Origin of the sequence: Autumnicola psychrophila (genome assembly GCF_031846645.1) — a bacterium.
Taxonomy (GTDB): Bacteria; Bacteroidota; Bacteroidia; order Flavobacteriales; family Flavobacteriaceae; genus Autumnicola; species Autumnicola psychrophila.
The window spans coordinates 1-115,343 of sequence record NZ_JAVRHN010000002.1 but is presented as its reverse complement, the minus strand read 5'-3'; the positions used below and the strand labels follow the sequence as shown (position 1 = coordinate 115,343).

Annotated in this window: 112 protein-coding genes and 2 pseudogenes (1 of these 114 running past the window's edge); 74 read left to right on the top strand and 40 right to left on the bottom strand. The window is 38.3% G+C overall.

What is annotated here, in order from left to right; genetic code table 11:
• The 5 genes from RM541_RS03090 to RM541_RS03070 form a co-directional block, all read right to left on the bottom strand.
• A protein-coding gene (locus RM541_RS03090) for a glycosyl hydrolase 115 family protein (protein ID WP_311498763.1) crosses the window boundary here: on the bottom strand, window positions 1–625 show its 5' end (the start). It extends 2,243 nt beyond the left edge of the window; only the first 625 of its 2,868 coding nucleotides appear in the window; it begins with the start codon at window positions 623–625; its stop codon lies off the left edge, out of view.
• Entirely contained in the window at window positions 615–1,766 is a 1,152-nt protein-coding gene (locus RM541_RS03085) for an endo-1,4-beta-xylanase (protein ID WP_311498762.1), read from the bottom strand. The genes RM541_RS03090 and RM541_RS03085 overlap by 11 nt, the downstream gene beginning before the upstream one ends.
• Before the next feature lie 21 nt (window positions 1,767–1,787).
• Window positions 1,788–2,963, bottom strand: coding sequence for a mannonate dehydratase (uxuA, locus tag RM541_RS03080; protein WP_311498761.1), 1,176 nt, complete (start codon window positions 2,961–2,963; stop codon window positions 1,788–1,790).
• 1 nt (window position 2,964) lies between these two features.
• Window positions 2,965–3,708, bottom strand: a complete 744-nt coding sequence (locus tag RM541_RS03075) for an SDR family NAD(P)-dependent oxidoreductase (protein ID WP_311498760.1) — start codon at window positions 3,706–3,708, stop codon at window positions 2,965–2,967.
• A gap of 86 nt (window positions 3,709–3,794) precedes the next feature.
• Complete coding sequence (locus RM541_RS03070; protein ID WP_311498759.1) at window positions 3,795–5,960, bottom strand: alpha-glucuronidase family glycosyl hydrolase; 2,166 nt, start codon at window positions 5,958–5,960, stop codon at window positions 3,795–3,797.
• A gap of 444 nt (window positions 5,961–6,404) precedes the next feature.
• Here RM541_RS03070 and RM541_RS17470 point away from each other — a divergent pair, with 444 nt between their 5' ends.
• Window positions 6,405–6,521, top strand: a complete 117-nt coding sequence (locus tag RM541_RS17470) for a fibronectin type III-like domain-contianing protein (protein WP_432264657.1) — start codon at window positions 6,405–6,407, stop codon at window positions 6,519–6,521.
• A 157-nt stretch (window positions 6,522–6,678) separates the two neighbouring features.
• On the opposite strand, the gene RM541_RS03065 is transcribed toward RM541_RS17470, so the two are convergent.
• Together RM541_RS03065 and RM541_RS03060 are read right to left on the bottom strand one after the other, a co-directional pair.
• Window positions 6,679–7,734 (bottom strand): LacI family DNA-binding transcriptional regulator, encoded by a 1,056-nt coding sequence (locus RM541_RS03065; RefSeq protein ID WP_311498758.1) that lies wholly within the window; start codon window positions 7,732–7,734, stop codon window positions 6,679–6,681.
• Between the two features lie 246 nt (window positions 7,735–7,980).
• On the bottom strand, window positions 7,981–8,700 hold the full coding sequence (locus tag RM541_RS03060) for an NUDIX hydrolase (RefSeq protein ID WP_311498757.1): 720 nt from the start codon (window positions 8,698–8,700) through the stop codon (window positions 7,981–7,983).
• A gap of 188 nt (window positions 8,701–8,888) precedes the next feature.
• Between RM541_RS03060 and xylE the strand changes: the two genes are divergently transcribed.
• From xylE to RM541_RS03040, 4 genes are all read left to right on the top strand, one after another.
• Window positions 8,889–10,499: a D-xylose transporter XylE gene (gene xylE, locus RM541_RS03055; protein ID WP_311498756.1), complete on the top strand. Its 1,611-nt coding sequence runs from the start codon at window positions 8,889–8,891 to the stop codon at window positions 10,497–10,499.
• Window positions 10,500–10,510: 11 nt separating this feature from the next.
• Window positions 10,511–12,007: a xylulokinase gene (locus RM541_RS03050; protein ID WP_311498755.1), complete on the top strand. Its 1,497-nt coding sequence runs from the start codon at window positions 10,511–10,513 to the stop codon at window positions 12,005–12,007.
• A 3-nt stretch (window positions 12,008–12,010) separates the two neighbouring features.
• Complete coding sequence (gene xylA / locus RM541_RS03045; protein WP_311498754.1) at window positions 12,011–13,330, top strand: xylose isomerase; 1,320 nt, start codon at window positions 12,011–12,013, stop codon at window positions 13,328–13,330.
• Window positions 13,331–13,456: 126 nt separating this feature from the next.
• Window positions 13,457–14,638, top strand: coding sequence for an endo-1,4-beta-xylanase (locus RM541_RS03040; protein WP_311498753.1), 1,182 nt, complete (start codon window positions 13,457–13,459; stop codon window positions 14,636–14,638).
• A gap of 359 nt (window positions 14,639–14,997) precedes the next feature.
• Here the strand turns inward: RM541_RS03040 and RM541_RS03035 are convergent.
• Window positions 14,998–15,530 (bottom strand): annotated as a pseudogene (locus tag RM541_RS03035) (IS256 family transposase); the annotation flags it as partial.
• A gap of 80 nt (window positions 15,531–15,610) precedes the next feature.
• Between RM541_RS03035 and RM541_RS03030 the strand changes: the two are divergent.
• Window positions 15,611–16,153 carry a 3-hydroxyanthranilate 3,4-dioxygenase gene (locus RM541_RS03030; RefSeq protein ID WP_311498752.1) on the top strand — a complete coding sequence of 181 codons (543 nt, stop codon included), beginning with the start codon at window positions 15,611–15,613 and terminating at the stop codon, window positions 16,151–16,153.
• Between the two features lie 318 nt (window positions 16,154–16,471).
• Window positions 16,472–16,585, top strand: a pseudogene (locus RM541_RS03025) (YkvA family protein); the annotation flags it as partial.
• Window positions 16,586–16,671: 86 nt separating this feature from the next.
• Here the strand turns inward: RM541_RS03025 and RM541_RS03020 are convergent.
• The 7 genes from RM541_RS03020 to RM541_RS02990 all read right to left on the bottom strand — a co-directional run bounded on the left by RM541_RS03020 (window position 16,672) and on the right by RM541_RS02990 (window position 21,913).
• A complete protein-coding gene (locus tag RM541_RS03020) occupies window positions 16,672–16,977 on the bottom strand; it encodes a DUF4286 family protein (RefSeq protein WP_311498751.1) in 306 nt (101 codons plus the stop codon).
• A 22-nt stretch (window positions 16,978–16,999) separates the two neighbouring features.
• Entirely contained in the window at window positions 17,000–17,548 is a 549-nt protein-coding gene (locus tag RM541_RS03015; protein WP_311498750.1) for a DUF3575 domain-containing protein, read from the bottom strand.
• Between the two features lie 113 nt (window positions 17,549–17,661).
• On the bottom strand, window positions 17,662–18,666 hold the full coding sequence (locus tag RM541_RS03010) for an acyl-ACP desaturase (protein WP_311498749.1): 1,005 nt from the start codon (window positions 18,664–18,666) through the stop codon (window positions 17,662–17,664).
• Between the two features lie 177 nt (window positions 18,667–18,843).
• Complete coding sequence (locus RM541_RS03005) at window positions 18,844–19,572, bottom strand: metallophosphoesterase family protein (RefSeq protein ID WP_311498748.1); 729 nt, start codon at window positions 19,570–19,572, stop codon at window positions 18,844–18,846.
• Window positions 19,573–20,709 (bottom strand): ATP-binding protein, encoded by a 1,137-nt coding sequence (locus RM541_RS03000; protein ID WP_311498747.1) that lies wholly within the window; start codon window positions 20,707–20,709, stop codon window positions 19,573–19,575.
• A 36-nt stretch (window positions 20,710–20,745) separates the two neighbouring features.
• Window positions 20,746–21,135 carry a four helix bundle protein gene (locus tag RM541_RS02995; RefSeq protein WP_311498746.1) on the bottom strand — a complete coding sequence of 130 codons (390 nt, stop codon included), beginning with the start codon at window positions 21,133–21,135 and terminating at the stop codon, window positions 20,746–20,748.
• Between the two features lie 28 nt (window positions 21,136–21,163).
• On the bottom strand, window positions 21,164–21,913 hold the full coding sequence (locus RM541_RS02990; protein WP_311498745.1) for an SDR family NAD(P)-dependent oxidoreductase: 750 nt from the start codon (window positions 21,911–21,913) through the stop codon (window positions 21,164–21,166).
• 171 nt (window positions 21,914–22,084) lie between these two features.
• On the opposite strand from RM541_RS02990, the gene RM541_RS02985 reads away from it, so the two are divergent.
• The 12 genes from RM541_RS02985 (at window position 22,085) to RM541_RS02930 (ending at window position 34,937) form a co-directional block, all read left to right on the top strand.
• A complete protein-coding gene (locus RM541_RS02985) occupies window positions 22,085–22,873 on the top strand; it encodes a DUF4382 domain-containing protein (RefSeq protein WP_311498744.1) in 789 nt (262 codons plus the stop codon).
• A 149-nt stretch (window positions 22,874–23,022) separates the two neighbouring features.
• Window positions 23,023–24,027, top strand: a complete 1,005-nt coding sequence (locus tag RM541_RS02980) for an AAA family ATPase (protein WP_311498743.1) — start codon at window positions 23,023–23,025, stop codon at window positions 24,025–24,027.
• A 69-nt stretch (window positions 24,028–24,096) separates the two neighbouring features.
• Entirely contained in the window at window positions 24,097–24,963 is an 867-nt protein-coding gene (locus RM541_RS02975; RefSeq protein WP_311498742.1) for a DUF58 domain-containing protein, read from the top strand.
• A 5-nt stretch (window positions 24,964–24,968) separates the two neighbouring features.
• Window positions 24,969–26,633 (top strand): DUF4381 domain-containing protein, encoded by a 1,665-nt coding sequence (locus RM541_RS02970; RefSeq protein ID WP_311498741.1) that lies wholly within the window; start codon window positions 24,969–24,971, stop codon window positions 26,631–26,633.
• The gene (locus RM541_RS02965; RefSeq protein WP_311498740.1) at window positions 26,633–27,637 is read left to right on the top strand and encodes a vWA domain-containing protein; all 1,005 of its coding nucleotides are present in this window, start codon (window positions 26,633–26,635) and stop codon (window positions 27,635–27,637) included. The genes RM541_RS02970 and RM541_RS02965 overlap by 1 nt, the downstream gene beginning before the upstream one ends.
• A gap of 59 nt (window positions 27,638–27,696) precedes the next feature.
• On the top strand, window positions 27,697–28,743 hold the full coding sequence (locus tag RM541_RS02960) for a vWA domain-containing protein (RefSeq protein WP_311498739.1): 1,047 nt from the start codon (window positions 27,697–27,699) through the stop codon (window positions 28,741–28,743).
• 1 nt (window position 28,744) lies between these two features.
• A complete protein-coding gene (locus RM541_RS02955) occupies window positions 28,745–29,623 on the top strand; it encodes a tetratricopeptide repeat protein (RefSeq protein WP_311498738.1) in 879 nt (292 codons plus the stop codon).
• 42 nt (window positions 29,624–29,665) lie between these two features.
• Window positions 29,666–31,426: a BatD family protein gene (locus RM541_RS02950; protein ID WP_311498737.1), complete on the top strand. Its 1,761-nt coding sequence runs from the start codon at window positions 29,666–29,668 to the stop codon at window positions 31,424–31,426.
• A gap of 2 nt (window positions 31,427–31,428) precedes the next feature.
• Entirely contained in the window at window positions 31,429–32,175 is a 747-nt protein-coding gene (locus RM541_RS02945; protein WP_311498736.1) for a tetratricopeptide repeat protein, read from the top strand.
• Window positions 32,176–32,263: 88 nt separating this feature from the next.
• Window positions 32,264–32,545 (top strand): hypothetical protein, encoded by a 282-nt coding sequence (locus RM541_RS02940; protein ID WP_311498735.1) that lies wholly within the window; start codon window positions 32,264–32,266, stop codon window positions 32,543–32,545.
• 168 nt (window positions 32,546–32,713) lie between these two features.
• A complete protein-coding gene (locus tag RM541_RS02935; protein ID WP_311498734.1) occupies window positions 32,714–34,264 on the top strand; it encodes a SulP family inorganic anion transporter in 1,551 nt (516 codons plus the stop codon).
• Between the two features lie 106 nt (window positions 34,265–34,370).
• Window positions 34,371–34,937: a carbonic anhydrase gene (locus RM541_RS02930; RefSeq protein WP_311498733.1), complete on the top strand. Its 567-nt coding sequence runs from the start codon at window positions 34,371–34,373 to the stop codon at window positions 34,935–34,937.
• Window positions 34,938–35,189: 252 nt separating this feature from the next.
• Here the strand turns inward: RM541_RS02930 and RM541_RS02925 are convergent, their stop codons facing one another.
• A complete protein-coding gene (locus RM541_RS02925) occupies window positions 35,190–35,723 on the bottom strand; it encodes a CvpA family protein (RefSeq protein ID WP_311498732.1) in 534 nt (177 codons plus the stop codon).
• A gap of 47 nt (window positions 35,724–35,770) precedes the next feature.
• Between RM541_RS02925 and RM541_RS02920 the strand changes: the two genes are divergently transcribed.
• The 5 genes from RM541_RS02920 (at window position 35,771) to RM541_RS02900 (ending at window position 38,908) form a co-directional block, all read left to right on the top strand.
• Entirely contained in the window at window positions 35,771–36,127 is a 357-nt protein-coding gene (locus tag RM541_RS02920; RefSeq protein ID WP_311498731.1) for a hypothetical protein, read from the top strand.
• Window positions 36,128–36,823: a ceramidase domain-containing protein gene (locus RM541_RS02915; RefSeq protein ID WP_311498730.1), complete on the top strand. Its 696-nt coding sequence runs from the start codon at window positions 36,128–36,130 to the stop codon at window positions 36,821–36,823.
• A 429-nt stretch (window positions 36,824–37,252) separates the two neighbouring features.
• Entirely contained in the window at window positions 37,253–38,272 is a 1,020-nt protein-coding gene (pheS, locus tag RM541_RS02910) for a phenylalanine--tRNA ligase subunit alpha (protein WP_311498729.1), read from the top strand.
• A 67-nt stretch (window positions 38,273–38,339) separates the two neighbouring features.
• On the top strand, window positions 38,340–38,516 hold the full coding sequence (locus RM541_RS02905; protein WP_311483575.1) for a hypothetical protein: 177 nt from the start codon (window positions 38,340–38,342) through the stop codon (window positions 38,514–38,516).
• On the top strand, window positions 38,513–38,908 hold the full coding sequence (locus RM541_RS02900; RefSeq protein WP_311498728.1) for a hypothetical protein: 396 nt from the start codon (window positions 38,513–38,515) through the stop codon (window positions 38,906–38,908). Before RM541_RS02905 ends, RM541_RS02900 begins: the two co-directional genes overlap by 4 nt.
• Window positions 38,909–39,004: 96 nt before the next feature.
• Here RM541_RS02900 and RM541_RS02895 read toward each other — a convergent pair whose 3' ends face one another.
• A complete protein-coding gene (locus RM541_RS02895; protein ID WP_311498727.1) occupies window positions 39,005–40,648 on the bottom strand; it encodes an LVIVD repeat-containing protein in 1,644 nt (547 codons plus the stop codon).
• Between the two features lie 280 nt (window positions 40,649–40,928).
• Window positions 40,929–41,924 (bottom strand): NAD(P)H-dependent glycerol-3-phosphate dehydrogenase, encoded by a 996-nt coding sequence (locus tag RM541_RS02890; RefSeq protein ID WP_311498726.1) that lies wholly within the window; start codon window positions 41,922–41,924, stop codon window positions 40,929–40,931.
• A gap of 312 nt (window positions 41,925–42,236) precedes the next feature.
• Between RM541_RS02890 and lysM the strand changes: the two genes are divergently transcribed.
• Window positions 42,237–42,743 carry a peptidoglycan-binding protein LysM gene (gene lysM / locus RM541_RS02885; RefSeq protein ID WP_311498725.1) on the top strand — a complete coding sequence of 169 codons (507 nt, stop codon included), beginning with the start codon at window positions 42,237–42,239 and terminating at the stop codon, window positions 42,741–42,743.
• 130 nt (window positions 42,744–42,873) lie between these two features.
• Here lysM and nadD read toward each other — a convergent pair whose 3' ends face one another.
• From nadD to RM541_RS02855, 6 genes are all read right to left on the bottom strand, one after another.
• Entirely contained in the window at window positions 42,874–43,458 is a 585-nt protein-coding gene (nadD, locus tag RM541_RS02880; RefSeq protein WP_311498724.1) for a nicotinate (nicotinamide) nucleotide adenylyltransferase, read from the bottom strand.
• On the bottom strand, window positions 43,455–44,039 hold the full coding sequence (gmk, locus tag RM541_RS02875) for a guanylate kinase (RefSeq protein WP_311498723.1): 585 nt from the start codon (window positions 44,037–44,039) through the stop codon (window positions 43,455–43,457). The genes nadD and gmk overlap by 4 nt, the downstream gene beginning before the upstream one ends.
• The gene (locus RM541_RS02870) at window positions 44,039–44,896 is read right to left on the bottom strand and encodes a YicC/YloC family endoribonuclease (protein ID WP_311498722.1); all 858 of its coding nucleotides are present in this window, start codon (window positions 44,894–44,896) and stop codon (window positions 44,039–44,041) included. The genes gmk and RM541_RS02870 overlap by 1 nt, the downstream gene beginning before the upstream one ends.
• 296 nt (window positions 44,897–45,192) lie before the next feature.
• Window positions 45,193–45,561: a helix-turn-helix domain-containing protein gene (locus tag RM541_RS02865; RefSeq protein WP_311498721.1), complete on the bottom strand. Its 369-nt coding sequence runs from the start codon at window positions 45,559–45,561 to the stop codon at window positions 45,193–45,195.
• Between the two features lie 10 nt (window positions 45,562–45,571).
• Window positions 45,572–45,868 (bottom strand): type II toxin-antitoxin system HigB family toxin, encoded by a 297-nt coding sequence (locus RM541_RS02860; RefSeq protein WP_311498720.1) that lies wholly within the window; start codon window positions 45,866–45,868, stop codon window positions 45,572–45,574.
• Window positions 45,869–46,130: 262 nt separating this feature from the next.
• On the bottom strand, window positions 46,131–47,099 hold the full coding sequence (locus tag RM541_RS02855; RefSeq protein WP_311498719.1) for a YheT family hydrolase: 969 nt from the start codon (window positions 47,097–47,099) through the stop codon (window positions 46,131–46,133).
• A gap of 172 nt (window positions 47,100–47,271) precedes the next feature.
• Between RM541_RS02855 and RM541_RS02850 the strand changes: the two genes are divergently transcribed.
• The 3 genes from RM541_RS02850 to RM541_RS02840 all read left to right on the top strand — a co-directional run bounded on the left by RM541_RS02850 (window position 47,272) and on the right by RM541_RS02840 (window position 49,252).
• Complete coding sequence (locus RM541_RS02850) at window positions 47,272–47,760, top strand: acyl-CoA thioesterase (protein WP_311498718.1); 489 nt, start codon at window positions 47,272–47,274, stop codon at window positions 47,758–47,760.
• Window positions 47,761–47,772: 12 nt separating this feature from the next.
• Complete coding sequence (locus RM541_RS02845) at window positions 47,773–48,411, top strand: hypothetical protein (RefSeq protein ID WP_311498717.1); 639 nt, start codon at window positions 47,773–47,775, stop codon at window positions 48,409–48,411.
• Between the two features lie 238 nt (window positions 48,412–48,649).
• Window positions 48,650–49,252 carry a hypothetical protein gene (locus RM541_RS02840; protein WP_311498716.1) on the top strand — a complete coding sequence of 201 codons (603 nt, stop codon included), beginning with the start codon at window positions 48,650–48,652 and terminating at the stop codon, window positions 49,250–49,252.
• Window positions 49,253–49,313: 61 nt separating this feature from the next.
• Here RM541_RS02840 and RM541_RS02835 read toward each other — a convergent pair whose 3' ends face one another.
• The 3 genes from RM541_RS02835 to RM541_RS02825 form a co-directional block, all read right to left on the bottom strand.
• Entirely contained in the window at window positions 49,314–50,210 is an 897-nt protein-coding gene (locus tag RM541_RS02835; RefSeq protein WP_311498715.1) for a DMT family transporter, read from the bottom strand.
• Window positions 50,203–50,556: an arsenate reductase family protein gene (locus RM541_RS02830; RefSeq protein ID WP_311498714.1), complete on the bottom strand. Its 354-nt coding sequence runs from the start codon at window positions 50,554–50,556 to the stop codon at window positions 50,203–50,205. The genes RM541_RS02835 and RM541_RS02830 overlap by 8 nt, the downstream gene beginning before the upstream one ends.
• Before the next feature lie 92 nt (window positions 50,557–50,648).
• Window positions 50,649–51,482 (bottom strand): DUF3298 and DUF4163 domain-containing protein, encoded by an 834-nt coding sequence (locus tag RM541_RS02825; RefSeq protein ID WP_311498713.1) that lies wholly within the window; start codon window positions 51,480–51,482, stop codon window positions 50,649–50,651.
• 105 nt (window positions 51,483–51,587) lie between these two features.
• Between RM541_RS02825 and RM541_RS02820 the strand changes: the two genes are divergently transcribed.
• The 42 genes from RM541_RS02820 (at window position 51,588) to RM541_RS02615 (ending at window position 97,518) form a co-directional block, all read left to right on the top strand.
• Window positions 51,588–52,733, top strand: a complete 1,146-nt coding sequence (locus RM541_RS02820; protein WP_311498712.1) for a cystathionine gamma-synthase — start codon at window positions 51,588–51,590, stop codon at window positions 52,731–52,733.
• An 833-nt stretch (window positions 52,734–53,566) separates the two neighbouring features.
• Window positions 53,567–54,634 carry a mannose-1-phosphate guanylyltransferase gene (locus RM541_RS02815; RefSeq protein ID WP_432264656.1) on the top strand — a complete coding sequence of 356 codons (1,068 nt, stop codon included), beginning with the start codon at window positions 53,567–53,569 and terminating at the stop codon, window positions 54,632–54,634.
• A gap of 1 nt (window position 54,635) precedes the next feature.
• On the top strand, window positions 54,636–55,079 hold the full coding sequence (locus RM541_RS02810) for a DUF2061 domain-containing protein (protein ID WP_311498711.1): 444 nt from the start codon (window positions 54,636–54,638) through the stop codon (window positions 55,077–55,079).
• A complete protein-coding gene (gene cysC / locus RM541_RS02805; protein ID WP_311498710.1) occupies window positions 55,072–55,674 on the top strand; it encodes an adenylyl-sulfate kinase in 603 nt (200 codons plus the stop codon). Before RM541_RS02810 ends, cysC begins: the two co-directional genes overlap by 8 nt.
• Window positions 55,667–56,572 (top strand): sulfate adenylyltransferase subunit CysD, encoded by a 906-nt coding sequence (gene cysD, locus RM541_RS02800; protein ID WP_311498709.1) that lies wholly within the window; start codon window positions 55,667–55,669, stop codon window positions 56,570–56,572. The genes cysC and cysD overlap by 8 nt, the downstream gene beginning before the upstream one ends.
• A gap of 18 nt (window positions 56,573–56,590) precedes the next feature.
• A complete protein-coding gene (locus RM541_RS02795) occupies window positions 56,591–57,847 on the top strand; it encodes a sulfate adenylyltransferase subunit 1 (protein ID WP_311498708.1) in 1,257 nt (418 codons plus the stop codon).
• A gap of 57 nt (window positions 57,848–57,904) precedes the next feature.
• The gene (cysQ, locus tag RM541_RS02790) at window positions 57,905–58,693 is read left to right on the top strand and encodes a 3'(2'),5'-bisphosphate nucleotidase CysQ (protein ID WP_311498707.1); all 789 of its coding nucleotides are present in this window, start codon (window positions 57,905–57,907) and stop codon (window positions 58,691–58,693) included.
• A 49-nt stretch (window positions 58,694–58,742) separates the two neighbouring features.
• A complete protein-coding gene (gene gmd, locus RM541_RS02785) occupies window positions 58,743–59,855 on the top strand; it encodes a GDP-mannose 4,6-dehydratase (RefSeq protein ID WP_311498706.1) in 1,113 nt (370 codons plus the stop codon).
• Window positions 59,856–60,123: 268 nt separating this feature from the next.
• Complete coding sequence (locus tag RM541_RS02780) at window positions 60,124–60,519, top strand: endonuclease domain-containing protein (RefSeq protein ID WP_311498705.1); 396 nt, start codon at window positions 60,124–60,126, stop codon at window positions 60,517–60,519.
• Between the two features lie 305 nt (window positions 60,520–60,824).
• On the top strand, window positions 60,825–61,790 hold the full coding sequence (locus RM541_RS02775; protein ID WP_311498963.1) for a GDP-L-fucose synthase family protein: 966 nt from the start codon (window positions 60,825–60,827) through the stop codon (window positions 61,788–61,790).
• Between the two features lie 697 nt (window positions 61,791–62,487).
• On the top strand, window positions 62,488–63,930 hold the full coding sequence (locus RM541_RS02770; protein ID WP_311498704.1) for a nucleotide sugar dehydrogenase: 1,443 nt from the start codon (window positions 62,488–62,490) through the stop codon (window positions 63,928–63,930).
• Between the two features lie 367 nt (window positions 63,931–64,297).
• Window positions 64,298–65,341, top strand: a complete 1,044-nt coding sequence (rfbB, locus tag RM541_RS02765) for a dTDP-glucose 4,6-dehydratase (protein ID WP_311498703.1) — start codon at window positions 64,298–64,300, stop codon at window positions 65,339–65,341.
• Between the two features lie 304 nt (window positions 65,342–65,645).
• Window positions 65,646–66,524 carry a glucose-1-phosphate thymidylyltransferase RfbA gene (gene rfbA / locus RM541_RS02760; RefSeq protein WP_311498702.1) on the top strand — a complete coding sequence of 293 codons (879 nt, stop codon included), beginning with the start codon at window positions 65,646–65,648 and terminating at the stop codon, window positions 66,522–66,524.
• 1 nt (window position 66,525) lies between these two features.
• Window positions 66,526–67,995, top strand: coding sequence for a lipopolysaccharide biosynthesis protein (locus RM541_RS02755; RefSeq protein ID WP_311498701.1), 1,470 nt, complete (start codon window positions 66,526–66,528; stop codon window positions 67,993–67,995).
• Between the two features lie 30 nt (window positions 67,996–68,025).
• Window positions 68,026–68,829 carry a hypothetical protein gene (locus RM541_RS02750; RefSeq protein ID WP_311498700.1) on the top strand — a complete coding sequence of 268 codons (804 nt, stop codon included), beginning with the start codon at window positions 68,026–68,028 and terminating at the stop codon, window positions 68,827–68,829.
• The gene (locus tag RM541_RS02745) at window positions 68,826–69,908 is read left to right on the top strand and encodes a DegT/DnrJ/EryC1/StrS family aminotransferase (protein WP_311498699.1); all 1,083 of its coding nucleotides are present in this window, start codon (window positions 68,826–68,828) and stop codon (window positions 69,906–69,908) included. Before RM541_RS02750 ends, RM541_RS02745 begins: the two co-directional genes overlap by 4 nt.
• 126 nt (window positions 69,909–70,034) lie before the next feature.
• Window positions 70,035–70,706 carry an acetyltransferase gene (locus RM541_RS02740; protein WP_311498698.1) on the top strand — a complete coding sequence of 224 codons (672 nt, stop codon included), beginning with the start codon at window positions 70,035–70,037 and terminating at the stop codon, window positions 70,704–70,706.
• Window positions 70,706–71,602, top strand: coding sequence for a glycosyltransferase (locus tag RM541_RS02735; RefSeq protein ID WP_311498697.1), 897 nt, complete (start codon window positions 70,706–70,708; stop codon window positions 71,600–71,602). Before RM541_RS02740 ends, RM541_RS02735 begins: the two co-directional genes overlap by 1 nt.
• Window positions 71,599–72,786, top strand: a complete 1,188-nt coding sequence (locus RM541_RS02730) for an SDR family oxidoreductase (RefSeq protein ID WP_311498696.1) — start codon at window positions 71,599–71,601, stop codon at window positions 72,784–72,786. The genes RM541_RS02735 and RM541_RS02730 overlap by 4 nt, the downstream gene beginning before the upstream one ends.
• A 25-nt stretch (window positions 72,787–72,811) precedes the next feature.
• Window positions 72,812–74,542, top strand: coding sequence for an HAD-IIIC family phosphatase (locus RM541_RS02725; RefSeq protein WP_311498695.1), 1,731 nt, complete (start codon window positions 72,812–72,814; stop codon window positions 74,540–74,542).
• Window positions 74,535–74,774: a phosphopantetheine-binding protein gene (locus RM541_RS02720; protein WP_311498694.1), complete on the top strand. Its 240-nt coding sequence runs from the start codon at window positions 74,535–74,537 to the stop codon at window positions 74,772–74,774. The genes RM541_RS02725 and RM541_RS02720 overlap by 8 nt, the downstream gene beginning before the upstream one ends.
• A complete protein-coding gene (locus RM541_RS02715) occupies window positions 74,774–75,679 on the top strand; it encodes a hypothetical protein (RefSeq protein ID WP_311498693.1) in 906 nt (301 codons plus the stop codon). Before RM541_RS02720 ends, RM541_RS02715 begins: the two co-directional genes overlap by 1 nt.
• A gap of 38 nt (window positions 75,680–75,717) precedes the next feature.
• A complete protein-coding gene (locus tag RM541_RS02710; protein WP_311498692.1) occupies window positions 75,718–76,578 on the top strand; it encodes a polysaccharide deacetylase family protein in 861 nt (286 codons plus the stop codon).
• Window positions 76,579–77,811 (top strand): glycosyltransferase, encoded by a 1,233-nt coding sequence (locus RM541_RS02705; RefSeq protein WP_311498691.1) that lies wholly within the window; start codon window positions 76,579–76,581, stop codon window positions 77,809–77,811.
• Window positions 77,802–78,770: a glycosyltransferase family 2 protein gene (locus RM541_RS02700; protein ID WP_311498690.1), complete on the top strand. Its 969-nt coding sequence runs from the start codon at window positions 77,802–77,804 to the stop codon at window positions 78,768–78,770. The genes RM541_RS02705 and RM541_RS02700 overlap by 10 nt, the downstream gene beginning before the upstream one ends.
• Window positions 78,771–79,961: a glycosyltransferase family protein gene (locus RM541_RS02695; protein WP_311498689.1), complete on the top strand. Its 1,191-nt coding sequence runs from the start codon at window positions 78,771–78,773 to the stop codon at window positions 79,959–79,961. It begins immediately after the preceding gene.
• On the top strand, window positions 79,958–81,259 hold the full coding sequence (locus RM541_RS02690) for a glycosyltransferase family protein (RefSeq protein ID WP_311498688.1): 1,302 nt from the start codon (window positions 79,958–79,960) through the stop codon (window positions 81,257–81,259). The genes RM541_RS02695 and RM541_RS02690 overlap by 4 nt, the downstream gene beginning before the upstream one ends.
• Before the next feature lie 4 nt (window positions 81,260–81,263).
• Window positions 81,264–82,430: a glycosyltransferase family 4 protein gene (locus RM541_RS02685; protein WP_311498687.1), complete on the top strand. Its 1,167-nt coding sequence runs from the start codon at window positions 81,264–81,266 to the stop codon at window positions 82,428–82,430.
• Complete coding sequence (wzy, locus tag RM541_RS02680; RefSeq protein ID WP_311498686.1) at window positions 82,427–83,677, top strand: O-antigen polysaccharide polymerase Wzy; 1,251 nt, start codon at window positions 82,427–82,429, stop codon at window positions 83,675–83,677. Before RM541_RS02685 ends, wzy begins: the two co-directional genes overlap by 4 nt.
• A gap of 1 nt (window position 83,678) precedes the next feature.
• Entirely contained in the window at window positions 83,679–84,674 is a 996-nt protein-coding gene (locus RM541_RS02675; protein WP_311498685.1) for a glycosyltransferase family 4 protein, read from the top strand.
• The gene (locus RM541_RS02670) at window positions 84,667–85,812 is read left to right on the top strand and encodes a glycosyltransferase family 4 protein (RefSeq protein WP_311498684.1); all 1,146 of its coding nucleotides are present in this window, start codon (window positions 84,667–84,669) and stop codon (window positions 85,810–85,812) included. The genes RM541_RS02675 and RM541_RS02670 overlap by 8 nt, the downstream gene beginning before the upstream one ends.
• A gap of 132 nt (window positions 85,813–85,944) precedes the next feature.
• A complete protein-coding gene (locus RM541_RS02665) occupies window positions 85,945–86,907 on the top strand; it encodes a UDP-glucuronic acid decarboxylase family protein (RefSeq protein ID WP_311498683.1) in 963 nt (320 codons plus the stop codon).
• 98 nt (window positions 86,908–87,005) lie between these two features.
• The gene (locus tag RM541_RS02660; RefSeq protein ID WP_311498682.1) at window positions 87,006–87,353 is read left to right on the top strand and encodes a four helix bundle protein; all 348 of its coding nucleotides are present in this window, start codon (window positions 87,006–87,008) and stop codon (window positions 87,351–87,353) included.
• Window positions 87,354–87,448: 95 nt separating this feature from the next.
• Window positions 87,449–88,033, top strand: coding sequence for a WcaF family extracellular polysaccharide biosynthesis acetyltransferase (locus RM541_RS02655; protein WP_311498681.1), 585 nt, complete (start codon window positions 87,449–87,451; stop codon window positions 88,031–88,033).
• 79 nt (window positions 88,034–88,112) lie between these two features.
• Window positions 88,113–88,859: a glycosyltransferase family 2 protein gene (locus RM541_RS02650; protein WP_311498680.1), complete on the top strand. Its 747-nt coding sequence runs from the start codon at window positions 88,113–88,115 to the stop codon at window positions 88,857–88,859.
• A 298-nt stretch (window positions 88,860–89,157) separates the two neighbouring features.
• A complete protein-coding gene (locus tag RM541_RS02645; protein ID WP_311498679.1) occupies window positions 89,158–90,291 on the top strand; it encodes a glycosyltransferase family 4 protein in 1,134 nt (377 codons plus the stop codon).
• 98 nt (window positions 90,292–90,389) lie between these two features.
• Window positions 90,390–91,169: a polysaccharide biosynthesis/export family protein gene (locus RM541_RS02640; RefSeq protein ID WP_311498678.1), complete on the top strand. Its 780-nt coding sequence runs from the start codon at window positions 90,390–90,392 to the stop codon at window positions 91,167–91,169.
• Window positions 91,170–91,171: 2 nt separating this feature from the next.
• Complete coding sequence (locus RM541_RS02635; protein ID WP_311498677.1) at window positions 91,172–93,574, top strand: GumC family protein; 2,403 nt, start codon at window positions 91,172–91,174, stop codon at window positions 93,572–93,574.
• A 183-nt stretch (window positions 93,575–93,757) separates the two neighbouring features.
• On the top strand, window positions 93,758–94,843 hold the full coding sequence (locus tag RM541_RS02630; RefSeq protein ID WP_311498676.1) for a hypothetical protein: 1,086 nt from the start codon (window positions 93,758–93,760) through the stop codon (window positions 94,841–94,843).
• 28 nt (window positions 94,844–94,871) lie between these two features.
• The gene (locus RM541_RS02625) at window positions 94,872–95,597 is read left to right on the top strand and encodes an outer membrane beta-barrel protein (protein WP_311498675.1); all 726 of its coding nucleotides are present in this window, start codon (window positions 94,872–94,874) and stop codon (window positions 95,595–95,597) included.
• 3 nt (window positions 95,598–95,600) lie between these two features.
• Window positions 95,601–96,419, top strand: a complete 819-nt coding sequence (locus RM541_RS02620; RefSeq protein WP_311498674.1) for a YjbH domain-containing protein — start codon at window positions 95,601–95,603, stop codon at window positions 96,417–96,419.
• A complete protein-coding gene (locus RM541_RS02615; RefSeq protein WP_311498673.1) occupies window positions 96,400–97,518 on the top strand; it encodes a YjbH domain-containing protein in 1,119 nt (372 codons plus the stop codon). Before RM541_RS02620 ends, RM541_RS02615 begins: the two co-directional genes overlap by 20 nt.
• Before the next feature lie 455 nt (window positions 97,519–97,973).
• On the opposite strand, the gene RM541_RS02610 is transcribed toward RM541_RS02615, so the two are convergent.
• The 6 genes from RM541_RS02610 to RM541_RS02585 all read right to left on the bottom strand — a co-directional run bounded on the left by RM541_RS02610 (window position 97,974) and on the right by RM541_RS02585 (window position 103,322).
• Window positions 97,974–98,822, bottom strand: coding sequence for an aldo/keto reductase (locus tag RM541_RS02610; protein ID WP_311498672.1), 849 nt, complete (start codon window positions 98,820–98,822; stop codon window positions 97,974–97,976).
• Window positions 98,823–98,980: 158 nt separating this feature from the next.
• Entirely contained in the window at window positions 98,981–99,517 is a 537-nt protein-coding gene (locus RM541_RS02605) for a GNAT family N-acetyltransferase (RefSeq protein ID WP_311498671.1), read from the bottom strand.
• 144 nt (window positions 99,518–99,661) lie between these two features.
• On the bottom strand, window positions 99,662–100,474 hold the full coding sequence (locus RM541_RS02600) for a DUF4393 domain-containing protein (RefSeq protein ID WP_311498670.1): 813 nt from the start codon (window positions 100,472–100,474) through the stop codon (window positions 99,662–99,664).
• 212 nt (window positions 100,475–100,686) lie between these two features.
• On the bottom strand, window positions 100,687–101,724 hold the full coding sequence (locus RM541_RS02595; protein WP_311498669.1) for a serine hydrolase domain-containing protein: 1,038 nt from the start codon (window positions 101,722–101,724) through the stop codon (window positions 100,687–100,689).
• A 40-nt stretch (window positions 101,725–101,764) separates the two neighbouring features.
• Complete coding sequence (locus RM541_RS02590) at window positions 101,765–102,559, bottom strand: DUF6090 family protein (protein WP_311498668.1); 795 nt, start codon at window positions 102,557–102,559, stop codon at window positions 101,765–101,767.
• Window positions 102,560–102,815: 256 nt separating this feature from the next.
• Window positions 102,816–103,322: an SRPBCC family protein gene (locus RM541_RS02585; protein ID WP_311498667.1), complete on the bottom strand. Its 507-nt coding sequence runs from the start codon at window positions 103,320–103,322 to the stop codon at window positions 102,816–102,818.
• A gap of 46 nt (window positions 103,323–103,368) precedes the next feature.
• On the opposite strand from RM541_RS02585, the gene RM541_RS02580 reads away from it, so the two are divergent.
• Window positions 103,369–103,653 carry a transposase gene (locus tag RM541_RS02580; RefSeq protein ID WP_311498962.1) on the top strand — a complete coding sequence of 95 codons (285 nt, stop codon included), beginning with the start codon at window positions 103,369–103,371 and terminating at the stop codon, window positions 103,651–103,653.
• Here RM541_RS02580 and RM541_RS02575 read toward each other — a convergent pair.
• The 3 genes from RM541_RS02575 to RM541_RS02565 form a co-directional block, all read right to left on the bottom strand.
• Window positions 103,579–103,782 (bottom strand): DUF4177 domain-containing protein, encoded by a 204-nt coding sequence (locus RM541_RS02575; RefSeq protein ID WP_311498666.1) that lies wholly within the window; start codon window positions 103,780–103,782, stop codon window positions 103,579–103,581. The two genes, RM541_RS02580 and RM541_RS02575, sit on opposite strands and share 75 nt — an antisense overlap.
• 268 nt (window positions 103,783–104,050) lie before the next feature.
• Entirely contained in the window at window positions 104,051–104,458 is a 408-nt protein-coding gene (locus RM541_RS02570; RefSeq protein ID WP_311498665.1) for a cupin domain-containing protein, read from the bottom strand.
• A 202-nt stretch (window positions 104,459–104,660) separates the two neighbouring features.
• Entirely contained in the window at window positions 104,661–106,793 is a 2,133-nt protein-coding gene (locus RM541_RS02565; RefSeq protein WP_311498664.1) for an ATP-binding protein, read from the bottom strand.
• 350 nt (window positions 106,794–107,143) lie between these two features.
• On the opposite strand from RM541_RS02565, the gene RM541_RS02560 reads away from it, so the two are divergent.
• Window positions 107,144–107,476 carry a single-stranded DNA-binding protein gene (locus RM541_RS02560; protein WP_311498663.1) on the top strand — a complete coding sequence of 111 codons (333 nt, stop codon included), beginning with the start codon at window positions 107,144–107,146 and terminating at the stop codon, window positions 107,474–107,476.
• A 165-nt stretch (window positions 107,477–107,641) separates the two neighbouring features.
• Here the strand turns inward: RM541_RS02560 and RM541_RS02555 are convergent, their stop codons facing one another.
• The 4 genes from RM541_RS02555 to metG form a co-directional block, all read right to left on the bottom strand.
• Window positions 107,642–108,259 (bottom strand): DEAD/DEAH box helicase, encoded by a 618-nt coding sequence (locus RM541_RS02555; protein WP_311498662.1) that lies wholly within the window; start codon window positions 108,257–108,259, stop codon window positions 107,642–107,644.
• 94 nt (window positions 108,260–108,353) lie between these two features.
• Window positions 108,354–110,123, bottom strand: coding sequence for a glycoside hydrolase family 9 protein (locus RM541_RS02550; RefSeq protein ID WP_311498661.1), 1,770 nt, complete (start codon window positions 110,121–110,123; stop codon window positions 108,354–108,356).
• A 163-nt stretch (window positions 110,124–110,286) separates the two neighbouring features.
• A complete protein-coding gene (locus RM541_RS02545; protein ID WP_311498660.1) occupies window positions 110,287–111,189 on the bottom strand; it encodes a histone deacetylase family protein in 903 nt (300 codons plus the stop codon).
• 781 nt (window positions 111,190–111,970) lie between these two features.
• Window positions 111,971–114,055: a methionine--tRNA ligase gene (gene metG / locus RM541_RS02540; RefSeq protein WP_311498659.1), complete on the bottom strand. Its 2,085-nt coding sequence runs from the start codon at window positions 114,053–114,055 to the stop codon at window positions 111,971–111,973.
• Between the two features lie 165 nt (window positions 114,056–114,220).
• Between metG and RM541_RS02535 the strand changes: the two genes are divergently transcribed.
• On the top strand, window positions 114,221–114,793 hold the full coding sequence (locus RM541_RS02535; RefSeq protein ID WP_311498658.1) for a hypothetical protein: 573 nt from the start codon (window positions 114,221–114,223) through the stop codon (window positions 114,791–114,793).
• 61 nt (window positions 114,794–114,854) lie between these two features.
• The gene (locus RM541_RS02530) at window positions 114,855–115,214 is read left to right on the top strand and encodes a YraN family protein (protein WP_311498657.1); all 360 of its coding nucleotides are present in this window, start codon (window positions 114,855–114,857) and stop codon (window positions 115,212–115,214) included.
• Window positions 115,215–115,343 lie beyond the last annotated feature (129 nt).

Genomic DNA, 115,343 nt, shown 5'->3' with positions numbered 1-115,343 from the left:
CTTCGTCGTTGATGAAAATTCCGCGGTATTTTACTTTCGGGGAGCCGTCAGTATATTTTCCCGCTTTTATGTACAAATTTTCGGCTTTATTAGCCGGAACATCTGCCCACCAGTACCACGGTGAAACCCCAATTTCTTCGGAAACATCATACATCCCGAAAATTGTTCCTCTTTTGTCACTTCCGGCGATTACCAATGCTCTTTCAACATTTGGCATTGGATTTTCCACTACCTGAATGGTATAAGTTTCCCATTTTCCGGTTAATTCTGAAACGTCTAACTTTCCGCTTCCTGCCAGGTGGTCGATTAATCGGCTTTTTCCCAGTGTACCTACAATAACTGCAGTTTCTGCATTTATTTCCCCGGAAATATTCAATTCGGGAAGCTTTCCGGTTACTCTTTCTATATCCTGCGTAAAATCTTCAGCAACGTGATGTACTCCTTTAAAATCATCAGAATCTACATAGATATTTGGCAATTCTGAAGCTGAAGCCAGTTCAAAAGATCCTTCTGTTTCAGAATATGTCACATAAGAATCCTGCCCAAAACTGAAAACCGGTATAAGAAACACCAGTGCTATTAATTGCCGATAATTGTAATTTTTGATACTGCTCTTATTCTTCATTTTCATCTGGGGTTTCTTCGAATTCTGTTACTTCATAATACGCCTCCTTTGGCTCATAATCCTCGTCGAAAAGTAACGGATAGTTTTTACGACCTTCTACCGGATAGTAATCCAACCAGCTGTATGCATCAGCAATATTCCAGAAAGTAAGCCCGGTAAGCACTCCTTTATAATCCCTGAAAACATCAAAAAACATTTTATACTTATCAACCTGTTGTTGCTGAAGTTCCGGGGTAAATTCATCAGATTCGTCTTCGCGCATTTCACGTCGTTCCTTTTCCCATGGATAAATAGAAACATCGAGTTCTGTAATTTGCACATCCAGACCTAAAGAGGAATACATATCTATGGCTTTTCTAAGTTCTTGTTCTGAAGGATCAATAATTGACCAGTGACCCTGAATTCCAACCCCGTCAATCGGAACGTCACGATCTACAAGCATTTTCAATAACTTGTAAATTCTATCCCTTTTTTCCGGAATAACTGCATTGTAATCGTTGTAGAAAAGTTTTGCTTCAGGATCTGCCTCATGAGCATATTCAAAGGCTTTAATGATAAAATCTTCTCCGGCAATGTCGTACCATTCAGATTTTCTCAAAAATTCATCAGGATCATCAGAAATTGCTTCGTTTACCACATCCCAGGCATAAATTGTCCCTTTGTAGCGGGATACCACAGTATCTATATGATTTTTCATCCTTTGCAGAAGTTCTTCCTTGCTTACCTGCCCGCCGTCTTCAGCTTTAAAAATCCAATCTCCGGTTTGTTGATGCCATACCAAAGCGTGACCCCGCATTTTCATATCATGTTCCCGGGCAAAATTGGCAATCTTATCTGCAGCTTCCCAATAATAGCGGTTTTGTTCTGGATGAATTTCTCCCATTTTCATTACATTTTCAGGTGTCATGCTGTTGTAATGCTGAAGAATAAGCTCTTTAGATTTCCCTTCAAATGAATTAGGGGCAACCGCAACGCCTACAGGAAAATATTCTGAATAATAATCTTTAAGACCTTTTTCCTGTTCCTGCTCTTCAGAAGTTGTGGCTACAACTTTCTCATTCTCTTCAGAATTGGACTTGCATCCTACAAAAAAAATGGTGCAAATAAGCAGAAGGTTGATGTTGTTATATATGTTCTTCATCTGGTGATAGATTTTTTTAAATTATGCTGAGGTTATACTTTTTTCCAGTCCTTTTTCAAGTCCTCTTAATTCGGCAAGTCCTTTTAATCTCCCGATTAAGGAATAACCGGGGTAGTAATTCCTGTGATCTTCGGCAGAATGCAGGTAACCATGATCTGGCCGCATTGGCAGACTGATTTTTTTCTCATTCATGTAAGAAAGGATACGGCTAACAACTTCCGCCATCGGAACAGCACCGTCCAGGTGATCTGATTCCCGAAAGATTCCGTTGCTCTCGTGCTTTACGTTTCTTAAATGTAGAAAATGTATCCTGTCTTTAGATTTTTCAAATATTTCAACAAGATCATTCTCTTGTCTTCCGCCAAGGGAGCCGGTGCAGTAGCAAAGACCGTTGGCTTTTATATCAACCTCCTTTAAAAGATGCTCAATATCGGCCTGGGTGCTTACCACTCTTGGAAGCCCCAAAACTGAAAATGGTGGATCATCGGGATGAATTGCCAGTTTTACTCCAGCCGCTTCGGCCACCGGAGCAACTTCAGATAAAAAATGAACAAGATTTTGTCTTAGTTTATTATCGTCTATATGATCGTAAGCCTTTAGCTGTTCTTTAATAATTTCCGAAGTAAAATTTTCAGAACTACCAGGAAGTCCCAGTAAGACATTGCTAAATAATATTTCTTTTTCTTCTGAAGAAAGCTTTTCACCGGTCTTCCTGGCTTCTTCTATTTCTTCTTCAGAATAATCTTTTTCGGCATTTTCCCTTTTCAGAAGAAAGAGGTCGAAAAAGGCAAATTTCGCAGGATGATACCTTAATACCTTAGAACCATCTTCATTCTCAAAATTGTGGTCTGTCCTAAGCCAGTCCAGGATTGGCATAAAATTATAGGTGATCACTTTCAGGCCACATTCTGCAACATTTTTAATGCTCTGCTTGTAATTTTCTATGAGCTGCTTGTAATTACCTGTTTGTCTTTTAATATCCTCATGAACAGGAAGACTTTCTATCACTTTCCACTCCAGGCCGGCATCTTCTATAGTTTTAATTCTGTCTTCAATATCTTTCACCTGCCACACCTCGCCTACCGGTACATGGTGTAAGGCAGTTACAATTCCTGTAACGCCTGCCTGCTTTAGTTCTTTTAAAGAAATAATATCCTGCGGCCCATACCACCGCATGGTTTGTGTCATGTTGTACATACTAAAATCCTATTGAGTTACCACCATCTATAGGCAGTATAGTTCCTGTTGTAAATTTAGATTCTGTCGTGGCGTAGTAGAAAACAGCATCTCCAATATCTGAAGGTTCTCCAAGCCTGCCCATTGGTGTCCTGGAAAGGACTTTATTCTTTCTTTCGGGATCACTGTCCAATGCTTTACCAGACATGTTCGTCTTTATAAATCCTGGTGCAACACAATTTACCCTGATTCCGTATTGGGCGAGATCTACAGCCATGGCACGCGTCATTCCTTCTATGGCGGTTTTACTTGCAGAATAAGCAATAACTTTTGGGATTCCATACTGTGCGGCCATAGAGCTGATGTTGATTATACTCCCGGAATTCTTCTCTTTCATAAATTTTGAAACTTCGCGGCTCATCACAAATACACTGGTCACATTGGTATGGAGGATCGACTGGAATTCCTCATCGGTTACTTCCATAAATTCCTTTTTCATATTGATCCCGGCGTTATTCACCAAAATATCGATGGTCCCTGCTTCTTTGGTAATTTTCGCTACGGCTTCCGGAATTTCTTTAAGATTGTTAAGGTCGAGAATAAAAGGTCTTGCATTTGGCCCGAGCTCTTCACAGGCTTTCATGGTTTTTTCCTCGTTTCTTCCGTTTACATAAGTAATAATACCGTTGTCACAAAACTTTTTTGCGGTAGCATATCCCAGTCCGGCATTAGCGCCGGTGACAATTGCAGTTAGATTGTTTTTCATTATAGTAATATTGAAATACAGCAATTTGATTGTTTAATTGCCATAGTTTACTTCAGTTAAATATTCACTTAGGGTTTAGAAATCAATTATTCCCAGGACGGCCTTATGCCTGGAGCAAAAGGAAATTCAAGGGATTTATAGTATTTAAGGTCATGTTCTGGTTGAGGTACAGTTTCCGGAATTTCCATGTTTGAAAACTCCTGAAAATAAGTAAGACACGCATCGCGCCACCATTTTGCTTCTTTAAGCTGAATCTGCAAAAACATTGAAACTTTTTCATAGCGTTCCTGATCTACATATTCCTCCATGTTCTTCCAGGTTTCCACCATCTCTTCTACATCTTCCACACCTTCCTGATAAGTGATAGCCAGGTTGTGCCATAAAGTTTCTCCATTTTTCATTTGGTAATCCCATGGTAAATGATGGAACCAGAGAAGATATTTCTCTGGAGTAGTTTCCGGGGAATTATATCTTTCGGCAATAGGATCTGCATATTGAGAAAGTGCGTCACTGCCGGAAGTGGTGCGGTCAAAACCAATACCATCAGTATCTGCTTTATGATAGTACACGGGATTCCATTCGGGTCTTGAAAGATTGCTCACCCATGGTCCCGGTCCATAATGATGACCTGTATCCATAATATGGTGTAAGCCCAGCGGAGTCATATATTTTACCACGGCTTCACGTGATTTTATCATTAAATCTGTAACCGGCTCTACAAATTCGTCTTCGTTGGTGAATGTCATTTTCAGCCATTCTTCAGCTATTTCTTCAGAACTCATGTAAGGATCCCAGGCAAGTCTTCCAAAGCCATACCAGCTACTTTGTCCAAAGGGATGTCCTGTCCAGTTTTTTGCAGTACCAATATTTGCCACTCCTGCGATGCCGGTAAGTTTTTTGTTGGAAAGGCTTCCATCAATAACTTTAGCTACTGTGGAATTTTCTCCATTCACATAAGTATCCTCCTCAAGGGTTTCTTCAAATAACTTCGGAAGATATACCAGGTGTGAAGCGAATCCAAGATATTCCTGAGTAATCTGAAATTCCATCATCAAAGGAGTATTGGGCATTGCACCAAACATAGGATGAAAAGGTTCTCTCGGCTGGAAATCTATTGGTCCATTTTTAACCTGAACCAAAACATTGTCCTTAAATTGACCATCGAAAGGAACAAATTCAGAATAGGCCTGTTTTGCACGGTCTTCAGGATCATGTTCAGAATAAACAAAGGCACGCCACATTATAATCCCATCGTGGGGGGCAACCGCTTCTGCAAGCATATTTGCTCCGTCAACGTGCGTCCGGTCATAATTATTAGGTCCCGGCTGACCTTCAGAATTTGCTTTTACGAGAAAACCTCCAAAATCAGGAATTTCAGCATAAATTTCATCAGCTTTATCTTTCCACCATTGTTTTACTTCAGCATTCAAGGGATCGGCGGTGTCCACATCACCACTTTCCAGCGGAGCAGAAAACCGGGCAGTTAAATACACCTGAATTCCGTAAGGGCGAAAAACTTCCGCAAGAGCTTTAACTTTTTCAATATATTGTTCTGTAAGAATCAGCGAATTGGCATTTACGTTAGTTAAAACAGTTCCATTAATTCCAATGGAAGCATTTGCACGGGCATAATCCGTATATTCAGGTTTAATTAATTCCGGTAATAAGTGCCAATCCCAAAGAGAAAAACCGGCATATCCGCGCTCCACAGTACGATCCAGGTTGTCCCAATGGTTTAATACGCGTTTCTGAATTTTTGGAGAATCGATAATTGCCAAATTTGAGATATCATTATGTAATTGCATCTCTTTTATAAGGCGGAAGCTGCCGTAAAGCACTCCAACATCTGTTTTTCCGGTAATAAGTGTGATTTTATTGCCATTATTACTTAAACTTCTTATAATATAACCTTCAGAATTAATTTTTCCGAGATCGGATTTTACAGAATTGCTTAGATCTGAAGGAAGCTGGTCGATATTTGCCAAAATAAGGAGTCCGTCCCCAGAATTGGCATTTTTCAATTCCTCATCAAAAAAAGAAGTATACGCATTAGAAATTTCATGACGGGAGGCGTCCAGTGTTGGGGAATTTCCAATAACCTTAATTCCGGTAAGCAAATTAAGATAAGATTGACTTAGACCGGCATCCTGAATTTCTTCATACTGGAGCCACAAATCGTAGTCGCTTTGGGCATTCGTAGCCAGTGGGAAATAAAAGATAAGGAGCAGTAGAGAGATTTTTTTTAGCTTCATGGAGATATTTTCAAAAATTAATTAACCTAAAATATGGATTGAGTCGGGAAATTAGGTAAAAATAGGATGTAAACAAAATTTTTGGCGCAATCGGTTGCGTTAAATTTTATTTTCTGCTTTATTTATTAAAGAAAATACTATATCTCCTTATACTTTTTGCTAACTTCTAATTTGGAATACCTGAAAATTTCGTGAACCACTATTCTAAGCGCGCCTTCCTTCTTCCAGTTCTAATAAGCTTTTGTCTTATATAAGCTCAGGAAAATAGTAATTTTGAATCTACGAATTCAGAAAACCAACATTAGATATTACTGATAGTGGATGATTTAATCAATCGATTGATACAGGAAGAAAAGACTTACTAAAATAGCTGTTCTGGGAATTTCTGGAGTACTTGAAGGAGAAGAAGGAGAGTCAATTGCTTCATAAAACTTTGGGGACAGGTTGGAGCCCGGTGCTTCCGAAGAAATTAAGTTTAAAATTACCCCCGAAATGATGGAGCTTGTAAACGAAGAAGAAGTACGGATTTTAGAAAAAGGAGAATTTACAATTTACATTTGAGGATCTACTTCGCACGAAAGAAATGTGGAAATTGGGAATCTGAAGATGAGATACGGATGGTTGTATCGTTTTTTAGAAATAGGCTATAAGGTAATAAAGTAGGGTTCTTCAGGTTCGGTATTTAAAAAAGATAGTTCATAAAGGCATATCCACTAAGCTATTTTCCTTCCATGAGTCGGAGAGCATTTATCTTATTGCTTGAACTTCTTACAATAATTTCGGTATCCAACATGGTAATTTCAGAAACATCTGAATCCAGTTTTTTTGAAGAATGATCCAGAATTCTCTGCGCAGAAATTTCACCCATTTTAGTTGCGGGATGGGAAACAGTAGATAAAGCAGGTTCTACTACAGACGCCATGGGGTCATCATTAAATCCTATTATTGCAAGCTCTTCGGGAATTTTAATCCCTTTATCTTTGGCAGTTAAGATAGCACTTACTGCGGCGGTATCATTAGAAGAAAAAAGGCCATCTGGAGGTTGAGGTAAATTCAGGAGCATTTTCGTCGCTTGACATCCTTCTTCAAAGCCCATTGTATCCAAATGGATGATTAGTTCATCTGCCACCTCAAGATTATTTTCCCTTAAAGCATCGAGGTGCCCTTTTTTGCGGAGGTTATAAACATTTAGATGTTGTGCGCCGGCAAAATGCGCAATCCTTCTGCACCCCTGATCTATAAGATGCTGCGTGGCCCTATATCCTGCTGTATAATTGTCGATTATAACCCTGTAAGAATTAAATTCGGCAGGCACACGGTCTACAAAGACTATTGGGATGTTTTGATCTACAAACTGCTGAAAATGGTTTGTATTTATGGTTTCCATACTAAGAGAAACTATAAGTCCGCTAACCCTGCTGTCATATAATGCCTTGGCATTAGTAACTTCATTCTCATATTTGTCATTAGACTGGCTTATAATAACGTTATACCCAGCTTTTCTTGCTGTATTTTCTACTCCGCTGATTATTGAAGCACTAAAGGGGCGATTGATCCTGGAGACGAGGATACCTATGGTCTTGCTCTTATTATTCCGAAGGCTGGCTGCCAGACTATTGGGGCGATACCCCAGATCTTTGGCGATCTTGTGTATTTCTTTGGTAGTTTTTTGGCTTATACTTTTATGGTTGTTAAGTGCCCTGGAAATAGTTGATGGGGAATAATTTAATACTTTTGCAAGATCATAAATCGTAACTTCTTTTTTTTTCTTCATTCGTGTACTCTTAAAGGCAAACAACAAAGATTTTGTATTGCGCAGGAATTTCAAATATAACAAAAGTCTGGAGTACTACGTCTCCACTGCCTTAAGTAATAGTAAAAATAACACTTATTTTTTTTAGAATAGAGGAAAAGTTTATAGGTTGCGCAAAAGTTGCATAGAAGATTATGTTCCTTTTTGGAGTAAATTGAACGTAATAGAGATATAAGAAGAAGGTTAAAAAGGTATTCTTCAGAGAATTTAAAACTCAAAGCTGAAGCCTTTTTCCGTCAATTTTCTATAAATAGTATTATCGAATTGATAAAGTTTTGCGGCCCTGTGAGAAACATCTTTTTGTTTTTCATTAAGGTCGACCAAAAGCTTCATTCTCAAGATTTTTCTGCGGAAGTTGGGCTTATCCATTTCCATATCCAGTATTTCTTCATATAACTGCATGAGTTGTAATAAAGTAAATTTTTCTGGCAGTAAATTAAATCCTATAGGAGCCTGTCTTACCCGTCGTCGCAATCGTTTTAGGCTGTAATTAAGGATTTCATTATGATCATATATCAAGTCTGGTATTTCCCGAATCTTAAACCATTTTGCTTCTGAAGCTGTAAAACCCGCTTTTACGTCATAATCCTCCCGTTTAATGAGGGCGTTGTAACCAATGGTGATGACTCGGCCTACAGGGAAGCGTTCAGGATCACCAAAAGCTTTTAGCTGTTCAAGATAGATATTATTAAGCCCTGTAAGCTCGCGCAGGAGCCGGTGGGCTGCGGCATCTATTCCTTCATCTTCTTTAATCCAACCTCCGGGAAGTCCCCATTCGCCTTTTCTTATTCCTCTCCCGTGCTTGACCAGCAGGATTTCCAGACTTCCATTTTCAAAACCAAATACAACACAATCTATTGTTATAGAACTCATTACTGGTGTCTCAGTTAATTCACCAGATTCTTCATTTATTAAGAATTTTTTCATTAGACTGCTAGTTGGAATGTAACTATATTGTATTTTTCGAGTATGTATTTTCAGATTAAATAGAAATACAAGTTTGCATATTAAGAAATTTTAATAAAAACCCCTAATTAATTGCTAAAGTAAAAATTAATATTTAAACTTGTGGTCATACAAACTATAAGTTTCGTTTTAAGTAATCTTACAAAGGAATGACAGAAAAAATTAGTCAAAAAAGTGTTTACCTCATAACCATCGTAGCCAGCCTTGGCGGATTGCTTTTTGGTTATGACACTGCAGTAATTTCTGGTGCAGTAGGGGCGTTGGAAAATTCATTTATTACCTCCCTGGAAAATAACCTTACAATTGCAGAAAATAGTATTTTCCAATTTAAAGTCATCATTAGTATATGTATACTCGCAATTGGATTTCTGTTCGCTTCATTTATTCTAAAATTTTTTAAGCGTAGCACTGCGTATATTATTATTGGTGGAATTCTTCTTTTAGGTGGTGCTATTTATTATTTTCAGTTTTTGACCTTACCAGGTGTTTTAACAGAAAATTTACGGAACTCTATTTTAGGTTTTATGGTAAGCAGTGCTCTTGTAGGTTGCATAATTGGTGCCTCCCTGGGAGATAATGCTGCAAATTCTATTGGTCGTCGAAATGGCCTTATTTTAGCAGCACTTCTTTTCCTTCTTTCTGCCTGTGGATCTTCTTATCCTGAAGCCATGAACATTTTCCCCGGGAACTTTCTGACTTCTTTTATTATCTACCGTATTATTGGAGGAATAGGTGTGGGGCTTGCCAGTATGCTTGCGCCTATTTATATAGCTGAAATGGCTCCTGCAAACATTCGGGGTAAGTTAGTTTCGTTTAATCAATTCGCTATTGTGACAGGTATGCTTGTAGTATATTTCGTTAATTACTTTATCGTGAGTGGTCAAACAGAGGCGTGGATCAACGAAACGGGATGGAGATATATGTTCTTATCTGAAGCAATACCGGCACTTTTATTCTTATTATTCCTGTTTATGGTCCCTAAAACACCTCGTTTCCAAACGATGAAGGGTAATGAAGAAGATGCGATGAAAGTTCTTACAAAACTGAACGGTCCCGACAAAGCATCACAGATCCTGACAGAGATTAAAGCTTCTTTTAGTCGTACCAAATCTCACTGGCTTTCTTATGGCTGGACTGTGGTTATCATAGGCATCGTACTTTCGGTTTTTCAGCAATTTGTGGGTATTAACGTAGTGCTTTATTACGCTCCTCAGATCTTTGAAGGAATGGGAATGGAAACCGATGCTTCCATGCTGCAAACAATAATCGTTGGAGCTATAAATATGCTCTTTACAGTACTTGCTATAATGACAGTGGATAACTTCGGAAGGAAAAAACTGATGATGATAGGTAGTGCAGTAATGGCTATTAGTATGATAGGACTTGGTTTTGCTCTTTACTTACAGGTTGAAGGTTTGCCGGCATTACTTCTTATGCTATTATATATCGCGGCTTTTGCGATGTCCTGGGGTCCAGTTACGTGGGTTTTGCTATCAGAAATTTTCCCGAACAAGATAAGGGGGGTGATGGCTGTGGCTGTTGCTGTACAATGGTTGGCAAATCTTTTGGTTTCCTGGACTTTTCCAATGATGAACAACAATGCCGCACTTGTTGAGGCTTTTAATCATGGTTTCTCCTACTGGATATATGGTGTAATGGCCTTTCTTTCCCTGGTGTTTATCTGGAAATATGTGCCTGAAACAAAAGGAAGAACATTGGAAGATATGGAAAATCTTTGGATTCAAAAAAAGAGAAATTAAGATAAGATAGTATGTATTTTTTAGGAATAGATTTAGGTAGCTCTTCGATTAAAGTATCGATTCTGGATGCAGAAAAGGGTAAAATAATTGCGGCGGCTACGGTACCGGAGTTTGAGATGGAAATTATGACACCCAAATTTGATTGGGCTGAACAGAATCCTGATGTTTGGTGGGGTTATGTAAAGGATGGTCTTCACGAACTAAAGAATAAACACCATATTAACCTCAAAAAGGTTAACGGAATTGGTATAGCCTATCAAATGCACGGTCTGGTTCTAACAGATGAGAATTTGGAGCCGGTAAGACCTTCAATTATTTGGTGTGATAGTAGGGCTGTAGAGATAGGTAACGAAGCATTTGCCGCCATAGGTAAAGAGAATTGCCAAAGGCAAATCTTAGGTAGCCCGGGTAACTTTACTGCTTCAAAACTGAAATGGGTAAAGCAAAACGAGCCTGAAGTTTATGCAAAGGCAAAGTATATGATGCTGCCGGGAGACTTTATAGCTGCAAAACTCTCTGGCATCCCCCAAACGACTACTTCTGGATTATCTGAAGCAGCTTTGTGGGATTTCCCTAAAGGCAAATTGGCTACAGAGGTATTAGAGAAAATGGGCTTATCTGAGGAGTATATTCCGGAGATTGTTCCAAATTTTGGTCGCCAGGCAAAGGTAAATTCAAAGGTAGCTGAAGAACTGGGTCTTAACCCTGAGGCCATAATTACCTATCGGGCAGGTGATCAACCCAACAATGCCTTATCCTTGAATGTTTTAAATCCCGGTGAAATAGCTACCACTGCAGGTACTTCTGCGGTAATTTATGCAGTAACAGATAAGGATATTTATGATGAACAAAATAGGGTAAACACCTTTTTGCACGTAAATAGTACTGAAGATCAAAAGCGGAATGGGATTTTAGGAATCATCAATGGATCAGGAATTCTTTATCAATGGCTTCGGAAGACGATATCTTTAGGAAAAGAAAAACTTGTTGATTATGACCTGCTTAACGAAGCAGCTGGACAAGTACCGCCGGGAAGTGAAAACCTCAGATTCTATCCTTTTGGAAATGGTGCAGAAAGAATATTCAATAATAAAAAGGTAAACTCTGGAATTGAGAACCTTAACTTTAATATACATCAGCCTTCACATCTTATACGTTCTGCGTGCGAAGGTATTGTGTTTGCCATGAATTATGGTTTTGACGTAATGAAGTCTCTGGGAACTTCTGGGGAAATAGTTAGGGCAGGAAAAGGAAACCTTTTTCTTAGTCCTGTCTTCAGGGAGATATTCTGTAATACTACGCAGGCAAAGCTGGAGCTTTATAATACGTCAGGTGCAGAAGGGGCAGCACGGGGTGCGGCTTATGGTTATGGATATTTTAGCAATCTGGAGGAAACTTTTGGAGATCTGGAGATCGTGGAGCGAATGGAACCTAATAAAGAACTTTCGTCGCGGTACCAGGAAATTTATGCACAATGGAAGGAGAATATTAAAATAGAAAAGGAATAAATTATGAAATCAAAAAGTGAATTTTTTAAGGACATCGATCAAATCAAGTATGAAGGTAGGGACAGTGATAATCCTTTAGCTTTTAAATGGTATGATGAGAATAAAGTTGTGGCAGGGAAGACGCTTAAAGAGCATATGAGGTTTGCTACGGCGTACTGGCACACATTTAATAATACCGGGAGTGATCCTTTTGGTCCTGGCACAGAAACATTTGAGTGGGATAAGAGTGAAGACCCTATAACCCGTGCAAAAGATAAAATGGATGCGGCTTTTGAATTTATGACAAAGCTGGGTACACCTTACTACTGCTTTCATGATGTAGATGTGGTGGATGAAGCGCCTACTCTTGCTGAGTTTGAGAAAAGACTGCAGACTATGGTGGAGTATGCAAAACAGAAGCAGCAGGAATCCGGAATAAAGCTTTTATGGGGAACTTCAAACCTGTTTAGCAATCCTCGTTACATGAATGGTGCAGCCACTAATCCTAATTTCGACGTGCTTGCTTATGCTGGTGCACAAGCGAAAATTGCACTAGACGCAACAATGGCGCTTGGAGGAGAAAATTATGTTTTCTGGGGTGGTCGTGAAGGCTATATGAGCCTTTTAAATACAGATATGAAAAGAGAGCAGGAACATTTGGGACGTTTTCTCAATACCTGTAAAGATTATGCAAGGAAGCAAGGTTTTAAAGGTCAGTTCTTTATCGAACCAAAACCTATGGAACCAACCAAACATCAATACGATTATGATGCTGCCACTTCTTTACATTTTATAAAACAGTACGGACTGGAAAATGATTTTAAATTAAATCTTGAAGTAAATCACGGTACTTTGGCTGGACATACATTTGAACATGAACTTCAGGTTGCCGTGGATGCCGGTATGCTTGGAAGTATAGATGCAAACCGGGGAGATTATCAAAACGGTTGGGATACAGATCAGTTTCCAATAGATCTTTATGAAATTACTCAGGCTATGCTTATCATACTTGAAGGCGGAGGAATCCAGGGTGGTGGAATTAATTTTGATGCTAAAGTTAGACGTAATTCAACAGATCTAGAAGACAAATTCATAGCTCACGTATCCGGTATGGATATTTTTGCAAGAGGACTTATTTGTGCTGACAACATATTGAAGAATACACAATATAAAAAGCTTAGAAAAGACCGGTATTCTTCTTTTGATAGCGGTAATGGAGCAAAATACGAAAAAGGAGAATTATCTCTTGAAGATCTTAGCAAAATTGCAAGAGAGGCAGGAGAACCTCAACAAATAAGTGGGAAGCAGGAATTATTTGAGCAACTCATTGCTAATTCTATTTAATAGAAGGAAATATGTAATTAGAATTAAGATTAATTTCGGTCTTAACGAAGAATAGGCCCCATCTCTTCAAGATGGGGTTTTTTTTTACGAATCCTGAATGGGATAGATTAATAAACCATTTGAATAATGAGAAATATAATACAATTGTTAGTATGTCTTTTAGTGGTATCGTGCAGTGAAGGTGACGACAGCCCTACAGAACCTATTGTAGATCGACCAACTGGTGGCGAGTCTCCTGTTCCTGGAGAAGGAGGAGATAACGGAGGAACTACAGATGATCCTTTTCTTTATAATGCTACTGAAAATCTTAAAGATGTAGCCGATTTTCCAATAGGGAACATAGTCTCTGCAAATAGATTAGCCTCTACATCTGCAACCAATCAGAAATTTAAAGAGGTTTTAAATCAGGAATTTAATAGTATAACAGCGGAAAACGACATGAAGATGGCAAACATTTTCAAAGGTCCCGACGACTACGATTTTAGTGATGGAGATGCTATCGTAGCCTATGCAAAGGAAAATGGTTTTAGGGTACATGGTCATACGTTGGTGTGGCACCAGTCCATTCCCTCCTGGCTGCAAAATTTCGAGGGTACAGATGAGGAGTTTTCCACGCTGGTGGAAGATTATGTAAAAGCTACAGTTGCTCATTTTGCGGAAGAAACCATGACAGCAGACGGTCAGGAAATGACTGTTGTGGCAAGCTGGGATGTAGTAAATGAAGTCTGGGATGGATCATCTCTTAGAAATTCTCTGTTCCGTCAAAGAATAGGTGATGATTACGCTGCCAAACTTTTCACTTGGGCGCGCGAAGCCGATCCCGATGTCAAATTATTTTACAATGACTATAACATTGCAGGAGAACCTTCAAAAAGAAATGCGATCCTAAACATGGTCAACAATTTTAAAACTAACAACGTACCAATTGACGGTATAGGAATGCAAATGCATTTGAATCACAACTGGCCGGTTGATGACCTTTCGACAGCTATTCAGGATGTTGTCGCTACAGGTCTACTGGTTCACATTTCAGAATTGGATGTAAAAGTAAACTATGATGATCAAATCTCTGAGTTTACCGAAGATCGTGCACAAGTCCAGGAAGAGCAGTATCAACGTGCTGCATATAATTATACCCAAGTGGTACCTGCAGACCAGCAATACGGTATTACAATTTGGGGCTTTAGAGATCAGGATAGCTGGTTATATGAGGGAGGTTCAGACTGGGCTCTGCTATATGACGAGGATTTCAACACCAAAATTGCTCACAGAGGAATGGTGGCAGGTCTAAGAGGTGAAGCTCCATAATTGTTTAATCCTTCTCCTCGATAAGAAATATAAAACCCGCCAAAGCGGGTTTTTAGTTTTATCATTATTTTATGTCCCCAGCAGTTTGTAGGAAGCAAAAATGGATGAGAACTCTGATCTAATCACAAACCAGATGTTTAGCAGCACTGTTCTCATTTCCAAATATTTTCGAAATGTAAAATATTTTACGTAGGCGGGAAAAGTGGGTACTATTGGAGCTATTGGAGTTTTAGTCAAAACAAGATAGCCGGTTTTCACAGGTCTAATCCAAGCCTTTTCTTATTAATAACTATTTTTGTTCCTTCACACGTGTTCTTTACATAATATAAGAATGCCAATCTTAGAAAGGGGTCTGTAAATTAAACTCTGTCTGATATTTCAATTCCTCTGGGGCTAGCCCCAGAGGAATTGGCATTTATCTCCAGCGGTATCCGGTCTCCAAATTTAATATAAAATTGCTGAATCGTAAGGCTCCAGTTATGCAAAGGAGCGGTCCATTTCTTCTCAATGTTTCTTGTAGCCAGATAGACCAGCTTGAGTAGTGACATATCATTAGTAAAAGCGCCTTTGGTCTTGGTCACTTTTCGGATTTGACCATTGAAGCCCTCTACGGCATTGGTGGTATAAATAATCTTCTAATGGGTTCTGTATACTCAAAATACTGGGAGAGCTGTTCCCAGTTACGCTGCCAGCTTTCAATGACTACCGGATACTTACTTCCCCATTTCTCTTCCAGGTTCAACAGTTCATCTTCGGCTACATCTTTAGTGACTGCCCTATAGACCTTTTTCAGATCTGTCATAAATTCCTTCTGATCCTTCGAGGCGATATACTTCATTGAATTCCGGATTTGATGTACAATACAAAGCTGCACCTGAGCCTTTGGATAAACGCAGGTGCCATAAGTATTATTTGCAGGATGTATCGCTTTGTTGTGGAGATTGCTTAATTTTAAGCTATAAAAATAAATCTATGGCTGTTAATAAACCTTTTAATCTCAATAAATGGATCGATCAAAACCGGCATACGCTGAAACCGCCGGTGGGCAATAAAAATCTTTACAAAGAATCTGGAGATTACATTGTGATGGTGGTTGCGGGCCCCAATGCGCGAAAAGATTACCATTATAACGAAACTGAAGAGCTGTTTTACCAGTTGGAGGGCAATATTAGGGTGCATGTCCAGGATAATGGGGAAAAAAGGACAATGGAAATAGGACCCGGGGATATGTATCTTAATCCGGGGACCGTGCCGCATTCCCCCGTACGCGATGAAGGTTCTATTGGGCTGGTTGTGGAACGGAAAAGAAAAAATGAGAGCGGAAAGGACGGACTTTTATGGTTTTGCGATAATTGCAACAACAAACTTTATGAGGTTTATTTCCCGTTGCATGATATCGAAAAGGACTTTTTGAAACATTTTAAGCATTTCTACGGAAGTAAGGAATTACGAACTTGTGGTAACTGCGGGGAAGTGATGCCTGTAGATCCCAGGTTTGTGGCAGATGAGGAGTAGATTCCTTCTAAAGGTGAAATTTATAGAATCTTAAATATTCTTAAACGTTGGCGGCTGCTAAATTATATTCCGTAATTTAGGGAGTGAGTGTAATTTAAAAATTAAAATATGAGTTTGTTTTCCAAAGAAAATGCTGAAGAGGAACATAATAAAAGGCAGAAGAAATTCAAGAAAAAGGATGTAGATAAAGTTATAGCTGAAGAGGAAAAGATAAAATCTAAATTCGAAAGTAAAGGCACACTGAGTCGGTATTTTGGGGATGTGCAAATTTTATTTTCAATGGTGAGGGACTATGCCAATGGAAGCTACAGAGAAATGCCCTGGAATATTATTGCTTCTGTGGGGGGCGCTTTACTTTATGTGCTTTCGCCTATAGATATAATTCCCGATTTTATTCCCGTTATAGGTTATCTGGATGATGCTGCTGTCGTGGCTTTTTGCCTAAACCTTATTGAAAAAGATCTTGCTGCTTACAAAGTGTGGAAAAATGGTGGTGGGGCTGATTCTGGTTCTTCAGATCAAACAGAGTCGATAAGTTCGTAGTGCCAGACTTCCTGATCAAAACTGTGCATCATATTTTGAGCTTTTTCTGAAACAACCGCAAACTGGATATGTTCTCCGGAAAAAGCTCGTATGGTTTCTTTAGAAGTCCATTTTGAAATAAAAAGATATTCGGGGAAATCCCCAACTTCCCTGCGGTTTATACTCGCGCCTAGAAATCCGTCCAGAGTGGATAAATGTGGCAGAATTTCCTCTTGAAGATATTTTACGTAATTACCTTCTTCTTCTCGTTTTATCCTGCAGGACCAATGTCTGGATATCATCTTTGCTGAAATTTTTGATAATTTAGAATCGATAGCCTACACTGAAGCCGGCGTTAAATTCCAATGCAGAAAATCTTTCTTTTACCTCATTACTGAAGTTTCTTCCGATATTGGCATACGGGCCCAGCACAAAAGTGTCATTGAAATTCCATTTATAGCCGCCTCCTATTCCTATTATAAAAGCATCCATATCTGTAACCTGCCGCACATCGTCGTCTTCTACCTGAACTACTTCTGAAAATTCTCCTGTTCTTAATTTAGCAAAGGGGTTTACGTATAACCCCGAACCGGCGCTTTCTGTCCCAAAATAAAAGTTATAGCCAAGCATGAAACTGGTGGTATTAAACTGACGGGAATTTTTTTCTGAATGGTAATTCATCCGGTCATTGAAAAGGATTTGTGCATCAATGGACTGGTTGTAATCAAGAAAAAATTCGTACCCTACTTCTACGGATGCGATAGCAATAGTATTCCCGATGTTGAGCTTTATTTCATTTTGCATATAATCTATCTGTGCGAAACCGTTTTGCATGATAAAAAAACCTGCAATGGCGAAAATGATCTTTTTCATAGCTTTTTCGTTTTTTATAAAAGTAGGAACTATTTTTTATTTGGGTTTAAAGATGCCACAAAGAAAAACCGCTCCAGTTAGAAGCGGTTTCTGTTTTATTTATTCATGCAGGATTAAAGTGTGCCGTTTGGCGCTACCCATTTAAACTGGTGCTGATCTTGTGGTACAGCAATACGATCTGCAATACGTGCCATTCTATCTGGCATTTTCATTAAATAATCCCTGGCCTTTTCTGCTTCATCTGTTAGCGAAGTCATTTTATCAATCTCCCAGTAACTATTCAATTTTCTTAAAATTTCGATATAATCATAGGTGGTATAAACTCCCAGACGTTGAGCAGCATTGGAGAAATTTTCGAAAGCTGAAGCGATATCATCTCCAGATTCCCTTATAAATTGTGCAGGCATTACAATTTTTTTCTTCATCATGTCCTGGAAAGCAAGCATCATCTCACTAGGATCGTGCTCAAAAATTGTTTTTACAAACTCACGGTATGCCATATAGTGTCTCATCTCGTCACCTGCAATAATATTACACATTTTGGCGAGCATCTTATTTCCTTTTTTCTTGGCCAACTGTCCTACACGTTTGTGGGAAATATTTGTAGCCAGTTCCTGAAAACTGGTATATACAAAATTTCGGTAAGGATCTCTTCCTGTACCAATGTCAAATCCATCGTTAATAAGGTGCTGTGTGGTCTTTTCAATTTCTCTCATGTCCACCCTTCCGGAGAGATATAGGTACTTGTTAAGTGTGTCGCCGTGGCGATTTTCTTCTCCGGTCCAGTGGCGAACCCATTTAGCCCAGCTATTTTGTTCTCCTCTGGAAGCACCGTGTTGTTTTACCCCCTCCATATCCATTAACCAGGATTCGTAGGTAGGCAGGGCTTCTTCTGTAACCATATCTGCCACCAATACCACCCAGAAATCGTATCCCAGCTCTTTTGCTTCTTCCCTTATTTGGATGATCTCCTCGTTGTAATTTTCATTCTGAAGATTGGGTAGAAGATCTGTAGGTTGCCAGATATCGTCAACAGGTATGAGGTACTTATCTATAAAACCGTCAACAGATTTCTCTACGGTTTTCATTACTTCTAATCGAACATTCTCTAAAGCCATTTTTCTTCTCTATAATTGCAATTGGACATTTTAAAATGTACAATTGTGTGTGATTTTTTCCTCTAAAATATCCTTAACCTTATGGTTACAAGATGTTGCTTTGTAACTTCATTTTCAGTTAAAGACATTGAGGTTCAAAGATATGAATATGTTAACAGAGTCTGTAATAAAAAACTCTTAATTTCTGCCGTTTTCATTGGGGTAAAGCTCATGAATAGGATCACTTTGCCATATTTCTTTGGTGTTTACCTCTATAGCAGAGAGTTTGCCCTTAAAAGCTGCACCGGTATCAATATTCCATACGCCTGCTTTGTGAAACGGGGTGGATTCACCTATCCGTGTAACCGGGGTATGGCCAATAAAAATCTCTTCAAAAAGCTGAAGCCTCTTCGGATAATATTTATTGGATTTTTGCATCGCGGGATCAAGGGCAATTACCATTTCCCATAACGTCCGGTCCCAATAGTAGCCTGTGTTATGATATTCGCTTAGTGGCCCGTGAAGATTGGTGAAACCTGCGTGTACAAAAAGCCTGTTTTGTTTATCAATGTAATAATTCATCATCTGATCAAAAAACTCGATATGCGTTTTTTTTTCTTCTGAAGTAAAATTTCTGTAAGCATCCATACTGGACTGTCCGCCGTGCTGTAGCCATTGTTCATTTAGCTCTCCTGTTTTTAGCCAACGGTGGGCAAGATCGTCGTGGTTACCACGAATAAAAATACAGGTGTTTTGTTTCGCTAGTTCGATAAGGTAAGAAACAACATTGGCAGAATCACTCCAGCCATCAACATAATCACCCAAAAAAATAATTTCATCTTCCGGGGTAATATCCGCTCTTCTAAGAAGCTGAATGAGCGCCTTTAATCCTCCATGAATATCACCTATTGCTATCTTCCTGCTCATTTAATTATATTTTACTTTTCTCAAAATACGCATACTCTCCTTATAAGAATGGTATACCTGTGGACTATATTTTTTTAAATAAGGTTTTGCTTCTTCAAGTTTATTTATAGCATCTTCAAAGTTATTCAAATAACAAAATAAATAAGTAGAAGGTAAGCTCCTTAAATCTTTTTCCTGAAATTTATTTAAGGGTAAACTTTGCTTTAACCTCTGGATAAGCGCATTGTTAATGTTATAAATATGATGTAAGGTTTTTTGATCAAATTTTGGCGGATTAAAGAGTAATTTACTTTGTATCTCATAACTTGCATTATCCCTGAACTCTATACATACTTCTTCCAGGGGGTAATATTTAAAACTGTTATGCAGCCCCAGGTGGACATATTCAATGATTCTGAAAGAATCCTCTTCTACGTTTATGCTCACTTCATCTAAATCTGAATAAAATAATTTTACCTGCTCGTTAATTAACTCAATATCTACCCGGGAGAAGTAAATAGAGTCCTTGCCCTTTTTCTGTTTTCCTGCCCAACAAATAACAAAATATTCTTTAAACACTTTGTAAGTCGGATTAAAGTCCTGACGCTTTCTCATAAAATCAAAAACCCCGTCCAAAGTAAGTTCAATATTATTCTGCGCATGATTTTCTATGGAAGCGACTATCTGTGAGTTTACATCTTTAATTTTAATGTCGAAATCTTTGGGCATGCTAATACTACCATCCCGAAGATATATGGATCCACCATAATATTTCCAGATATTTTTTCGCAGTGAACAAATTTTGCCGTGGTTAGGTCTAATGGTCACCAGACCTACCACAAGATGATCTGGCAAATGCGGAAAAGGAATATTCTCATAACTAATAATCGGTGGATTCTGAAGATAGGCATTCACCAGGTTTTGAATTTTGCTGTCATCAAAAAAGTCGATGCCCACAATATTATTATCTTCATCTTCCACACCAATTACGATATAAGAATTATTTTCTGGGTTGGAATTTGAAAGAGCACAAACGTGTTTTAAAAACTTAGCCTTCCCTTCTTTTTCGCCAAGATTGAGCCGTAGCTTTTTATCATAAAAGCTATTCTCATCATTATGCGCAAGCAGGTTTTTTATTAAAAGGCGTTTGTTGATCATTTAGAGAATTCTCTATTAACCTATTTCTATTATTTATTAGTCGAAATTTGATCCTCTTTTATCCGACTTCTTCAGGTAATTAATAAATTTCGAGATTTGTTCGTTTAATTTTTCAGATTCGCAGTAAAGTTTATTGAATTCTGCTTCAGGTAAATATGATCTGTCGAGGCATCTCTGCAATTGTGCTCTTGTTTCGCTGTTTGAACCTCTTGCAAAGCCAAGGAACTGTATAAATTCCTTGTTCCCGCCTCTTCTAAAACCTTCTGCAATATTATCCATAACAGAGCCCGAGGAACCATTAATCTGCTCTTTCAATTTATAATCATTATGTGAAGAAGTAGTCGTTATTAAAGACCAGATATTCTGGCATTGAACACGAGCCGCTTCATAAATTTCTAAATCTTCAAAACGATCATAATGAGCCATAAGAATAAGTAATAGTAATAAAAAATATTTACTCCTTGTCTACAATAGTGCTACTGGCCTGAGCGGTACACATCACCATAAGATCTGCAATATTAATATGAGAAGGTCTTGTTACTACAAACCTTATGATATCGGCAATATCTTCTGGTTGTAGCGGTTTTAATCCTTCATAGACTTTCTTTGCTTTTTCTTTATCTCCTTTAAACCGAACTTCGCTGAACTCAGTTTCGACCATTCCGGGATTAATAGCTCCTACACGGATTCCTTTTCCGTTAAGGTCAATACGCATTCCCTGGGTTAATGCATCTACCGCATGTTTACTGGCGCAATAAACGTTTCCGTTGGGATAAACCTCTTTCCCTGCGGTAGATCCAATATTGATAATGTGTCCCGAAGCCCGCGCTATCATCTTCGGAATAATTGCTTTGGAAACATAAAGCAATCCTTTTACATTAATATCGATCATCGCATCCCAATCTTCTACATTTCCATCCTGAATAGGGTCCAGGCCATGTGCGTTTCCTGCATTATTAATCAGGATATCGATATTTGCCAAATCTGGAGGCAGACCTTCAATGTTGCTAAATACTTCTTCTTTATTACGTACATCGAAAGTAAGGATATGGATATTGGACTTGTTGTCCAGTTCTTGCTTCAGCTCTTCCAGCTTTTCCTTTCTCCTTCCGCAGAGGATGAGGTTAAAACTTTCTTCAGCAAAGATTTTAGCCGTTGCTTTCCCTATTCCGCTTGAGGCTCCTGTAATTAATGCAGTTTTCATAATATTTTTGTGTCTAAAATAATAAAGTATTTCTTCGGAATTAAAAAAGTTGTATTAACTCCTGTTAAATTTCGTTAATCTTCCTGAAGCAACAAAATTAGTAGCGGAAATCGCCGTTATCCCACTAAAACAATTAAAAATTAAATGAATATGAACCTGACAAATTTAAAAATGAAGAGTACTCTAGTAATGAGTTTTCTGGCTTTTACTATGTTTAGCTGTAGTGATGATGACAATGGTAACGCTGAAGAAGGTACAGCGCAAGTAACGGTAAGTATTACCGATGCCCCGGGAGATTATGATAAAGTATGGATAGATGTGCAGGACGTGATGATTAAAACAGATATGGACGGTACAGACGATGAAGGTTGGGAAAGTATTGGTGATGTAAATACGGGCAGGTACGACCTGCTTGAGTTAACAGGAGGAGTTTCCCAGGTTCTTGCGGATGTAGATGTGCCTGCCGGATATCTTGGGCAGATTAGATTGGTGCTTGGTACAGACAATGCAATTGTTGTTGATGGTGAAGAAAGTGCAATTGCCGTACCCAGCGCGCAACAATCTGGATTAAAGCTTAATGTGAACCAGGAACTGGAAGCGGGAGAGCATTATGCTTATCTTTTGGATTTTGACGTAGAAGAATCTGTAGTAAGGCAGGGTAATGGAGGATTTTCTCTTAAACCTGTTATCAGGGTTTCGGCTCAGGCTGGTGCCAGTTCTATAATCGGGGAAATTCACCCTTCAGATTTTAGAAGTCTTGTAAGAGCACAAAATGCTTCCACTACTGTTTCCGCTTATACAGATATGGAAGGTAATTTTAAACTACATGGTGTACCTGCCGGAACTTATAAAATTACAGTCATTCCAGATGTGGCATCAAATTTGCCAAATTTCGAAAAGGATAACGTGGTAGTTAAAGCCGGCGAAATGGTTGACCTGAAAACGCTTTTTATAGATTAAGCTTTTCAAATTTAAAAAACCTTTAAGAGCGGCTATACTAAGCCGCTCTTTATTTTTAACCAATTTTTAACAAATGAGAAACTATTTAATTTTCAATTTGCGACCTAGTTTCCTTGTATGTATATTCACGACTTTAAAATTTAAAAGCGATGATAGAAAATGATTCTTCGGTAGACATTGCCAGCCTTAATGAGAGAATTGAAAGAGAAAGTGCGTTTGTAGATGTGCTTACTTCAGAGATGAACAAAGTTATTGTGGGCCAGAGGCATATGGTGGAGCGCCTGCTAATTGGCCTTCTTGGTCAGGGACATATCTTGCTTGAAGGTGTTCCCGGGCTCGCAAAAACCCTTGCCATTAATACGTTGTCTCAGGCAGTTCAGGGGAGTTTCAGCAGGGTTCAGTTCACGCCAGATTTATTGCCGGCAGATGTTGTGGGAACGCTTATTTATAATATGAAGCTTAACGACTTCAGTATTAAGAAAGGGCCGATATTTGCCAATTTTGTGCTTGCAGATGAGATTAACCGTGCCCCGGCAAAAGTGCAGTCTGCTTTACTGGAAGCTATGCAGGAAAAACAGGTGACCATTGGTGATGAAACTTTTATGCTGGATCGTCCTTTCCTGGTAATGGCAACGCAAAACCCTGTGGAGCAGGAAGGAACTTATCCTTTGCCTGAAGCCCAGGTCGACCGTTTTATGCTGAAGACGATCATTAAGTATCCACAGATGAATGAGGAGCAGCTAATTGTTCGTGCAAACCTGAAGGGTGCTTTTGAAAAAGTGAATCCGGTGGTAAGCCTGGACCAGATTGCCCGTGCGCAGCAAGCTGTTCGTGATGTGTATATGGATGAAAAAATTGAACAGTATATACTGAATATCATTTTTGCCACCAGAACTCCGGAAAAATATAAACTTGAAGAAATCAAGCCGCTTATAAGCTTTGGAGCTTCTCCAAGGGGAAGTATTAACCTTGCGACTGCTGCAAAATGTTATGCTTTTATTAAGCGTAGGGGTTATGTTATTCCCGAAGATGTAAGAGCAGTGGTCCACGATGTGCTAAGACACAGGATTGGGATTACCTACGAAGCCGAAGCAGAAAACATTACTTCTGATGACCTTGTAAGCAAGATTGTAAACGAAATTGAAGTACCGTAGCAATTGGCAATTATCAGTTAACAATGGTCAAAATATTATTGATTGTTGAAAGATTGTTTATTGAAGAAAATGGATACGAAAGAGTTACTTAAAAAAGTCCGGAAAATTGAAATTAAAACCCGCCGCCTTAGCGATCACGTCTTTGGTGGTGAGTATCATTCTACTTTCAAAGGCCGCGGGATGACCTTTAGTGAGGTGCGGCAGTATCAGTTTGGTGACGATGTAAGGAATATCGATTGGAATGTTACCGCACGTTACAGCGAACCTTTTGTAAAAGTTTTTGAAGAGGAGCGGGAACTTACCATGATGCTTGTGGTAGATGTTTCAGGTTCTGAAATGTTTGGTACAGAAAAGCAGTTTAAGAAAGATGTAATTACAGAAATTGCAGCTACCCTCGCTTTTTCTGCAACAAAGAATAACGATAAAATTGGTCTTATGCTTTTTACAGATAAGATCGAATTATACATCCCACCAAAAAAAGGCCGTTCCCACGTACTAAGGATTATCAGGGAACTTCTGGAATTTAAACCTGAGGGCAAAAAAACCGATATAGTGGGTGCGATAAAATATCTGTCCAATGTCATGAAGAAGAAAGCCATTGTTTTTATTCTTTCAGATTTTATGGCAGAAGATTATCAGCAAACACTAAAAATAGCGGCAGGCAGGCACGATGTAACCGGAATCAGGATTTACGACAGGCACGAAGAGGAAATTCCAAATCTAGGTTTGGTACAAATGTTGGATGAGGAAACCGGAGAATCTATAACCGTAAATACAGGTTCAAAATCTGTGCGTAACAGCTACGCAAAATATTATAAAGAAAAAGTGAATTATTTTCGGGAAAGCTTTACCCTTAGTGGTGCCGGCACTATTGAGAACAGGTTGGATGAGAGCTACGTAAAAAAATTACTTGGCTATTTTAAGAGAAGAGCATAATCAATATGAAAAAAGGAAGTTCATATTTAAAGAAGAGATCAATATTGGAGCATTTAACAGGTAAGAGGAGGTGTAGCAGCATTTTCTCTTTTTTCTTGTTTCTTTTTTCCTTTCTTGCTTCAGCTCAGCAGCCGCAGGTTTCAGCAGAAATTGATTCTACCAGTATTAAAATTGGGGAACAGATCAAATATAGTATTTCCGTAGAAACAGATTCTACTAACCTGGTGGTTTTTCCTGAAGGAGAAACTTTTTCTCCCATGGAAGTAGTAGAATCGATGACTGCCGATACTGCCCGAATTGAGGACAGATTCCGTTTGTTAAAAGAATATTCACTCACACAGTTCGATTCCGGGAGTTATACCATTCCGCAGCAAAGCGTGATTATTAATGACCGGCAGTATCTTACAGATTCGATGCTGGTAGAAGTTTCTACCGTAGTGGTGGACACCACTAAACAAAAAATGTATCCTATAAAACCTTCAGTTGAAGTACCTTCAGGGTTTTCTGTTCCTACCTGGTTTTGGTGGGTATTAGGGTTAATGCTTGTTTTAGCTGTTCTGTTCTTTTTTCTTCGGAAGAAAAGAAAAGCGGAACGGGAAAGAGAATTACCACCATATGAACAGGCAATGCTGGAGCTTAATAAGCTTGATGAGTCACATTTACTGGAGCAAAGGGAGGTTAAAGAATATTATTCCCAGCTTACTTTTTCTGTAAGGAAATACCTGGACAGGAAAGTTTATGACCGGGCTCTAGAAAGTACCACAAGCGAACTTATCGCTTATCTGGAAATGCAGTGCGACTCGGGAAATTTAAAGCTGGACAGGAAAACGATTAATGACCTGCAGCTTATCTTACAACGAGCAGATTTGGCGAAATTTGCCAATTCCAGGCCCGATGTTATTACGGCTAAAGCCGATCGATCAAATGTAAAGCATATTGTAGATGATGTCAAAACCTCAATTCCCGCTCCTACAGAAGAGGAGCTGATGCGGGATGAGATGTACCGTCAGAAAAAACTAAAACAGCGTAGGCGTAAACGTATAATTATTGGGGTAGTTATTGGAGCTTTTGCTCTTGTTATAGCTACGACGGCACTTATTGCTACTAAGGGATTTACCTATGTTAAGGATACCTATTTAGGGCATCCTACCAAAGAGTTACTGGAAGGGGAATGGATAAGAAGTGAATATGGATATCCTCCCGTGGCAATTACCACACCCCAGGTTTTAAAGCGCGGGGAAATAGAGCTGCCCGAGGAGGCCAGGCAAATGTTGGTGGGTAGTGAAACATTTATGTATGGTAGCCTTATAAGTAATTTTTATACGGTTGTAAATACTATGCAGTTCAATAAACAGGTGGAATTTAACCTCGAAACGGCCGTAGATGGAATTTATGCTTATCTGGAAAACCAGGGCGCTAAGAACATTATTATAAAAAGGGAAGAATTTACCACGATAAACGGAGCTGAAGGTATTCGTGCTTTCGGAACTTTGGAAATAGAAAATCCGGTTACGGGAGAGTTAATGCAGAACGAATATGAAATTCTGAATTTTGCTGAAAACGGAGGTTATCAGCAAATTACGATCATATATAATGAAGATGATGTCTATGCTGAAGAAATTGCTCAACGTATCACAGATTCGGTAGAATTAAAAAATTTGAATAACTGATGTTTACAAATTTCACTTTCGAAGATCCGCAGTTTTTCTGGCTTTTGCTGCTTTTGCCAATAGCCATCGCCTGGTATTTCTGGAAGAGGAATAAGCAAACGGCTGAGTTAAAAATTTCTACTATTAAAGGTTTTAAAATTCAAAACAGCCTTCTGGCAAAGCTTAAGCCTATACTTTTTGTTATTAGATTACTAATTCTGGCTCTTATTATTGTTGCAATGGCTAGACCCAGAACGGTAGATGTCTCGATCAGGACCAGCAGTACACAAGGTATAGATATTGTAATGGCAATAGATGTATCGGCAAGTATGCTGGCACGGGATTTACAGCCGAACCGCCTGGATGCGCTAAAGGAAGTGGCAAAGGAGTTCGTGAAGGATCGCCCTTCAGATAGGATAGGTTTGGTGGTTTACGCGGGGGAAAGTTTTACAAAAACACCAATTACCAGCGACAAAGAAATTGTGCTTAGTGCACTGGAGGATATAGAGTACAACAACGTCTTGCAAAACGGTACAGCAATAGGTTCGGGGCTTGCCACGGCGGTTAACCGGGTTAAGGACAGCGAAGCAGAAAGTAAAGTGATTATTTTATTAACAGATGGAGTAAATAATTCCGGATTTATAGATCCTAAAATAGCCAGTGAACTCGCAGTGGAGTTTGGCATTAAAGTTTACACTATTGGTGTTGGAAGTAATGGAATGGCGTTATCGCCCATAGGAATTCTGCCCAATGGAAGGTTTCAGTATGGAAACAGTAAAGTAGAAATAGATGAAGCTTTACTGCAGCAAATTGCAGATGCTACAGGTGGAAAATATTTTAGGGCAACAGATAATGAAAAGCTGGAGCAGATTTATGCTGAAATTGATGAATTAGAAAAAACTGATATAGAAGAGTTCAGATATTATAATTATGATGAAAAATTTCGTCCGCTAATCCTATTGGCAGGAGGATTGCTGTTGTTCGAAATATTGCTGAGGTATACATTATTCAGAAGTTTTGTATAAAAAATGTTTTAGAGAATAAAAGCAGGTATTAAGATTTAATAGCATTAACTAGTTAAAAAATGGTTTTAGAAGAGAAAATATATTTCTGGCTTTTACTTGCCATTCCGGTGGTAGTGCTGCTGTTTCTGTTTCTTATATTCTGGCAAAGACGTACTCAGAAAAAATTCGCAGACTCCAGCCTATTGGCCTATCTAACGCCACACAGATCACGATTTAAACCTGTATTAAAGTTAATCGTTATTCTACTTGCGATTGGAAGTATGGTAGTGGCTCTTGTAAACCCTAAAATGGGCTCAAAGCTGGAAACGGTTAAAAGAGAAGGTGTTGATATTGTGTTTGCAGTTGATGTCTCTAAAAGTATGGAGGCAGAAGATATAGCACCTAACCGGCTTGAGAAATCCAAACAGCTGGTTACGCAAATTCTTAATGACCTTGGTAGTGACAGGGTGGGAATTATTGCCTATGCCGGAAGCGCATTTCCGCAATTGCCAATCACGACAGATTATGCTGCGGCCAAAATGTTTCTACAGGCGCTTAATACAGACATGATTTCGTCCCAGGGAACAGCTATTGGTGATGCCATAGACCTTGCCACAACCTATTATGATGATGAGGAGCAAACCAACAGGGTTTTATTTATCATTAGTGATGGAGAGGATCATGAAGGAAATATGGAAGATGTTGCTGAAAAGGCTGCAGAAGCGGGAATTAAGATCATTACTATTGGTGTAGGGACCGAAAAAGGTGGGCCAATACCTGTAAAAAAGAACGGAGTAGTGCTTAATTACAAGAAGGACAATGCAGGAGAAACTGTAATTACGAAACTTGTTCCGGAGACGCTTCAGGAAATTGCTTCTGAAGCAAATGGCGAGTATATTGAAGGTAACAGTACTGCTCAGGTGACAGATGAGGTACAGGAAATACTCCAAAATATCGAAAAATCTGAATTTGAAGCAAAACAATTTGCCGACTTTCAATCTCAGTTTCAGTGGTTTTTGGCATTAGGATTGTTATTACTGTTTCTGGATATATTTTTGCTGGAACGTAGTACGGCATGGGTAAGGAAGTTGAATCTGTTTAATGAAAGAAAGCGAAAGGAGGATTAGAATGGAAAACAATTTAAAATATAAAAGTTTAGCAACGGTACTTTTTGTAGCAATTACCTCATGTTTTTCTGTGCTTACGGCTCAGGAAAATCCAAAGAAGATTGAAAGGGAAGTGAATGAGTATCTCAGAGAGGCTGAAAATGCCATGGGGGAAAACGATTTTGCCTCGGCAGAAGCTTCCTATAGAAAAGCTATTGCCAAAGATCCTTCAAATACTGCGGCAAAATACAATTTGGGCAATCTTTACTATAACAAAGAAAAGACGCCTGAAGCTGCAAACCGCCTGAAACAAGCGCACGAAATTTCAGGAAGTAAAGATGAGAAGCACAGGATTAATCATAATCTTGGAAATTCCTTTATGAAGCAGAAGAAATATCAGGAAGCTATAGAAGCTTATAAAAATGCTTTAAGAAATAACCCTTCAGATGAAGAGACCCGCTATAATTTAGCATTGGCGAAGAAAATGTTGGAAGAAGAGCAGCAAAATCAGGATCAAAACCAGGACCAGAACGAAGATCAGGAAGAAAATAAAGATCAGCAGGAAAACCAGGACGATCAGAACAAAGATGGTGAAGGCGGTGATAAGGAGAACCAGGACAACCAGCCACAAGATGAAGGAGAGAACGAGAATAAGGATAGCCAGGATAAAGGCGATCAGGATAAGGAAAAGCAGGATCAAAAAGAGCAGCAGGATAAAGGCGAAAATGGAGAGGAGCAGGAGAAACAGCCTCAGCAGCAGCAACCTGCGCAGGGACAATTATCACCTCAACAAATAAAGAGTTTGCTGAATGCAATGGATAATGAAGAAAAGAAAGTTCAGGATAAAATAAATGCTGAAAAGGCCAAAGGGGTTAAAGTACAGTCTGAGAAAGACTGGTAGTGCTGTTTTAATATTTATTCAATCCCAATAAGAGGATAGAAAATGAAATTGAAAATATTATTTATAAGTTTATTTTTATTTACTGCCAACCTGCTGCAGGCACAGGTAAGGTTCGAGGCTAACGTAAGTAAGGAGAGGCTGGGGATAAACGAACGCTTGCGCGTGGATTTTGAAATGAACCAGGATGGCGATAATTTTCGTCCACCTTCCTTTAATGGTTTCCGAATTATTGGCGGCCCAAATCAATCTGTTAGCAGAAGTATTGTTAATGGTAAAGGTTCTTATTCTAAAACCTATACCTATTTTCTTCAGCCGGAATCACGCGGGAATTTGACAATAGGTCAGGCAGAAATTGAAGTTGATGATAAAATTTATAAAACCTCTCCCATAGACATTGAAGTTACGGCAGCTGTGGAGGAGTCTGAATCTGGTTCTAATACAGACATAGTCGCTTCAGAAAACCTCCACCTTGTAGCCGAGGTCTCTAACGGTAATCCTTACCTTAATGAGGCGATCACTGTAGTTTACAAGCTTTATGTGAGTCCCAGTATTAGTGTGAGTAACTGGAGCGTGATTGACGATCCAAAATTCAGTGACTTCTGGAGCCAGAATATAGATATCAGGCAGCTACGCGCAGAAAATGGCGAATATAAGGGTCAACCATACAGGTATGTGGTATTAAGAAAAACAGTTTTATATCCGCAGAAAACAGGGGAGTTAGACATAGAGCCTCTGGCACTATCTGTATCTGTAGATGTTCCAAGTGAAAGAAGGGATATCTTTGGAAGTAGAATTTACCGCACGGTGCAAAAGACAGTTGCTGCGGGAAGCAGAACTATAGATGTTAAACCTTTGCCTCTGGAAGGTAAGCCTGCAGATTTTACTGGTGCAGTCGGTGATTTTGATTTTGAAGTTACAACCAGCAAGAAGACTCTGGATGCTTCAGAATCTTTACAGGCTACAGTAGAAGTAAGAGGTAATGGAAATCTGAAGTTATTTGAGCTTCCGGATCTTTCCGTTCCGGCTTCTCTTGAGATTTATGAGCCGGAACGTTCAGAAAATGTAAATACTACTTTGAACGGTATGCAGGGAAGCATCTCAAAGAATTATACTATTGTTCCAACCCGAAAAGGGAAATATCCTGTTCCTGCTTTAGACTTTTCTTATTTTGATCTGGATAGCGAGACTTATAAAACAATAACTTCAGAAGAAATCCTGCTTGAGGTGGAAGAAGGACCGGTCGCAGCAACAGGTTCATCGGGAGGATTTTCCTCTAATAAACAGGCAGTAGCTTCAAGTGGAGAGCAGTTTAGATATATAAAATTAAACACTGATTTAAGACCGATTGAGCAGCAGGAATTTTTTAAATCTGTCTCCTTCTGGGGGATGGTATTGTTACCAGCGCTTATTATACCCCTTGTTATCCTCTTCGGAAAAAAACGTGAAGCGATTGCAAGTGATGAAGTGGGAAACAGAAGGAAACGGGCAGACAGGCTTGCAAGAAAATATCTTTCAGAAGCAAAAAAGAACCTTGGTGATCAGGCTGTATTCTATGTAGCCCTGGAAAAGGCAATGCATAACTATTTAAAAGCAAAGCTTCATATCCAGACCAGTGAAATGAGTAAGGATAGAATTAAAGAAGTGTTGGCTTCCCGGGGGGTAGATGAGTCTACTATTAAGGAGTTTATAAGCTTGCTCGAGAGTTGTGAATTTGCACGTTATACCCCGGCTTCTTCTGTGACTATGAAGCAGGATTACGAGAAAGCAGCAGCAGTAATTTCAACCTTAGACAAACAAATTTAGAAATGAAGAATTTACTTTACATACTTTTCTTTTTTTCAGTCTCCCTGTTTGCGCAAAATGAGGAGTTGTTTGAAGAAGCAAATACTGCCTACGCAGAAGGCAATTATGAGCAGGCAGTCCAGAAGTATGAACAGATATTAGAGTCCGGAGAAATATCTGCAGCCTTATATTATAATCTCGGTAATGCCCATTATAAATTGAACCAGATCGCCCCGAGCATTTATAATTACGAAAAAGCATTGCAATTAGATCCGGGAGATTCTGATATCAACAATAATATTGAGTTCGCCAGAAGTATGGCTCTGGATGCCATTGAAGAAGTAGAGCAAACAGGTTTCCGAAAATATTTGGATGGCTTTATTTCTAGCTTTAGTGCAAATTCGTGGGCGAAATTTGCCATTTTCTTTTCATTGCTTTTTACCGGCTTATTCCTCGCATATTATTATATGAGCAAGCCTCTGGTAAAAAGAATACTTTTTGGAATGTCTGTGGCGGCTGTGGTGTGCTGTTTTGCCAGCCTTTACTTTGTCTATGCGAAAGAGGAAATTCAGGAAAACAATCAGTTTGCTATAATTTTTAGTCAGCAAGCTCAGGTTAAGAATGAACCATCGGTTAGAGGCGAAGAAGCATTTGTCCTGCACGAGGGCACAAAAACGAAAGTACTGGAAACCTATCAGGAATGGATTAAAATTGAACTCGCAAATGGTGATCAGGGATGGATGTTACGGGACGATGTAAAGGTCCTTTAAAAGAATGTCATGTTTAATTAATGATAAAGTATAGAACATAAACTTGATCGTTAATTAAATTATCCTATTTTTGTATTTCGTGAAAAAAATGGCTTTCATATTATCCTTTCTTTTTCTTGCCTTTCTGGCAACACCTACGATTGTGGTGTGCATCGATAAATCCGTTGATGTATCTGCGGCTTTTTTAGTCAATGAAGAAGAAAATTCGTCAGGATATAATTTTTTTGAATTTAACTTTGAAAAAGATCACAATTCCAATTACGAAAGTATTCATTTTTTACAGGAGCGAAAATTCGTTGACAACTACTTCCATTTAAATTATCACAATGTGTTTTTAGAAGTGGTCTCCCCACCTCCAAAAATCGTATAATACACTACGTTTTCTAAGGATTTTATGCGCCGTCTATAAGAAGAACGGCACTGTCTTGATATGCTATATAGGTAATAGCAAGCTTTATCTTTCTACAAAAATCCTCTCAAATTTTTTAGTTATTCATTTTAAAGCAGAAATAAACTCTGCTAATAATACGTAGATATTATGTTTAAGAATCTTAATAAAGATTTACCCGCAAGTATAGTTGTATTTTTTGTTGCCTTACCACTTTGTTTAGGAATTGCGCTTGCTAGCGGGGCACCTCTTTTCTCCGGTCTTATTGCCGGAATTGTAGGAGGTATAGTAGTTGGAGCCATGAGTGGATCCAGCGTAGGAGTAAGTGGCCCTGCTGCCGGTCTTGCGGCAATCGTACTTGCCGCTATTGTTAGTTTAGGAAGTTACCAGGATTTTCTCTTGGCTGTTGTTCTGGCAGGAGCCATTCAAATTTTATTTGGGGTTCTCAAAGCCGGAATTATTGGTTATTATTTTCCGTCTTCCGTAATTAAGGGGATGTTAACGGGAATTGGAATTATTATTATCCTTAAACAGATCCCGCACTTCTTTGGATATGACGGAAACCTCGGGGACATATATTCCTTAGAAGGATTTTGGAACGCTTTTGAAAACATAAGTCCGGGAGCCACCATAATAGCCATAATAGGTTTGGGGATCCTTGTTCTTTGGGATTCTGTGCTAACCAAGAAAAACAAAATCTTTAGGTTAATTCAGGGGCCTCTTGTAGCTGTAGTATTAGGAATTGTTTTTTACCTCGTAACCCGCGATTCAACCTTGGCAATTGATGAAAAGTTCCTGGTAAACGTTCCGGTTCCTGATAGTCTTGATTCATTCATTGGACAATTCACTTTTCCCTCCTTCAGTATGATTGGTAGTGCAGAAATATGGATCACTGCTTTTACAATTGCACTTGTTGCCAGTTTGGAAACACTTTTATGTGTTGAAGCAACAGATAAACTGGATCCTCATAAAAGAACTACGCCTACTAACCGCGAACTGTTTGCACAGGGAACCGGAAATTTAATTTCAGGTTTTATTGGAGGCTTACCTATTACCCAGGTGATCGTAAGAAGTTCGGCAAATATCCAGTCCGGGGGACAAACCAAAATGTCGGCTATTATTCATGGATTTTTATTGTTGATCTCTGTAATAGTAATTCCAACGGTACTAAATTTTATTCCATTATCTGTACTTGCTGCAGTTCTGTTCCTTGTGGGTTATAAGCTCGCAAAACCACAACTTTTTGTTCAGATGTTCAAGGCTGGCTGGAAACAATATGCACCGTTTTTCATCACTGTGTTGGGTATCGTTTTTGGAGACCTTCTTGTAGGGATTGGCTTAGGATTGCTCGTAGGGATTGTAATTATTCTGATTAAATCTTACCAGAATTCTCATTTCCTGCATATGGAAAAGCAGGACAACGGTAATAAAATCGTTAAAATGACTTTAGCTGAAGAAGTGACCTTTATTAATAAAGGTGCAATTATAAGAGAATTAAACAAACTGGAAAAGGATTCCCTATTAGTGATGGACGTTACAAAATCTCGTTATCTTGATAGTGATATTATTGAAATTCTTGACGATTTCAGGATCAAAGCAGCTGAAAACAATATATCTATTAAAATAATTTCAGAACGGGGTGTAGTGGAAAATCCTGAAAGTTATAAGGAGTTTTTTGCCTTAGAAAAGAAACCGGCCTAATTTAGAAGATACAATTCTATGCTGTCTGATTTAAGACAGCAGGAATTGATTAATTAAAATTATTTGATAATCTTAAAGGAATATTTAAATATTTAAGAAAGAAATTATGACAAAAGACGAAGTATTAAACAGGTTAAAAGAAGGTAATGAACGTTTCACTGCCGATAAAAGAGAAAATAAATTACAGGATAAATCAAGAAGAGAGGAATTAACCAAAGGACAATCTCCGTACGCCATTGTTTTAAGCTGCGCCGATAGCCGTGTGGTGCCGGAACTTGCTTTTGATAGTGGTCTGGGTGAATTGTTTACTGTGCGGGTAGCCGGAAATGTGGCAAATAGTTCCTCTATCGCAAGTATGGAATATGCAGTAGCACATTTGGGGACCGAAATTATTGTGGTAATGGGTCATGAAAGTTGTGGTGCTGTTACTGCTGCTATGAGCGGCGGAGATAACGGTTATAATTTAAACCACCTTCTTTCTCATATTGCTCCGGCGATCTCAGCTTCTGGTAAGGATGCTCCTGTAAATGATGTAGTGAAGAAGAACGCACAGCTAACTGCCGAAGAACTTAAAACCCGTTCTACAATTATAAAGGAAGCTTCGGAAAGCGGAAAAGTAAAAATCGTTCCGGCCTATTATAATCTGGATTCTGGTAAAGTGGATTTTCTATAAAATAAATCTATTGTGTATTAAGAGAGGTTGTCTGCAAAGACAGCCTTTTTTTATGTCTTGATTTAAGTAATTAAGCTGTTTCAAAATACTTTTTGATGTTTTCTTTACGGTTCCTGCCGTTGCAGCTCTTTATTTTATCGGAAGAAGAAAAATAAAGTACTCGAACTAATAAGACAAAGAGATATCAGTAGTATTAATGGCTCAGCCACCCGGATTTTCTCAAACTTTGTGGAAAAGAAAACAGCATCTTTGTTATAAATCACCTGTAAGTTCATCCAGATCTTCAAGAATATTTTTCTCTCTTGCTTCCCGCAGAATGGAAGGTAATAAAATTGGAGCTATGCGTTCTACAGGTTCGTATAATTCCGACTCCTCCAGAACTTCCTCTTGTATCAGGTCGATTTCTTCATTGGTAGATTTAAAGAACATAATGATTACGCTGGTTAAAAATGCCACCTTTAAAAGACCAAACCCTGCACCAAGTATTTTGTTTACAATTCCGAGGGCAGCAAAAGCAGCAATATTGGTAAGAATTTTTCCTGCCAGGGACACAAGGAACATAATGATAAAAAAAGTAATGGCAAAAGATAGGAGGTTCACATACTGCATGTCCCAGTCTACATAGTTTTCCAGAACGTCACTTAGTAGGTGTGAGAACCTTATCGCACCGTAAATCCCTAAAATAATCCCTACAAGAGATGCAAGTTCGGCTAAAATTCCTCTAAAGAAACCTCTTACTGCACCATAGAGCAAGATAAGAGCTAAAACGATATCGATTATATTCATATTTCAAATATAGTAATTTCATTAAGTAAGAATATTATATTTGCTGCATGGCAAGAGATGAACAGTTAAAGGAGCGTTGGGAAGTACTTCAGAAGAAAATTTCTAATCAATTTGCAGATGGAGAATTAATGGACCTGGATGCGATAATTTACATTATTGGGGTTCAGGAACTTGGGCAGCCGCATCGGAAGTTTAAAAAAGATCATAAGCTGGATTTAATGCACATTGCTATTTGCCGGTTGCTGGAACCTTACGGCTACTATGAATTTGATTTTTTTGATGATGATGGCTGGCCGCATTATAAGACAATCGAACAGCTCCCGGTATTAAAGGCTGGAGAGCAATCGGTTTTAATGAAGGAAGCTATTGTCCAGTATTTTATAGAAAAGGAGTACATTCTTTAAATGGAAACTGTGGTCACATTGCTGTCTTTCCCAAACGACAGCGGCCCTATTTACCAGGAGACGATAGCATGCAGGTTTCCTGTAGAGCCATTTAATACTTTCAGCAACGTCTTTTTCCTGATACTTGCTATTTATTTTGGGCAAAAAATTTATCCCGATTATAAAGATCATAAGTTTCTGGCATTAAGCATCCCGGTGTTGATAATTGGCTTTATTGGAGGTACAGTTTATCACGCCACAAGAAGTCATGAAATTTGGCTAATTATGGACTGGTTACCCATTTTACTATTGTGCCTGGCGGTTTCAGTATATTTTATAGTTAAATCCACCCACGGAATATGGCAAAGGCTAATTTCGGCAATTATCGTCCTTACTTTGGTCTTCGGAGTCCGATATTTGCCATTTGGAAGGTATCAGGAATCCATGAACTACGTGGGAACAGCACTTGGCCTTTTGTTGCCTATAATTAATTATCTTTTTAAAACAGATTTTCATCATTTTCTCCAGATTCTATTCGCTTTGCTGAGTTTTAGCGTCGCAGTAAGCTTTAGGGCAATGGATAAACATATGGATGATCTGGAAATGGGTACACATTGGCTCTGGCATACATTTGGAGCACTTTCGGTATACTTTTTAATGGAATTTATCTATAGGACTCAGGAATCTTCGGTAAAAGGAGTGAAGAGTGAGAAGTGAAAAGTGTTTCCACTCTCCTCTCTCCACTATAACAGCATCCAAAAACGGTAGTTTTCGATCTCCTGAACTTCTTAATCCTACCAATCACTAACTCTGAACGAAATACTTCAAACTCTAAAGAGCACGCTCTAAAATGACAATTATCGGCCTGCAGAGAAGGAAAAGAGGTAAAAAGTTATCGAGTAAAAGTGAGTAGTGAGTTGTAAATGGTGAAAAGTAAAGAGTTCAATGAACTTTCCACTCTCCTCTCTCGACTATAAGAGCACACTCCAAAATGGCAATTATCAATTTCCTGAGATGAACTACGAACAAAAAACTCCGAACTACTTTTGTATATTTTCTTCATCACAAGTTTTTATAAAGTCTTTAAAAAACCTTTCAAGCCGCAATTTTTTTTAAATTTGCCTTTCTGAAAAAGATACATCCAGGATGATTGATAAGATAAAGGAATATATTGCTGAAGTTGAAGCTTTTCAGGCACAAACGACAGAAGAGATTGAAGCTTTCAGGATTAAATTCCTGGGAAAAAAAGGAATATTAAATCAGTTTTTTGCTGAATTTAAAAATGTTCCAAATGAGCAGAAAAAAGATTTTGGACAGGCAATAAATGAGCTGAAGACCGGAGCGCAGCAAAAAGTTTCGTCTTTAAAAGAGGAGCTTGAGAGTAAAGAGGAAGAAAAAGGGGTTTATGGCGATTTATCCCGTCCTGCAGAACCTGTACAAATTGGTTCGCGGCACCCGATTTCTGTTGTGAAAAATCAGATTATCGAGATTTTCTCAAATATTGGTTTTAATGTTTCTGAAGGACCTGAAATTGAAGACGATTGGCATAATTTTACCGCTTTAAACCTTCCGGAATATCATCCTGCCAGGGATATGCAGGATACTTTCTTTATTCAGACAGATCCCGATATTTTGCTTCGTACCCATACCTCTTCAGTACAGGTGCGATATATGGAAAATAACAAACCGCCTATCCGTACAATTTCGCCGGGAAGGGTTTTTAGAAATGAAGCTATTTCTGCCCGTTCTCATTGTATTTTTCACCAGGTAGAGGGGCTTTATATAGACAAGGATGTTTCTTTTGCAGATTTGAAGCAGACGTTGCTTTATTTTACCAAACAACTATTCGGAAAATCAAAAATCCGGTTACGTCCTTCTTATTTCCCTTTTACCGAACCTAGTGCAGAAGTGGATATTTACTGGGGACTGGAAACCGAAACAGATTACAGGATTACCAAAGGCACCGGCTGGCTGGAGATTATGGGCTGCGGGATGGTAGATCCAAATGTTCTTAAAAACTGCGGTATAGACCCTACAGAATATTCAGGCTTTGCATTTGGAATGGGTATAGAACGTATTGCAATGTTACTTTATCAAATAGGCGATATCAGGATGTTTTATGAAAATGATGTTCGTTTTCTGGAGCAATTCCGATCTTCTTTGTAAATTCAGGGACTAATTCATAGTCATCACAGCCGCAGAAAAGCTGAAAGTGACTTGTAATTTTTTTATTATGAAAAAAACAGGTTTTATTATTCTGGCGGTAATTATTCTTGCAATTATCCTTTATGTGACGATTGTTATAAAAGTGATAGAATTCCTTTTTGGAGCAATATTGTTTATTGTTGCTGCAGTAATACTCTGGATTATCTGGAATAAAGTAAAAAGTAAAGTCGAAGAGGAGTTTTGAGAAAAGATATTGACATTCCTGAGGTAAAAGACGTTCATGTAGCTGTGGTAAGGGAGTTTAATAAAGAATTCCGAAGTGATGAATGGAACGCTTACATCATTAATAATCGAGGAATTTCTATTGAAATGATCCTTATTGTGGCCCGCGGTTTTAAGGGTGAAAAACAGACTTCCACAATGCGGCATAAACTGGAAAAACTACCTCCACATTCTTTCGCAAAGATAGAATACATGCAGGATGATGTAGTGTCTTTAAACAATGAGTTTCTGGTGACATTTTTTGCTGAAAATAAGATGTTCGAGAAGAAATTCTTCTTTCCTGAAAACAGCATTTCTGGAGATAAAGCCGGGGCTATTCCTGTAATCCCAAAAAAGGGAATCTTAGCAGAATAATTACCGGTACTTGAAAATAAATCTTGAAATAAATAAAAAGCCCCTCTGAAATAAATCAGATGGGGCTTTTAACCAACCTAGCCTTCGATTGATTATTTATAATTTATTTGAAGTATCAGTATAATTACCTGATATAGTTACATTTTGTCCTTTTCTTACCTCTCCATAGATATGGATAGAAGAATTTTCGCCAACAAATTCTAGTGTTGCACCACTATTTAAGTTTAAATCACCATAAACAGTGAGGCTCCCCTCAATCCTTAAAATGGATTTGGAGTTTACCGTTAGATTTTCATTCTTATTGGTTTGTCCTACGGCAAGTGCTCCGCTCATATTAAATTCTCCAAAGCTGTTAACATTCGTACTCTTTTCAATATTTAAAGCTCCACAAAAGTTAAGGATTCCACCTACGTTAAGATGTTTCAGTGTTACCGAGCCGCCATATGATTCCACAGCTCCGGAATTTATATTCAGGTTCTTATCCCCGGAATATTCAGAGTAGTCCGAACAGGCAAGGAAACTTGTTTCGGGAGCTACATGGCGGCTCATTTTAAGAATTCTTAATCCGCCTGTTCCTGAAGCAACAAAAATATAATCTCCTTTTGCTTTTACATAGTTTGCAGATCCATCGATTTCAATTATTCCTTCTTCAACAACATTATAATTCTCATCAATTTTTGTGATTCCAAAACCAGCCCCACCATTTGCCATTAATATAAAATCGTTAAAAATGGTTACTGCGTTGGTTACTTTCTCGCCCTCGGCTACTTCAGCATCAGGGAGCATATTAATAGGAAGCCTGTTTACTTCCTGCCCACTTTCCAGATTGTAAATACCAACACCATTAGGGCCTTCAGAAACCATCAGTAGGTCGTTTAGAAATTCTATTGTTCTCTTAGACTCAGGAATTAGAGGTTTGGTAGTAATCCGTCTATCTATACCATATTCGTCAATAATGATCACGTAGCCTTTTCCACTTAATGTCACTACTTTTCCGTTAGAGTGTGCAGCAGCGCGTAAATCTTCATAATCAAGGCCAGCCCACTCCATAATAAGTCCGTCAGAGTAATAGCCTATACTACTCTCACTTCCGCTAACTCCTATAAAATTATTTTCCTGGTATGGCAGGATATCCACCCCTGCCTGACCACCATAGAAATTATTTAATTCATATCCAGAAGCGAGTTCTCCATTAATTGCTTCCATTGACCCAAAAAATGCACGTTCAGAGCCGCTGCTAGCCGGTGTGTTTAGAGCTCCTGTGAAAAAAACTTTATTATTTCTGTAAAAAAGAGCGTTTACATCGGCATAGGTTGTAGTCATTCTGCTAACTACTTTAGGGGCATATTTATCGCTGATGTCTATAATATCTATTCCTCCTAAATACGTAGGGCCTTCTTTCGTGTAGGCAACGTAAGCATAATTTCCGTCAATATCAACATGGTTGGCGCGCATTGCTTTACCATCGAGAACAGGAGGTTCAATTGTGGCAATCTGTTCCAGTGTAATTTTACCAATTTCTGAATCAGAATCTATAATATCCATACTCCTGTTATCACTTACAGAAGTTACACCAAGAACTCCAACTCCGTCATCACTGATGGATTTACTGAATTCTGAAGAATTGCTTTCTACACTGAAATACTTTTCTTCAGAAGAGGGATTTTGAATATCATCCGACTCACAGGAAATAAGAAAAACGGATAAAATAAAGCTAAGACCAAGTAGTTTTTTAGTCATTTTTAATTAGGTTAAGTTAGTAATAATATTGGGTTGTAAATACTTTACAGGTGGGGTCGTAAAATTATTCACAGGACAATTATAATACAATTAATTTAAAGTCCCTACATTTTAACTGACTGATAATTAAACCTGTATCTTCGTCGAAGATAAGTTGCTTTTCATCGATGATTTTATTTGAATACAGGACCTAAAATTCAACAATGAGGCAAAATTGTTCCTTTAGAAATTATAGAGGAAAGAAAAGATATTGAGTAAAAACTATTAGAATTCTATATTTTTAATCGAGTTTCTCTGCAAGTTTCTTGAATACTTTCTTTGGATTTTTTCCTTCATAAAGGATAGCATAAACCGCATTGATTATAGGAGTTTTAGCACGTTTGTCCTTATTGATTTTGTAAGCACTTTCTGTAGCATAATAACCTTCTGCAATCATACTCATCTCCATTTGGGCGCTTTTTACTGTATAGCCTTTCCCGATCATATTTCCAAACATCCTGTTACGGCTAAAGACGGAATATCCTGTAACAAGTAAATCCCCCAGGTAGGCAGAATCATTGATATTCCGTTTCATCTTATGAACTTTCTTAATAAATTTCTTCATTTCCCTAATCGCATTGCTCATAAGAACACTCTGGAAGTTATCTCCATAGCCCAAACCATGAGCAATACCTGCAGCAATTGCATAAATATTCTTTAAAACTGCGGCATATTCAGTTCCGGTAACATCATCGGTGATTTTACAGGTGATATAATCACTTCCCAGACAATCTGCCATAAGTTGTGCTTTTTTCTCGTCGGCACAGGCAATGGTTAAATAGGAGAGTCTTTCCAGAGCGACTTCTTCAGCGTGGCAGGGTCCTGTAATTACACCAATGTTCTCGTAAGGAATGTTATAGTATTCCTCAAAATGTTCTCCTACAATAAGGCTGGTTTCGGGAACAATACCCTTAATTGCTGAAAATATGATTTTATCATCCAGGGAAACCTGAAGGTTATCTAATTCCCTTTTTAGAAAGGCTGAGGGGATGGCAAAGATAATGTAATCTGCATTCTTAATAGTCTCATTAATATCATTGCTAAGCTTTAACTGATCTGTATTAAACTCAACAGAGCTAAGATAATTTGGGTTGTGTTCCTGTTTTTTGATATGCTCCACGGCATAAATACTTCTCATATACCAATGTACATGATCTATGTTTTCACATAACATCTTTACAATTGCAGTAGCCCAACTTCCGCCGCCAATAACAGCAAACTTCGGATATGTATCCATATATTTAGTTTATGTTCTTCAAAAGTAAGCAAAAATTTAAGGATACTCATTTTAATCCTTTTTTGCGCTTGCGGACTGAGGATTATTAAATATTATTGGAAAAATTTTAACTTTTTTGAGAACAATTTAATATATTCTTTCCGTTGCCTATATTTTTTTTCATACCAAAAATGTTTTCTTCAGTTTTTGGTCATTGTTAAGACGACCTCTGCCAGAGGTGGTTTTCTTAAATCTAACAAAACTTTAATAAGCAACATCCCGAGATGTTCTTCCTCTTTTGTAACTTAATACCACAATAGATAAAAATCAGCTATGAGCATTTTTTCTTTTATTAAAGAAGCCGGAGCCAGAGTCTTGGGTATAGGTAAATCTACAACCGAAAAGAACAATGAAGTCTCAGAGCAAAAGACTAAAGAAAATCAGCAGGAGAATGCCAAAGCTGCTGCCAGGCTGGAAGAGCATATCAGGAGCTTGAAATTAAATATTGATAATCTGGATATAACTATTGAAGGCGATATGGCTACCGTTTCGGGCGAGGCAGAAGATCAGGCAACCCGTGAAAAGATTATATTGGTAGTGGGAAATACTGCCGGAATTGGACAGGTAGACGACAGGATGGATGTGGAAGACGAAGAGCCGGAAGCTATTTTTCATACTGTAGAACGAGGAGATAGCCTCGGTAAAATAGCAAAAGATCACTATGGCGATTCCAGCAAATATCTGATTATTTTTGAAGCCAATAAACCAATGTTAAAAGATCCGGACAAGATTTACCCCGGTCAGGTATTGAGAATACCAGATATTGAAACAGAAAAGTAAAGAGACTGTTTAGAAGTTTTGAGGGTGCTACATTGAGAGCAGTCGACGTTCTAAGCTTGTAGTTCCACAATGAAAAAAGTAGGTTCAATCAGCTAAAAAAGAGCGCTTAAAAAATTTTTAAACAGTCTTGTTATTTATAGAAGTTCATATGTTGAATATACTCCCATACGCTGTCACTAAGTAATGGTCCAATATTTTTTCCTTCAGAAATGGCCTGTCTTATAAATGTTGCTGAAATTTCCATCCTTGGTGCTGCCACTCTAGTAATCTTTGGGTGGTCCTTAAACTGATTCTGAATTTTTTCCCCTGATATTCTTGGATAAATATAAAGTTGATGGTTCTCCAGGATCATTTCAAAATTTTTCCACTTATGGAAACTTTTTAAATTGTCTTCACCCATTATAAGGCAAAACTCGTTTGTGGGAAATTTTTCCTGCAAATGGAGGAGAGTTTTCACCGTGTAGTTTGGTTGCTCCAGCCCGAATTCGATATTACTGGGTTTTAGTTTCTCAAAAGGCTCACAGGCGCGATAAGCCATTTCCAGTCGGTGATGGTTGTCAAGAAGAGTGCTTTTTTTCTTTAACGGATTATGAGGGGTTACCACCAGCCAAATTTCTTCAAGATCAGAGAATTCTGCCATGTGGTTGGCAATTATAAGGTGTCCTATGTGAATGGGATTGAATGTACCAAAGAACAATCCTACTTTTCTATTCATTTCTCAACATTTACTCCAACATAGTTTGAAACAAGGTTGTAGGCCTCCTCTAATGCAACTTCCAGGTTGTTATTTTCTATGATAAAATCGAATTGTGGCGCAGTGGCCAGCTCAATAGAAGCTTTGGCAACACGCATATTTATTTTATCGAGAGTTTCGGTTTTTCTTTTTTTAAGCCGAATCTTAAGCTCTTCGATACTTGGGGGTTTTACAAAAACAGCCAGTGTTTGTTCAGGATAAATATTTTTTATATCCAGCCCGCCTACAACATCAATATCAAAAATCACGTTTTTTCCTTCGCTCCAGATTCTCTTAATCTCACTCTTAAGTGTTCCGTAGAAATTGTCACGATAAACTTCTTCCCACTCCAGAAATTCATCGGCTTTTATTTTCCTTTTAAACTCTTCTAAAGACAAAAAGTAGTAATCCTCCCCATCTACTTCATCTCCGCGGGGCTCACGTGAAGTTGCTGAGATTGAGAAATCCAGTTTTAAATCATCCTGTTGTAGCAAATGCTGAACAATCGTGGTTTTACCCGATCCGGAAGGAGCCGAAAATACGATCAGTTTACCATCCTTCATTAGAGTACGTTTAAAAGTTGTTCTTTGATTTTTTCCAGTTCATCCTTCATCTGCACCACTAACTGCTGCATGGGGGCATAATTGGATTTACTGCCAATGGTATTAATTTCCCGGCCCATCTCCTGAGAAATGAAGGCCAGTTTCCTGCCGTTGGAATCATCACTGTTTATCGTCTCATTAAAATAATTAAGATGGTTTTCCAGCCTTACTTTTTCTTCGGTAATATCAAATTTCTCAATATAATAAACCAGTTCCTGCTCAAACCGGTTTTCGTCAACGTTATCTTTTAGTTCTTCAACGCCTTTTCTAAGCCGCTCCTTTACGCCATCAATCCTGTCGGGATCCATTTCTATAATTTGCTGCAATAAATCCTCGATATTAGAAACCCGTAATTTTAAATCTTTTTCCAGTGCTTTTCCTTCATCTGTCCTAAAATTATTGATTTCAGTAAGGGCTTCTTCCACTGCATCTTCAATGGCTCTAAATTCGGTTTCGTCAATTTCTTCCCTTTCGGTTTTTAAAGCGTCCGGCATCCTTACTGCCATTTTCAGCAACTCGGTTTCATCACCATTCACCAGGGAGCGTAGCTGCTCCATATATTTTTTAACCACGGCCTCGTTAAGAACAGAAGAAGTTTCTTCTCCCGTATTCTCTACATAAACTGAAAGATCTATCTTCCCACGCACAAGCGATTTTGAAATTATTTTGCGCAATTCCAGTTCCTTTTCGCGATACTGAGAAGAAATCCGCGCATTAAGATCAAAATTTTTGCTGTTGAGGGATTTCAGCTCTACGGTAATTTTTTTGGTCGGGAGTTCGGAAACACTTTTCCCAAAACCGGTCATGGATTGAATCATGCTTGATTTTTAAAAGGTTGCGCAAAGATAATCAATTCTGAAGCAGTTCAAAGACGTGAGAAGCTTAATTTGGAGGAGGAGTTAGGTAGAGAGTGAAAGAGGCAAACAGGGAAAAGAGTTAAAATAGGGAATACCTCATTCATGATCTAAGATTTTTAAGAAACCAAAAGGCTAATCCTGCAAGGTTTTTAAAACCTTGTAGGTGTCCAAACTAAAAAATGGTAACAGACGTTTCACTTTTTACTTTCAACTCAAAAAACAACCCACAGTTAGAACCTAGAGCAGAATAAGCTGCATTATTTCAACAATTGATAATTGCCAACCAGGACAGAGGCAGAAATGTTCAATTTATTCTCTAGCTCCCGAATCATATCGACTGTTAATCTTTTTCTCTTATTCAAAATTTCAGATACTCTGCTTTTACCACCGAGTATGCCTATTAAATCCTTTTGTTTAAGATTCATTTCTTCCATCCTGATTTTTATGGCTTCTATTGGATCTGGAGCTTCTATAGGGTGGTACTGATTTTCATAATTTTCGATTAGAAGAGATAAAATTTCTGCTTCATCCCCTTCTTCGGAATTTGGGGGAGCATCAAAAATTTCTTCCATTCTAATTAAAGAGTGCTCATAGTCTTTTTCAGATTTTATAGGTGTTATCTTCATAATTATCAGTTTAAATCTTATCTGCATCAATTTTATCATACTCGGCATGTGTTCCTACAAACCTTATAAAGGCCCATTGTCTTTCGTAATTAAATTTTACAATGAGCCGGTAAGAATTTCCTTTAATATTAAACACTACACGGTTTCCTTTTAAAACACTGGCATTTATGTAGGTTTGTTTAATATCAGTTGGTGTATTCCATTTTGTTGATTGTGCTGTTTCATACCAGGTTTTCAGATATTGTTCAGCATCGGAATGTTTCTCCCAAAATTCCCGTAATGTTCTTTTTGCAATTATTCTTTGCATGAAAAATAGTTCTTCTTCAAAAGTATTAAAAAGTTCTCAAATGAAGAACATTTTATTGTGTGACCCTAAAATGAAATCTGAAAGATCACACCAGTGTGAACTTTTAACCTTAAACTTTAGTTCTGCACTCCTAACTCCAAACTATAAACTAAGAAAAACACCAAACTTGTTTTATTTCTGCGTAAATCTGCGCAATCAGCGGGAAATTTAAACCTGAAGACTCCTAACTCCCAACTCTTTTACAGACAATTATCAATTGAACTCACAACCTAAAACTCGCAGCAAAACTCCAATGCCCGTTCTTCATGATAGTAAAGTCCTCCTTTCTAAAAAAACCAACGTGGCCGCCATATTCAGGCATTTCGAGGTGAAGGAATTCAGAATTTTTTGCAATTCCCAAAGGATGAGAACTTTCTGAAAGAAAGGAATCATTTTTAGCATTTATCAACAAGGTGGGAATGCTGATATTTGGTAAAAATTGAAGGCTGCTACATTTTTCATAATAATCTGCCGCATCTTTATATCCATGTGCTTTGCTGGTGTACAACTCGTCTATAGCCAACAGCGAATTACATGCGGCAATGTTAATTTTGTCGATTTTCTTCGGAAAAAGTTGCTGCCGCTCATAAAGCTGATTTTTCAGCTTTTTCAGAAATCTTCTGGAATATAAATAATTCTTCTGTTTGTCCAGTTCTTTGAGTGAAGCACCCAAATCTGAAGGTACAGAAACCGCAACTGCTGCTTTTATTTCCTTCGGAAGGTTTTCAGTTTCCCCAAGATATTTCAGAAGCAAATTTCCGCCAAGACTAAATCCTGAAAGCACTATTTTTTCATACTTTTTCTTCTGAAGGCAAAGGTCAATCACTTCTTTAAGATCTTCAGTCGCACCGGCATTGTAACTGCGAAAAAGTCGGTTAGTTTCGCCGCTGCAACTTCTAAAATTTATAAGTGCAACATCAAATCCTTTTTCAGAAAAAGCTTTAGCCATTCCCAGCATATACGGCCGGTCGGCACTACCGGCGAGGCCGTGAGTTACAATCATTAATTGCCGATAATTGCCATTTTTAGCATAGCACCAGTCCAGGTCGAGAAAATCCCCATCACTAAGTTCTACGCGCTCTCTTTTAAATACCTCGATCTTTACCTTCCGAAGTAAAGAGGCGTAAATAGTTGAAAAATGGGCGCTTCTAAAGAGAAACGGAGCTTTATAATTACTTTTCAGGAGTGGCATAGGCCTAAAATAATAGAAATTCGCAAAATTTCACCTCCGGGAATGTTATAAGAGGTATTAAAAATTACCAGATGTTAAGTTTATAGTAAAAATGGTGAAATAATAGCTTCGGTTAGCCTTATAATTATGCGTGCATAATAAAGTTTCTTAGCTTTAGAGAAAATTGAAAAAAATGTATACGAAAGAATTTGAAATCCGTTGGAGCGATATAGATGCGAACCGACATTTGGCAAATACCGCCTATATAAATTTTATGAGCCACACCCGGATGGGTTTTTTAATGGACAACGGCTTTGGCCAGCAGGAAATGGCCAGGAATAATATCGGGCCGGTGGTTTTTTATGAACATATTTATTATTTTAAAGAGGTCTTCGCGGGAAAGCCGGTAAAAGTGAGCCTGCAGCTTAAAGGTTTGTCTGAAGACGGAATGTATTTTGAATTTGTCCATAATTTTTATGATTATAAAGGGCGCAATTTCGCCAGTTGCGAAATGATGGGAGCTTGGATTGACCTTAAGGAACGGAAACTTACAAAACTTCCTGAAGAGTTATTTCAAAATTTAAACGGACTACAACATACCGAAGATTTTAAAGTTCTGACTAAAGAAGACACCCGAAAATTTGGAAAGAAACCTCAGGATATAGATCCATCAGAATTGTAGAATTTGCTAATTATGAAGTATGAAATTGATGAAGTCTGGTATGCCTGCTACGGTTCTAATATTCAGGAAAAGCGTTTTTTGTGTTACATCCAGGGAGGCACCCCAGCGGGGGCATTGACTAATTATAAAGGTTGTACCAATACGGCGGCGCCTAAAGAAAACCATCCCATAACTATCAATCGTGACTTATATTTTGCCAAGGAATCCCCGGCGTGGAGTGGTGGCGGCATCGGATTCTTAAAGCCCGGCCATAATGAAGAAGCAGTCACTCTTGGGCGGCAGTATCTTATTAGCAGCGATCAGTTTACAGATCTTGTAAAACAGGAATTGAAGATGGAGGGCGAGCTGGCCATAGAATTCGGTGAACTGGTAGAGAAAGGATCTTTAATTTGTTCTCCCGGCGGGAGGTACGGGAAATTGATTTGTCTTGGTCACCGGGATAAAAAACCAATTTTCAGCTTCACTAGCGAGCACTATCTTGAGGACGAAATTAATCCGCCAGATAAGGCTTATCTTTCTACAATTATTTCCGGATTAAAGGAGATTTACGATCTAAATAATCAGGAGCTTGTAGAATATTTCCGCGAAAAAACCGGAATAAAGAACACACCGCTTGAAAATAATTTAGCTGAAATTGTAAAAAATTCATGAGAATCCTGAAATTCAGTGATGTCATCTAACTGAAGTGACAGAACCTTGTTGAGGCAGTTGTCTGGTCGAGCGAAGTCGAGACCTGCTTTCTGATGATAATCCTGGTTTAAAAGAACCCCTCGACTCCGCTCGGGGAGACCTGTTTTTTTAAAACCTTGCATGATAAAGGCCCCTCGACTCCGCTCCAACTAATAACCATAATCGGGAGGTTAATGAAATTAAAAATGAAATTATAAATATGCCATTCAAAACTTCAGAAATCAGGTGGTTTTCCCGGGAGAAGCAGGTGCTCTGGGATATTTTTGAAAGCCTGGAAAAATTCGGACCTGGAAATCCTGAAGAGGAAAGAACCGACTATTACCTGAATTCAAATACGCCAAGTTCCGGGATAAAAATCAGGGAAGGAAAGCACGAATTAAAAGTGAAAATATCCGAAGATGAAAAGCTGGAATTCGGACTCCTGCAGCACTGGAGCAAATGGAGCTATGCTGAAGAAGAAAATATCCTGAATTCCGTTAATCCAGGTTTACTTGGGGATTGGTTGAAAATGACCAAAAAGCGCCACAAGAAATCCTTTAAAATCACTGCTGAAAAGGAAGTAGAATTCACTTCAGAAGAAAATGTAGAAGAAGGTTTTGATGTAGAATTTACAAGCTTTGAAATTTCGTCACCGGAGTTCACCGGCTTTACGCTAGGCCTGGAAGCTTTCAGTACTAAAAATAATTCCGCAGAAAATCTTCGTCTTGCGCTGGATCAACTTCAGTTAAAACCTTCAGTATTAAAAGAAATGAAATCCTGTAGCTACCCGGAATTCTTAGCCGATTTATCTTCTGAAGGATGAAAATTGCCATTTTAGAGGTATCACCTTAAAATGATATTCCGAAGCAGCTTCAGAAAAGAAATTAAGCTCTCACTTTGGTTTTTTTGATCGTTACCATATATACCCCGATAAAAACAAGCGTTGCAGCAATACCTTTTGTCCAGTTCATCGTATCTGCCCCCGTTGCGATGGCATAAACTATGGCAATTAGCGGTTGCAGATAGATAAAAGCGCTTATGGTAGAGGCAGAGAGCTGTTTTAGGGCATAAATATTCAATAAATAAGTGGCAAAGGTTGTTCCCAGTACCACAAATGCCATTTTCCAGACTGCTTCAAAAGTGAGGTCTGTCCAGTTTACATCAGTAAATTCACCAATTGTAATAGGAAAATTAATAATAACACCTATTAAAAAAAGCCATTTCATTAGCGTGATCGCACCGTATTTTGCGGTTAATGGTCTTACGATAATAAGATACAATCCATAGGAAATGGCATTTATGATAAACAGGATATTTCCTAACGGAATATTTGGCGCATTTTCTTTACTACTGGTGCTAAAAAGAATAAGTACAAGTGCACCTGCAAGCCCGATTATTATTCCCAGAGTTTTTAATAATGTAATTCTTTCCCGTATTAAAACTGAAGCTAAAATGAGCACCATCACCGGGGATAGGGTGACAATTACCGAGCTGTTTATGGGAGTGGAAAGGCTTAGGCCTTTAAAGAAGAAAAGCATATTCACCACCATTCCAAACACGGCACAGGCGAGAATTCGCGGCCAGTCTGATTTGGCAATTTTCTCCCGTGGCAGAAAAAAACTTATACTCCAGAAGAGTATGGCGGCACCAAAAACCCTTAGAAAAATGAAGCCGAAAGGTTCAATATAAAACGGCATTACGCCTTTGGCAACAGTATGGTTAATTCCATAAATGGCACTTGCAAGAATAGCAGCAATCACTGCCAAAGCCCTACTACTCATGTATCGAAGCTTTAGCGGCTTCTACGGTTTTCCTGGAATTTCCGATAAATATTTTGTCATTATTAATAATGACAGGCCGTTTTAAAAAAGTATAATGCTCCAGGATAAGGTTTTTGTACTGATTCTCGTCCAGGTCCTTATTTTTAAGATCTTTTTCCTTGTAAAGCCTTGCTCTTTTGCTGAATAAAGATTCATAACTTCCTGAAAGTTCCTGCATTTCTTCCAGTTGTTTTTCAGTAATCTTTTCTGTTTTGATATCCTGAAGAATAAACGAAGACGGCAAGTCCAGTTCTTTCAGGATGCGTTTACAGGTATCGCAGGTAGAGAGGTGATGGATCTTCTTCATTTATTTTTTATTAGGATTTTTTAAGCTTCGGATACTTTGACACAAATTAAAAACATTTAAAGGTCTGACGAAAGTTTCCCGCGGGAGAATCTTTATTTACTGGGAACTTCTTCCAGGCTTATTTTCAGAAATTCTTCAACCTGCGCATAAGGAAGCCTGTAGACAAAATTGCCATCAGCATAAGACGAAATCTCATAAGCGTTATAATGTAAAATCACTTCATTCTCAATAAAACCGATATTTTGCGGAAGCACAAATGTATCATCTTCAAAAAATAATCCGTTGCTGTTAATAGGCTCATCCTGCGGAATATTTTGATCTTCCCGGAACTTCTCTTCAAAAAACTCTTTAAATTCTGAAGTAAATAATTCCTCGTGGGAATAAGGTGCTCCGGTTTCAGGATTGAAATTTAAGAAGGAAACGCTGCTGTAACCATGGGCACCGCCGGTAAATATTTCAGAACTAAACCTGAAGGAAATAAGATCTTCTGTACGCCATGAAATCTCACCCAAAACTGAAGCTTCCCACGGAATTTGATATTCCGGAAAATCACTCGCTGTAGTTTCAAAATTTTCAATAAATCGATCTGCAAGACCTTCAATGGACTCAATTTTTTTATCATCACGATAATCTACCACTTCAATAATATGATTGGTAATTGCACGATTTATTTGTTTTGCAACCTCATTTTTACCTTCAGCAACAGGGTAATTTATGCTGATAAAAGTGCATTCTCCTTCTTCGGGATTGCATGCTTCGTATGATTTTTCTACGGAATAATTAGTGAATTCAAGAGCTTCTTTTTCCTCTTCACAAGCCGTGAAAAGTACTGCAAAAATAAGGACTAAAAGGATGTTTCTCACGGTGTAAAGGAGGGTGTTAAAGTTAATGATAAAGATACATGCAATTTTGTGATTGCCCAACATCTGTAGTACATTTGGGGGGAAAGGATCAAATCCTTAACGGATTTTTAATAATTGCCGGTTTGTTTTTAGCTGAACAATCGAAATGGCATAAAAACTTTGAGTAAGATGAAATTTAATACCAAGACAATACACGGGGGACAGGAAAATACAGATCCTGCTTATGGTTCTGTAATGCCTCCAATTTACCAGACAAGTACGTATTCGCAAAGCACTCCCGGCGGCCATAAAGGTTTTGAATACAGCCGTAGCGGTAACCCAACAAGGGCGGCTTTGGAAAATTCTCTTGCCAGTATAGAAAATGGTAAATATGGACTTGCCTTTGCTTCAGGTCTTGCGGCTATAGATGCAGTGATGAAGCTTTTTAAGCCCGGTGACGAAATTATTTCCACTAACGATTTATACGGTGGTTCTTACCGTTTGTTCAGTACAATATTTGAAAACTTTGGCATTAAATTTCATTTTATTTCAATGCAGGAAGCCGAAGATATTGAACAATACATTAACGAAAATACAAAGCTTATTTGGGTGGAAACTCCTACCAACCCAATGATGAATATTATCGATATCCAGGCCGTGTCAAAAATTGCCAAAAAACACAAGATCCTTTTGGGAGTAGATAATACTTTCGCAACGCCATACCTGCAGCAACCTTTGGATTTGGGAGCAGATCTTGTAATGCACAGTGCGACCAAATATCTTGGGGGGCATAGTGATGTGGTAATGGGAAGTCTCGTGGTAAAAGAGGAGGAGCTGGCAGAAAAGCTTTATTTTATTCAGAATGCGAGCGGCGGGGTCGCTGGTCCGCAGGATAGCTTTCTTGTGCTCCGCGGAATAAAAACCCTTCATTTAAGAATGCAGCGTCATTGTGAAAACGGAGAAGCGGTAGCGAGATTTCTGAAGTCGCATCCTAAAGTTGATAAAGTGTACTGGCCCGGTTTTGAGGATTCTCCGAACCATGATATTGCGAAAAAACAAATGAGCGGTTTTGGCGGAATGATTTCTTTTACAACTGCTGAAAATACCCTTAAAAGTGCCGTGAAAGTTGTCGAAAACCTGAAGGTCTTTACCCTTGCTGAATCTCTTGGCGGGGTGGAATCGCTTGCTGGGCATCCGGCGAGTATGACGCATGCCTCTATCCCAATGGAAGAACGTGCAAAAACCGGGGTTGTAGATTCCCTTATCCGTTTGAGCGTAGGAGTTGAAGACGAAGGAGACCTTGTGGAAGATTTAAAACAGGCTTTGGAGAAGTAAAATGTTAAGGCAGGTTCAGCCTTATTAAGAGAAGTATTTTTTAAGTAAATGTCCATTTGAGCGGAGTCGGGAATTATTTCGGCTGTGCTGAATTGGACATTTTTATTGTTACCATATTCCACGATTCCAATGAAGGTCGAAAATTGACAATTTTGGAGATGAACTTTCTGCTGACTTCAATAATGAACATCTGAAAGTTTTTTCGGCTTTGCATTAATTGAAGGTTTTAATGCGGACCGAAAACTGCCATTCTAAGAGACCTCTTCATTTTTTTCTTCCGAAATTTAATATGCGGGACGCATTCTGGCTGAGTCTGTGGGAGCACATCCGCACTTCCTCAAGTTTAGGACTGGCTCTTTTAGGTTAATAGTTCATTCAGTATTGAGGAATTTAAAATAAGAAGTCAATTTCTACAGATTTCAATCTTTTGCCTGGACCAGTTCCAGAAATCTTTGTCCAATTGAATAAAATTTTTTGGATGAAAACTTCCTACTTAATATTTAATTATTTGTTAAGGAATTAGCAATTGTGTCATGCTAAAATTAGTAAATCATTAAGAGTAGTGATGATTATTTTTAATTCCGCAATCTGCTAAAGCTCTGGGGCTTCATTAAAGTTCTGCTTCCTACAAAGGAACTTATTTTTTAACACATCGCAAGGAAATTTAATCTTCGCTTAATTTGTTAATGGTATGTGAAATTCTATATTTGCACCTGCAAAAATAAGGGATGCTTTTCATCGTATTTTTTTGCTTTTAGCCCGAATGAATTTCAAAAAAATGGGATTCACAGTAGCGAAGCTGTATCGAATCGACTCATTTTAAATCTTTTATAATGGGTGGCAAAAAGTACAAAGGCGAACAGCTGTCACTTAATAATTCACAAATAATCCATTACACATTGTCATCTATATTTCATGTTCTTCTAACAGGAGGAGTAGGGAGTAGGCTTTGGCCGCTTTCGCGACAGTCGCGACCGAAACAATACCTGGAAATATTTTCGCAACATTCCCTTTTTGAATTGGCAGTACAGCGAAATGCTTCCTTTGTGAATGATCTAATTGTGGTCGGAAACAGGGGTAACAGCAATCTTTCTGAGGCGGCTTTAAGCAAATTAGGTATTTCAGATTACGTAAATATCGTTGAAGCAACTCCGCGTAATACAGCTCCCGCTATTGCTTTTGCCGCCTTCGCAGCACAGCCGGAAGATATTCTTCTTGTTACTCCTGCAGATCATATAATTAAAGAGGGTAGAGAATATAGTGATGCGGTACAAAAAGCAATAAAACTGGCCCAGGATAATAATATAGTCACCTTTGGAATAGAGCCAACACGTCCCGAAACAGGTTATGGTTATATTGAATTTGAGGGAGAGGAAGTGATGTCCTTTCGCGAAAAACCTAATGAAGATACGGCTAAAGACTTCTTAAAACGTGGTAGTTTTCTATGGAATAGCGGAATGTTCTGCTTTAAGGCCGGGATTTTTCTGGAAGAGCTCCAAAAATATTCTCCGGAAGTTTATAAGCAATCGCTGGCAGCCTGGAATAAGGCGTCAACCGGAGAGCTTGAACGGGAATCTTCTCTTGATATTCCTTCCATAAGTGTAGATTATGCGGTGATGGAAAAGAGCGAAAGGATAAAAGTAGTGCAGTCTCATTTTGAGTGGAGCGATATGGGAAGTTTTGAAGCTGTTTATGATTATCTTAAAGAGCAGGGTCAACCAGTGGATAAGTTTGGAAATATGCAGATAGGTAGTACAAAACACACTTGCTTTGTAGGCCTTACCAATTGTATACTGGTTTCTACAGACGACGCTATACTGGTACTATCTAAAGAAGCCTCCCAAAATGTCAAAGAGCTTTATCAGGAGCTTGAAAAGAATAATATGAGTCTCGTTCAGTAGCATGGGAGATACTCCTCATAAAAGGCATATCGCAAAGGCTATAACCTGGAGGGTCGTGGGGACCATAGACACTATCCTTCTTTCCTGGTTTATCTCTGGAAATCCTTTGGTAGCCCTCCAGATAGGAATGGCAGAGGTGATAACAAAAATGGGTTTGTACTACTGCCACGAAAGAATATGGTTTAGGCTGGACCTAAAGGGTGAAGCTAAAAAAAGCCATTTTCGCCACTTCCTTAAATCCATTAGTTGGAGGGTAGTTGGAACTGTAGACACAATGTTCCTGGCATGGGTTATTACAGGAAACGCTCTAACCGGTTTGAAAATAGGACTGGTAGAGGTTATCACAAAGATGACGCTTTATTATTTGCATGAAAGAGCCTGGTATAAAATTAATTACGGTTTAAACGGTAGAAAATTTAATTCGAAATCTATTTCTCATGAATAACATAATTCCTCAGGAGTACAATGTGACACAAAATTGTAGAGGTACTATAAAAGGGCATCGGCCTCTGGTCATTTGGTTTAGCGGCCTTTCGGGTTCCGGAAAATCAACTTTGGCGAATCTGGTAGAGAAAGATTTGCACAAAAAAGGGATTCATACCTATTCTTTGGATGGTGATAATATAAGAGGCGGTTTAAATAGTAATCTTGGTTTTAGTGAAGCTGATCGTACTGAGAATTTGAGAAGGATTGCTGAAGTTTCAAAACTTTTTATCGATTCCGGCACCCTAATTATTGCAGCCTTTATTAGTCCCCTGAAAACTGACAGGGAATTGATAAAAAAAATTATAGGGAAGGAAAACTTTATTGGAATCTTTGTAAATACATCAATTGAAGAATGCGAGAGGAGAGATGTGAAAGGGCTCTATAAGAAAGCAAGGGCGGGAGAAATAAAAGATTTTACAGGAATAAATGCACCCTATGAGAAACCTTTTGATTTTGATGTAGTCATAAATACTGAAGAAACAGGACTGGAAGAATCTGTAAATAAAATAGTTAATTATATACAACCAAAATTAAGACTTAATTCTAATGAGTAAGTACTACTTAAATTATCTGGACGAATTAGAATCAGAAGCTATATACATATTACGGGAGGTATGGGCTCAGTTCGAAAATCCTGTAATTCTATTTTCAGGAGGGAAAGACTCCATTCTGGTTACGCATTTGGCTAAAAAAGCGTTTTATCCGAGTAAAATTCCTTTCGCACTAATGCACGTGGATACCGGGCATAACTTTCCCGAGACGATTCAATTCCGCGATAATCTTATTAAAGAACTAGGTGTAAAGCTAATCGTTGGTTCTGTTCAGGATTCTATCGATCAGGGAAGAGTAGCCGAGGAAAAGGGGAAAAACGCGACCAGGAATGCACTACAAATCACCACTTTATTGGATGCTATTGAGTCCAATAAGGTCGATTGTGCCATAGGAGGCGGTCGAAGAGATGAAGAAAAGGCACGTGCCAAGGAGCGATTTTTTTCTCATAGAAATGACTTTGGAGAGTGGGATCCTAAAAATCAACGTCCGGAACTTTGGAATATGCTGAATGGGAAACATTTTGAAGGTGAACACTTTAGAGCATTTCCCATAAGTAACTGGACCGAGATGGATGTCTGGAATTATATTAAAAGAGAGGATATCAGTATCCCGTCACTTTATTTTGCTCACGAACGCGAAGTAGTTTTCAGAAGTAATTCCTGGATCCCGGTTTCAGAATATCTGAAACTGGAAGAAGGAGAGCAGGTAGAGAAAAAGAGAATCCGTTTCAGAACTCTTGGAGATATTACCATCACCGGGGGAATCGAATCCAATGCTGACAATCTAATGAAGATTGCAGAGGAGGTTTCAGCTATGAGAAAGACCGAACGTGGTGATCGTAGTGATGATAAACGTTCAGAAACCGCGATGGAAGACAGAAAAAAACAAGGATATTTTTAGCCAACAGCATATAAAGAAATGGAGATAAGCAATAATCAACTACTAAGATTCACCACAGCCGGGAGTGTAGATGACGGGAAGAGTACCCTCATCGGACGCCTTTTGTACGATTCAAAATCAATATTTGAAGATCAATTGGAATCAGTCAGCGTTACCAGTGCCAAGAAAGGATATGAAGGAGTAGACCTGGCTTTATTTACAGACGGCCTTAAAGATGAAAGAGAACAGGGAATAACAATAGATGTAGCCTACAGATACTTTACCACCCCAAAGAGGAAATTTATTATTGCCGATACTCCCGGTCACATACAGTATACCCGAAATATGGTCACGGGAGCTTCTACCGCAAATGCTGCCGTTATCTTAATAGATGCCAGACATGGTGTAATCGAGCAAACAAAAAGACACTCCTTTATAGCATCTCTGTTAAACATACCACATTTGATCGTATGTGTGAATAAAATGGATCTGGTAGAATTCTCTGAAGACCGTTTTAACGAAATCGTCATTCAGTTTGAAGAGTTTTCTTCAAAATTGCTTGTAAAAGATGTACACTACATTCCTATTAGTGCTTTGTTAGGGGACAATGTAGTAAATAAATCTGAGCATACAAGTTGGTATGGAGGAGGAACTTTACTACATACTCTGGAAACCTTACATATTAGTAGTGATATCAATAAAATAGATGCCAGGTTTGCGGTGCAAACGGTATTGAGACCTCAAAATGATGAATTTCGGGATTATAGAGGATATGCAGGAAGAGTTGCCAGTGGTATTTATAGAACCGGAGATGAAGTAGCGGTGTTACCATCTGGCTTTACTTCGAAGATCAAGTCTATCAATGCCGGAGAGCAGGAAGTAGAGGAAGCTTATGCACCTATGTCCATCTCTATAACTCTGGAGGATGATATCGATGTGAGCCGGGGAGATATGATCGTAAAAAAGAAGAATCAACCGGAAGCTGAACAGGAGTTTGACGTGATGCTTTGCTGGTTAAATAATGATGCAGCCAAGCCACGAACAAAATATACTGTAATGCATACTTCCAATGAGCAACGGGCCATGATTAAAGATGTAGTGTATAAAATAGATATTAATACCTATGATAGAGATACTGAGGATAAAATTTTGGCTATGAACGATATCGCCAGGGTAACCATAAGAACCACACACAGATTGATGTTGGACTCCTATCGAGATAATCGTAATACGGGAAGTGTAATCCTTATTGATGAAAACACTAACGAAACCGTCGCAGCCGGAATGATTGTTTAAAAACGAATGTCACCCCGAGCGAAGTCGAGGGGTCTCTTATAAGTACCCAGCATACATATGAACCAACTACTCTCAATAGCCATCCAAGCCTCCCTCGAAGCCGGTAAACGCATCATGGATATCTACGAAAATGAAGGTTTTGAAGTAGATTTTAAAGGAGACGATTCGCCGCTTACCAAGGCAGATCTTGCTTCTCATGAGATTATTATGAATTTTTTAAAAGAGACAAGTATTCCTGTGCTTTCTGAAGAAGGAAGAGATCTTCCTTATGAAGAGAGAAAAGACTGGAAACAGTTATGGATTGTAGATCCTATTGACGGTACAAAAGAGTTCATTAAAAGAAATGGAGAATTTACCGTGAATATCGCACTGGTTAACAACCAGGTGCCTGTTATAGGGGTAATCTATGTTCCTGCCCAACAGGAATTATATTTCGCAGAAAAGGGAATCGGTTCTTATAAGCTTTCTAAAATCACTAAATTTAGTTCCCTAGAAAAAATATTGGATTCAGCAAATAAGCTCCCAATAGAAAAAAATAATAAACAATATACCGTCGTGGCCAGTAAGTCACATCTTTCTCCTGAAACAGAAGAGTATATTGCTTCTCTGGAAAAAGAACATGGAAATGTGGAGACCATTTCTAAAGGTAGCTCCCTTAAACTTTGTATGGTGGCTGAAGGTAAGGCAGATCAGTACCCTCGATTCGCTCCCACAATGGAATGGGATACAGCCGCAGGACAGGCAATTTGTACCTACTCCGGGAAAAATGTTCTGGACTATACTACCCAAAAAGAAATGATTTATAATAGAAAGAATCTTTTAAATAATTGGTTCTTGGTTAAATAATATTCCAAACCGGCTTAGAGCTTAGAGCTTATAGCCTATAGCAAAAAAAATGAAAACAGCATTAATCACCGGAATAACGGGGCAGGATGGAGCCTATCTAAGTGAATTTCTTTTAAAGAAAGGATATATTGTTCACGGACTAAAACGCAGATCTTCTCAGTTTAATACAGACAGGGTGGATCATTTATACCAGGATCCACATGAAGAAAATCAGCGGTTTATACTTCATTATGGCGATATGACAGATAGCACAAATCTTATTCGCTTAATCCAGGAGATTCAGCCCGATGAGATCTATAACCTTGCGGCCATGAGTCATGTACAGGTGTCTTTTGAAGTACCGGAATATACCGGTAATGCAGATGGTCTTGGAACTTTACGTATTCTTGATGCTGTTCGGTTACTGGGACTGGAAAAGAAAACAAGGATCTACCAGGCTTCTACTTCAGAACTCTACGGAAAAGTTCAGGAAGTGCCTCAATCTGAAACCACACCTTTTTATCCGCGGAGTCCTTATGCGGTTGCGAAAATGTACGCTTACTGGATTACTGTTAATTACCGGGAAGCTTACGGAATGTTTGCTTCAAACGGAATTCTTTTTAACCACGAATCTCCTTTACGTGGAGAAACATTTGTGACCCGAAAGATTACCCGTGCAGCAGCAAGAATTGCTTTAGGCTTACAGGATAAATTCTATTTAGGAAACCTTGATGCTCAACGGGATTGGGGACATGCGAAAGATTATGTACGTATGATGTGGATGATCCTTCAGGCTGAAGAAGCTGAAGATTGGGTAATTGCAACAGGAAAAACCACTCCCGTGCGTGATTTTGTAAGAATGGCTTTTGCTGAAGTGGGTATAGAACTGGCATTTAAAGGAGTTGGAGTAGATGAGAAAGCTTATGTAAAATCCTGTAGCAATCCAGATTTCCAGTTGGAAGAAGGGAAAGAAGTTCTTGCTGTAGATCCGAAGTATTTCCGTCCCACCGAAGTTGACCTTTTAATTGGCGACGCAAGCAAAGCAAAAAACAAACTTGGCTGGGTTCCTGAATATGACCTGCAGGACCTTGTAAAAGAGATGATGGGAAGCGATGTAAAGCTTATGCAAAAGGACCAGCATCTAAAATCAGGTGGGTATAATATTCTGAATTACTTTGAGTAAGACCTTCTGCAAACGGACTACCAACACCTCAATTCCTTTGCACCGGCCCTAGAGGGAGGGAATTGCGTTCCTGAATTATTTTGAATAGTACAATGATGAGGCGTTAATTCGGTGAAGCATTTAGATGATATATTGGAAAAATCTGCTGCCCCGGCTTTAAAGGGTGAAATTTCTGGGTTTAACGAAAAAATCTATTGCCCCAGCCCTAAAGGGTGAGATTTTTCCTGAAAATTACTAAATTCATCATGAAGTAATTAGCATTGAAATCGTGAAAAAAGATCATCCGGCTTATGATAGAAGTATGTGGAAAGGTGCTCCTCGTGAAAATTTTGCCAGAGCACAACAACTCAGAGCAAACATGACTGCCGATGAAAAGCTGTTATGGGAACGTTTAAAACAGAATCAGCTTGGTTATAGATTCAGATGGCAACACCCCGTCCAAAAATTTATAGTAGATTTTTACTGTCACGAATTAAGATTAGTAATTGAAGTGGATGGGGGTTATCATCAGAATCATGAGCAAAAAAAATCAGATGCTGAAAGGGAGAAATTACTTGAATTTCAGGATTTGACTATAATGCGGTTTACCAATGAGGAAGTCACAAATGATATTGAGGAGGTGATTAATACAATAAAAACCAAAATTGAAGGTCTGAAGAGTTGAAATTAAAGAAATTCTATTTTGTCCCATTCCTAAAGGGAGTAGAATTGAAATTTCATTTTCCCCAGCCTTAAAGCGAGTGGAAGTTTTTAAATAAAAATAGTTTGCTTTCTTTTTGCCACCCTTTAGGGAGGGGAAAGGAAAAAGAAATATTATATATAGGTGTTCTGAGTTCAGGAAGCGAAAAGAAATTGAAATTTCCATTTGCCCTTGCTTTAAAGAGTAGAGTTATTTTGGAATAAATCTAGTTGACTTTCTTTTTGCCACCCTTTAGGGTAGGGGAAAGGAAAAAGAAAGATTAAATGAAAATGAAAAAAAACACAAAAATATATATAGCAGGCCACCGCGGCATGGTAGGTTCTGCAATCTGGAGGAAACTGGAAGCTGAAGGCTATATCAACCTGATTGGTAAAACATCATCAGAACTTGACCTTCGCAACCAGCAGGCAGTAAATGAATTCTATTCCAAAGAAATGCCGGAAGTAGTGGTCGACGCGGCAGCGAGAGTAGGAGGGATTTTGGCAAATAATGATTATCCCTACCAGTTCTTAATGGAAAACCTGCAAATCCAGAACAACCTGATAGATGGGGCGCATAAGAACAATATTGAGAAATTTATTTTTCTGGGCAGTTCCTGCATCTATCCAAAACTGGCCCCGCAACCATTAAAAGAAGAATATTTATTAACCGCTAGCCTGGAACCAACCAATCAATGGTATGCTATTGCTAAAATTGCAGGAGTCAAAACCTGTGAAGCTATCAGGAAACAATTCGGGAAAGACTTTGTTTCTTTAATGCCGACAAATCTGTACGGCAGCCATGATAATTTCGATTTAAAAACATCGCACGTTTTGCCGGCGATGATCAGGAAATTTCATGAGGCTAAAATAAGGGAAGAGGATACCAGTCACAGTGAGCCTGTCGAACTGTGGGGCTCCGGCAATCCAATGAGAGAATTTCTATTTGTAGACGATCTTGCAGATGCGGTATTTTTCGCTCTGGAAAATAAACTACCGGAATATCTTTATAATATAGGCACAGGAATGGACCTTACGATAAAAGAACTAGCGGAAACCATCCAGAAGATTACAGGACACACAGGAGAGATCATTTGGGACAGCTCTAAACCCGATGGCACCCCGCGTAAACTAATGGATGTAAGCAAAATGAAAAATGCCGGCTGGGAGGCAACAACTTCTTTGGAAGAAGGAATTAAGAAAACATATCAGTGGTTCCTGGGGAATAGCGAAAAGTATAAGGAAGTGAAGATGTAAAAATGGCTGTAAAGCTATAGGTAATAAGCTTTAAGCAGTGAATTCGCTTCAGCATCTAGTTTGTTTGGAGCTTACCCATGCAATGCCTGGAACAATTTAAGGGTGAGGATATAAAAGAATAAAGCCAATAGCTTAGTGCCTAAAATCTAAAGCAAAAAATTGTCAGGTTGAGCGGAGTCGAAACCTACTCTTTAATTTCACGCCACTAGACGCAAAGAAAAAACGCCGCGACCGCTGCAAGTTGGTGAAAAGCTCTAAGCTCTAAGCAAAAAAGCCTAAACCTTACAGCCTACCGCCTAAAGCCTGTCTAAAACATTCATAATCATTTTTAACATTTGAAGTTTTTAATAAGTGATTTGCTACAGTATCTTCGCGGCCGGTAAAAATTTCCTTTTAACAGGAATTTAACACATCTTACCGAACCGCATGAAGACCAAAATTGGGACTCAGGGAGGCGAAGCCGTTTTAAAAATGCCGTAAGCTCTAAGCTATAAGTAGAAAAGTCTACCGCCTACCGCCTGTTTCACGCCGCGAACGCTGCGAAACCACTGCGACCGCTGCGAGCAAGGAAAAAGCCTAAAGCCTACCGCCTAAAGCAAAGGTTGAGGAGAGTCGAAACCTGGTACACAGGATTTGAAGATTTTAAATAAGATAACATAACACAATAAATTAGGTTCTAAAGCCTAAAACACAAGAAATGAAAATCAAAAACATCTGCTGCATAGGAGCAGGCTATGTTGGCGGCCCAACAATGGCAATTATCGCTCAAAAAAATCCCAAAATTAACGTTACTGTAGTAGATATTAATGAAAAGCGTATTGCTGCGTGGAATGACGAGAATGTAGAGAATATCCCTATTTACGAACCCGGATTATCTGAGGTTGTAAAGGAAGCAAGAGGTAGAAACCTGTTCTTCTCTACAGATGTGGATGCGGCAATAGATAAAGCCGAAATGATCTTTATATCGGTTAACACCCCTACCAAAACTTACGGAATTGGTAAAGGCATGGCCGCAGATCTTAAATGGATTGAGCTGTGCGCAAGGCAAATAGCCAGGGTGGCAAAAGATGATAAGATCGTTATTGAAAAATCCACGCTCCCCGTACGTACCGCTGCGGCCTTAAAGGATATCCTGGATAACACAGGCAACGGAGTAAAATACCAGATCCTTTCAAATCCTGAATTCCTGGCTGAAGGAACTGCCGTGGAAGATCTACAGGCGCCCGATCGTGTACTTATTGGAGGAGATATAGATACAGAAGAAGGGAAGGCAGCAATGCAAGCTTTGGTGAACATTTATGCCAAATGGGTGCCTCAGGAAAGTATCCTGACTACCAACGTCTGGTCTTCTGAACTTTCAAAATTGACTGCCAATGCTTTTCTGGCCCAAAGGGTTTCCAGTATTAATGCTTTAAGTGAATTGTGTGAGCATACGGGGGCAGATGTAAATGAAGTGGCAAGGGCCATAGGAATGGATTCCCGTATTGGACCAAAATTCCTGAAATCTTCGGTAGGTTTTGGAGGAAGCTGCTTCCAGAAGGATATTTTAAACCTGGTTTATATTGCAAAATCTTTTGGTTTAAATGAAGTAGCCGACTACTGGGAGCAGGTGATCATTATGAACGACCATCAAAAAAGAAGGTTTGCTGAAAATATCGTAAAAACCCTTTATAATACAGTCTCCGGAAAGAAAATAGCCTTTTTGGGATGGGCATTTAAAAAAGACACCAACGATACCCGGGAATCTGCCGCTATTTATGTTGCAGATTATCTTTTGAATGAGCAGGCAGAAGTGGTGGTTTATGACCCTAAAGTGACCGAAGAGCAAATCTATGCCGACCTGGATTACCTGGGCACCCGAAGTGAAGAGGAGAACAGGAAGCTGGTAACGGTTATTAAAGATCCTTATGAAGTTTGTCAGGATTCTCATGCTATAGCTGTGCTTACGGAGTGGGATGAATTTAAAGACTATGACTGGAAAAAGATCTATGATTGTATGCTAAAACCTGCTTTTGTTTTTGACGGGAGAAATCTTTTAGATACCCGGGAGTTAACGAAAACAGGATTTACGGTGAGCAGTATTGGATCTCCACTCGTAAGGAAAACAAAAGAAGAAAGGAAATCTGCCCAGGTAAGTTAGAAGTGAAGGTTTAAAGAAATTCAAGATGATCCTGCAAGGTTAATTGGCAAATGTCAATTCTCAATTTATCCGTGTAATCCGTGTTTCCGGAATTTAACAGTGAAATATTTTTGAGAGTAAGAAATAGCTCTATTTTTGCCGCTCAAAAAAACCTTTTAACGTTTTTTTAAGAAACTTTATCCGATTAACCTGACGAACATTTAATGTGACTCAGGGTGGCGAAGCCGTGGAAAAACAGTGTACAGTCCACAGTGGTCAGTTTGCAGTTTTTCAGTTTAGATCCATCCGTGAAATCCATTATTTAATCCGCATAATTATTTTACAGATCCGTGGAATCCTTTTTTTAAATCCGTAATCAGTTTTACAAATGAAAATAATCATAACCGGAGGAGCGGGGTTTATAGGCTCCCACGTAGTAAGGCAATTCGTTAATAAGTATCCCGATTACGAGATCATCAACCTGGATGCTTTAACCTATGCAGGAAATCTTGAAAACCTCCGGGATGTAGAAGGTAAGCCAAACTACAGGTTTATAAAAGGGGATATTACAGATGCAGCTTTTATAGATAAACTTTTCTTTACAGAACAGCCGGACGGCGTAATTCACCTGGCTGCAGAATCCCATGTAGATCGCTCAATCAGTTCTCCGTTGGAATTTGTTAAGACGAATGTGATAGGGACTGTTAACCTTCTGAACTCCGCAAAAGAAACCTGGAAAAACAATCTTGAAGGCAAACGCTTTCACCATGTTTCTACAGATGAAGTTTACGGGGCCTTAGGAGAAACCGAATTTTTTACTGAAGAAACCAGTTACGATCCGCATTCTCCTTACTCTGCTTCCAAAGCCTCTTCAGACCATTTTGTTCGAGCTTATGCAGATACCTACGGTTTACCAACAGTAATTACGAATTGCTCTAATAATTACGGACCCAATCATTTCCCGGAAAAACTTATTCCGTTGATGATCCATAATATCATCAATAAAAAGCCCCTTCCGGTATATGGGGACGGAAATTACACCCGGGACTGGTTATATGTTATTGACCATGCAGTGGCCATCGACCTGGTGTTCCATAAAGGAAATTTAAATGAAGCCTATAACATTGGTGGATTTAACGAATGGAAAAATATTGATCTGGTGCACTTACTATGTCAGCAAATGGATCAAAAGCTGAATCGTAAAGAAGGAGAAAGCGCAAAACTAATTACTTTTGTCAAAGATCGCCCCGGCCACGATCTGCGGTATGCAATTGATGCAACAAAGATCAACAAAGAACTAGGCTGGAAACCCAGCGTAACTTTTGAAGAAGGACTCTCGATAACCATCGACTGGTATCTTGAGAATAAGGAGTGGTTGCAGAATGTGACCTCAGGAAACTATCAGGATTATTACAAGAAGCAGTATGTTTAGCGGCGCTCTAAGCAGTAAGCCCTAAGCTATAAGCTAAAAAGCCTAAAGCATAGCGCGCCTAAAGCCTATTTCACGCCACGGGCGCAAAGGAAAACCGCCGCGACCGCTGCGGGCAAGGAAAAAGCTGTAAGCCGTAAGCTCTAAGCAAAAATAGCCTATCGCCTCGTTTCACGCCACGACCGCAAAAGAAAAACGCCGCGATCGCAGCGAAACCATTGCGACCGCTGCGAGCTGGCAAAAAGTTTTAAGCCATAAACTCTAAGCTATAAGCAAAAAAAGCCTACAGCCTAAAACCAACAACAAAATGAAGGGAATTATCCTCGCCGGCGGCTCCGGCACCCGTTTATATCCAATTACTAAAGGAGTTTCTAAACAGCTTCTCAATATTTATGATAAGCCGATGATCTATTATCCGCTATCGGTCTTGATGTTGGCGGGAATCAGAGAAGTTCTTATTATATCTACACCGGAAGATCTTCCAAATTTTGAAAAATTGCTTGGTAATGGATCAGAGCTTGGAATGACATTCGAATATAAAGAACAACCCAGTCCTGATGGACTGGCCCAGGCTTTTATCATTGGAGAAGAATTTATTGGTAGTGATGATGTTTGCCTGGTATTGGGAGATAATATTTTTTACGGGCAGGGACTAACCGGAATGCTCAAACAGTCTCGATTAAACGTAGAGACAGAAGGTAAAGCAACTGTTTTTGGTTATTATGTCAACGATCCAGAAAGATATGGCGTTGCCGAATTTGACAAGAACGGAAATGTCATTAGTATTGAAGAAAAACCTAAGCATCCTAAGAGCAATTATGCGGTTTCGGGCTTATATTTTTATCCCAATTCTGTAGTGGAAATTGCGAAGCAAGTAAAGCCCAGCGAACGTGGCGAGCTGGAAATTACTTCCGTAAATGAAGCTTACCTTAAGGAAGATAAGCTAAAGGTGGAATTAATGGGTCGCGGCTACGCCTGGCTGGATACCGGTACCCACGAATCGATGCTGGAGGCTTCCAACTTTATCCATACTATAGAAAAGAGACAAGGGCTCAAAGTGGCTTGTATAGAAGAGATCGCTTTTGAAAAAGGATATATTAACAAAAAAAAATTAAAAGCTCTGGCTTTACCGCTGCAAAAGAACGGGTATGGACAGTACCTTTTAAAGAGGGCACAGAGACAATAAAATGTCAGATGAATTAAGAACTAAGACAACCACTGCTTTCGGTTGGGCTGTTGGCGGACAATTATCTAATCAAATTATTGGTTTTGTGATTACTTTAGTTCTTGCCAGGTTATTAACACCCAAGGAATTTGGTCTGGCCAGTCTTGTTATGGTGGTTAATCTTATTGGCCAGGTCTTTATAGATGCCGGTATATCTTCCGGATTGATTAGAAAGAAAACGGTAAACGATACTGAATTATCCAGTTTTTTCTATCTCAATGTTATTATTGGTGTATTTCTTATGCTGCTGGTATTTCTTACCAGTTCAATTATTGCAGGAATTTTTGAAAGTGAGAATCTGGCACCTCTGTTACAACTAAGTTCAGTTCAATTCTTTATAAGTTCACTCGGATTGATGCCGATGGTTTTTTTAAAAAGGGATATTGATTTTAGATTTTTATCTCAACTTGATGTTGGTATCAATGTAACTTCAGGAATAATTACGATTATTTTGGCTCTTTTAGGTTTTGGCGTTTATAGCCTTATTTTTCGGAGCATTGTCAGCGGTTTGATAAATGTCTGGTTTCTTTGGAAAAAGACTCCATGGAGACCAGGTTGGGTTTTTTCTTATAGCAGTATAAAACCAACTTTAAATTACAGTACGGGAATCTTAGGAATTGGTATAGTGAACATCGTATCAGAAAAGTTTAGTACGATTTTGATCGGTAAATTCTTTTCTATAGCGACTATTGGTATTTTCGAAAGGGCGGCAAATACCAGGGGCTTGATTCTGAAGAATTTTGGACCTTTATTCAATAAGGTATTCTTTCCGGTGTTGTCCAAGATACAGGACGACGAAGTTAGATTGCGGTCGTATTACCTTAAGGCCATACAAATGGTATCTTTACTTGTGGTTTTTTCTATGGCCATATTGTTTTTGTTTTCAGATACATTGATCTATTATTTGTACGGAAAACAATGGATGGAGGCGGCACCTATGCTTAAGGTCCTATGCCTGGCAGGGCTGGTATTACCAATTAGTAATATAAATTTAAATCTCTTTATGGTCAAAGGGAAGTCAAGATTTTTAATGAGTTACGAATTTGGAAAACATATTATTTCTGCTATTATCATGCTGATAGCCATTAGTTTTGGAATGAAAAGTTTTTTGTACAGCCTGGTAGGCATCGCATATCTGTTCTTTTTTATGAATATTACGTTGACCTATATAAAATTTAATTTTTCAATTCAGGACCAACTATTAGCATTCGCCTCTAAGTTAGCCCCAGCATTAATTCTTGTTTTAATTATTGAATATGTGATACTGCCAAATACGGCTTCTTTAAAGTATGCTTTAGTTGTAGCGCCCCTTTTTGCTATAGCCTATTTTACTGTGGCTTTTTTAATGGATAAGGAATTGTTTTTCTTAATTAAGAAAATGGTTGAACCCAAATTTAGGCAGATAACAAAAAGAATAGCTTATTATTTTTAATAAGACAAAAGGTTTTAATTTGAACATTCGATGATAATCACCAGAGATTTCGTTTTTATTCACATGCCTAAGACAGGAGGCACTTTTGTACATGGTATCTTCAAACAAATAGTAGCTAATTATAAACAGGAGCATCCCGTAAAATGGTATATGAATAGAATTGGGTATAAACTTAATCTTATAGCACCGGTTTATCAAAAGTTAACTAATGTCGAGTATTATGAGTATCCAAACAACGACGTAACAGGTCAACATGCAGGAGTTTCTTTCATTCCTGGAGAATACAAGAAATTACCTGTAATTTCGGTGAAACGGGATCCTGCCAAAAAATTTATTTCTGCCTTTTATTATAGATGGTGGGAGCGATTTCCAACTCTATCGGAAACTCATTTAAAAGGCCTGTTTCCAAACTATCCCAACATTTCAATTGAGGAGTATTTTGATTTAGAGTATAACCATGTTTTAAAAAGGTTCTTTTCTGCTGATTTTAGAGAAGATATTGGTGTCATGTCCTGGCAATTTATCAGAATGTATGCTACCGACCCTATGTACGTTTATAAAAATATTACAAAAGCCAATTTTCCGGAAATAGTAAAAACTCACTTTAAAAATGTTGATTTTTTTGAGATGGAGCAGTTAAGTTCCGAATTTGAAACCTACATAAGGTCAACCAGTTTTGATGAATATGCTGATTATTTTAAAACCGAGAAACGTATTTACCCACCGGGCTCCAATAATAAAAAGCGACCGGAAAGCCTATCCGAAGAATTTTTAGAAAAAATTAAAACCAAAGAGTGGATTTTGTATACTTATTTTCCAGAATATAACGTATGATACCTGTAACTAAACCTTTTCTACCTCCACAGGAGGAATACCAAAAATATCTTAACGGCATCTGGAAAAGAGAATGGCTCACCAATATGGGGCCGCTCGCGAGTGAGCTGGAAATGGAACTGAAAGCTTACCTCAACCTAAAACATCTTTTATACGTAACTAATGGGACGATTGCCTTGCAAATGGCAATTAAGGCTTTAGAATTAAAAGGTGAGATTATCACTACTCCATTTTCGTTTGTAGCCACTACCAGCAGTATTGTATGGGAAGGGTGCCAACCTGTTTTTGTGGATATTGAGGAGGATTCATTAAATATTGATGCTACTAAAATTGAAGAAGCAATAACTGAAAAGACTTCAGCAATCCTGGCGACGCATGTTTATGGTAATCCCTGTGATGTAGAAAAAATACAGGAGATAGCAGGTAAGCATAACTTAAAAGTAATATATGATGGCGCCCATGCTTTTGGTGTAAGGATAAATGATCAGTCTATATTTAATTATGGAGATATTTCTATATGTAGCTTACATGCTACCAAATTATATCACTCTGTAGAAGGAGGTCTTTTAATAACCAAAGATCCGGTATTATTAAAAAAGCTAGCTTTTATCAGGAATTTTGGTTTTAATGGACCTGAAAATTTCGCCGAATTGGGAATCAATGGAAAAAATTCTGAATTTCATGCGGCAATGGGACTAGTCAATCTGAAATACATTCAGGATATCCACGAAAAAAGAAAAGTTGTAACTGAAAGATATAATCAGAACCTGTCTCATTTTGCTGCACGAAGATCCATTTGGAATAGTATGGCAACCAAAAACTATGCTTACTATCCTCTTATCTTCGAAGATGAAGATCTCATGAGAAAGTGTATTGATTTTTTAAATAGCCATGAAATTTTTACGCGTCGTTATTTCTACCCTTCTCTGGCCAATACTCTTCCATACATATCGTCCAAAGCGTTTGAGGTGACTGACGATATTGCAAAACGAGTTTTATGTTTGCCCTTATTCTATGATTTGACTCTTGAAGAAGTAGATCTCATTTGCAGACTTCTTTTACGAATCCAGAACAATTAATTTTTAGAGAACATCAAATCTTTTCTAAAACTGGCTATAAACAGAATAGTTACTATAGAATGGAATTTTTTGTCTCTTCAAAAAAATAGGTATAAAACCTTTGTTAATCTTTAAGAATATTCTAAAGTGAAAATTACAAATGTAGTAGTGTTTGGTGCGGGACCTCATGGCAGGGTAATCATAGATATCTTACAAGACCAACCTGAATATAAAATCGTAGGTGTAATTGATTCGGTACAAACTATAGGAAGCGAATTTTATGGCTACGAAGTTATTGGCAGGCAAAATGAATTGAAAGCCTTATGCGACAAGTATAATTTTCATTCTGGTATTGTTGGTTTGGGTGATAATTACTCAAGGGAAAAAGTTGTCCTTGAAATCCAGGAACGAAATGATAATTTTAATTTTATAAATGCCATTTCTAAATTTTCTTTTCTGAGTCCCTCAATATCTATAGGAGTTGGTAACGCGATTATGCCTGGAGTAGTCATAAATTCTGAATCAATAATTTCAAATCATTGTTTGCTTAATACTAATAGTGTTTTAGAACATGATAGTGTTATGGAGAATTTCGCTTCTTTATCAGTAGGAGTTAAAACTGGAGGCCTTTGTAAATTTGGAAAATATTCGGCTATGTCAATAGGGTCAACAATTTTAGACAGAATTACTATTGGAGAAAATGTGGTAGTGGGAGCTGGTTCTTTGGTCACAAAAGACCTGGAAAGTCATGGTCTCTATTATGGATCACCGGCAAAACGAATAAGAGACAGAAAGCCTTCTGAAAAATTTTTGAAGTAATGCAAAAACCTAAAGTATCAGTTTGCGTGATTACCTATAATCATCAAGAATATATTGAAAAATGTTTGGACAGTATTTTAGAGCAGCAAACTAACTTTAATTACGAAGTAGTGATAGGTGAAGACTGCTCGACAGATCGAACTGCTTCGATAATCCAAGATTATACCACAATTCATAAAAACATTCGCTTTTTAGACAACTCAAGAAACCTGGGTGCTATACCTAACTTTATTAGGTCTATGAAAGCTTGTAAAAAAGGCCAATATATCGCTTTTTGTGAAGGAGATGACTACTGGATTGATGAAAACAAACTTCAGAAGCAAGTTGATTTTTTGGAGCAAAATTTACAATATGGTGGAGTTTGTGGTGAGATTGTAAGCAGAGATGTTGAGAACCAGGTAGAAAATAAACTGGAATTCAAAAATGAAGGTGAAATTAGTTTTCAAGATATCATTGTTAAAAATAAAATTCATTCCAATACAATGCTTTTCAGAAGCGAACTTATGGAAAGGAATGCGATGGATGCGATGAACGAACTTTCAATTGGTGATTGGTATTTAAATTTAATAATAACCAAACAAAAATCTTACTATTATTTACAGGAGCATTTTGCACTTTACAGAGTTCACGGTCAGGGAATCTTTTCGAAAAAGTCAAATTTCTATAAATCATTTCAGAAAGTAAGACTGCTATACCTTTTTTTGCAGAAGGAAGGTGATAACAAGAACTCTAATCTAATCAGAAAATCACTTGCCTTTCACATTTTTGGAGCTCTAAAGGCTTCAGGTAAAGAGAACAAAAAGGAAATAAAAGAATTGTACACTATTCTTTTGACCGAAAGAATATACAAAATTAATCGCTCTGTTGTTCGAAGCGCAATCAATTTAATAAAATGATGTACTCTGAAATTAAAATAGGGCAAAAGGCGGAAGTAACGCATACACTTACTGCAAAGGATATTTCTAATTTCGTTCAATTAACGGGTGATGATAACCGATTACATGTAGATGCTGAATTTGCTAAAAAAACATCATTTAAAAAGCAAGTAGCCCATGGTATGTTGGGAGCATCTTTTATTTCGACAGTTATTGGCACAAAGTTACCCGGAGATGGTGCATTATGGTATTCACAAAATCTCGATTTTTTGTTACCTGTTCGTATTGGAGATACCATAACTGTAATTGCTGAGGTTATTAAAAAAAATGATCGCGATGAAATCATTGAGCTTTCAACTAACATATTTAATCAAAATAAGCAACAGGTGACCAAAGGTGTTGCCAAAGTAAAGATTGTACAGCAAACCCAGGACAAAGAAGCCGTAACGGGTGAAGATATTGAAGAAACCCAAAAGGTAGCATTAATATTAGGTGCCTCTGGAGGAATTGGTTTCGAAACAGTAAAATTATTGCTTAAGCAAAACTGGAAAGTTATTGCCCACTACAATTCATCATCTGAAGCCCTGTTAAAGACTAAAAATGAAGCCCCTGAGAATCAATTACTCCTATTAAAGGCTAATTTAAATCAGGATGATTTTGGGGCTATGTTCACGCACTTTTTGGAAAGATATGAACTAAAAATAGATGCATTAGTAAATGCATTGTCTGCACCTATTCCAAATATAATCATAGAAAAATTAGAATGGAGTGACTTTTTAAGACAGTTAGACATTAATATTAAGACTCCCTTAGCCATCATTCAAAATTGTTTGAAGAGGTCTTTATTTAATATTAACGCTTCAATAGTGATGCTTTCATCACAAGTTGTTGAGCAACCAAGTAACAATTGGTCTCATTATATCACTGCTAAATCTGCCCTCCAGGGATTCATGAAATCCTTGGCTTTAGACTTAGCGGTTAAAAAAATAAGAGTTAATCAGGTATCACCAAGTCTTACACCTACTAATTTGGTAAGTGAAATTCCAGAAAAAACTAAATTGCTTACCGCCGCAAAAACGCCACTTAAACGTTTAGCAGCACCAAATGATATCGCCCAGGCCATTGTCTTCCTGGCAGATTCTTTAAAGAGCGGTTTCGTTACCGGTGAAACTATCCGCGTCAATGGTGGTCAGGTCATGTGGTAATACCAAACAGAAGTATAAAGTATAAATGAACAGTTATTTAGACCTTTTAAAAGCTAATTCACAACTCAAGCAGGAGCCAAAGCAACATAGCCTTGATCTGCTGGTTCTTAATAATATTACCACAAATCCCATCAGGGAATATTTGGAATACAATTGCGCCCTGCACAATATTAAAGCAGAAATTTCTTTTGGCGATTACGATAATATCGCCCAGAATGCCCAGGAATTTAATGTAGAGAATAAAACCATCCTCATTTTTTGGGAAGTGGCCAACTGTTTGCATGGTTTGGAGTATAAAATTGAAACTTTTACTGCTGAACATTTAGAAGCTCTTGAGCAAAAAATTCAAACGGAACTCAAAATTACTTTTGAAGCATTATCCAAAGCGTCATTAGTCATAATGAATAAGTTTACCGCTTTACCATTTAGCTTTTTACAGACGCAAAATGGTGCACTTGAAGCGCTTGCCTCCCGGCTCAACCAATTTTGTGAAGAGCAGGCTCCGGGCTCCATAAAATGGATCAATATTGATAAGTGCCTCGTGCAAGCGGGGATTGATAAAACTATTGACTATAAGGGTTATCTTAAGAACAAACTACTGTACAAACACGATTTTTACTGGAATTATGTGCAATTGATACAGCCTTACTTTAATGCTTTAACTGGTCAGGTTAAAAAACTTATGGCTCTTGATTGCGACAATACACTATGGAAAGGCATTTTAGGAGAAGATGGTGTTGACCACATTGCCATGGACGAAAATAATTATAAAGGTCAGCCTTTTGCAGCCGCCCAGTACAGGGCGATGGCTTTGGGTAAAAAAGGGGTGCTTTTGGCATTGGCAAGCAAGAATAACGCTGCCGATGTGGATGCAGTATTCGAGGATCATAATGCTATTTGTTTAAAGGCAGACGTATTGCTGGCTAAAAAAGTTAATTGGGAGGCTAAAGGAGAGAATCTTAAACAATTGGCCAAAGAACTGAATATTGGGATTGATTCTTTTGTATTTGTTGATGACAGCGCTTTTGAGGTGCAGTTGATGCGGGATCAGGTACCTTCCATAGCAACAATACAAGTTGCTAAAAATGCTGTTCAATATTATATCGAGCAACAGCAATGGGCCAATTATTTTGTTCAGCTTAACGAAAGCAGGGAAGATGTTAACAAACTGGACCAATATAAGCAGAATGTTGAGCGTGCTACCGCCGAAAACAAATTTGAAGATTTTGAAAGCTTTTTGGATTCCCTGGATTTGGAGTTGTGCATTCATAAAAATGACACCCAACTTATATCCCGCATGGCGCAAATGACCCAAAAGACAAATCAATTTAATCTGACTACGCCAAGATATACTGAAGCTCAAATGGAACAATTTGTTAATAGTAAAGATTATGATTGTTTCGCATTTGGCGTAAAGGATAAATTTGGAGATAGTGGCATTACCGGACTTTGCATTGTAAACTATACAGACCAACAGACTGCCATTATTGATACTCTATTGATGAGTTGTAGAATTTTAGGGAGGACTATTGAATATAAATTTTTAGAGGAAGTGCTTTTGCAGGCTTTCACTAAAGTCGAGAAGCTAAACGCTACTTATAAGGTCACCAGGAAAAATGCGCAAGTCGCTGATTTCTATAATAAAATCGGATTTGAACTTACCGAAGAAACAGAGGCAATGAAGTTGTATTCAATGAATAAGACCTCGCTTTCAGCTTCTAATTCTTATAATTATATAAAAGTAAATTATGCCTGAAATTGAAAATAAACTAAAGGAAATTATGTCCTTGGTATTTGAAGTTCCAACAACAGAAATTACAGATGATACCAATCCAGACGATCTGGATAACTGGGATTCTATTGGTACAATCAACCTGATCACAGCGCTCGAAGATGAATTTGATATTGAATTTGAAGAAGAGGAAATCCTGGAAATGCTCAATTTTCAATTGATCAAAATAAATATCGAGGAAAAACTTGAAGCTTAGTGGCAGTAGTTCTTAAAGAAGTAGAACATTCAGATTTTAGTCAAATCCACAGTTTGTTTGCTGAGGTGTATGGCAAACAACCGGATGATGGTTTTAAAAAGGCCTTTTTCGATCATGATCAATTTTTGGGGAATTGCCTAATTGATAATACGCTTGCCAACGAACCTATGGTGGGGTATTTTGGTTGCTTTACCTATCATAGAACCATAGGAGGTAAAAACTATAAATTTTATAATTCGCATACATGGATTGTGAAAGAAAACTATAGAAAGCAATCCTTAAAATTATTGATGCCATACCTGCGTTTAAAGGATGGTATTGTCACCAATTTTAGTGCAAATGATAAGGTCGCGCAGATTCTGGACCAGTTGAAATTCTCTAAAATCCCAATAGTTAATACCATTGTCAAATTATCTTTTAGTTTTAGGTCTTACGCAGCACAACGGAAGATTGAATCTCTTGAATTGCAAAGTGATATTACCAGAAGCCATCAGCCTTATGTAGGTTTAAGTTTAAACCTAAAGTTACCGAATACAGATCAAAATCTGGAATTGATTTTAAAACCTATTGATAAAAAACCAACTTGGGTACAGCGTATTAATGTAACTTCAAAGTCAATCACCAAGCGTCCAATTATAACAAAGAACTATTTTCTTTATAAAGTTCACTATACCAACGCACCTGATATATTATTGAAAAATTTAGATGTTCTAAGTCATTATTTATTTCTAAATGGAAAAATAGGTGGTTTGGTGTTGCCGGAACTATTTATTGAAAACTTACCACAAAATCGAGTAGACAAAAAATATGAAGATATCATTTTTATAAAGTCCAATCAGGAGCAGACGCCCAAAATTGATTTTTTATTTTCCGAAGTGTTTTATTTGAATATTGCCGATAAATAATGATTTCTACTCTCAAATCAAAAATCAGTCAATTTCTGATGCCAAAATCCAAATTGGTCATTTTGAACTATCATCAGTTAGGCGAAGATTTTGATCCGAAAATTCACAATGAATTTATTTGGAACACGACAGAATTGTTTGAAAAGCACATGTCATACCTCAGGCAGAATTTTACCATCGTGTCTCTGACGGAAGGTTTAAAAGCTTTGAAAAATAAAACTATCAATGAAACTATGGTCAGCATCACTTTTGATGATGGCGATGCATCCATGACCAGTTTGGCAATGCCGATTTTAGAACGCTTACAAGTTCCAGCCACATTTTTCATCAACACTGCGTACGGCGAAGAAAAAATGGGTTATTGGTATAATTTGGGGCCTTATTTTCAGAATAACGAGCTACTTGAAGCCTCCACTGCTATAAGAAATACGGTTGATTCCAATGAATATCACAATCTTTTAAAATTGGAAGATGCGGTTAATGTTGAAAACAATCCAAGGCCTTCGCCATTTTACGCCAACTATAAAGATTTTGAAACCTGCACCAACCCATTATTCCATTTTGGATTGCACGGACATGAGCATTTACGGTTCTCTATGTTGACACGTGAAGCCCAAAAGGAAAATTTGCGCAAAAATATCGAAACCATGAAACACTGGCCTAATTATGTACCACATTTTGCAATCCCATTTGGCAAACCCCAGGATTGGAATACTGATACGCTGGAAATCGCCAAAGAATTGGATGTGGTCCCTTTTTTGGCACATCACGGTTATAATACTCAGTACAAAGACCCTTTTCTAAGATTTTCCGTAGATACCAAAAATTTGAAGTCAGTGTTCCAAAGTTTCAGTCCGTTTCAAGGAAGTTACTATAAATTGAATAAGTTAAACTTTTAAATGCGACGTCTCTATTATTTTACTGACTCTTTTCCGTTTTCTGTAGACTACACCTGGAAATCTGCAGAAGTCAATGAAGCCTCGAAAAAGTTTGATGAAGTAATTATTGTTCCATTTACTTATACAAAAGAAAATAAATTTTCATTTGCTAAAAATGTTCATATCGTTGAGCCAACTTTAGGCAAAACTTTATTTGCCAAGCCCCAATACCTTAAGCATTTAATAGCTTCTACGCAACCAAAACCGTGGTTTAGAGAATTTTTCAGAGCTATAACAAAGGGGAAACAGGCTATTATTGATTGGTACCTGGCTACGATTTACAGCGATATTATAGTTAAAAAAGATATTTTTAAACAACTTGAAAAAGAAAAAGATCAACAGGAATATAGTGTATTGTTTTTTCAATGGACAATGAATAATGCATTGTTAGTTCCATTATTACGTAAATGGGGTTACCAGAACATTATATGCAGAATGCACGGCTTTGATCTCTATGAGTTCAGGCATAACAATTACATTCCTTATAAGGCTGATTTACTAAAAAATGCCAGTATTTGTACGTTTATAAGTGAGCATGGACGGGATTATGCTACACAACTCTATCCATTTATAAAATCCAAAAGCAAATTGCACTATTTAGGGGCAAAGGAGATGGGTGAAAACATATTGGATCCGGATCAAAAGTTCCATATAGTAAGTGTATCCAGAGCTGTGCCCTTAAAGCGATTAGGGCTCATTGTAGAGGCCTTAAAACTTTTGAAAAGACCTGTGAAATGGACGCATATTGGAGATGGATATGCTTTAGAGGAGGTCAGGAAGAGTGCACAAGAAATTGAAAAATTTAATGTGTACTGCGAGGTGAAGTTTTTAGGCTGGTTAAATCCAGAGGCTATTAGGTCTTATTTTTCTGAAAACGGGATCAATGCTTTAATATTAGTAAGTGAGACAGAAGGCTTACCGGTTGTTATTATGGAAGCATTCTCTGCCTCTATCCCTGTAATTGCTACAGATGTTGGCGGGGTATCTGAACTAGTAAACGCAGAAAACGGTATTTTGTTGACCTCAAACCCAGAAGCTTCTGAAGTCGCAGACGCGATTGAGCTCTTGGTAGATGAGCCTATAGAAGTACAAGACACACGTAGAAAAACAGCATTTCAGAGTTATTCGGCATCCTTTGATCTAAAAAAAAACAGTAAAGAATTTATAGGTTTTTTATCAGAACAATGCCACTAGTATCTGTCATCATACCCAATCATAATAGTATAAAGTTTATTAAAGCAACTTTAGATTCTGTTTTCAAGCAAACTCATAAGAATATTGAAATCATAATTATTGATGATGGGTCCACCGACGGTTCTTTTGAATACATTTCAGATTTAAAAAATCAAAATGTAAAACTTATAAAAAATCCCGGAAAAGGCGCCTGTGCCGCCAGAAATTATGGTTTAAAAATTGCAACCGGTGACTATATCCAGTTTTTAGATGCAGATGACTTATTGGATCCAGAAAAAATAAGGGTACAGGTAGAATTACTCGAAACAACCAACGAGAAAATAGCAGCGTGTAGCACCCTACATTTTTATGAGACACCAACAGAAGGAATAATAACGGACACAGCTTTTTTGTATAATACAGATAATATTCACGAGTTTTTACTGAATCTGTATGGTGCCGATGGGAAAACACATACCATGGTTGCACAGCATGCATGGTTAACTCCAAGGACAGTGATAGATCGAGCGGGCTATTGGGATGAAAGCCTTATTAAAGATCAGGACGGAGAGTTTTTTTGTAGGGTTGTTATGGCATCGAATGGGGTTTGTTTTGCAGAAAAAGTTTTATGCTATTATCGAAAACACAAACGAGCAGGGAGCGTATCAAGCGGAAAATCTGAAAAACATCTTAGAAGTCAATTGGAGTCTTTAAACTCTAAAGCAGCACAATTAGAAAAAGTACGAGATACAAAATTTTACCGAAATGCCATGGCCTTGCAATATAAAATAATAGCCATTGACGCATACCCAATGCATAAAACCACTTATAAAGCTGCGATTAATAAAGTGAACCAGTTTGGAGGTAGTACCTATGAGCCTGTTTTGGGAGGTAAGATTATTGAAACCATAAAATCGATTTTTGGCTGGCGCGCGGCAAAATCATTTTCTGTGTTCATTCACAAATACGTGAAAGTATAAATGAAACATCTTCTTTTTATTACAACTTCAAGTTTAGCAGCAAACCCTAGGCTTGTCAAGGAATTTGAAGCCCTTAAACATAAATTTACCTGTCATGTTTTGTGCTTTAAACATCATGACTGGAGCTTAGAGCTATCCAAGGCCATTAAAGCTGAAAACCCGGAAGTTCATTTTGTCGAGATCGACAGAAAAAAAGAAGCTTTTAAAACAGTTTTTTTTAAGGTCTTACAAAAAATTGCTATTGTGCTCAACCCATTTTTTCCAACCAATTTTGGAGTGTGTGCATTTGCCAGTAATGACAAAGCCCTGCAATTATGGTTTATGGCTAATGCTCTACAGAAAAACTTAAAGTTTTCCCGAATAGTTGCTCATAACCTGGGTGCTTTTTATTCAGCTGTAAAACTTTCAGAAAAATATGATGTTGATCTACAATTGGATATAGAGGATTATTATCCCGGAGAAGCCCTGTATTTCAATAAAACTCATGAGAAGAATAACAGGATCCAGCTTATGAGGACCAGTTTTCTACGAGCAGATAGTATTACCTATGCTTCCAAAGGAATACAACTGGAGTGTGAAAAGCAGTTTAAAGTGGACAGCCGAACAGAAAATGTTACTATCATTAATTCCTTTAATGCAGAAGATTTTAGAAAACCGGGAAACAATAGTTCAAAAATTCTGAAATGCGTTTGGTTTTCTCAGCATATTGGTCCCAATCGCGGCCTCGAAAAGATTTTCGCAGCGGCAAAAAGCTTAGACCAAATAGAATTTCACCTTATAGGTAATCCTAATCAGAACTATTTAGATACTGTAAGATTAAGCGAAAACATAATGCTGCATGACATCATGAAACAGGAAGATTTACATAAATTTTTAAGTCAAATGGATATTGGTCTTGCTCTTGAAAATGTAGAAGCAGACGGTAATCGCAATATCTGTTTAACAAATAAATTTTTGGCATATGTCCAGGCAGGTTTATATGTTTTAGCAACCAATACCTTTGGTCAAACCCAGTTTTTGAGTTCCTTAGATTATAATGCAGGTCTTATTATGGAATCTTCCTTAGAAAAATCTCTTCAGGATCTAGACCGCAACTTAATAAACACGACTGCTAATATAGAGAGATGGCAGAACGCCAAATCTTTTTCCTGGGAAAAGGAACAAATTAAGTTACAGAAATTAGTATCATGAAAAAGGTTTTGATCATTTATCCCCATTGGCATCCTGCAAACCTTGCAGGTGTTCACCGGCCCCGCCTAATAGGAAATTTCCTGAAGGATTTTGGCTGGACACCGAGGATTTTAACAGTACAGGAAGAATATTTTGAAGAAACTCCTGATCATGATTTCAACCGAACTTTTTCTTCTAATTTTGAGGTAACACGGGTAAAAGCCTTAAAAACCTTTAAGCCGAGATTGATTGGAGACATTGGGTTGAGAGCCTTTTATTCATTATGCAAAAAAGCAAAGGAAATAATTGAATCGGAAAAAATCGACTTTATCTGGTTACCTATTCCTTCCTTTTATAATTCTTTGCTGGGAAGACTTATATATGAAAAAACAAAGGTTCCTTATGGGATAGACTATATCGATCCCTGGGTAAGAGATATTACAAATCAAACAGGAGTGCGGGCTCAGCTAAGTCAGTCGGTTGCAAGAGCTTTAGAACCTATTGCCGTTAAAAAAGCAAGCTTAATAAGCGGAGTATCCACACCTTATTATGAACCTGTTCTAAAGAAAAATTTTCCCGAGTTTTATAATAAGGACAATGAATTACTATCTGAGACGCTAAACTCTAAATCAGGAAAGAAAATAGTTCATGTTTCAATGCCTTATGGTTTCGATCCCAACGATCACGAAGTTATTCTTCCTCAAGTAAAGTTTCCATGGAAAAATGATCCTAAAGACCAAAAGAACTGGATCTACGCAGGCGCCTTTCTTCCCAATAGCCACACTCTACTTTCTGCATTTTTTGAAGCTATTGCGAATTTAAGAAAGAAAGGGCTTTGGAACGAAAAAATAAAATTGTGGTTTGTAGGTACCGGGGCTTATCCCGCGAAATCAATTACAGCCTATGCAGAGGAGTTTGAATTACAGGATATCGTGACCGAAAAACGGGACCGTTATCCTTTTCTACAAGTTCTGAATTTTCTTTCAGCGGCAAATACGGTAATGATCATAGGAAGTACGGAGAAGCATTATACAGCCAGTAAGACCTTCCAGGCACTTTTAAGTAAAAAACCGGTATTTAGCGTCTTTCATACAGAAAGCAGTGCTGTAAAAGTCATGGAAGATTGTAAAGCAGATGAATATACAGTACGCTTTGATCCAGTTGAAGTTAGAAAGACTCTAGTAGAGCAATTTGAGGAGAAACTTTTAAACCGTCTAAACGCTACATCTTGGAACCCAGATCTGGAGGTGTTAAATAAATTTTCAGCTAAAGAATCTGCTCGTAAATTGGTTGATGCGATGGAAAAGGTATTAGAATAAAACTATGATGAAAAGATTAGCCATTGTCATAACACATCCTATTCAGTATTACGCTCCATTGTTCAGATTACTGGCAGGAGAACCGGATATTGAAGTGAAGGTTTTTTATACCTGGTCTCAGGCTAAGGAAAAAGTAAAGGACAAGACTTTTGGAAAAGATATACAGTGGGATATTCCTTTGTTAAATGGCTATAACTACGAATTTGTAAAAAATGTCTCTAAAAGCCCGGGTAGTAATAAGTGGAGCGGGATAGAAAACCCTGAGCTTATTAAAAAAATCGAGGAATTCCGGCCCGGTGCGATTCTGGTCTTTGGATGGAATATGAAGAGTCATTTCAAAGTAATGAAATACTTTAAAGGTAAAGTCCCGGTTTGGTTTAGGGGTGATTCTACTTTGTTGGATGAGACTAAAGGATTAAAAACTCTCGCTAGACGCCTTGTACTCAAATATGTTTATAAAAACATTGATAAGGCATTTTATGTAGGCCGGGAAAGCAAAAAATATTATTTAGCTCATGGTTTAAAGGAAGCAGAGCTCGTGTTTGCTCCTCATGCAATAGATAATGATAGGTTTATTGATTCGGAGGGAGAATCTGACAGACTGGCTAAAACCTGGCGCAAGGAACTGGGATATAAAAATGAAGATACGGTAATTCTGTTTGCCGGTAAATTCGAGCAAAAGAAAAATCCATTACTTCTAGTAAATGCTATAAAAAGTTTACAGGAGAAAAAAAAGTCCAATTTAAAATTGCTTCTTCTAGGCAATGGGCCTCTGGAAGCCGAAATTGAAGCTGAAATAAAAAACTGCTCTTATATAAAGAAGCTGCCTTTTCAAAATCAGTCCAAAATGCCGGTTGTATATCGAGTTGCGGATATTTTTTGTCTTCCGTCTAAGGGACCTGGAGAGACCTGGGGATTGGCCGTGAATGAAGCTATGGCTTGTTTCAAACCTGTTTTAGTTAGTGACAAGGTAGGCTGTGCACCTGATCTAATAGAAAATAATAACGTAGGTGAAATATTTGAATCCGGTAACTTAGAAGATCTTAAAATTAAGCTCCGGGATATGTGCCAGACGAATTTAGACTTGACCGGTAAAAATGCTAAAGAGATCATCACGGAATGGAACTTTAATAAGATCTCTGAAGCAATTAAATCTGAACTTCAGAAATGACCTTACTCTCTATTCTAGGCTTAATAACTCTGGGAATAATTCTGCTTCGCTTATTCAATAAGCTTGGACAAAGTTTACCGGTGATCGAGCTGCTTTTGGCAATTGCCGGCCTACAGTGGATTCTTGGTCCAATTATAAGTTACAGCTCTGAAGTATCCCATTATAAATATTATATGTATGTTCCCCAGGAGACCTACATGTCTTTTGTAGTTCCTGCTTTTGTGATTTTTTCAGCTGTTGCGTTACTATGGAAAAAAGAGATTTTCACTTTTGATGAAGCTGATCTGTCTAAATATTCCGGTTATGGTTTGAAAATACTTCTCTTTGGTATTGCAGCAGATATTGCCGGCAGGTTTGCCCCCCAGTCACTGGCCTTTTTTTTATTCCTGCTGTCGCAATTTAAATTTATTGGAGCGGCATTATTGCTCTTTTCATCTTCCAAAAAAGAGCGGTTGTTATTTTATGCCGCAATAGGTTATTTGTTTGTTACCTCCATATATAATGCTCTATTTCATGATTTTCTATTATGGAGTACTTTTTATTTTATGCTATGGGCTCTAAAGTATAAACCGGGAGTACAAAAAAAGATATTTATTCTTTTAGCAGGTCTGGTTTTTGTAATAAGCCTGCAGACTGCAAAGGCAGCTTTAAGAGCTGAAATATGGAACGGATATGAGGGAGATAAAATAGCATTATTTTTTAATGTTCTGGATCAGGAATTAAGCAATACCAATTTTGATGATACAGAACAGGAAGGACTTAATGTTAGGTTAAACCAGGGTTGGATCATTTCTGCTATCATGAAAGAAGTTCCTGAAGAAGAACCTTTTGCTGATGGAGCTACTGTAAAAGAAGCTGTGACGGCAAGCCTGCTTCCCAGATTCCTATCTCCAAATAAAAAAAAGGCCGGAGGTCAGGAAAATTTCATGAAATACACAGGCCTTCATTTAGGAAAGAATACTTCTATGGGGATGAGCATAATTGGAGAGGCTTATGCTAATTTCGGTTCCTTTGGTGGAATATTTTTTATGCTAATCTGGGGCTTTTTTTTATCGGTTTACTGGAACCGCATTAAGGCATTAAGTGAGAATCATCCTGTTTTGATCTTCTTTATACCTCTATTGTTCTTCCAGGTAGTAAAAGCGGAAACTGAACTGGTGGTGGTTTTAAATCATATGGTAAAGGCCAGTATTGTGGTTGCACTATTCTTTTGGGCGGCACGAAAACAATTAAAGTGGGATATTTAGTATGCAAAAAAAAAATCTAACTTTAATTTTTAGAAAACGCCTTCCGCAGTTCAACAGCATTGAAGAAATTTTTCTCCAACTGTTGGAACAATTTAAGAGGCAACATGATGTACATCACATTGAGGTGCCGAATTCAGGAGCAGATCCCAAAAGTGCTTTTAAGAACATTCAGTTTATAAATAAGAATAAGAGTCAGATCAACCATATTACGGGCCATATTAATTATGGTTCAATGGCTTTAGGTAGAAGTGGAATTTTAACAATACATGACATTGGTTCTGCCTTTTATGGAGCAAGCCTTCATAAATTGTATATAAAAATTTTTTGGTTCTGGATTCCTGCATTAATAGTGAAAAAAATTACTGTCATTTCCCATTTCTCAAAAAAAGAACTAAGTGAATTAATTCCTTTTGCTAAAAACAAAATAGTAGTAATTCATAATCCGGTAAATTCCAATTTACAATATTGTCCAAAACCTTTTAACGAGGAAAATCCAGTGCTGCTGCATATAGGTACAAAATCTAATAAAAACCTGGAACGAACCATAGAAGCATTGGAAGGAATAAAATGCAGGTTATTAATTATCGGTGATCTCTCTGAAGAACAGCTAAAATTACTTGCTAAGTATAAAATAAATTACACTAGCAGAAAGCATCTTCCTTTTTCAGAAATTAAAGCTGCTTATGAAGAATGTGACCTGGTAAGTTTTGCTTCTCTCTATGAAGGATTTGGAATGCCGGTTATTGAGGCTCAGGCGGTGGGGAGGCCGGTCTTGACCTCCGCCATAGAACCATTAATTGAAGTAGCCGGCGATGCAGCCTGTATGGTAAATCCAACAGACGTTCGGGATATTCGAAAGGGTCTTTTAAGAATTATACAAGAAGATAAATATCGTGAAGAACTAGTCAGGAAAGGACAGGAAAATGTCAAACGTTTTCAATTAAAGAACATAGCTGCAAAGTATTTAGCTTTATACAAAGAGGTCGCAGATGCCTGAAAAGAAAAAAATTCTAATTTTTATAGACTGGTTTCTTCCAGGTTATAAAGCGGGCGGGCCAATACAGTCTGTAGTGAATTTAATTAATCACCTTGGTCATGAATACGATTTTGATGTGGTGACCTCTAATAAGGATTTGGGTGAGATTGAGGCGTATCCAAATATCATTTTTAATAAATGGCTCGAAAGGGAAAAGTACCGGGTGATCTATTTGGATGAAGAAAACCAGAGTTTAAAATGCTACCGCGAAATCTTAAGAGAGAAGCATTATAACAGTGTCTATTTCAACTCTCTTTTTTCGGTGAATTTCACATTGAAACCGCTACTGGTTTTAAAAAACCTGAAAGTCAAAGTAATTTTAGCTCCCCGGGGCATGTTGGGAAAAGGGGCTTTAAATATAAAGCCGTTAAAAAAGAAAATCTTTTTAAAGCTTTTTCGCGTTTCGGGTTTGAGTCGAAAAATTAACTGGCATGCCACCGCTGCTTCTGAAGCAAAAGAAATTAAGCAGCATTTTGGTGAGGAATCTAAAGTTCATATTGCAACAAACCTTTCCACAGTGATGGCTGAAAATTTTCCGGAGAAAAAGAAAGAAGAAGGATCTTTAAATTTATTCTTTCTTTCCCGAATCAGTAAAAAAAAGAACCTTAAAGCAGCTCTTCAGTCTCTTTCAAGCGTTAATAAGTTATATAAAATTAATTTTAGCATTATTGGCCCAATAGAAGAAGAAAAATACTGGCAGGAGTGTTTGGAAATTATTAATGGTTTACCGAGAAATATAAGCGTGAAAAATATTGGAGCAGTACCCAATCATCAGTTAAAGGAGGAATTAAAAGATCAGCATTTTATGTTGTTGCCAACTTTTCACGAGAACTTTGGGCATGTGATCATGGAGTCCTGGCAGAATGCATGTTCGGTAATTATTTCTAATAATACTCCATGGGAACAACTGGAGCAAAAGAAGATTGGTTTTGATATTCTTTTAGAACAGGAAGAACAATTTATAAAAGCGATAGAAAAAGTAACCGCAATGGATCAGGCTGAATACAATGACTGGTCAAAAGCTGCATTTGAGTTTGCAAAAGAATATTGTAATGATCCTAAAGCTATAGAGGCCAGCAGAAGGCTATTTGAGCTGTAAGCTCTATGCTGTAAGCTTAAAGTCTAAAGCTGTTGCGGAAAAGAAACAATTTTGTGTAGCTGCGTCCAAAGGAAAAATTATTAAAATAAATAGCTTAGAGCCTAAAGCTTAAAACATATAGTCAGAAAAGCCATGAAAAAAATTCTAATTACCGGTGGTGCTGGTTTTGTCGGTTCACACTTATGTAAAAGATTATTAAATGAGGGTAACGAAATCATCTGCCTTGATAATTATCTTACTGGGAGTAAAAAAAATGTTATCGAATTACTCGATAATCCTTACTTTGAATTGGTGCGACATGACATTACCGAACCTTATTATGCTGAAGTAGATGAGATCTATAATCTAGCCTGTCCTGCGTCACCGGTACATTACCAGTACAATCCTATCAAGACGATCAAAACTTCAGTTATGGGTGCCATAAACACTCTTGGTCTTGCTAAACGGGTTAAAGCGAAGATCTTGCAGGCAAGTACCAGTGAAGTCTATGGAGATCCTGCCGTTCATCCACAGCCGGAATCGTATTGGGGAAATGTTAACCCAATTGGAACCAGATCTTGCTATGATGAAGGAAAGCGCTGTGCAGAAACCTTATTTATGGATTATTATCTGCAGAACCAGGTTAAGATCAAGATCATAAGAATATTCAATACTTATGGTCCCAATATGAACCCTGAGGACGGACGTGTAGTATCAAATTTCATTGTGCAGGCATTAAAAGGAGAGGATATAACCATATTCGGGGATGGAACCCAGACCAGAAGTTTTCAGTTTGTAGATGACCTGGTGGAGGGAATGATCAGAATGATGAACAGCAGAGATGGTTTTATTGGTCCGGTAAACCTGGGTAATCCGGGAGAGTTTACGATGATGGAGCTGGCTTTTAAGATCATTGAAATGACCGGCACGAGATCTAAGATTATACATAAGAAACTGCCAACAGATGATCCTACTCAGCGCAAACCGGTAATCGATCTGGCAAAGAAGGAGTTGAATGGCTGGGAGCCAAAAGTTGCTTTGGAAGAGGGATTAGTGAAGACGATTACTTATTTTGAGGAGTTGTTGTCGGGAGAGGCTGTAAGCGTTAAGCTTTAGGCAGTAGGCAAAAAATTGCTATAAGCTATAAAGCTGTAAGCTTAAAGCTTAATAATTAAAGTCTGAAGCCTACAGCCTAGTGCCTAAAGCATAAAAAAATGAGAAACTTTAGAAAATATGAAGTTTGGAAACTGAGTCACGAACTAGTGATTAAAGTCTATGACCTTACGACCACGTTTCCTTCTTCCGAAAAATATCAGTTGGTCACGCAAATGCAGAGAGCAGCATATTCCATCCCTTCAAATTTTAGTGAAGGATGCGGCAGACAGTCAGATAAAGATTTCAACAGATTCATTCAAATAGCTTTAGGTTCTGCTCACGAACTGGAATACTTTTTCATTCTTGCAAGAGATCTTTGTTTCATTAGCGAAGAAGACTATGCAGTTCTGGATATTGAGGTAAACGAGATTAAAAAGAAGTTGTATAATTTGGGTAAGAAGCTATAGGCAATAAGCTATAAGCTATAGGCAAAAAAAAGCTTACGGCCTAAAGCATAAAGCTTAAAGCCTAAAGCAATAAAAAAAGCCTACCGCCTAAAAAAATGAAAACAGATCTCTCTAAATACGACAACAGCTGGTACCAACCGGGAGGGAGAATTAAGATCCTCCTTTGGTATTTTACCAACGTGCTTTTCTTTCAGAATACCTTAAATCCTTCTTCGGGATCAAAGGTTGCTTTGTTGAAGCTCTTCGGAGCAAAAATAGGTCAGGGAGTGGTAATTAAACCCGGGGTGAATATAAAATATCCCTGGAAACTGGAGATCGGCATGAATACCTGGATTGGGGAAAAAGTATGGATCGATAATCTTGAGATGGTGAAAATTGGCAAAAATGTATGTCTGTCCCAGGGAGCAATGTTACTCTGCGGAAACCATAACTACAAAAAGTCCTCTTTTGATCTTATCATAAAAGAAATTAATCTGGAAGACGGAGTATGGATTGGAGCGCAAAGTATTGTTTGTCCGGGGGTAATTTGCAAAAGCCACAGTATTTTGGCAGTAAGTTCGGTGGCTAACAAAGATTTAGAACCATATTTAGTTTACCAGGGGAATCCTGCGGTAGAGGTGAGGGAGAGGGTGATTGGGGATGATGAGATTGCTTCGTCGGCTGCCGCCTCCTCGCAATGATGAGATTGCCACGTCGGCTATGGCCTCCTCGCAATGAAAGGTGACATCGGCTGTGCCCTTCCCGCAATGATAAAAAAAAATGAAAATATCAATAATAACAGCTACCTACAATTCTGAAGCTAGTATTTTATCTGCGATAAAATCTGTGGCAGTGCAGGATTATCTTAACGTGGAGCTGGTGATCATAGACGGTGGCTCTTCAGATAATACAGTATCTATTATAAAAGATAATTACAACAGGCCCCTAAAAATTATTTCAGAAAAAGACAAAGGGATCTATGATGCTCTTAATAAAGGAATAAAGCATGCAACCGGTGATATTATTGGTTTGGTACATTCCGATGACTTTTTTGCCTCTCCGGATGTAATTTCAGAAGTAGTAACTGCTTTTCAACAAAATGATGTTGACGGGGTTTATGGAGATCTTCAGTATGTAAACAAAGAAGATACTTCAAAAGTGATCAGGTACTGGAAAAGCGAGCAGTTTTATCCGGGTCTTCTAAAAAAAGGCTGGATGCCCGCCCACCCTACTCTCTTCCTGCGGAAAGAAGTATATGATAAGCACGGGCTCTTTAACCTTAATTACAGGATCGCTGCCGATTATGATCTGATGTTGCGCATTTTTCGTGACAGTGCTTTAAAATTTTATTATCTGCCGAGGGTAATTACTAAAATGAGAGTGGGAGGCGCGAGTAACCGTAGCCTGGCGAATATAAGGCAAAAGTCTGCAGAAGATCTGCTGGCACTAAAAGCCAACGGCATTAAAAATCCTTATAAGGTCCTGGCCCGGAAAAATCTTAGTAAACTAAAGCAGTTTCTTAAGTAAACCAGTCATTGCCTAAAAATATTCTTGCCTAACGCCTACAGCCTAAAGCCTAGAGCCTGTTGCTGATATTTGACAATTTTCGTCATTACCTTTTTCATTATTAGAAATTTAAGGCAGCCTCTTTTCCATTCTATGTGATTAAATTGTTAAAGAAAAAAATCTATAGGGATAATACGGATAAAGTGCGCTATTTTCGCGTCGAACTCTAATTAAACCTTGAACCTTTACCCTTTTGACCCGTCTCCCCTACAAGATTGGTAGTTACTGAATTTTTTTTCAACCCAAACCTGCCTTTGTTATGAACATTCTCGATCATGATGTGCTGCTCGATCTCTTTAGGAATAATTATCTGTTTTTTGTGTGCGGAGTTGCCTTAGGAGCTTTTCTCTTTACCTTTTACACCTTACCCAAGGTACTTTGGGTGAGTCATGAAAAAAAACTTACAAAGCAGATTAACGGCCGTAGCTCACATCATACACAGACTCCCAACTTTGGCGGAGTAGCCTTCTTTCTGGTATTTGTGCTTTTTGTTTCTGTCCTGCAGAGTATACAGAGTGGATATACTGGCAATCATCTTATTGCCGGGATGACACTGCTTTTCCTGGTAGGCTTAAAGGATGACCTGGTAATTTCTACTGCGAAAGTGAAATTGTTAGGACAGATAACTGCGGCATTATTCATAATCTTTTCTCCGGAACTTCATCTTTCCACGCTCCATGGATTTTTAGGTATACATGAGGTTCCTGAATTAATCGGATATTTCCTGAAAGCTTTTCTTGTAGTAGCTCTTATTAATGCTTATAACCTGGTAGATGGTATAGACGGACTTGCCGCTATAGTAGGAATGATAATTTGTACTGCTTATGCCTGCGTCTTCTATATAACAGGACATCCTTATTTTGTGTTGCTCGGGGTTACTGTGGCAGGTACCCTTGCTGCATATTTGAGGTTTAATTTTTCCAGGGGAAAAAGGAAAATGTTTATGGGCGATTCAGGATCACTGATAATTGGGTTTATGATTGCATTTCTGACATTAAAAGTTCTGGTTATGGAGCCCGGGATAACGGTCACGATGGAAGCATTTAGTGGTTATAATCGCATCCTGCTTATTCTGGCAATATTATTTATTCCTATTCTGGATACCGGCAGGGTGATGATTTTACGAATGCTTGACGGTAAAAGCCCTTTTGAGGCAGATCGAAATCACGCACATCATGTCTTACTGGATCTTGGTTTTACCCATTGGCAGGCAAGTACCTGTCTTGGCGGTCTAAATATATTTATTATCGTAGGCTTTTTCCTTCTTTCAGGGGTGATTTCAGCTTCCTGGGTGACGGTGATCCTGCTTATGATGTTTATTATAATTGGTGCACTTTTAAATATACTACGCAGTAATGCAGAGCTAAGAACATTTGTAAAAGAATATGCCTGAGATGGATAAGAGAATAAGATCAAACTTCTAAAAAGTTAATTTTTTGTGAATTTTCTTTTCCAGTGTAGTATATTCGCGGCAAATTGAAACCCGATTAAATGAATCCCAGATTAAACTTTAAACTTTTGTTCTTGTTTTGTATGGCATTACTGTCCACTTCCTGTGTTTCCCGTAAAAGCATCGCCTATTTTCAGGGACTGGAGGCGTCTGAGCGGAGAAGATTGCCCGATAATATCGAAATAAAACCTGATGACCTGTTGACTATTCGTGTATCTGCCCCGGAGCAGGCAGCAGCCTTACCTTTTAACCTTACAAAATCTGTAATGGCTATGGGGCAGGGAGGAGGTTCTGTCGGAGCAAATGTAGAGTTGGAAACCTATATGGTATCCAATGAAGGCACCATAGAGTTTCCTGTTATAGGAACCATAATGGTAGAGGGTTTGACCAGTATAGAACTGGCGGCAAAAATTAAGGAAGAAGTCCTGCCTTATCTGCAGGATCCTATTGTGAATGTGCGTATCCTCAATTTTCAGATAAGTGTATTGGGGGAAGTGGCGAGTCCTGGTACTTTCCCGATAGAAGACGATCATATAAGCCTCTCGAAAGCCCTGGGTTTTGCGGGGGATGTACTGCTAACCGGAAAGAGAACAAATATCCTGGTGATGCGGGAAGAGGATGGGGTAACCACTCATGCCTATCTGGATCTTACCAATGCAGATATTGTTTCTTCTCCATTCTATAACTTACAGCAAAACGATGTGGTTTATGTAGAGCCGATAGGGCCAAGGATACAGTCTGCCAGTTACCTGGGTACAGCGGCAAGCTATCTTTCGGTAGTTTCTGTAATTACCTCATTAATTTTAATTTTTACCAGATAACAATGTCTCAATCCCAAAATAAGCCTGCAAACCATAACCCGGAAATCAATATCAGGGAGGAGCTGGAGAAATATTTGCGCTACTGGCCATGGTTCGTGGGCTGCGTGCTCCTGGCATTGGCAATTGCTTATTTAAATTTAAGGCAAACTACTCCCGTCTATGCCACTACAGCGAGTATTATTATTAAGGACGGCAAAAACAGTCAGAATTCTGAGATGGCTGCTTTTGCTGATCTTGGCCTGTTTAGCGGGATGAACGGAAATAGTATTCAGAATGAAATAGGTATCCTTCGTTCCCGAAGATTAATGAACAGTGTGGTAAAGGCACTTAACCTGAATATTCGTTATTTCGACCAGGAGGCCCTGCGTACACCCGAATTATATAGTACAAGCCCTCTGCTGGTAAAGATCATAAGCATGGACGAGGCTGCATTACAGTCTGCACCCGGAAGGGAATTCAGCCTTGTTTACAACGGCAACAATAAAATCACGCTTACCAGGATAAACGATGAAAAAAAGTTTAATGCTGTTGTGGGAACTCCCCTGGATCTTGGTTTTGGAACTGTGCTGATAGTGGAAAATGAACAAAATCCCGGGAGAAAAGCTACTCCTGAAAACCCAATCCTCGTGACTTTTAGTCCTGTGGAAGGTGTGGCCAGGGCTTATAGTAATGATTTGCAGGTACGCCTTAAAGAAAGTAATTCGAGCCTTATAGAACTCGGTTTAAATGATCCTGTGCGCCGCAAGGCTGAAGATATTCTGGACCAGTTAATTCTGGAATATAACAGAGAGGCCATTGAAGATAAGAATCTGGTGGCAATGAACACCGCAGAATTTATAGATGAACGGCTTATAATTATTAATGAAGAACTGGATTCTGTAGAAAGCGGAAAAGTGGAGTTTAAAGAAAGCAGGGGGCTTACTGATATCCAGACAGAATCTGGTATGTTTGTTTCCACAGCAGGCGAGTACAGGCAGCGGCAGCAGGAAATTGATACGCAAATAGAACTTGCCAATGCGATGATTTCCTATCTTCAGAACAGCAATACCTCAGATCTTTTACCTGCAAATCTCGGAATCGAAGAATCTGCCGTAAATTCACAGATCACAGAGTATAATGATCTTGTGCTGGAAAGAAACCGGATCCTGGAAGGTTCCTCTGAGAGAAACCCTGTGGTGGTCAGGTTAAACAGTGAAATTAGGCAGTTACAGGCGAATGTGCTGCAAAGCCTCAGGCGTATGAAATCGAACCTGGAGATCGCGGAAAATAATATAGACCGGCAGGCAGCAGCTATAAGTTCAAGAATTTCTGCAGTCCCTTCACAGGAGAAGCAGTTTAGGGGAATTGAGCGGCAACAGCAGATAAAGGAGACTTTGTATTTGTTCCTTCTGCAAAAGCGGGAAGAAAATTCCTTATCCCTTGCCGTAACAGCTCCAAAAGCAAAAATTGTGGATAGTGCGCTCAGTTCGGGAGTACCTGTTAGTCCAAATCCAAGGAGCAGTTATCTTACAGCTTTACTACTTGGCCTTGGTATTCCATTTGCCTTTCTTTATACAAGAAATCTGTTAAATAATAAGGTAAGGGAGAGAAACGATATTGAAGCGGCTATAAATGATATTCCGATTGTAGGGGAAATCCCCAGGTTGGGGAAAAACAAAGAAGAACTTATCCAAAAAAATGATCGTTCTGTACTCGCCGAATCCTTCAGGATATTGCACACAAATCTGCAATACCTCCTGGTAAACACTACCGACAAAACTTCAGGAATAAACATTTTTATTACCTCCACAATTAAAGGGGAGGGAAAAACATTTGTGGCCTTTAATCTTGCCACTACTTTGGCAAATACAGGGAAAAAAGTGCTTGTAATGGGTGGAGATCTTAGAAACCCTCAGCTTCAGCGCTTTGAAAAAGATGCAAAGGAATGGCAGGGAGTGAGCGATTATCTTGTGAATGAAAGTTTATTCCTGGAAAAACTTATTAAGGAATCAAGCTTGCATGAAAACCTTTACCTGTTATCTTCAGGAAGTATACCGCCTAATCCTTCAGAATTATTGAGGCATCCACGCACGGCAGATATGTTTACTAAACTGCGTGGTATGTATGATTATGTTATAGTAGATACTGCGCCTTCGATGCTGGTGTCTGATACTTTCCTGATTAACAAGTATGCTGACCTTACTCTTTATGTGGTGAGGGCTAATTACACAGAAAAGAAGTTGCTGGATTTTGCGGCAGATGCTAAGAAAGATGGTAAGCTGCAGGAGGTAAGTTTTGTGCTTAATGACGTGGAGGCAGCTAATTTTGGCTACGGAAATAAATATGGTTATGCATATGGTTATGCCTATGGTCCGGAACATGAAGGCTTCTGGGATAAAGTGAAGAACAAGGTAGCCCTTTGGTAGATTTCTATTGGGAGATAAAAAAAACAGGGACTAATACATTTCATCATACTGAAGTTGTATCAGTAATAAAAAACACTAAAACTATTATGGACTGATCCAATGGCAGACGATCAGTAAACAACACTGAACATTTTATAATTGCAATTTCAAATCTGAACTATTTACTTAAATTAAACCAATCAAATGAAGAATCAATTTTTACACTTTCAGCGGAGAGCATCTATATGGAGCCTGCTCTTGTTATCGCTACTTCTCGTTAACTGTGGTACAGAAGACGTAGATTTTATCGATCCATACGAATTTGTCAATGAAGATTTTAATGATATCCCCAACCTTGCGGAGATCGAGGACGCAGATCCCGTGATTATTGAACCTGAAGTAGGGTCGGTAGATAATTCGGCAGAAACTCAGGCTATCATCGACGATATCCTAAATGCCGGACCAGATGGGGAAATCAGTCAGGAATCCAGAACTAAACTCGCTGGGGTAGGGGCTTTTACAGCTGATCTTCCTGCATCAATAAATGAAAGGGCGCAGACTCTTGATGCCGCCGGTATTGCCTCCATAATGGATGAGAGTACACCTCTGGATACAGACCTGGAAGAGCTTTCAGCCGCTCTGGCTAACGCACCTGAAGAGATAAGGATGCTTCTTCCACGTATTAATTTCACCGTAGATTTGGAAGGCTTAAGAGCTGTAACAAATCCAAACATCAAAAATCAGGTTCTTCCTGGTTTTGATGGGTTTAACCTTGTGAGCCAAACTATAAGCAATCCTTGTGAGGAGGCAGCTTATGAGGCTTATGAGTTAAGGATAGAAGAGCTTATAGAACAGGCAGATGCCAATTACTTTATTATTGAAAGTAATTATGCCCGTAGGCTCGATGAAACAGACGTGCGTTATGAAGAAAGGACAGGCCTACAGGAAGAGCGTTATGCAGAGAGTAAAGCTGAGATTATTGCCACCCTGGAAAATCTGCTTCTTACGGCACAGCAGTTAGAGAACATGGGAGAGACAGAGCTGGCCGCTCAGCTAAGAGAGCTTACATTAATGTATGCTGTGGCAGCCAGAAACGCTCTAATAGAATGGGATATTTTAGTAGCAGAACTTTTAGTAGATTTCATGGAGAAGGAAAAAGCACAGGCTTTGGAAATTAGGGAGCGATTGACAACTCAGGTAAATACAGATTTCGAAACTGTAGAAGATATGGCTGATGCCAGACTTACTACTGCAGTAAATAATTGTCACAACCAGGGATCCGGAAACTAATCATTAACCACAACCAGAAATTATAAACATGAATAAATCTATAGCATTTTTACTACTGGCCTTTGGTCTCTTTACTTACGGTGCCCAGGCTCAAATTAAACTTAATAACGTTGGAGTAGGTGTTTCCTACTGGAACAGGTCTTATTCGGATGCCAATGAGAAATATGTACTGATAAGTTCTGAGGCAGATGGGGACTTTACAAAAGGAGGAGTAATGCCTTTTATAAGTGCCGAATTAAACCTTTACAGAAGTTTTAGTCTGGATGGAAGAGTAGGACTCTGGACGGGTGACTTTAGCAGCGAAGGGCGATTTGGGGACCTTACTATTTCTGAAAGTATTGACCAAACCCTTATTCCTTTATCCCTGGGTCTGACTTACAACTTTAATGAGATACTACGGGATGATTTCAATTTCTTAGTAGGAGTTGGGGTTAATCGATATTTTGTTCAAAATAAAGTTTCCAGGACGATTGAAGGCGGAGCGGGTAGTGAAGCTTCAGAAACTTTTAGCGGAAATAATTACGGTGCTTACCTAAAGGCCGGACTGGAATATATGCTTTCCGATTCTTTTGGTCTTTTACTTGAAGGTAGGTATAATACAGGTTTCTACACCCAAAGCTTCCGAACTTCATTGGATTCAGAGCTCGAAAGTGAACAGATTTCTGTTCGGGGGTTTGAAATAGGCCTTAGTTTGCGCTATTCCTTTCTGAAAGGAACAGACGACGACGATGAGGCGCCGGTAGAGTTTGAATAAATTATGAAAATTAAATTTTTTCTTCACCTGTGGGTACTGTCGGGCTTCTTTGGATGCTACAGTTATTCACAGGTGAATTTTTTAGGGAAAAAGGGGTTAATGACCATTCCATCTGCCCAATGGGAGAGAGATAAGCCTTTGGGGCTGTCTTTTTCTTATTTTCCGCGGGAATACTCTAACAATATTTTGCTCACCCGTGATTCTTCTCCCGGAGGCAATGATCTCAATTTTTATAGCGCGAGAGTGAGCCTGACTTCTTTTATGGAAGTCGGAATGAGTATATCTTACAGGCCTTCTCTTGCTGAGCAAATAGGGATTGGTGACCGGCACCTCGACCTTCGCTTTAAATTAATGGAGGAAAAAAAATTTTTCCCGGCACTTGTGTTGGGTTGGACGCCTCCCGGTTCAGTTTCTCCGGCACTGGCACACGATTACCTCGTGGCGACTAAAAACTTCCACACCACTCTAGGATTATTTCAGGTAACAGCAGGTTTTGGATCACCCTATGTCTTTCTGAAAAATGATGGAAATGAAGGTATCTGGAATTTCTTTAAAATAGAAAGAAAAACAGAAGTCTATGGCAGCAGATATTTAGACGGCTTCTTCGGCGGATTCTCTTATACGCCATTTAATTACGGTGGATTAATGCTGGAATACAACACCAAAACTTTTAATGCGGGAGCTTTTGTTAAATTATGGGATTGGCTGCACCTACAGGCATATACTTTGGAGGCTAAGGAAGTAGCTTTTCAGGTTGCCGTGCAGTTCTCCCTTAATTCTGCTCCACGAGCTTTAAGAAACTATGAGAAAAATATGGATTAGCATTTGTGCAAGCCTGTTTTTCTTAGGGCTGCAGGCGCAGGATATTCAACAAAAGCTGTTTGAAGCAGGATTTGAGAATATACAGGTAATAGAATCGGCAGACACTCTAAAAATTTTTTTCGAGCATAGAGAATTTCGGAATCCCCTGCATAGTATGCGTTATGCCCAACTCTTGCTGGAAGAGCAACCCGAAAAAGCTATTCTCTGGTTTCCACTATATCACAACCGTCCGATAGCAAAGTATAAGGCAGACACCTATAACTACAGCAGCCTGAATCTGGAGGAAAAAGCTTTTTACAAAGAAGCGAATGATCTTTACGACAACTATCGTTTCCATTTTCGGATCCATCCTGACTTCGCTGCCCGATTCGGTTATTACAGCAATCCTTTTCAGATAAAGCTCAATGCTATAATAGATACCAGAATATACCTTACACCGGGTCTGAGTGTACAGACGGGAATCAGCATTCCTTTGGAAAACCGGCTGGATGCCCAGGATATGAAACCTCGACTCGCCCCAAGTTCACTACATTATTTTTCGCAGCCTTTGAACCATCACTTCCTGGCAGTTAGTATGGGTACTTTTTATTACGATCGTTACGGGTTGGATTTCCAGTACAGGTATGCGCCCCTTAATAAACGTTGGAGCTTTGGACTCGAATCGGGACTTACAGGATTTTACTGGATGAATTCCGGTAGTTTTTATGCGGAAGAACTCAACAGTGTATATGCTGTAGTGGATGCGGAATATCGCCTGAATTATCAACGTCTTAGCCTGAGACTTAGCGCAGGACAATTTCTGTTTGAAGACAAAGGTGCCAGAATAGACATCATAAAGCAGTTTGGAACTGTCGATATAGGTTTTTTTGCGGGTTATACAGAAGCAGGAAGCTCCGGGGGATTTCAGGTGGCGTTTCCAATATTTCCCGGAACGATTTATAGAAACAGGAAGGTAGAGGTACGTACCACGAATGAATTCCGATGGGAATACAGCTACAACAATGAAGATCCTGCCGCCAGGAAATTTAGAATTGGAATTCCCCGCCTCGCGGATATGTTGCGGCAGTACCATGAAAGTTTTCTGCAAAGCTTTCAATAGTTGTGAAGCAGTTAAGAAGACGATCAGTTACCACAAAAAGTTCCTCTCATTTTTTTAAGGGGAGTTGGCTGAAGACCGGAGGGGTTTTAGCTTGTGGTAATTTTCTGAATCTTTCCAAATAAGGTAAGAATTACGAAATATGAAAATGTTTTTTTACGCAGTCCATTCCAACATAACGATAAATTCGGACTACTGAGCCAAGAGAAATTATTCCTAAATTTGAGAGGCATACAATATTAACTTTATTTAATCAAAAATAACTAACGCCGCCTACTTTAGTAACAGACACGAAATTTTTTAATTGTACGCAGAAGCCGGGAACTTTCCGAAAAAATTCAGCTGCTTACAGTAGTGTAGTACCTCAGGATTTTCTGAAATACTGAAGTTGTTCCGGCAAGGCTTGTAAACTATAGCAGTGCCTTAAAATGGCAATTTTCGGGATTTTTAAAACACCTTTATCCTTGGATTTTATCCGGCCAGATATTAGGCAATTCTCCGCTGAAACCCATTTCAGGAAGGTTGTTTATTTGTTCCATATCTGTCTCAGACAATTCAAAATCGAACAGATTTATGTTTTCTTCTATTCTTTGGGGTGAATTTGACTTCGGAATAACAATTACTTCGTGCTGAATTATCCATTTCAGACAAACCTGGGCAACAGTTTTATTGTGTTTTTTGGCAATTTCTTCCAACACTTCATTTCCAAACACTTTTCCCCTTGCCAAAGGAGACCAGGATTCCACTACTATATTTTGTCTCTTGCAGAATGCTACTAATTCTTGTTGCCAGTAGCCGGGATGAAATTCTATTTGATTGATTGACGGAATGACATTCGCTGTCTGGAATAAGGAGTCTAAATGTTCTTCAAAAAAGTTACTTACACCAATAGATTTTATTTTTCCTTCAGCTTGTAATTCTTCCATTGCTCTCCACGTATCAGCATTGGTTTTTTGCCAATTATCGTAATTTTTTGCGTTAGCAGGCCAGTGGATTAAGTATAAATCCAGGTATTCCAGATCAAGTCTTTTCAGGGAGTTTTCAAATTCCTTTTTTGCTGTTTCATAGCCTAAACTCTCGCGCCACAACTTGGAGGTTATAAAAAGATCCTCTCTTGAAGCTCCGCTGGCTTTAATTCCTTTTCCAACAGCTTCTTCATTCTCATAAGCTGCTGCCGTATCGATTAGGGAATAACCGCTGGAAATGGCAGATTTGACTGATTCTATTCCTTCCTGCGCTGTAGCTTTGTAGGTTCCAAATCCTACTATTGGTATTTTATTTCCATCATTTAAGGTTAACTTTTTCATAGTTTTAGTCAGCTTTTTTGAAAATTGATTTTACGATGCTTACGATTAAGTTACAAACTGGCGGAATAGGAAACAAAGGTTTGCCCGCTTAGAACGGTTTCGTTGTTGAAGATAATGATTTTCAGTTTTACGTTATCTCCTGGTCGGGTTATGCGTTGCTAAAATGAATTTTGCTGTTGCCATTCCCTTTTTAAAATCGAATAAAAATCAACATTGATTTTTTCTCCATTTTTAATCTCACTTTCTCTCAAGGTTCCTTTATACCGGAAGTTTATTTTTTCCAGTGCACTTTTACACTTTTTATTTTCGCCTACAACAGAACCTTCTATCCGATTTAGATTGAGTGTAGCGAAGCCGTGCTCAAATAGTTTCGGCATTATTTCTTTGAGAATTCCTTTTCCCCAATACTCTTTTATAAGCCAGAGTCCGATTTCAGCTTTTTTGTGTTGTTTATCTAAACCGTTAAAACCTCCGGCGCCACAAAACTGATTCCACTGTTTATCATAAATTCCCCACCAGATTCCAGTGCCTTCTTTCTTTAAATTTCGGTACCACTCCATTTGCTCTTCTGTTTCTTCTAAGGTAGAGAAGTGTACATCGTAAAATCTTGTTACATCTGGGTCAGATAAGCCTTTGTGAATATTTTCTATGTCAGACGATTCTATTTCTTTTAATGTGTAATTTTCAGTTTCCACTTTTTTAATCAATTTAAAAATACATTATTACGATTCCGAATAACATAGATAGTGGGGGAAGGCACGGAAACTTGTAGTGTTAAGCACCTTCTTTTCTTATTTTTAAAATTACAATTTTTTAATAAAATCCGTTGTTAGACACAGTTAACCCCTAATACATGCTCTTATAAACATATTGCCAAAATTGGTTTTCTCATACATTCCTTTATCTTCTTTTCTCACTTCTCTAAGTTCCTCTTCATTATAATTTTCAAATACTTTTTTGAGCTTAGGATCTAAATCTTCTAGAATGGTTTCGAATTTTGTTTCAAGTATAGTAAGATAATAGGGTTTTCTACTAATCAGACCTAATGACTCTAAATTATTGAAGTAGATTGGTAAATTGTCCGGCCAGTTTAATATCAATTTTTGTTTTAAACCTGTTTCCCCTTTAATCACAAGTCGATACTGTGTCGAATTGTCAGGATTGTTATGATGTTTAATGTCTACTACAGGGATTGCAATTGCGGTTGCTAAATATTTTAAAATACGAGCTTCGTCGGGTGAAATTCTATCAATAATTTGTATAAAACCTGGGTGAGCATCTTTTGCTTTTTTGGAAGATGAAGCACTGGCTAATAATTTAACAAAGGCATCACTTAACTCTTTATTGGAAACATACGAGAATCTGTCCAAAATCGGATTTGATATTTCTGTAGGGACTGGAGTAATTTCTTCTTCAGGTACTTTTTCCAGTTTTTCCTCGTATTTTTTTAGATTATTCTCAAAATATAATCTTGTTCTCTCATTGAACCATTTTATAGGCCATAAAACGGTATTACTAACATTCACGATAGTACCTAAAGCTTGTCCTGCTTTCTTACTTGGTTTACTTAAAAGATCTTGATAAAGTTTTGATACTAACTTTCCTTGCCCTAAGTGAATTAAAGCATTAACATTTGATTCTTCATCACTCATAATCTTGAAATTTATCTTTAATCGTGCCCAACGATCCCGGTTACTACAAGTTGCGGAGGTAGGGACGGAGACTTGTAGTGTTGAGCACTTTCTTTTCTTATTTTTAAAATTACAATTTTTTAATAAAACCCATTATTGGGCGCTGGTTTTGGCAATAATTATAATAGTAGCAGAATTCATTTAGTGGAGTTTCTATTGATAATAACAATTTTTTAGCTTCTTTTTTTTCTTACAATTTTCTCAATACGATTATTTATAATCTCCGCTAAATTCCAGTCGTAACCATCGAAGTTGGTGGTGTTATTAAATTGAACAATAACTGTATCTATGTCTTTGTAGTATTTTGCTATACTCTGATACCCAACAATTAGACCTGTATGTTCGTAGACATATATTGAAGAATAAATTTCCTGTTCCCCATTATTAAACACTGAACCATCGTTTAATGCTCTAAGAAATATGCCCACGTCTTCTGCGGTTGCTAGCATTAAACCTGAATCTTCAGTCTTAAAGTCTCTATCTATGCCAACATAATAACCACTCATAACATCGTCGATATTCACTTCTCCTAGCGAACCGAAAGTATTTTTAAGCCCAAGAGGAATTAAGATTTCCTCCTTTATATACTGTTGATGAGGATAGCCTACCGTTTTATAAATAAGATCCTCAATCAACATATAATTGGTATTTGAATAGCCATAATCTTCATCTGGTTCAAAATCGGCTGGTAAATCCAAAGCATAATTGAGGGTTTCTTGTCTGTTCTTTGGAGGTTTCGTCCAAAATTCAGGATGATCAACAAAATTTGGAATACCACTCCTATGTTGCACCATCATTCTCAAAGTTATTGCTTCTGAATTTTCAATTCTTTCTGCAAGTTCTGGAAAGTATTCGGCAAGTGTCTTATCCAAAGATAGTTGTCCCTCTTTGACTAATTTTGTAGTAGCAACAGCGATATAAAGCTTTGTAATACTGGCAATTTTGAATAAGGCTTGTGGGTAGGCAGGAATTTTCTCTTTGCGATCGTGCCAGCCAGCCGCATAAAATGCCGGAGGTTTTCCTGCTTCGTCAACATAAACAATCATTCCATCAAACCCGTGATCGATTCCTTCATTCAATTGCTCCTGGACTGTATCAGGTAGTGGTAAAATCCAGGCTTTTACTAAAATCCATGGTACGAACCATAAAGAAGATATACTTGCAGCAATAAATACTATTCTTAGTATTCGCTTTACTTTTTTCCTGGTCATGATATTCTAAAATTACGCCTTAAATTTTCACCTTTTATATTCAATAAAGTCTGGATGCGAAGTAAGAAGTCTCATCACTGCTCTGCGCATCAATTTCTTTAATTATCCCCTGTCCTACATTTTTTAGCTGGCCATATTGTAGAACCATGGCATCTAATTGAAAGGCGGCCAGACTAATGACATTTCGATAAGGAGCAGAAGCGGTATATTCTGCAAAGACCTGGAAATATTCAGACTGGGGAGTAGCCCTTATTCTGAGTGAATCTTGTGGCAAAAAGGCTGAAGCGAGAATCAAGGATGTATCGAATTGAGTAGAAAGATAGGTCTCCTGATTTACTACATATTCGTTATAGCTTTTTTCGTTTTCCGCAATGTCCTCAATTATGCCGTGGTAACTGGTTAATAGAGAATCCAGAAGGGTGTTGTTTATCTTTCCAAAATAGGATGAATTTTTTAGTGCTTCATATCCACCGGTATTTGGTTTGAAATAGTAATCAGCAAAGGCAACGCCACAAGACATGAAAAGTATAAGGTCTTCATTTTCTGTCTTATCTAATATGCGTACTCGTGCCTTTTTACATTGTATAGCTGTTTGTGTTCTATACTTTGTAAGCGTATCCAGAATGCGCAGATCTTCTAAAGTATGAACCTTTATTTTCCCCAAATATTCTTTTAAGGCCTGGTTATCTTTTCTCGCCTGGTTCCAATTGTTGATTTGTAAGGCAATTAGAATCCCGATGACAACAAGTACTATTTCACCAATCGCATAGATAAGATATTTAGTGAACTTATTCTCTGTAAGTAGTCTATAGCGAATTTTTCTGAAGACCTTCATTACTGGTTAATTAGTAAATACAGTAAATTTAAGGCTTCTATTTGTTAAATAACTGAATTTAAGTAGTTTATATTAACGCTCTTGTCCATTAAGATGAGAATCCATTTCTGCATCAAGGGCTTTTGCCTGACATAAACTGCTCCAAAGCTTTCTTCCTTAACTTTTGTTGTTCTTCTTTTGTCATAGGTCTGTCTGAAAAAATGAATTTAAAATTCTCTTCAGACAGAGTTTAATTTACACCCTCTCTTTTTCATATTTAGGTCTTTAATTTTTTCAATAATTCATCCAACTGGTTTAAACCTGCGGTAAACCCTTCTTGGAAGCCCATTTTTATTATTTGTTCCAAGTCAGAAAGTTTTTCATAAGTTGAAACGATTGATACGAGTGTTTTTTCAGCACTTTTTACTGTAAATGTATTTATCCATTTAGTTCTCGGCATATTTTGGCTGACATTGCCATTTTCATCGCAAAACGCATCTAATCCCGTATAATTCTTTTTCAGATTAATTTTCAAATAATCGTTTTTACACCAGTGTTTTTGGTTTTCAGGACTTAACATATAGTACAACCACGTGCCTCCTTCTCTAAAATCCATAGATTTTGTTACAGCCTTATATGGTCTTGGTGCCCACCATTGGTCAAGTAACTCTGGTTTAGTCCAAGCATCCCAAACTAAATCAAGGTTTGCGGCAAATTCCCTTTCCACATTTACGGTGTTATTTTCTTTGTTTACTTTAAAATTGAATAATAGATTATTTTTCATTTCCTTATTTTTAAGCGTTGATAATAAATTGTCAAGTTAGTCAAAACTGTTTTCCCACACCACACGGGCAGATTGTAAAGACAGTCCTATAAAAACGGCCTGCATTGGAAAAAGCCATCAAAAAAGTATCAACATTACAGCTTACCGCGAGGAGTATGACAGGAATGTTGAACGTGTAAAAAGCAGGCGTGGCCGCTATATGAAAGGCAAACGCCAAAGCACTGTAGAACCTGTTATTGGAACACTTGATTTAAAATTAAATTTTATCTTTTTCAAAATAAAGATAGAAATAGACAGCAAAACCAAAATCTGTGGCATCTGTAGAAACTAATCGATACCCTTTTTGAGCATAATCATCCAGCTTTGCCTGAATATCTTTTTTTGAATCTTTTGCTATATGTTCCTTATCTAAAGTAAGTTTAGAATAGTAAATCAGCGTTTCTAATTTGTAATCTTTCATGATCTATTTTTTAAAGGTTAATTTTTATTTAGCCGAACTAGGTTAGATAGTGTAATAAAGTAGCTTGATTGCCCGAAGACAAACGTGTTTAGACCCGCCAGTAAAACATAGCAAATAATGTTATTGGATACTGTAGGTAACTAACCTAGTGGAAGAAATATATAATGTTCATTTTTTGTTTATTTTAATAATACTTAAACAATTATTCTTTTCAGAAGTAGGCGAGAACAAGCAATTACTTATAGGCATTGTTGTGCAGTCGGTTTTTTTATTTATTGTCTTCAAACCATTTCACAATTGAGGGCATATTCCGTTCAAATCCGCCCGGAATGAAAAAGTTTAAAACTCCTGTCCTTTGGTCAGTTTTGTTTTTAAAATCGTGAGTAGTTTTTGCCGGAATTCTGATAAAAGTTCCTTTTTTGGCGTCAATCCATTTTTCTGCGATTAGCATAGAAGTTGTACCTGCAAGGACATAAATAACTTCATCATTTTCTTCGTGCTGGTGTGCACCTGGTCCATCCGAATTCGGTTCCAACCACCATTCTGAAATACTGTATTGTTCATTTGTTTCCTTTTCGTCTGCTTTAAATACAGCCGTCATTGTTCCACAGTTATAAACTCGCCCTTGTCCTTCTTCCAATATTAGTGGGTCAGTATTGTTGTTTTTATGCTCCATTTTTGTTCATTCTTCTATTTCAGATTTCAAAGATTCGATTTATCCGTTGAGTTTTTCAGCTGCCCCAACGTCTCGAATAATGCAAGTTGCGGGAGTAGGGACGCGGACTTGTCGGATTAGTATTGGTTCGTTGGTCAAGTTAATTATTTTCTTACTAACGGTGCCGCTTATTGGCGATGAACCATTGTTACCTGCTGGCCAACTACACTTGATCTTGTTTATTATTAGTTATTTTTTCAATAAATGTTTTGTTACGCATTTTTGCTCTTTCAAGTAATGTAGAATATTTTAAAACCTCTGTATAAAGACTTCCCTCCGCCTGATTTGAATTGAATAGATTAGCTATTGTTTTTGCCGGACGATAGAGATAATCAAAATTATAAGCATCTTTGAAATCCGCATCGTATGTTCGTACGTCTAAAGCATTTATTTTTTCACCAATTAAATAACCATAAAATGTGGTAAGATTAAATTGTGAAGTTGTGAAGTTTTTCAAAAGGGTAGCGTAATTATTGATTTGATTTAAATGATCTGAAACGCTGACACTTGGGTTTTTAAATTCTATTATTATACATTTTTGTTCTTCTGGGAAAAGAAGAATATCTGGCCTTTTTGCATAACGGTCTTCGCCAAGAGATCTTATAAATTCTTCCTCTTCTTTCGTCAAATCATCTCTAAGTAATTTTTCACCATCAATTTCCAAATCGGATAGTTTTGATTCGGATATTCCTTGAAAATAAATGAAATCTTCATTAATTATCCATAAATCACTTTTATCCGAGCTATCGTTAGATTGTTGGAAAATTAGATTATGTAGAAGAGCTTCGTCTTTATTTCTGGAACCATCATTTTGAACGGATAATTTTCTATCAAGTATTAAAGCAAATAGTTCCAGGACTAATTTTCTGCGAGCCACATAATGAGTAAGCTCCTTTTTATTTTGTAAAGGAATCACTCGCACAATATTTTCAATTTCTTTTTCTAATGAGTCACTATAATCTTCCGCTGTAGTATCGAGAATATTTAAACGGTCGATACTATGCTTCAAATTCGCATCCAATTCTGCTTGCTTTTTCGCCTCTGCTGTATAGAACTTTTCTAAAATTTTTTTGTCACTATCGTTAGGAGATATATTTAAATCTTCGAGATCTGATAGCAAGAACATCTGTTTCAATTTCTCAAATTCTAATTGTTTCACTTTATTTATCTTCTCTATTTCCGGATATAACTCATAAACAGCTCCATTAATTTGGTTTTCTACTAAATCTAGAATTATTTCTTCTTCATAAAAAACATTTGAATTGCTAGAAAATTCGTGATAATTAGGGATATCAATTTCTCCTCTTTCATTCTTGTCTTTTTCGTCCAAATAGTCACTAGAAATGAGAAAAAGAAAATGACTGTCATCAATAATTTCGTCTTTGGTCAACAATTGCAAATCAATATCAAAGTTTTCTATAACTTCATCTTTGGAAGTAAGCTTTATTTGATTCTCTTTAAGAAATGACTTGTTGAGTTTGTATGCATTTATAGTAAAAGTTTCTGATTTATCTACATTAATTACATTTTTCCCATCATCAGATAATTTTGAATATTCAACATCAATATTAGTAGTCTTATCAATTTTTGGAATATCCTTTATAGTTATATAGGAAGTACTTAATTTTTCACCGTAGATAAAATGTTCGATTTTTATTGTAGGAAGACTTTCTTTATTAAGGCAAAAATATTGAACGTACCGTTTTAATAAGTGGTCTTTTAATATCTTATCGTTTAACGAATGATAACTCGCCTTTGTTTTATCTAGTAATCCTTCAAAAATAAGTCTCGTTCCAGTGCTTTCACCTTTAAAAATAAGTTTGTCTTTTTTGTGGAAGGTGATTGAGTTTTTAGCTAAGAATTTATCATCTTTAGAAACTACAAATTCTCTTTCCCTGAAGTCACCATTTGATTGGTACTTGCTTATAAATTTTGTGTTATCGAAATTATGAACGTATTGAATCCTTCCAGATCCTAAATTTTTGAATCCTTTCGTAAAATCCTTATAAGTAACAAATCGATTAAATTCCTCATCATTAAATCCAATCCCATTATCCTCAATTTCTAATCTTGAAAAGCTTAAACTTTCATCTGTGTTCTGCGTTGAATAAATTCTAATTCGAATTTCACCTTTAAAATCTGTTTTAGTTTTAGATTTAATTTTTACTGCCTCTAGTGAATTTGTGAAAGCTTCATAGATAGGCTGAAATGAAATTTTGGATCTTTTTATGTCTCTTAAGACACCTTTGTAATAAATTCCTTCTCCTGTTATGTAGGATTCATTTTCAAATTTCATTTTTTGATAAGGTTTTATTTCTATGCAAAATAGCTAATTATTTTTTCGAAGACGAATTTATTTGTGGCTTGCAGGTAACAAGTGTAATCAACACACCAATACATTTACATCTTTATTTATTATCTCAACTAATCTACTAAATTCAGCACTTATTGTGTAGATTTCGAGATTTCCACCTTCTTTTAAGAAAAGAATTTTAAAATTAATAAATTCATTATCCAACTTTAAACGTTTGCAAACGGATGTAAACGTAAGCAAATAATTGACAACCGATTAGCACTTAACGCCTGCAGTATGTTTGTCCTGTTGAAATGAACTAATGATTTTCAGCTGCAATAAATTCTATAGTTATGAGCACTTTAAGAAACAAAGTACAGTTAATTGGTCACGTAGGTAACGATCCTGAAATCGTAAATCTTGAATCAGGTAAAAAGCTGGCGAAATTTTCTATCGCCACAAATGAAAGTTATAAAAATTCCAAAGGAGAAAAAATAACAGATACGCAATGGCACAATATAGTCGCCTGGGGCAAAACCGCTGAGTTAATCGAAAGTTATGTTCCCAAAGGAAAAGAGGTGGGAATCGAAGGAAAACTCACCACCAGAAGTTATGAGGATAAAGAGGGTATAAAGCGTTATGTAACCGAAGTGATCTGTAACGAAATCCTGTTGATGGGCAAGTAGTCGGAATAATTTCGGGAGTTCTTTAAAGGTTCTGAAAAGTTTCAGAAGTAAAGGTTCGAGTTAGAGGTGGTTTAGGTTTTTTGTTCAGAAACTAAGCCGCCTCTATTTCGTGCTAAAAATTAGCTCCGGCTAAAACCAGCAAAAAGCATACGGAAAAATCCAGAGTTATTTTTCCGCGCGCACCACTTCAGAATGTGACATAAAAGAATCTTTTAGTCGTTCTATTTTGGAATTAAATTCCGAAGCAAAAACAAGGTACTGGCATTTGGTAATATGTGCTGGAACCCGGATGAGATCGTTGAAATCTCTGCTGTTAAGAAGGAATTCGGCGTCTTCAACGATAAACAACTTTAACTGGCTCACATTTATTCCGGTGATTTTAAAAAGCTTGAACAGCTTGTTTGGAGTGGCGATCACCACGTCTACACCTTCATAAATGGAAACCTTTTGCTGTTCGATATCAGGTTCGTCATAAGCGCTAAAAACCCTTACATCCATATACCTGGTAAACTCGTTGAATTTTTCTTCCAGTTCTAAAGCAGCCTGTTTGTCTTTTACAAAGATCAGGGCCCGCGGGGCATCTTCAAAAGCTTTGCTTTCCAGGATCTGCAGGGTGCTAATTACAATGGCAGTCGATTTTCCGTTACCTTCGGGAGCGATTGCAAAAAGGTTTTTTCCGCTCTTGATCTTCGGGATTAATTTCTTTTGGAAAGGCAGTAGACTTTCATATCCAAGCCTGTCAAGGGCTTCTTTAAGCGGAGTATTTAATTTTTTAAACGACATGTAATTTAAATCTGGATTGTGAGCGGTAAAGGTAAGCCTTTATTCAGGGAGATAAACCAATCCCTTTTAAAACCTCTTTCTCCTGAAACTGAGACTACCTTATTGCCTCTATGGCATTGGCGAGATATACAAAAGGCGCATTCCAGTTAATCGCAATTTCATTACTGGCATAACTGCAGCGATCGTCGATGTAGGACGTTGCCGGATGTTGGTGCGCAGCTGTATACTTGTCTCCACAACCGGCGATATCCTGTTGACCAGGGTTTGGGCCACCGGCCAGAAGTCCCGGGACCGGGTCATCGATATCATCAGATTCTGAAGGCCTGTGATGTGGATCCCTGGTAGATTTTTCGCCATAACCGGTCAAAAAAGAAAAGCCAGTAGCATTCCTTCCCAACAAATAATCCAGGTTGTCATTTGCAGCGTTTAGATATTTCTCGTCGCCGGTAATTTCATAGACATTTAGAAGAAGTACACCCTGGTTTCCGGCTTCAGAATTGCTTCCCCAGGCAAAGTCAGATTCGGCGGTTCCCATTGGGACCGCATAAGCTGATGTATTTGAAGATGCGACCAGATCATCGGCCATTTTCCTAAGCTGGGCTATTATAGCGTCTATATCTACAAGCTCACTGTCCTGATATTTGTCCCTGTGCCTGGCAAGAGAATAGAGGGCAAGGGTATTTACATTGGGCCATGAAGGAACTCCGAAGTCAGATTCTAAAGAGCTTTCAATGTCTGCGTCTTTATAGTATTCCTCTTTTCCGGTGGTTATAAAAAGTTCCGTCGCCGCCCATTGCAGTTCATCTTTAAAGTTCCGGTCTCCATAGGCGCCGGTGCTTACTTCCGGATCTTGCAATTCTCCTTGTCTGTAAGTTACAGTTGGGTTTTCTTTCGCCCAACGATAGGCTTTTTTGCTCATTACAAGCAGCGAATCTGCCAATCCCGGCAATTCTGTTTTATAGTCGCTGAATATTCTTGCTGCCTGTGCAGTTACTGCTGCAAAATCTAATGTGGCCGCAGTTCCTTTTTGTACCGCCCAACGCTGTAAAGTGGCATTTTTTGGGGCAACAGCTCCATGAAAATTTGCGCTGGTGAGTTTGTGATAAACACCACCATCTTCATCCTGCATGGTCATCATCCATCGTAAATTGTACAGCGTTTCATCAAGAAAATCAGGAATGTTGTTGGTGCTTTCGGGAATATTCAAATTAAGGGTATCGAGGTATTCTGGAAAATCCTCATACAGCGAAAACAAGGTTCCCATTGTTATCCCGCTGTTTACAATATACTTTCCGTAATCCCCTGCATCATACCAGCCACCGGGGCTGGAAATGGTAGATCCCGCAGGGCGATTCTCTGACGCAGCCGAATTATGTATTTTTACCTGATCGTCGGGATGTCCTGCTTCCCTTGCCCACTTTCCGGCGTATTCTTCGGGTAAATCTGTGGAAGCTCTCTGAAAATAAAAGGCTTTCATACTTGCCTTTGCCGGTTCAAAATGCACATTTTCGGCAATTTCAAAAGGATGGCTGTTGCCAATTCCCGGAATGTGCAATACATATTCTCCCGATTTTTCTACGGAAGAAAAATCTGCTTGTTTTACGGTTTCTTTGCTGTGCGGCCATTCTTCAGCATCGCTGAGTTTTCCTGAGAAAACTTCTTTTTTATCATTCGCCGTAAGTATTGTGAAGTCGGTGGCTTCTGTAGTAACGATAATTGCCATTTTAGAGCCTTCGGGATAAAATCCTATTTGATTGATTCTAATCCTTTCTGAACTTGCATTTCCTTCATTTGACTGTGCAAAAGTTGAAAAATTCAGGAAAAAGCATAAAAAATAGATCAGAAATTTAGTTGAAAGCCTCATAATTGTCTGTTTTGGTTTCAAATATAGGGATAAATTGAAATATTTATATTGAAGTTGCACGTCCTGGAACATATTTTCTGAACCACTGATTCTTTCCTTCAGAATATCAGAAATTTGGGATCAATTTTGAATTTTAGGTCGGTCTTTTCGGAGCGAAATTCAGTTAAAAATAGAATTGTTGCGCCAGTCTGTAGGTATTGGCGTGAGCATCTATAATTGTTTTGATTTCCGGAGAATACCCGCCGCCCATGCTGCACTGTACGGGAATATAATGCTCGTGGCAAAGCCGAATCACGAAGCTGTCGCGTTCCTTACAACCCGCGACGCTGCAGGAAAGTTTGCCTAATTTGTCAGTTTTCAGGATATCCACCCCGCTGAGGTAAAAGATAAAATCCGGATTAACATCTTCGATTAGCTCCGGAAGTGTTTCTTTTAAAAGCTGAAGATAATCTTCATCTCCCGATCCATCCGGAACTTCAATATCGAGATCTGATTTCTCTTTTTTAAACGGATAATTGCCTTTCCCGTGCATGGAAAAAGTAAAAACAGAATCGTCATTTTCAAAGATTTCCGCAGTACCGTTTCCCTGGTGAACGTCCAGGTCCACGATCAGAATTTTTTCAGCTAATTTTTTCTTCTGAAGATAACGTGCTGCAATCGCCTGATCATTTAAAAGGCAAAACGCCTCGCCACGATTGGAGTAGGCATGATGGGTGCCGCCGGCGATATTAAAAGAAATTCCGTACTCCAATGAAAAGTGGCAACATTTCATTGTGCCGTCGGCTATAATAATTTCCCTTTCGTACAGTGCTTTTGAAAGCGGAAACCCAGTCTTCCTAACCTCCCGCGGAGTCAATTCCTGGTTCTTCAGCCGGGAATAATAATCTGCATTATGCACAGCAAGAATATGCTCATCCTCCGGAATTTCAGGTTCAAAAAAGTTTTCTTCGCTACAGGTTCCTTCCAGCAGCAACTGCTGTGGCAAAAGTTCATATTTTTCCATGGGGAAACGGTGACCTTCTGGCAAAGGATGTTTGTAGATGGGGTGGTAAGCGATTTTGAGCATTTTATTTAATCAGGATCGGCAAAGTTAGTAATGTTTTCTGGGTTTTGGATAGTTTAGGAGCGGACTCGGTTTTGCCAGTTCGGAACGAAGTCGGGAACGGTGCTTGTACCTAGGTACTGCTTCTCACCAACCCCTCGACTTCGCTAGGGGAGACAGTCGTTTTCAGTCTGATTTTATTTTTTACGTTTTCTTTCTCTTCAGAGTGTCAGTTCGAGCGGAGTCGAGAACCCGTTGTGCTATTTTTGACGAATGTTTACTGCTTCTAACCCACCCCTCGACTTCGCTCGGGGCGACAAGTGGTTTTCAGTCTGATTTTATTTTTTCACGTTTTCTTTCTCTTCAGAGTGTCAGTTAGAGCGGAGTCGAGAACCCGTTGTGCTATTTTTGACAAAAGAATGTATACTGCTTCTAATCCACCCCTCGACTTCGCTCGGGGCGACAAGTGGTTTTAAGTCTGATTTTATTTTTTACGTTTTCTTTTTCTTCAGAGTGTAAGTTAGAGCGGAGTCGAGAACCCGTTGTGCTCTTTTTGACAAAAAAATGTTTACTGCTTCTAATCCACCCCTCGACTTCGCTAGGGGGGACAAGTGGTTTTCAGTCTAATTTTATTTTTCAGGTTTTCTTTCTCTTCAGAGTGTCAGTTCGAGCGGAGTCGAGAACGTTGTTAGTACCTAAGAAGGTTTCGTACTTCTCACAAACCCCTCGACTTTGCTCGGGGGACATCGTTGGGAATAATTAGAGAACTCCAGCTAGTCAGTTCGAGCGAAGTCGGGAACAGCAACTAATTTATCGTCGTTCCATTCTCAACTCCATCTTCATCAGGATTTACAAAAACCAACTTTCCTTCAGCGTTTTCAGTCATTAAGATCATACCTTCGCTTTCTACTCCGCGTAATTTTCTTGGAGCGAGGTTGGCGAGGACGGTAACTTTTTTGCCGATGATATCTTCAGGTTTAAAATGCTCTGCAATGCCCGATACTACCGTTCTTTTATCAAGACCTGTGTCGACTTTTAAAACGAGTAATTTTTTGGTTTTTGGCATTTTATGAGCCTCGATAATTGTACCGACTCTCAGATCCATTTTTGTAAAGTCGTCGAAATTCGCGGTTTCCTTCTGAGGCTCTACTTTCTGATTTTCAGCTGCGTTGGCAGTTTTTGTAGCTTCCAGTTTTTCCAGTTGTTTTTCGATTTCGGAATCTTCTATTTTACTGAAAAGCAATTCCGCTTCTCCAATTTGGTGTCCTGCCGGAAGTAAAGATTTTTTTGTGGCGATTTTATCCCACTGTGCCTCTTCTTCTCCCTGGTGCTCTACAGCATCTGTAATCTTAAGAATTCCCTTCAGTTTAGTTGAAGTGAACGGTAAAAATGGTTCGCTTAAAGTCGCAAGTGCCGATGCAATTTGCAAAGCCACATACATCACCGTTTTCACCCGTTCTTCATCAGTCTTGATCAATTTCCACGGCTCTTCATCGGCTAAATATTTATTTCCTAAACGTGCAAGGTTCATCAGTTCCGCCTGTGCTTCACGGAAGCGGTATTTTTCAATAGAACTGGCGATAACTGCCGGATATGCTTTCAATTCAGCAATCGTAGCTTCATCAACTTCAGAATATTCATTTAGTTCAGGAACAATTCCGTTATAATATTTATTCGTAAGAACTACAACACGGTTAATAAAATTGCCAAATATCGCTACCAATTCGTTGTTGTTCCTGGCCTGAAAATCTTTCCAGGTAAAATCGTTATCCTTAGTTTCGGGTGCGTTTGCGGTTAAAGCATAGCGCAACACATCCTGCTGATTCGGGAAATCTTCCAGGTACTCGTGCAGCCAAACTGCCCAGTTTTTAGAAGTGGAAAGTTTTTTACCTTCCAGGTTCAGGAATTCATTCGCCGGCACATTGTCGGGGAGAATATAGTCTCCGTGCGCCTTCAGCATAGTTGGGAAAATAATACAGTGGAAAACGATATTATCTTTTCCGATAAAATGAACAAGCTTTGTGTTTTCATCTTTCCAATAAAGTTCCCAGTCTTTGCCTTCGCGCGCTGCCCATTCTTTAGTAGAAGAAATATAACCGATTGGAGCGTCAAACCATACATAAAGCACTTTCCCTTCAGCACCTTCCACGGGCACAGGAATTCCCCAATCCAGGTCACGAGTAACGGCACGGGCTCTTAAGCCATCATCGATCCACGACTTCACCTGTCCGTAGACATTCGTCTTCCAGTCGGCTTTATGTCCTTCCAGAATCCATTCTTTTAGCCAGTTTTCATATTGATCCAAAGGTAAAAACCAATGTTTTGTTTCTTTTAAAGTAGGTACAGCCCCTGTTATGGCAGATTTAGGGTTAATTAAATCTGTCGCATTTAAGGAAGTTCCGCAGCTTTCACACTGGTCACCGTAGGCTTCTTCATTTCCACATTTCGGGCAGGTTCCGGTTACAAAACGATCGGCAAGAAATTGTCCTGCTTTTTCATCATATAGCTGCTTTGTGGTCTCCTCGATAAATTTGCCATTTTCGTACATCGACTTAAAAAAATCTGATGCCGTATCGTGGTGAACTTCAGCAGAAGTCCGCGAATAATTATCGAAAGAGACACCAAAATCTTTAAAGGATTTTTTAATGATGGCGTCATATTTATCCACAATATCCTGCGGAGTAACGCCTTCTTTCTTTGCTTTTATGGTAATTGGCACCCCGTGCTCATCACTTCCGCATACAAAAGCCACGTCCTGGCCGTGCATTCTAAGGTATCGTGCATAAATATCGGCGGGAACATAAACACCTGCAAGATGGCCTATATGTATAGGTCCGTTGGTGTATGGCAAAGCAGCGGTAATCGTATATCTCTGTGGAGAATTGTTCATTTATTCCTAATCTTTTTTTGAGCTTGTAAAGGTAAGCAACTGCTCTATATTACGAGTTAAATTCTTGCAAAAGACCATCATGATGACGGAATTGTTTCTACATTTATGCCACCCTTTAAAAATGGCAATTTTCGTTCTTTATACTGCGGAAATAAATCAGAAAACATGAAAAAATTATTTTTTGTAATAGTCTTTATTGGTCTTTATTCCTGTAATAGCACAAAACAAGCGACTACAGCTGCTTCAGACAAGTTTGTTGCAGAAAAACTTCTGGATTATGACTTAAAGGAGGTGAAAGAGCGGTTTTCTGATGCTAATATAGAAGAAGGAACCAATTTATATGATGAGGGAACAGTAGAGCGTAATTATGCTATTCTCTACCCGGGGACTAAAGACGAAATGCACATCACCTGGAATGCGAATAATGAAATATTTGATATTCGCTTTGCCGAAGAAGGAAAATGGCGTTCTGCCTCGGGGGTGAAGGTTGGTACAACCTATAAAGAATTGAATGAACTTAACGAAATTCCTGTTTCTTTTTATGGTTTTGGATGGGATTACAGCGGAGCTGTAGTGTGGAATGGTGGCAAGTTGGAAGATACCGATTTAAGGGTCTTTTTGGGTGCCGAAAATGAACCTTCAGATAAATTCTATGGCGACCAGGTAGTAAAGGCTTCGCCGCAGGAGATCGAAAATATGAATTTAAAGGTGCAGGCTGTAGTCCTGAAAAAATCCTGAAAAATTTTCAATTTATTCTAGTTAGCGTTTATGTAGAGAGATCGATTTTAACTTGATTGCTATGGCAAAACACAATTTGCTTGGGAAAAAAGGGGAGGAGTTGGCTGCTGAATTTTTGAAAAAGAACGGTTACATAATTGTAGCCAGGAATTTTGTTTACCAGCAGGCCGAAGTTGATATTATCGCCAGGAAGAGCGATACGCTTATTGCAGTAGAGGTAAAAACCAGGAGTACACCAGACTTTGGTGACCCGCAGGAGTTCATCAAAAAGAAACAGATTCAGCAACTTTTAAAAGCTGTGAATTACTTTGCAGAAGAGCAGGCACTGGATCTGGAAGTCCGTTTTGATGTTATTGCTATTATTAAGAATCAGGCAGGAACTAAAATTGAACATCTAAAAGATGCCTTTTACCACTTTTGAAGTAGAGAATTGTCACACTGAGCCTGACGAAGTGTGATTGAAGTTGGAAACGGGCTTCGACAGGCTCAGCCTGACTCCGTGACTGTCGAAATAAAAGTGTGAAAAATTAATTGAAGCTTATAGTCCCCC

Excerpts from the sequence above, each read along its gene's own strand:
- RM541_RS03085 (WP_311498762.1), bottom strand. The coding sequence starts at position 1,766 with ATGAAGAACATATATAACAACATCAACCTTCTGCTTATTTGCACCATT.
- uxuA (WP_311498761.1), bottom strand. The coding sequence starts at position 2,963 with ATGTACAACATGACACAAACCATGCGGTGGTATGGGCCGCAGGATATT.
- RM541_RS03075 (WP_311498760.1), bottom strand. The coding sequence starts at position 3,708 with ATGAAAAACAATCTAACTGCAATTGTCACCGGCGCTAATGCCGGACTG.
- RM541_RS03070 (WP_311498759.1), bottom strand. The coding sequence starts at position 5,960 with ATGAAGCTAAAAAAAATCTCTCTACTGCTCCTTATCTTTTATTTCCCA.
- RM541_RS03065 (WP_311498758.1), bottom strand. The coding sequence starts at position 7,734 with ATGAAGAAAAAAAAAGAAGTTACGATTTATGATCTTGCAAAAGTATTA.
- RM541_RS03060 (WP_311498757.1), bottom strand. The coding sequence starts at position 8,700 with ATGAAAAAATTCTTAATAAATGAAGAATCTGGTGAATTAACTGAGACA.
- xylE (WP_311498756.1), top strand. The coding sequence starts at position 8,889 with ATGACAGAAAAAATTAGTCAAAAAAGTGTTTACCTCATAACCATCGTA.
- RM541_RS03050 (WP_311498755.1), top strand. The coding sequence starts at position 10,511 with ATGTATTTTTTAGGAATAGATTTAGGTAGCTCTTCGATTAAAGTATCG.
- xylA (WP_311498754.1), top strand. The coding sequence starts at position 12,011 with ATGAAATCAAAAAGTGAATTTTTTAAGGACATCGATCAAATCAAGTAT.
- RM541_RS03040 (WP_311498753.1), top strand. The coding sequence starts at position 13,457 with ATGAGAAATATAATACAATTGTTAGTATGTCTTTTAGTGGTATCGTGC.
- RM541_RS03030 (WP_311498752.1), top strand. The coding sequence starts at position 15,611 with ATGGCTGTTAATAAACCTTTTAATCTCAATAAATGGATCGATCAAAAC.
- RM541_RS03020 (WP_311498751.1), bottom strand. The coding sequence starts at position 16,977 with ATGATATCCAGACATTGGTCCTGCAGGATAAAACGAGAAGAAGAAGGT.
- RM541_RS03015 (WP_311498750.1), bottom strand. The coding sequence starts at position 17,548 with ATGAAAAAGATCATTTTCGCCATTGCAGGTTTTTTTATCATGCAAAAC.
- RM541_RS03010 (WP_311498749.1), bottom strand. The coding sequence starts at position 18,666 with ATGGCTTTAGAGAATGTTCGATTAGAAGTAATGAAAACCGTAGAGAAA.
- RM541_RS03005 (WP_311498748.1), bottom strand. The coding sequence starts at position 19,572 with ATGAGCAGGAAGATAGCAATAGGTGATATTCATGGAGGATTAAAGGCG.
- RM541_RS03000 (WP_311498747.1), bottom strand. The coding sequence starts at position 20,709 with ATGATCAACAAACGCCTTTTAATAAAAAACCTGCTTGCGCATAATGAT.
- RM541_RS02995 (WP_311498746.1), bottom strand. The coding sequence starts at position 21,135 with ATGGCTCATTATGATCGTTTTGAAGATTTAGAAATTTATGAAGCGGCT.
- RM541_RS02990 (WP_311498745.1), bottom strand. The coding sequence starts at position 21,913 with ATGAAAACTGCATTAATTACAGGAGCCTCAAGCGGAATAGGGAAAGCA.
- RM541_RS02985 (WP_311498744.1), top strand. The coding sequence starts at position 22,085 with ATGAAGAGTACTCTAGTAATGAGTTTTCTGGCTTTTACTATGTTTAGC.
- RM541_RS02980 (WP_311498743.1), top strand. The coding sequence starts at position 23,023 with ATGATAGAAAATGATTCTTCGGTAGACATTGCCAGCCTTAATGAGAGA.
- RM541_RS02975 (WP_311498742.1), top strand. The coding sequence starts at position 24,097 with ATGGATACGAAAGAGTTACTTAAAAAAGTCCGGAAAATTGAAATTAAA.
- RM541_RS02970 (WP_311498741.1), top strand. The coding sequence starts at position 24,969 with ATGAAAAAAGGAAGTTCATATTTAAAGAAGAGATCAATATTGGAGCAT.
- RM541_RS02965 (WP_311498740.1), top strand. The coding sequence starts at position 26,633 with ATGTTTACAAATTTCACTTTCGAAGATCCGCAGTTTTTCTGGCTTTTG.
- RM541_RS02960 (WP_311498739.1), top strand. The coding sequence starts at position 27,697 with ATGGTTTTAGAAGAGAAAATATATTTCTGGCTTTTACTTGCCATTCCG.
- RM541_RS02955 (WP_311498738.1), top strand. The coding sequence starts at position 28,745 with ATGGAAAACAATTTAAAATATAAAAGTTTAGCAACGGTACTTTTTGTA.
- RM541_RS02950 (WP_311498737.1), top strand. The coding sequence starts at position 29,666 with ATGAAATTGAAAATATTATTTATAAGTTTATTTTTATTTACTGCCAAC.
- RM541_RS02945 (WP_311498736.1), top strand. The coding sequence starts at position 31,429 with ATGAAGAATTTACTTTACATACTTTTCTTTTTTTCAGTCTCCCTGTTT.
- RM541_RS02940 (WP_311498735.1), top strand. The coding sequence starts at position 32,264 with ATGGCTTTCATATTATCCTTTCTTTTTCTTGCCTTTCTGGCAACACCT.
- RM541_RS02935 (WP_311498734.1), top strand. The coding sequence starts at position 32,714 with ATGTTTAAGAATCTTAATAAAGATTTACCCGCAAGTATAGTTGTATTT.
- RM541_RS02930 (WP_311498733.1), top strand. The coding sequence starts at position 34,371 with ATGACAAAAGACGAAGTATTAAACAGGTTAAAAGAAGGTAATGAACGT.
- RM541_RS02925 (WP_311498732.1), bottom strand. The coding sequence starts at position 35,723 with ATGAATATAATCGATATCGTTTTAGCTCTTATCTTGCTCTATGGTGCA.
- RM541_RS02920 (WP_311498731.1), top strand. The coding sequence starts at position 35,771 with ATGGCAAGAGATGAACAGTTAAAGGAGCGTTGGGAAGTACTTCAGAAG.
- RM541_RS02915 (WP_311498730.1), top strand. The coding sequence starts at position 36,128 with ATGGAAACTGTGGTCACATTGCTGTCTTTCCCAAACGACAGCGGCCCT.
- pheS (WP_311498729.1), top strand. The coding sequence starts at position 37,253 with ATGATTGATAAGATAAAGGAATATATTGCTGAAGTTGAAGCTTTTCAG.
- RM541_RS02905 (WP_311483575.1), top strand. The coding sequence starts at position 38,340 with ATGAAAAAAACAGGTTTTATTATTCTGGCGGTAATTATTCTTGCAATT.
- RM541_RS02895 (WP_311498727.1), bottom strand. The coding sequence starts at position 40,648 with ATGACTAAAAAACTACTTGGTCTTAGCTTTATTTTATCCGTTTTTCTT.
- RM541_RS02890 (WP_311498726.1), bottom strand. The coding sequence starts at position 41,924 with ATGGATACATATCCGAAGTTTGCTGTTATTGGCGGCGGAAGTTGGGCT.
- lysM (WP_311498725.1), top strand. The coding sequence starts at position 42,237 with ATGAGCATTTTTTCTTTTATTAAAGAAGCCGGAGCCAGAGTCTTGGGT.
- nadD (WP_311498724.1), bottom strand. The coding sequence starts at position 43,458 with ATGAATAGAAAAGTAGGATTGTTCTTTGGTACATTCAATCCCATTCAC.
- gmk (WP_311498723.1), bottom strand. The coding sequence starts at position 44,039 with ATGAAGGATGGTAAACTGATCGTATTTTCGGCTCCTTCCGGATCGGGT.
- RM541_RS02870 (WP_311498722.1), bottom strand. The coding sequence starts at position 44,896 with ATGATTCAATCCATGACCGGTTTTGGGAAAAGTGTTTCCGAACTCCCG.
- RM541_RS02865 (WP_311498721.1), bottom strand. The coding sequence starts at position 45,561 with ATGAAGATAACACCTATAAAATCTGAAAAAGACTATGAGCACTCTTTA.
- RM541_RS02860 (WP_311498720.1), bottom strand. The coding sequence starts at position 45,868 with ATGCAAAGAATAATTGCAAAAAGAACATTACGGGAATTTTGGGAGAAA.
- RM541_RS02855 (WP_311498719.1), bottom strand. The coding sequence starts at position 47,099 with ATGCCACTCCTGAAAAGTAATTATAAAGCTCCGTTTCTCTTTAGAAGC.
- RM541_RS02850 (WP_311498718.1), top strand. The coding sequence starts at position 47,272 with ATGTATACGAAAGAATTTGAAATCCGTTGGAGCGATATAGATGCGAAC.
- RM541_RS02845 (WP_311498717.1), top strand. The coding sequence starts at position 47,773 with ATGAAGTATGAAATTGATGAAGTCTGGTATGCCTGCTACGGTTCTAAT.
- RM541_RS02840 (WP_311498716.1), top strand. The coding sequence starts at position 48,650 with ATGCCATTCAAAACTTCAGAAATCAGGTGGTTTTCCCGGGAGAAGCAG.
- RM541_RS02835 (WP_311498715.1), bottom strand. The coding sequence starts at position 50,210 with ATGAGTAGTAGGGCTTTGGCAGTGATTGCTGCTATTCTTGCAAGTGCC.
- RM541_RS02830 (WP_311498714.1), bottom strand. The coding sequence starts at position 50,556 with ATGAAGAAGATCCATCACCTCTCTACCTGCGATACCTGTAAACGCATC.
- RM541_RS02825 (WP_311498713.1), bottom strand. The coding sequence starts at position 51,482 with ATGTTGGGCAATCACAAAATTGCATGTATCTTTATCATTAACTTTAAC.
- RM541_RS02820 (WP_311498712.1), top strand. The coding sequence starts at position 51,588 with ATGAAATTTAATACCAAGACAATACACGGGGGACAGGAAAATACAGAT.
- RM541_RS02815 (WP_432264656.1), top strand. The coding sequence starts at position 53,567 with ATGGGTGGCAAAAAGTACAAAGGCGAACAGCTGTCACTTAATAATTCA.
- RM541_RS02810 (WP_311498711.1), top strand. The coding sequence starts at position 54,636 with ATGGGAGATACTCCTCATAAAAGGCATATCGCAAAGGCTATAACCTGG.
- cysC (WP_311498710.1), top strand. The coding sequence starts at position 55,072 with ATGAATAACATAATTCCTCAGGAGTACAATGTGACACAAAATTGTAGA.
- cysD (WP_311498709.1), top strand. The coding sequence starts at position 55,667 with ATGAGTAAGTACTACTTAAATTATCTGGACGAATTAGAATCAGAAGCT.
- RM541_RS02795 (WP_311498708.1), top strand. The coding sequence starts at position 56,591 with ATGGAGATAAGCAATAATCAACTACTAAGATTCACCACAGCCGGGAGT.
- cysQ (WP_311498707.1), top strand. The coding sequence starts at position 57,905 with ATGAACCAACTACTCTCAATAGCCATCCAAGCCTCCCTCGAAGCCGGT.
- gmd (WP_311498706.1), top strand. The coding sequence starts at position 58,743 with ATGAAAACAGCATTAATCACCGGAATAACGGGGCAGGATGGAGCCTAT.
- RM541_RS02775 (WP_311498963.1), top strand. The coding sequence starts at position 60,825 with ATGAAAAAAAACACAAAAATATATATAGCAGGCCACCGCGGCATGGTA.
- RM541_RS02770 (WP_311498704.1), top strand. The coding sequence starts at position 62,488 with ATGAAAATCAAAAACATCTGCTGCATAGGAGCAGGCTATGTTGGCGGC.
- rfbB (WP_311498703.1), top strand. The coding sequence starts at position 64,298 with ATGAAAATAATCATAACCGGAGGAGCGGGGTTTATAGGCTCCCACGTA.
- rfbA (WP_311498702.1), top strand. The coding sequence starts at position 65,646 with ATGAAGGGAATTATCCTCGCCGGCGGCTCCGGCACCCGTTTATATCCA.
- RM541_RS02755 (WP_311498701.1), top strand. The coding sequence starts at position 66,526 with ATGTCAGATGAATTAAGAACTAAGACAACCACTGCTTTCGGTTGGGCT.
- RM541_RS02750 (WP_311498700.1), top strand. The coding sequence starts at position 68,026 with ATGATAATCACCAGAGATTTCGTTTTTATTCACATGCCTAAGACAGGA.
- RM541_RS02745 (WP_311498699.1), top strand. The coding sequence starts at position 68,826 with ATGATACCTGTAACTAAACCTTTTCTACCTCCACAGGAGGAATACCAA.
- RM541_RS02735 (WP_311498697.1), top strand. The coding sequence starts at position 70,706 with ATGCAAAAACCTAAAGTATCAGTTTGCGTGATTACCTATAATCATCAA.
- RM541_RS02730 (WP_311498696.1), top strand. The coding sequence starts at position 71,599 with ATGATGTACTCTGAAATTAAAATAGGGCAAAAGGCGGAAGTAACGCAT.
- RM541_RS02725 (WP_311498695.1), top strand. The coding sequence starts at position 72,812 with ATGAACAGTTATTTAGACCTTTTAAAAGCTAATTCACAACTCAAGCAG.
- RM541_RS02720 (WP_311498694.1), top strand. The coding sequence starts at position 74,535 with ATGCCTGAAATTGAAAATAAACTAAAGGAAATTATGTCCTTGGTATTT.
- RM541_RS02710 (WP_311498692.1), top strand. The coding sequence starts at position 75,718 with ATGCCAAAATCCAAATTGGTCATTTTGAACTATCATCAGTTAGGCGAA.
- RM541_RS02705 (WP_311498691.1), top strand. The coding sequence starts at position 76,579 with ATGCGACGTCTCTATTATTTTACTGACTCTTTTCCGTTTTCTGTAGAC.
- RM541_RS02700 (WP_311498690.1), top strand. The coding sequence starts at position 77,802 with ATGCCACTAGTATCTGTCATCATACCCAATCATAATAGTATAAAGTTT.
- RM541_RS02695 (WP_311498689.1), top strand. The coding sequence starts at position 78,771 with ATGAAACATCTTCTTTTTATTACAACTTCAAGTTTAGCAGCAAACCCT.
- RM541_RS02690 (WP_311498688.1), top strand. The coding sequence starts at position 79,958 with ATGAAAAAGGTTTTGATCATTTATCCCCATTGGCATCCTGCAAACCTT.
- RM541_RS02685 (WP_311498687.1), top strand. The coding sequence starts at position 81,264 with ATGATGAAAAGATTAGCCATTGTCATAACACATCCTATTCAGTATTAC.
- wzy (WP_311498686.1), top strand. The coding sequence starts at position 82,427 with ATGACCTTACTCTCTATTCTAGGCTTAATAACTCTGGGAATAATTCTG.
- RM541_RS02675 (WP_311498685.1), top strand. The coding sequence starts at position 83,679 with ATGCAAAAAAAAAATCTAACTTTAATTTTTAGAAAACGCCTTCCGCAG.
- RM541_RS02670 (WP_311498684.1), top strand. The coding sequence starts at position 84,667 with ATGCCTGAAAAGAAAAAAATTCTAATTTTTATAGACTGGTTTCTTCCA.
- RM541_RS02665 (WP_311498683.1), top strand. The coding sequence starts at position 85,945 with ATGAAAAAAATTCTAATTACCGGTGGTGCTGGTTTTGTCGGTTCACAC.
- RM541_RS02660 (WP_311498682.1), top strand. The coding sequence starts at position 87,006 with ATGAGAAACTTTAGAAAATATGAAGTTTGGAAACTGAGTCACGAACTA.
- RM541_RS02655 (WP_311498681.1), top strand. The coding sequence starts at position 87,449 with ATGAAAACAGATCTCTCTAAATACGACAACAGCTGGTACCAACCGGGA.
- RM541_RS02650 (WP_311498680.1), top strand. The coding sequence starts at position 88,113 with ATGAAAATATCAATAATAACAGCTACCTACAATTCTGAAGCTAGTATT.
- RM541_RS02645 (WP_311498679.1), top strand. The coding sequence starts at position 89,158 with ATGAACATTCTCGATCATGATGTGCTGCTCGATCTCTTTAGGAATAAT.
- RM541_RS02640 (WP_311498678.1), top strand. The coding sequence starts at position 90,390 with ATGAATCCCAGATTAAACTTTAAACTTTTGTTCTTGTTTTGTATGGCA.
- RM541_RS02635 (WP_311498677.1), top strand. The coding sequence starts at position 91,172 with ATGTCTCAATCCCAAAATAAGCCTGCAAACCATAACCCGGAAATCAAT.
- RM541_RS02630 (WP_311498676.1), top strand. The coding sequence starts at position 93,758 with ATGAAGAATCAATTTTTACACTTTCAGCGGAGAGCATCTATATGGAGC.
- RM541_RS02625 (WP_311498675.1), top strand. The coding sequence starts at position 94,872 with ATGAATAAATCTATAGCATTTTTACTACTGGCCTTTGGTCTCTTTACT.
- RM541_RS02620 (WP_311498674.1), top strand. The coding sequence starts at position 95,601 with ATGAAAATTAAATTTTTTCTTCACCTGTGGGTACTGTCGGGCTTCTTT.
- RM541_RS02615 (WP_311498673.1), top strand. The coding sequence starts at position 96,400 with ATGAGAAAAATATGGATTAGCATTTGTGCAAGCCTGTTTTTCTTAGGG.
- RM541_RS02610 (WP_311498672.1), bottom strand. The coding sequence starts at position 98,822 with ATGAAAAAGTTAACCTTAAATGATGGAAATAAAATACCAATAGTAGGA.
- RM541_RS02600 (WP_311498670.1), bottom strand. The coding sequence starts at position 100,474 with ATGAGTGATGAAGAATCAAATGTTAATGCTTTAATTCACTTAGGGCAA.
- RM541_RS02595 (WP_311498669.1), bottom strand. The coding sequence starts at position 101,724 with ATGACCAGGAAAAAAGTAAAGCGAATACTAAGAATAGTATTTATTGCT.
- RM541_RS02590 (WP_311498668.1), bottom strand. The coding sequence starts at position 102,559 with ATGAAGGTCTTCAGAAAAATTCGCTATAGACTACTTACAGAGAATAAG.
- RM541_RS02585 (WP_311498667.1), bottom strand. The coding sequence starts at position 103,322 with ATGAAAAATAATCTATTATTCAATTTTAAAGTAAACAAAGAAAATAAC.
- RM541_RS02575 (WP_311498666.1), bottom strand. The coding sequence starts at position 103,782 with ATGAAAGATTACAAATTAGAAACGCTGATTTACTATTCTAAACTTACT.
- RM541_RS02570 (WP_311498665.1), bottom strand. The coding sequence starts at position 104,458 with ATGGAGCATAAAAACAACAATACTGACCCACTAATATTGGAAGAAGGA.
- RM541_RS02565 (WP_311498664.1), bottom strand. The coding sequence starts at position 106,793 with ATGAAATTTGAAAATGAATCCTACATAACAGGAGAAGGAATTTATTAC.
- RM541_RS02560 (WP_311498663.1), top strand. The coding sequence starts at position 107,144 with ATGAGCACTTTAAGAAACAAAGTACAGTTAATTGGTCACGTAGGTAAC.
- RM541_RS02555 (WP_311498662.1), bottom strand. The coding sequence starts at position 108,259 with ATGTCGTTTAAAAAATTAAATACTCCGCTTAAAGAAGCCCTTGACAGG.
- RM541_RS02550 (WP_311498661.1), bottom strand. The coding sequence starts at position 110,123 with ATGAGGCTTTCAACTAAATTTCTGATCTATTTTTTATGCTTTTTCCTG.
- RM541_RS02545 (WP_311498660.1), bottom strand. The coding sequence starts at position 111,189 with ATGCTCAAAATCGCTTACCACCCCATCTACAAACATCCTTTGCCAGAA.
- metG (WP_311498659.1), bottom strand. The coding sequence starts at position 114,055 with ATGAACAATTCTCCACAGAGATATACGATTACCGCTGCTTTGCCATAC.
- RM541_RS02535 (WP_311498658.1), top strand. The coding sequence starts at position 114,221 with ATGAAAAAATTATTTTTTGTAATAGTCTTTATTGGTCTTTATTCCTGT.
- RM541_RS02530 (WP_311498657.1), top strand. The coding sequence starts at position 114,855 with ATGGCAAAACACAATTTGCTTGGGAAAAAAGGGGAGGAGTTGGCTGCT.